87 protein-coding genes, 2 pseudogenes and 1 riboswitch are annotated in these 96839 nt (G+C 72.1%); of the genes and pseudogenes, 21 read left to right on the top strand and 68 right to left on the bottom strand.

The window, feature by feature from the left end:
* From ABZ312_RS25520 to ABZ312_RS25480, 9 genes are all read right to left on the bottom strand, one after another.
* Window positions 1–344, bottom strand: a 344-nt coding sequence (locus ABZ312_RS25520) for a flavodoxin-dependent (E)-4-hydroxy-3-methylbut-2-enyl-diphosphate synthase (RefSeq protein WP_378357399.1), incomplete at its 3' end; no start/stop codon positions are given.
* Between the two features lie 101 nt (window positions 345–445).
* Window positions 446–1771, bottom strand: a complete 1326-nt coding sequence (locus tag ABZ312_RS25515; RefSeq protein WP_500438864.1) for a M50 family metallopeptidase — start codon at window positions 1769–1771, stop codon at window positions 446–448.
* The gene (dxr, locus tag ABZ312_RS25510) at window positions 1768–3036 is read right to left on the bottom strand and encodes a 1-deoxy-D-xylulose-5-phosphate reductoisomerase (protein ID WP_500325773.1); all 1269 of its coding nucleotides are present in this window, start codon (window positions 3034–3036) and stop codon (window positions 1768–1770) included. The genes ABZ312_RS25515 and dxr overlap by 4 nt, the downstream gene beginning before the upstream one ends.
* A gap of 89 nt (window positions 3037–3125) precedes the next feature.
* A complete protein-coding gene (locus ABZ312_RS25505; protein WP_499514301.1) occupies window positions 3126–5063 on the bottom strand; it encodes an acyl-CoA dehydrogenase family protein in 1938 nt (645 codons plus the stop codon).
* 122 nt (window positions 5064–5185) lie between these two features.
* Entirely contained in the window at window positions 5186–5311 is a 126-nt protein-coding gene (locus tag ABZ312_RS25500) for a hypothetical protein (protein ID WP_500325771.1), read from the bottom strand.
* A 23-nt stretch (window positions 5312–5334) separates the two neighbouring features.
* Complete coding sequence (locus tag ABZ312_RS25495; RefSeq protein ID WP_500325769.1) at window positions 5335–5529, bottom strand: hypothetical protein; 195 nt, start codon at window positions 5527–5529, stop codon at window positions 5335–5337.
* 208 nt (window positions 5530–5737) lie between these two features.
* On the bottom strand, window positions 5738–7183 hold the full coding sequence (locus ABZ312_RS25490; protein ID WP_500360350.1) for an aldehyde dehydrogenase family protein: 1446 nt from the start codon (window positions 7181–7183) through the stop codon (window positions 5738–5740).
* A gap of 89 nt (window positions 7184–7272) precedes the next feature.
* Complete coding sequence (locus ABZ312_RS25485) at window positions 7273–8808, bottom strand: PucR family transcriptional regulator (protein ID WP_500438863.1); 1536 nt, start codon at window positions 8806–8808, stop codon at window positions 7273–7275.
* A gap of 607 nt (window positions 8809–9415) precedes the next feature.
* Window positions 9416–11668 carry a type IV secretory system conjugative DNA transfer family protein gene (locus tag ABZ312_RS25480; protein ID WP_500438862.1) on the bottom strand — a complete coding sequence of 751 codons (2253 nt, stop codon included), beginning with the start codon at window positions 11666–11668 and terminating at the stop codon, window positions 9416–9418.
* Between the two features lie 287 nt (window positions 11669–11955).
* Between ABZ312_RS25480 and gabT the strand changes: the two genes are divergently transcribed.
* The gene (gene gabT / locus ABZ312_RS25475) at window positions 11956–13287 is read left to right on the top strand and encodes a 4-aminobutyrate--2-oxoglutarate transaminase (protein WP_499514297.1); all 1332 of its coding nucleotides are present in this window, start codon (window positions 11956–11958) and stop codon (window positions 13285–13287) included.
* A 347-nt stretch (window positions 13288–13634) separates the two neighbouring features.
* Window positions 13635–14264: a phosphatase PAP2 family protein gene (locus tag ABZ312_RS25470; protein WP_500438861.1), complete on the top strand. Its 630-nt coding sequence runs from the start codon at window positions 13635–13637 to the stop codon at window positions 14262–14264.
* On the opposite strand, the gene ABZ312_RS25465 is transcribed toward ABZ312_RS25470, so the two are convergent.
* The 9 genes from ABZ312_RS25465 to ABZ312_RS25425 form a co-directional block, all read right to left on the bottom strand.
* The gene (locus tag ABZ312_RS25465) at window positions 14236–15741 is read right to left on the bottom strand and encodes a CoA-acylating methylmalonate-semialdehyde dehydrogenase (protein WP_500360007.1); all 1506 of its coding nucleotides are present in this window, start codon (window positions 15739–15741) and stop codon (window positions 14236–14238) included. The genes ABZ312_RS25470 and ABZ312_RS25465 overlap by 29 nt on opposite strands.
* A 90-nt stretch (window positions 15742–15831) precedes the next feature.
* Window positions 15832–16524: a nucleotidyl transferase AbiEii/AbiGii toxin family protein gene (locus ABZ312_RS25460; protein WP_500438860.1), complete on the bottom strand. Its 693-nt coding sequence runs from the start codon at window positions 16522–16524 to the stop codon at window positions 15832–15834.
* 153 nt (window positions 16525–16677) lie between these two features.
* Window positions 16678–17148 (bottom strand): hypothetical protein, encoded by a 471-nt coding sequence (locus tag ABZ312_RS25455; protein WP_499514293.1) that lies wholly within the window; start codon window positions 17146–17148, stop codon window positions 16678–16680.
* Window positions 17149–17288: 140 nt separating this feature from the next.
* The gene (locus ABZ312_RS25450; RefSeq protein WP_500360009.1) at window positions 17289–18683 is read right to left on the bottom strand and encodes an NAD(P)/FAD-dependent oxidoreductase; all 1395 of its coding nucleotides are present in this window, start codon (window positions 18681–18683) and stop codon (window positions 17289–17291) included.
* Window positions 18684–18717: 34 nt separating this feature from the next.
* Window positions 18718–19518, bottom strand: a complete 801-nt coding sequence (locus ABZ312_RS25445; RefSeq protein ID WP_500438859.1) for an ABC transporter permease — start codon at window positions 19516–19518, stop codon at window positions 18718–18720.
* Window positions 19518–20453, bottom strand: coding sequence for an ABC transporter permease (locus tag ABZ312_RS25440; protein ID WP_500325752.1), 936 nt, complete (start codon window positions 20451–20453; stop codon window positions 19518–19520). Before ABZ312_RS25440 ends, ABZ312_RS25445 begins: the two co-directional genes overlap by 1 nt.
* Window positions 20453–21634 (bottom strand): ABC transporter ATP-binding protein, encoded by a 1182-nt coding sequence (locus ABZ312_RS25435; RefSeq protein ID WP_500325750.1) that lies wholly within the window; start codon window positions 21632–21634, stop codon window positions 20453–20455. The genes ABZ312_RS25440 and ABZ312_RS25435 overlap by 1 nt, the downstream gene beginning before the upstream one ends.
* A gap of 29 nt (window positions 21635–21663) precedes the next feature.
* Window positions 21664–22893: a polyamine ABC transporter substrate-binding protein gene (locus ABZ312_RS25430; protein ID WP_500325749.1), complete on the bottom strand. Its 1230-nt coding sequence runs from the start codon at window positions 22891–22893 to the stop codon at window positions 21664–21666.
* A gap of 90 nt (window positions 22894–22983) precedes the next feature.
* Entirely contained in the window at window positions 22984–24501 is a 1518-nt protein-coding gene (locus ABZ312_RS25425; protein WP_500325748.1) for a gamma-aminobutyraldehyde dehydrogenase, read from the bottom strand.
* 281 nt (window positions 24502–24782) lie between these two features.
* Between ABZ312_RS25425 and ABZ312_RS25420 the strand changes: the two genes are divergently transcribed.
* On the top strand, window positions 24783–26498 hold the full coding sequence (locus ABZ312_RS25420) for a PucR family transcriptional regulator (protein ID WP_500325746.1): 1716 nt from the start codon (window positions 24783–24785) through the stop codon (window positions 26496–26498).
* Between the two features lie 21 nt (window positions 26499–26519).
* On the opposite strand, the gene ABZ312_RS25415 is transcribed toward ABZ312_RS25420, so the two are convergent.
* On the bottom strand, window positions 26520–28166 hold the full coding sequence (locus tag ABZ312_RS25415) for a DUF4190 domain-containing protein (RefSeq protein ID WP_500438858.1): 1647 nt from the start codon (window positions 28164–28166) through the stop codon (window positions 26520–26522).
* Window positions 28167–28280: 114 nt separating this feature from the next.
* On the opposite strand from ABZ312_RS25415, the gene ABZ312_RS25410 reads away from it, so the two are divergent.
* Together ABZ312_RS25410 and ABZ312_RS25405 are read left to right on the top strand one after the other, a co-directional pair.
* Window positions 28281–29315 carry an adenosine deaminase gene (locus ABZ312_RS25410; protein WP_500438857.1) on the top strand — a complete coding sequence of 345 codons (1035 nt, stop codon included), beginning with the start codon at window positions 28281–28283 and terminating at the stop codon, window positions 29313–29315.
* Window positions 29303–29965, top strand: coding sequence for a glycerophosphodiester phosphodiesterase (locus ABZ312_RS25405; RefSeq protein WP_500325742.1), 663 nt, complete (start codon window positions 29303–29305; stop codon window positions 29963–29965). The genes ABZ312_RS25410 and ABZ312_RS25405 overlap by 13 nt, the downstream gene beginning before the upstream one ends.
* Window positions 29966–30029: 64 nt before the next feature.
* On the opposite strand, the gene ABZ312_RS25400 is transcribed toward ABZ312_RS25405, so the two are convergent.
* Both ABZ312_RS25400 and ABZ312_RS25395 read right to left on the bottom strand, forming a co-directional pair.
* Window positions 30030–30530, bottom strand: coding sequence for a hypothetical protein (locus ABZ312_RS25400; protein ID WP_500438856.1), 501 nt, complete (start codon window positions 30528–30530; stop codon window positions 30030–30032).
* 81 nt (window positions 30531–30611) lie between these two features.
* Window positions 30612–32048 carry a gamma-aminobutyraldehyde dehydrogenase gene (locus ABZ312_RS25395; RefSeq protein WP_499514281.1) on the bottom strand — a complete coding sequence of 479 codons (1437 nt, stop codon included), beginning with the start codon at window positions 32046–32048 and terminating at the stop codon, window positions 30612–30614.
* A gap of 224 nt (window positions 32049–32272) precedes the next feature.
* Here ABZ312_RS25395 and ABZ312_RS25390 point away from each other — a divergent pair, with 224 nt between their 5' ends.
* Both ABZ312_RS25390 and ABZ312_RS25385 read left to right on the top strand, forming a co-directional pair.
* Window positions 32273–32716 (top strand): Lrp/AsnC family transcriptional regulator, encoded by a 444-nt coding sequence (locus ABZ312_RS25390; protein ID WP_500325738.1) that lies wholly within the window; start codon window positions 32273–32275, stop codon window positions 32714–32716.
* Window positions 32717–32718: 2 nt separating this feature from the next.
* Window positions 32719–34080, top strand: a complete 1362-nt coding sequence (locus ABZ312_RS25385; protein WP_500325737.1) for an aspartate aminotransferase family protein — start codon at window positions 32719–32721, stop codon at window positions 34078–34080.
* Window positions 34081–34164: 84 nt separating this feature from the next.
* Here ABZ312_RS25385 and ABZ312_RS25380 read toward each other — a convergent pair whose 3' ends face one another.
* Entirely contained in the window at window positions 34165–34356 is a 192-nt protein-coding gene (locus ABZ312_RS25380; RefSeq protein WP_500325736.1) for a hypothetical protein, read from the bottom strand.
* On the bottom strand, window positions 34350–34613 hold the full coding sequence (locus tag ABZ312_RS25375) for a hypothetical protein (RefSeq protein ID WP_500356645.1): 264 nt from the start codon (window positions 34611–34613) through the stop codon (window positions 34350–34352). The genes ABZ312_RS25380 and ABZ312_RS25375 overlap by 7 nt, the downstream gene beginning before the upstream one ends.
* Window positions 34614–34948: 335 nt before the next feature.
* Here ABZ312_RS25375 and ABZ312_RS25370 point away from each other — a divergent pair.
* From ABZ312_RS25370 to ABZ312_RS25360, 3 genes and pseudogenes are all read left to right on the top strand, one after another.
* Window positions 34949–35593: pseudogene (locus ABZ312_RS25370) on the top strand (ABC transporter ATP-binding protein); the annotation flags it as partial.
* The gene (locus ABZ312_RS25365) at window positions 35575–36729 is read left to right on the top strand and encodes a hypothetical protein (protein WP_500438855.1); all 1155 of its coding nucleotides are present in this window, start codon (window positions 35575–35577) and stop codon (window positions 36727–36729) included. The pseudogene ABZ312_RS25370 and the gene ABZ312_RS25365, both read left to right, overlap by 19 nt.
* A 46-nt stretch (window positions 36730–36775) precedes the next feature.
* A complete protein-coding gene (locus ABZ312_RS25360; RefSeq protein ID WP_500325729.1) occupies window positions 36776–37906 on the top strand; it encodes an LOG family protein in 1131 nt (376 codons plus the stop codon).
* A 224-nt stretch (window positions 37907–38130) separates the two neighbouring features.
* On the opposite strand, the gene ABZ312_RS25355 is transcribed toward ABZ312_RS25360, so the two are convergent.
* From ABZ312_RS25355 to ABZ312_RS25335, 5 genes are all read right to left on the bottom strand, one after another.
* Window positions 38131–39156 (bottom strand): ABC transporter ATP-binding protein, encoded by a 1026-nt coding sequence (locus ABZ312_RS25355; RefSeq protein ID WP_500438854.1) that lies wholly within the window; start codon window positions 39154–39156, stop codon window positions 38131–38133.
* Entirely contained in the window at window positions 39156–40769 is a 1614-nt protein-coding gene (locus tag ABZ312_RS25350) for an ABC transporter permease (RefSeq protein ID WP_500438865.1), read from the bottom strand. The genes ABZ312_RS25355 and ABZ312_RS25350 overlap by 1 nt, the downstream gene beginning before the upstream one ends.
* Before the next feature lie 68 nt (window positions 40770–40837).
* Entirely contained in the window at window positions 40838–41929 is a 1092-nt protein-coding gene (locus ABZ312_RS25345; protein ID WP_500438853.1) for a thiamine ABC transporter substrate-binding protein, read from the bottom strand.
* Window positions 41921–42025: riboswitch (TPP riboswitch) on the bottom strand. Its footprint overlaps the gene before it by 9 nt.
* A gap of 67 nt (window positions 42026–42092) precedes the next feature.
* Window positions 42093–43199: a dual-specificity RNA methyltransferase RlmN gene (gene rlmN / locus ABZ312_RS25340; RefSeq protein WP_500438852.1), complete on the bottom strand. Its 1107-nt coding sequence runs from the start codon at window positions 43197–43199 to the stop codon at window positions 42093–42095.
* Between the two features lie 352 nt (window positions 43200–43551).
* A complete protein-coding gene (locus ABZ312_RS25335; protein WP_500438851.1) occupies window positions 43552–44538 on the bottom strand; it encodes a hypothetical protein in 987 nt (328 codons plus the stop codon).
* 335 nt (window positions 44539–44873) lie between these two features.
* On the opposite strand from ABZ312_RS25335, the gene ABZ312_RS25330 reads away from it, so the two are divergent.
* Window positions 44874–45017, top strand: a complete 144-nt coding sequence (locus ABZ312_RS25330) for a DUF5131 family protein (protein WP_500438850.1) — start codon at window positions 44874–44876, stop codon at window positions 45015–45017.
* On the opposite strand, the gene ABZ312_RS25325 is transcribed toward ABZ312_RS25330, so the two are convergent.
* Window positions 44989–45318, bottom strand: coding sequence for a CPCC family cysteine-rich protein (locus ABZ312_RS25325; protein ID WP_500325866.1), 330 nt, complete (start codon window positions 45316–45318; stop codon window positions 44989–44991). The two genes, ABZ312_RS25330 and ABZ312_RS25325, sit on opposite strands and share 29 nt — an antisense overlap.
* A gap of 262 nt (window positions 45319–45580) precedes the next feature.
* On the opposite strand from ABZ312_RS25325, the gene ABZ312_RS25320 reads away from it, so the two are divergent.
* Together ABZ312_RS25320 and ABZ312_RS25315 are read left to right on the top strand one after the other, a co-directional pair.
* Complete coding sequence (locus tag ABZ312_RS25320; RefSeq protein WP_500356655.1) at window positions 45581–46078, top strand: hypothetical protein; 498 nt, start codon at window positions 45581–45583, stop codon at window positions 46076–46078.
* Window positions 46079–46503: 425 nt separating this feature from the next.
* Entirely contained in the window at window positions 46504–47226 is a 723-nt protein-coding gene (locus ABZ312_RS25315; protein WP_500438849.1) for an SMI1/KNR4 family protein, read from the top strand.
* A 55-nt stretch (window positions 47227–47281) separates the two neighbouring features.
* Here ABZ312_RS25315 and ABZ312_RS25310 read toward each other — a convergent pair whose 3' ends face one another.
* Complete coding sequence (locus ABZ312_RS25310; protein ID WP_500438848.1) at window positions 47282–48748, bottom strand: APC family permease; 1467 nt, start codon at window positions 48746–48748, stop codon at window positions 47282–47284.
* 341 nt (window positions 48749–49089) lie between these two features.
* On the opposite strand from ABZ312_RS25310, the gene ABZ312_RS25305 reads away from it, so the two are divergent.
* Window positions 49090–49887, top strand: a complete 798-nt coding sequence (locus ABZ312_RS25305; protein ID WP_500356658.1) for a hypothetical protein — start codon at window positions 49090–49092, stop codon at window positions 49885–49887.
* A gap of 252 nt (window positions 49888–50139) precedes the next feature.
* Window positions 50140–51537: a vanadium-dependent haloperoxidase gene (locus tag ABZ312_RS25300; protein ID WP_500438847.1), complete on the top strand. Its 1398-nt coding sequence runs from the start codon at window positions 50140–50142 to the stop codon at window positions 51535–51537.
* A gap of 78 nt (window positions 51538–51615) precedes the next feature.
* On the opposite strand, the gene ABZ312_RS25295 is transcribed toward ABZ312_RS25300, so the two are convergent.
* Together ABZ312_RS25295 and ABZ312_RS25290 are read right to left on the bottom strand one after the other, a co-directional pair.
* Window positions 51616–51939, bottom strand: coding sequence for a DUF4253 domain-containing protein (locus tag ABZ312_RS25295; RefSeq protein WP_500325710.1), 324 nt, complete (start codon window positions 51937–51939; stop codon window positions 51616–51618).
* Window positions 51940–52499: 560 nt separating this feature from the next.
* Window positions 52500–52865 (bottom strand): DUF6233 domain-containing protein, encoded by a 366-nt coding sequence (locus ABZ312_RS25290; protein WP_500438846.1) that lies wholly within the window; start codon window positions 52863–52865, stop codon window positions 52500–52502.
* Between the two features lie 187 nt (window positions 52866–53052).
* Here ABZ312_RS25290 and ABZ312_RS25285 point away from each other — a divergent pair, with 187 nt between their 5' ends.
* Window positions 53053–53892 (top strand): sulfurtransferase, encoded by an 840-nt coding sequence (locus ABZ312_RS25285; RefSeq protein ID WP_500438845.1) that lies wholly within the window; start codon window positions 53053–53055, stop codon window positions 53890–53892.
* A gap of 25 nt (window positions 53893–53917) precedes the next feature.
* Here ABZ312_RS25285 and ABZ312_RS25280 read toward each other — a convergent pair whose 3' ends face one another.
* From ABZ312_RS25280 to rpsB, 5 genes are all read right to left on the bottom strand, one after another.
* The gene (locus tag ABZ312_RS25280) at window positions 53918–54919 is read right to left on the bottom strand and encodes a phosphatidate cytidylyltransferase (protein WP_500325704.1); all 1002 of its coding nucleotides are present in this window, start codon (window positions 54917–54919) and stop codon (window positions 53918–53920) included.
* A gap of 127 nt (window positions 54920–55046) precedes the next feature.
* On the bottom strand, window positions 55047–55604 hold the full coding sequence (gene frr, locus ABZ312_RS25275) for a ribosome recycling factor (RefSeq protein WP_319140848.1): 558 nt from the start codon (window positions 55602–55604) through the stop codon (window positions 55047–55049).
* 134 nt (window positions 55605–55738) lie between these two features.
* Window positions 55739–56503, bottom strand: a complete 765-nt coding sequence (gene pyrH, locus ABZ312_RS25270) for a UMP kinase (protein ID WP_499514239.1) — start codon at window positions 56501–56503, stop codon at window positions 55739–55741.
* Between the two features lie 160 nt (window positions 56504–56663).
* Window positions 56664–57500 (bottom strand): translation elongation factor Ts, encoded by an 837-nt coding sequence (gene tsf, locus ABZ312_RS25265; RefSeq protein WP_500325702.1) that lies wholly within the window; start codon window positions 57498–57500, stop codon window positions 56664–56666.
* 115 nt (window positions 57501–57615) lie between these two features.
* The gene (gene rpsB / locus ABZ312_RS25260; protein WP_500325700.1) at window positions 57616–58533 is read right to left on the bottom strand and encodes a 30S ribosomal protein S2; all 918 of its coding nucleotides are present in this window, start codon (window positions 58531–58533) and stop codon (window positions 57616–57618) included.
* A gap of 285 nt (window positions 58534–58818) precedes the next feature.
* Here rpsB and ABZ312_RS25255 point away from each other — a divergent pair, with 285 nt between their 5' ends.
* Window positions 58819–59466, top strand: a complete 648-nt coding sequence (locus ABZ312_RS25255; RefSeq protein ID WP_500438844.1) for a murein hydrolase activator EnvC family protein — start codon at window positions 58819–58821, stop codon at window positions 59464–59466.
* Here ABZ312_RS25255 and ABZ312_RS25250 read toward each other — a convergent pair.
* The 18 genes from ABZ312_RS25250 to proS all read right to left on the bottom strand — a co-directional run bounded on the left by ABZ312_RS25250 (window position 59435) and on the right by proS (window position 73660).
* Window positions 59435–59992 carry a TetR/AcrR family transcriptional regulator gene (locus ABZ312_RS25250; protein ID WP_500325864.1) on the bottom strand — a complete coding sequence of 186 codons (558 nt, stop codon included), beginning with the start codon at window positions 59990–59992 and terminating at the stop codon, window positions 59435–59437. The two genes, ABZ312_RS25255 and ABZ312_RS25250, sit on opposite strands and share 32 nt — an antisense overlap.
* 80 nt (window positions 59993–60072) lie before the next feature.
* The gene (gene whiG, locus ABZ312_RS25245) at window positions 60073–60909 is read right to left on the bottom strand and encodes an RNA polymerase sigma factor WhiG (protein WP_500325696.1); all 837 of its coding nucleotides are present in this window, start codon (window positions 60907–60909) and stop codon (window positions 60073–60075) included.
* A gap of 165 nt (window positions 60910–61074) precedes the next feature.
* A complete protein-coding gene (gene dprA / locus ABZ312_RS25240) occupies window positions 61075–62316 on the bottom strand; it encodes a DNA-processing protein DprA (RefSeq protein WP_500438843.1) in 1242 nt (413 codons plus the stop codon).
* Complete coding sequence (locus ABZ312_RS25235; protein WP_500325692.1) at window positions 62313–63923, bottom strand: YifB family Mg chelatase-like AAA ATPase; 1611 nt, start codon at window positions 63921–63923, stop codon at window positions 62313–62315. Before ABZ312_RS25235 ends, dprA begins: the two co-directional genes overlap by 4 nt.
* Window positions 63923–64294, bottom strand: coding sequence for a YraN family protein (locus ABZ312_RS25230; RefSeq protein ID WP_499514232.1), 372 nt, complete (start codon window positions 64292–64294; stop codon window positions 63923–63925). The genes ABZ312_RS25235 and ABZ312_RS25230 overlap by 1 nt, the downstream gene beginning before the upstream one ends.
* 92 nt (window positions 64295–64386) lie before the next feature.
* The gene (locus ABZ312_RS25225) at window positions 64387–64713 is read right to left on the bottom strand and encodes a DUF2469 domain-containing protein (protein WP_018562949.1); all 327 of its coding nucleotides are present in this window, start codon (window positions 64711–64713) and stop codon (window positions 64387–64389) included.
* Window positions 64714–64752: 39 nt separating this feature from the next.
* Complete coding sequence (locus tag ABZ312_RS25220; protein ID WP_500325690.1) at window positions 64753–65232, bottom strand: NUDIX hydrolase; 480 nt, start codon at window positions 65230–65232, stop codon at window positions 64753–64755.
* A gap of 2 nt (window positions 65233–65234) precedes the next feature.
* Entirely contained in the window at window positions 65235–65999 is a 765-nt protein-coding gene (gene lepB / locus ABZ312_RS25215) for a signal peptidase I (RefSeq protein WP_500325688.1), read from the bottom strand.
* A gap of 43 nt (window positions 66000–66042) precedes the next feature.
* Window positions 66043–66795 (bottom strand): signal peptidase I, encoded by a 753-nt coding sequence (gene lepB / locus ABZ312_RS25210; RefSeq protein ID WP_500325863.1) that lies wholly within the window; start codon window positions 66793–66795, stop codon window positions 66043–66045.
* Between the two features lie 61 nt (window positions 66796–66856).
* The gene (lepB, locus tag ABZ312_RS25205) at window positions 66857–67981 is read right to left on the bottom strand and encodes a signal peptidase I (protein WP_500325686.1); all 1125 of its coding nucleotides are present in this window, start codon (window positions 67979–67981) and stop codon (window positions 66857–66859) included.
* Window positions 67974–68612, bottom strand: a complete 639-nt coding sequence (gene lepB, locus ABZ312_RS25200; protein ID WP_500325684.1) for a signal peptidase I — start codon at window positions 68610–68612, stop codon at window positions 67974–67976. Before lepB (ABZ312_RS25200) ends, lepB (ABZ312_RS25205) begins: the two co-directional genes overlap by 8 nt.
* Before the next feature lie 41 nt (window positions 68613–68653).
* The gene (gene rplS, locus ABZ312_RS25195) at window positions 68654–69004 is read right to left on the bottom strand and encodes a 50S ribosomal protein L19 (RefSeq protein ID WP_105869103.1); all 351 of its coding nucleotides are present in this window, start codon (window positions 69002–69004) and stop codon (window positions 68654–68656) included.
* A 133-nt stretch (window positions 69005–69137) separates the two neighbouring features.
* Window positions 69138–69947 carry a tRNA (guanosine(37)-N1)-methyltransferase TrmD gene (trmD, locus tag ABZ312_RS25190; protein ID WP_500325682.1) on the bottom strand — a complete coding sequence of 270 codons (810 nt, stop codon included), beginning with the start codon at window positions 69945–69947 and terminating at the stop codon, window positions 69138–69140.
* Window positions 69948–69951: 4 nt separating this feature from the next.
* Window positions 69952–70476, bottom strand: coding sequence for a ribosome maturation factor RimM (rimM, locus tag ABZ312_RS25185; RefSeq protein ID WP_500325681.1), 525 nt, complete (start codon window positions 70474–70476; stop codon window positions 69952–69954).
* 91 nt (window positions 70477–70567) lie between these two features.
* Window positions 70568–70807, bottom strand: a complete 240-nt coding sequence (locus ABZ312_RS25180) for an RNA-binding protein (protein ID WP_450395265.1) — start codon at window positions 70805–70807, stop codon at window positions 70568–70570.
* A 2-nt stretch (window positions 70808–70809) separates the two neighbouring features.
* Window positions 70810–71241, bottom strand: coding sequence for a 30S ribosomal protein S16 (gene rpsP, locus ABZ312_RS25175; protein WP_499514225.1), 432 nt, complete (start codon window positions 71239–71241; stop codon window positions 70810–70812).
* Between the two features lie 225 nt (window positions 71242–71466).
* Window positions 71467–72057 (bottom strand): hypothetical protein, encoded by a 591-nt coding sequence (locus ABZ312_RS25170; protein ID WP_499514224.1) that lies wholly within the window; start codon window positions 72055–72057, stop codon window positions 71467–71469.
* Window positions 72058–72247: 190 nt separating this feature from the next.
* Window positions 72248–73660 (bottom strand): proline--tRNA ligase, encoded by a 1413-nt coding sequence (proS, locus tag ABZ312_RS25165; RefSeq protein ID WP_500325676.1) that lies wholly within the window; start codon window positions 73658–73660, stop codon window positions 72248–72250.
* A 216-nt stretch (window positions 73661–73876) separates the two neighbouring features.
* On the opposite strand from proS, the gene ABZ312_RS25160 reads away from it, so the two are divergent.
* Window positions 73877–74707 carry a class I SAM-dependent methyltransferase gene (locus ABZ312_RS25160; RefSeq protein WP_500325674.1) on the top strand — a complete coding sequence of 277 codons (831 nt, stop codon included), beginning with the start codon at window positions 73877–73879 and terminating at the stop codon, window positions 74705–74707.
* Window positions 74708–74738: 31 nt separating this feature from the next.
* Here the strand turns inward: ABZ312_RS25160 and ftsH are convergent, their stop codons facing one another.
* The 7 genes from ftsH to nsdA form a co-directional block, all read right to left on the bottom strand.
* Entirely contained in the window at window positions 74739–76673 is a 1935-nt protein-coding gene (gene ftsH / locus ABZ312_RS25155; protein ID WP_499514221.1) for an ATP-dependent metallopeptidase FtsH/Yme1/Tma family protein, read from the bottom strand.
* Between the two features lie 36 nt (window positions 76674–76709).
* Window positions 76710–77225, bottom strand: a complete 516-nt coding sequence (locus tag ABZ312_RS25150; protein ID WP_500325671.1) for a GNAT family N-acetyltransferase — start codon at window positions 77223–77225, stop codon at window positions 76710–76712.
* A gap of 74 nt (window positions 77226–77299) precedes the next feature.
* Window positions 77300–78841 (bottom strand): signal recognition particle protein, encoded by a 1542-nt coding sequence (gene ffh, locus ABZ312_RS25145; RefSeq protein ID WP_500325670.1) that lies wholly within the window; start codon window positions 78839–78841, stop codon window positions 77300–77302.
* 84 nt (window positions 78842–78925) lie between these two features.
* Window positions 78926–81403, bottom strand: a complete 2478-nt coding sequence (locus ABZ312_RS25140; protein WP_500438842.1) for a [protein-PII] uridylyltransferase — start codon at window positions 81401–81403, stop codon at window positions 78926–78928.
* Window positions 81404–81494: 91 nt separating this feature from the next.
* Window positions 81495–81833, bottom strand: a complete 339-nt coding sequence (locus ABZ312_RS25135; RefSeq protein WP_500325667.1) for a P-II family nitrogen regulator — start codon at window positions 81831–81833, stop codon at window positions 81495–81497.
* Window positions 81830–83188: an ammonium transporter gene (locus ABZ312_RS25130; protein ID WP_499514217.1), complete on the bottom strand. Its 1359-nt coding sequence runs from the start codon at window positions 83186–83188 to the stop codon at window positions 81830–81832. The genes ABZ312_RS25135 and ABZ312_RS25130 overlap by 4 nt, the downstream gene beginning before the upstream one ends.
* A gap of 393 nt (window positions 83189–83581) precedes the next feature.
* A complete protein-coding gene (gene nsdA / locus ABZ312_RS25125; RefSeq protein ID WP_500356674.1) occupies window positions 83582–85096 on the bottom strand; it encodes a transcriptional repressor NsdA in 1515 nt (504 codons plus the stop codon).
* 233 nt (window positions 85097–85329) lie between these two features.
* Between nsdA and ABZ312_RS25120 the strand changes: the two genes are divergently transcribed.
* The gene (locus ABZ312_RS25120; protein WP_499514215.1) at window positions 85330–86004 is read left to right on the top strand and encodes a bifunctional DNA primase/polymerase; all 675 of its coding nucleotides are present in this window, start codon (window positions 85330–85332) and stop codon (window positions 86002–86004) included.
* Window positions 86005–86077: 73 nt separating this feature from the next.
* On the opposite strand, the gene ftsY is transcribed toward ABZ312_RS25120, so the two are convergent.
* The gene (ftsY, locus tag ABZ312_RS25115) at window positions 86078–87304 is read right to left on the bottom strand and encodes a signal recognition particle-docking protein FtsY (RefSeq protein ID WP_499514214.1); all 1227 of its coding nucleotides are present in this window, start codon (window positions 87302–87304) and stop codon (window positions 86078–86080) included.
* A 100-nt stretch (window positions 87305–87404) separates the two neighbouring features.
* Between ftsY and ABZ312_RS25110 the strand changes: the two genes are divergently transcribed.
* Window positions 87405–88394, top strand: coding sequence for an LLM class flavin-dependent oxidoreductase (locus tag ABZ312_RS25110; protein WP_500325662.1), 990 nt, complete (start codon window positions 87405–87407; stop codon window positions 88392–88394).
* Between the two features lie 93 nt (window positions 88395–88487).
* Here ABZ312_RS25110 and ABZ312_RS25105 read toward each other — a convergent pair whose 3' ends face one another.
* From ABZ312_RS25105 to ABZ312_RS25090, 4 genes are all read right to left on the bottom strand, one after another.
* Window positions 88488–89942, bottom strand: coding sequence for a sugar porter family MFS transporter (locus ABZ312_RS25105; protein WP_500438841.1), 1455 nt, complete (start codon window positions 89940–89942; stop codon window positions 88488–88490).
* Window positions 89943–90123: 181 nt separating this feature from the next.
* Entirely contained in the window at window positions 90124–93681 is a 3558-nt protein-coding gene (smc, locus tag ABZ312_RS25100) for a chromosome segregation protein SMC (RefSeq protein ID WP_500438840.1), read from the bottom strand.
* 175 nt (window positions 93682–93856) lie between these two features.
* On the bottom strand, window positions 93857–94045 hold the full coding sequence (locus tag ABZ312_RS25095) for a hypothetical protein (protein WP_319131640.1): 189 nt from the start codon (window positions 94043–94045) through the stop codon (window positions 93857–93859).
* A gap of 412 nt (window positions 94046–94457) precedes the next feature.
* Window positions 94458–94739, bottom strand: a complete 282-nt coding sequence (locus ABZ312_RS25090; protein WP_500325655.1) for an acylphosphatase — start codon at window positions 94737–94739, stop codon at window positions 94458–94460.
* 124 nt (window positions 94740–94863) lie between these two features.
* On the opposite strand from ABZ312_RS25090, the gene ABZ312_RS25085 reads away from it, so the two are divergent.
* A complete protein-coding gene (locus ABZ312_RS25085; protein WP_500325653.1) occupies window positions 94864–95772 on the top strand; it encodes a CAP domain-containing protein in 909 nt (302 codons plus the stop codon).
* Window positions 95773–95795: 23 nt separating this feature from the next.
* Here ABZ312_RS25085 and ABZ312_RS25080 read toward each other — a convergent pair.
* Window positions 95796–96755: pseudogene (locus tag ABZ312_RS25080) on the bottom strand (tyrosine-type recombinase/integrase); the annotation flags it as partial.
* Window positions 96756–96839 lie beyond the last annotated feature (84 nt).

The raw sequence follows: 96839 nt of genomic DNA, 5'->3' as shown, positions 1-96839 counted from the left end.
CGCACCGCCGCACAGCCCGCGTCGATCGCCGCGAACACGTACTTCGGCTGGAAGTGGATGTCCGCGATCACCGGGATCTGCGACTTCCTCGCGATGGTGGCGAGGGCGTCGGCGTCGTCCTGCGAGGGGCAGGCGACCCGGACGATCTGGCAGCCGGAGGCGGTGAGCTCGGCGATCTGCTGCAGCGTGGCGCCGATGTCGGCCGTGACGGTCGTGGTCATGGACTGGACGGAGACCGGGGCGTCGCCGCCGACCGCGACCGATCCGACCTGGATCTGGCGGCTCTTGCGTCGGTCGGCGAGCTTGATCGGAACGGACGGCATCCCGAGCGAAATCGCGGTCATGTGCGTGGCATCCCCAAAGTACGCGGATCGAGGTCCCGGCGGCGTGGGCGGGCTCCGGTCAACGAGACTACGTCACCCCACCCACGCCTCCGACATCGCGCCTAGGTCAAACGCACCGGATTGATGAGATCCGCGGCCATGACCAGCGCCGTGAAGCAGATGAAGATGCCGGCGACCACGTAGGCGACGGGCATCAGCTTCGCCACGTCGAAGGGTCCGGGGTCGGCCCGGCGGAAGACCTTGGCGATGTTGCGGCGGACGGACTCCCACAGGGCGCCCGCGATGTGCCCGCCGTCGAGCGGGAGCAGCGGGAGCATGTTGAACAGGAAGAGGGCCAGGTTGACCCCGGCGAGCAGGCCCACCATCGTGGCGATCTTCTGCGTGGCCGGCAGCGGCAGCGAGAAGATGTCGCCGCCGAGACGCGCCGCGCCGATCATGCCGACCGGGGAGTCGGGCTGACGCTCGGCGCCGCTGAAGACCGCGTTCCACAGTCCGGGGATCTTGCCGGGGAGCGCCGCGAGGGACCGGACGCCGTCCTCGGCCGTGGTGGCCATGTGGTCGAGCGACTGATCGAAGTCCAGCTTCACCACGCCGTCCGCCGGTGTGAAACCGAGGAACCCGGCCTGGACGTACTGGTCCTTGACGATGCCGCCGTGCCCGTCGGTCTTGACGACCTTGTTGGCGATCAGGTTCGCCTGCAGGTCGATGGTCTTGCCGTCGCGCACGACGGTGATCGTCGCGGGACCGATGGTCTTGCGGATCTCCTTCTGCAGCACCGTCCACTGGCTGTCGTCGACCTTCACCCCGTTGAAGGCCACGATCCGGTCGCGCTGCTGCAGACCGGCCGCCTTGGCGGGAGCGGCCGGGTAGTCGCCGTGGACGCAGGGGTCCTTGGCCTTGAGGGCCTTGGTGTCGGAAGCGGGGACGACGCATTCCGAGACCGAGCCGACGGTCGTGGTCTGGGTCGGGATGCCGAAGCCCATGAAGAGCGCCAGGAAGAGCCCGAAGGCCAGGATGAGGTTCATGAACGGGCCGGCGAACATGACGATCACGCGCTTCCAGGGCTTGCGCGTGTAGAACATCCGCGTCTCGTCGCCGGGCTTCAGCTCCTCGTACGCCGCGGAGCGGGCGTCCTCGATCATCCCGCGGAAGGGCGACGTGGACCGGGCGGCGATCCGGCCGTCGTCGCCGGGCGGGAACATCCCGATCATGCGGATGTAGCCGCCCAGCGGGATCGCCTTGATGCCGTACTCGGTCTCACCCTTGTGGCGGGACCAGATCGTCGGCCCGAAGCCGACCATGTACTGCGGCACGCGGATCTTGAACAGCTTGGCCGTGGAGAGGTGGCCGAGCTCGTGCCAGGCGATGGAGACCAGGAGGCCGACCGCGAAGATGGCGATCCCCAGTGCCCACATAAGTCCCGTCATACGTGTGCCGCCTCCGTCGTCGCCTGTTCCGCAGCCAGTTCCCGGGCGCGGGCCCGCGCCCACTTCTCCGCCTCGAGGACGTCCTCCACGGTCAGGGAGGTTCCCCTGCCGGGAGTGCCGTGCTCCTCGACCACCCGTGCGACGGTGTCCACGATGCCCGTGAAGGGCAGCGTGCCCGCGAGGAACGCGGCCACGCACTCCTCGTTGGCCGCGTTGAACACCGCGGGGGCGGTACCCCCGAGGCTACCGACGTGGCGGGCGAGCGCCACCGCCGGGAACGCCTCGTCGTCCAGCGGGAAGAACGTCCACGTGGCCGCCTTCGTCCAGTCGCACCCGGGCGCGGCGTCGGGCACCCGCTCGGGCCAGCCGAGGCCCAGCGAGATCGGCATCCGCATGTCGGGCGGGCTGACCTGGGCCAGCGTGGAGCCGTCAGTGAATTCCACCATCGAGTGGATATACGACTGCGGGTGGACGACCACCTCAATGCGGTCGAAGGGAATGTCGAAGAGCAGGTGGGCCTCGATGACCTCCAGGCCCTTGTTCACCAGGGTCGCCGAGTTGATCGTCACCACCGGGCCCATGTCCCAGGTGGGGTGGGCCAGCGCCTGCTCGGGGGTGACCCCGGCCAGCTCGCCCTTGTCCCGGCCGCGGAAGGGGCCGCCGGAGGCGGTCACGACGAGCTTGCGGACCTCGGTGCGCGAGCCGCCCATGAGGGCCTGGAAGAGCGCGGAGTGCTCGGAGTCGACGGGCACGATCTGGCCCGGCTTGGCCACGGCCTTCACCAGGGGGCCGCCGACGATCAGCGACTCCTTGTTGGCGAGGATCAGGATCCGCCCCGCCTCCAGGGCGGCCAGCGTCGGGCGCAGCCCGATCGAACCGGTGATGCCGTTGAGGACGGAGTGGCACGGCCGGCCGGCCAGCTCGGTCGCGGCCTCCGGGCCGACCAGGACCTCCGGCAGGGGCTCGGCGCCGTAGCGCTCGGCCAGCGCCTCCCGCAGCGGGCCTTCCGCGTTCACGTCCGCGACGGCGACCGCGGAGACGCCCAGCTGCAGCGCCTGGTCGGCGAGGAGCCCGACCCGGCCGCCGGCGGCGGACAGGGCCACCACGCGGAAGCGGTCGGGGTTGCGCAGGACGACGTCGATGGCCTGGGTGCCGATCGATCCGGTCGAACCCAGGATCACGATGGTGCGGGGGCCGTCGTGGGCGGCGGTGGCCGCGTCCGGTCCGGGCAGCCGCAGATGCGGGTCGGCGAGAGAGTCCGTCATCCCCCCATTGTGTCCGGTCGCCGGCACGGCGGGGGCACCGCCTCCGGGAAGGCGGTGCCCTGTGCGCGGGGGACGCGTCCCCGGTCCGGTCAGCGGATCGGCCGGTGGACGTTCTCCTTGTGCGAGGCGCCCGGGGTGGTGTCGGCGATCCACGGGCCGTCGCTGGAGGGGTCGACGATGCCGGACTCCAGCCAGGTGTAGGCGCCGCCGAGGACCCCGTCGACGACCTTGCGGTCGATGGCGTCGGTGTTGGTCCACAGGCGGCCGAAGAGCTCCTCGACGCGGATCCGCGACTGGCGGCAGAAGGCGTCGGCGAGCTGGTAGGCCTCGCGCCCGTTCTCGCCCCGGGTGCGGAGCATCTCGGCGCGGACGCAGGCGGCGCTCATGGCGAACAGTTCGGCGCCGATGTCGACGACGCGGCCCAGGAAGCCCTGCTTGGTCTCCATCCGGCCCTGCCAGCGCGACATGGCGTAGAAGGTGGAGCGGGCGAGCTTGCGGGCGCCCCGTTCGACGTAGCGCAGGTGGGCGGCGAGGTCGGGGTGGCCCGCCGGGTGGAACGCGGAGTACGCGCCGGGGATCTGGCCGGGGCCGGCCACCAACTTCGGCAGCCAGCGGGCGTAGAAGCCGCCGGCCTTCATGCCGGCCTTGGCCTTGTCGCCGAGCGCCTTGTCGGGGTCGATGAGGTCCCCGGCGACCGACAGGTGGGCGTCGACGGCCTCGCGGGCGATCAGCAGGTGCATGATCTCCGTGGAGCCCTCGAAGATCCGGTTGATCCGCAGGTCGCGCAGCAACTGCTCGGCCGGGACGCCCCGTTCGCCGCGGGCGGCGAGGGACTCGGCGGTCTCGAAGCCGCGGCCGCCGCGGATCTGGACCAGTTCGTCGGCCATGGTCCAGCTCATCTCGGAGGCGATGAGTTTGGCCAGCGCGCCCTCGATGCGGATGTCGTTGCGGTCCTCGTCGGCCATCTGGCTGGACAGCTCCATGACGGCCTCGAGGGCGAAGGTGGTCGCCGCGATGAAGGAGATCTTCGCGCCGACGGCCTCGTGGCGGGCGACCGGCCTGCCCCACTGCTCGCGGGCGGCCGACCACTCACGGGCGATCTTCAGGCACCACTTGCCGGCCGCGACGCAGGACGCGGGCAGCGAGAGGCGGCCGGTGTTGAGGGTGGTGAGGGCGATCTTCAGCCCGGCGCCCTCGGGACCGATGCGGTTCTCGGCGGGGACGCGTACCCGGTGGAAGCGGGTGACGCCGTTCTCGATGCCGCGCAGCCCCATGAAGGAGTTGCGGTTCTCGACGGTGATGCCCTCGGAACCGGCCTCGACGACGAAGGCGGTGATGCCGCCCTTGTGGCCCTCGCTCTTCGGCACCCGCGCCATGACGACCAGCAGGTCGGCGACCACGCCGTTGGTCGTCCACAGCTTCACGCCGTCCAGGACGTAGGAGTCCCCGTCGGGTACGGCCGTGGTCGCCAGGCGCGCGGGGTCGGACCCCACGTCGGGCTCGGTGAGCAGGAAGGCCGAGATGTCGGTGCGGGCGCAGCGCGGCAGGAACCGCTCCTTCTGCTCCGGGGTCCCGAACATCTTCAGCGGCTGGGGCACCCCGATCGACTGGTGCGCGGAGAGCAGCACGCCGATGGCGGGGCTGGCGGAGCCCACGAGGGCCAGCGCCTTGTTGTAGTACACCTGGGTGAGGCCGAGGCCGCCGTACTTGGGGTCGATCTTCATGCCGAGGGCACCGAGCTCCTTCAACCCGGTGATGACCTCGTCGGGGATCCTCGCCTCACGCTCGATCAGTGCCCCGTCCACCTTCGTCTCGACGAAGTCGCGCAGCTTGGCCAGGAACTCCTCGCCGCGCTGGACCTGCTCGGTCGACGGTGTGGGGTGGGGATGGATCAGGTCGAGCCGGAAGCGGCCCAGGAACAGTTCCTTGGCGAAGCTCGGCTTTCGCCATTCCTGTTCGCGGGCGGCCTCTGCGACCTGGCGCGCTTCGCGTTCGGAAACGGTGGGGCGGGCGGATGCTGCGGACATGGGGGCGTCACCTCGCGTCGGTTACCGACCGGTGCTACTTGTTCGTTAGTACCCCGGTTCCGGCATGGTCACCAGCCCTCGCGCACGGGGCGCGGCGGGCCGGCGGCCTTTTCGACGGCGTTTCAGGCCGACGCGAGCAGCTTCCGCGGCCGCGTGGTGTCCGGGGCGGGGCCGCCCTCGGTGACGGGGCCGGTGAGGTCGGGGACGGCCGAACCGAACTCCGCCTCGCCGGTGCCGTCGGCCGGCACCGGCCGCAGACCCTGACCCCACGTCACTTCCCGGTGGGCCGGGCCGGATTCAGCGAGGGCGAGGCCTGCGGCGCCCGCGTGCAGCGCGCCCCCGGACAGCCCCTGAGCAGGGCCGGGAGGCGGCCCCGGCCGGCGGCGTCGGGCAGGGCCACGACGGTCGGCTCGGTGTCCGCGGCCGACCGCGCGACCCGCAGCGGCGCGGCGTTCTCGGCGGGCACCGGACGCACCGCCGGATCCGCGAGGGCGCTCCACTCCACTCGGGTGAACGCCGGGCTCTCGGGGCTGGGGGGTGGGTGGCCCCCTCCGGGGCGATCGGCAGCCGGCGCCGCATATGGCGTGCCCATGCCGACGCGCGTACGGCGCGGCCGGGGCGCACCGCACATGCGCCCCGGCCGCTGGAAGGGGTGGCTCGTCCTGCCGTGAGGACTACAGAGCGAGACCGGTCAGGACCAGGACCCGCTCGTAGGTGTAGTCGTCCATGGCGTACCTGACGCCCTCGCGGCCCACGCCGGAGTCCTTGACGCCGCCGTAGGGCATCTGGTCGGCCCGGTAGGAGGGGGCGTCGCCGATGATGACGCCGCCGACCTCCAGCTCGCGGTGGGCGCGGAAGGCGGTCTGCAGGTCGTGGGTGAACACCCCGCTCTGCAGACCGAACTTGGAGTCGTTGACCGCCGCGAAGGCCTCGTCGGCGCCGTCCACCTTGTGCAGGGACAGGACGGGGCCGAAGACCTCCTCGGTGGCGATGATCGCGTCCGCCGGAAGGTCGGCGAGCACGGTCGGCTCGTAGGCGGCGCCGTCGCGCCGGCCGCCGGTCAGCAGCTTGGCGCCCTTGCCCAGCGCGTCCTCGACCCACGACTCCACGCGCTCGGCGGCCTTCTCGTCGACGAGCGGGCCGACGTCGGTGGCGTCGTCCGAGGGGTCGCCGGTGACCTGGGCGCGGACCTTGGCGACGACCTTCTCCACCAGCCGGTCGTACACGGACGCGTCGGCGATGACCCGCTGGACGGAGATGCAGGACTGGCCGCCCTGGTAGTTGGAGAAGGTGGCGATGCGGTTCGCCGCCCACTCCAGGTCCTCCTCGGAGGACCAGTCGGCCAGGACGACGGCGGCGGCGTTGCCGCCCAGCTCCAGGGTGGTGTGCTTGCGCGGCACCGAGTCCATGATCTGGTAGCCGACCCGGTCGGAGCCGGTGAAGGAGATGACCGGCAGCCGCTCGTCCCGGACGAGGGCGGGCATGCGGTCGTTCGGGACGGTGAGCACGCTCCACGAACCGGCCGGCAGGTCGGTCTCGGCCAGGATCTCGCCCAGGAGGAGCGCGGAGAGGGGGGTCGCCGGGGCCGGCTTCAGAATGATCGGCGTGCCGACCGCGATCGCCGGGGCGACCTTGTGGGCCACCAGGTTCAGCGGGAAGTTGAACGGCGCGATGCCGAGCACGCTGCCGCGCGGGAAGCGCCGGGTCAGCGCGAGGCGGCCCACGCCGCCCGCGTCGGTGTCCAGGCGCTGGGCCTCGCCGCTGTTGAAGCGGCGCGCCTCCTCCGCCGCCCAGCGGAAGACGGACACGGCACGGCCGACCTCGCCGCGGGCCCACTTGACCGGCTTGCCGTTCTCCGCGGTGATCAGCCGGGCGATCTCCTCGGAGCGCTCTGCCAGCCGCTTCGACACGTGGTCCAGGGCCGCGGCCCGCACGTGGGCGGGGGTCGCGGCGAACTCCGCCTCGACCGCCTTGGCGGCGGCGACGGCCTCCTCCACCTGGGCGGGGGTCGGCACGCCGACGGAGGCCACGACGCTGCCGTCGTACGGGTTCACGACATCGAAGGTGTCCTCGCCGGTCGCGGAGCGGCCGGCGAGCCAGAAGGCGGTGGGGGTGCTCATGCGCACCACGGTAGGGCGGGCGGCACCCGGCCGGTCTTGTCCAGTGCGTCCTGCGGATCCCGCCCTGTGCGACGTTTTGGCAGACCGTGTCAGCCGCCGGACTTGAGGGCCAGCCACAGCTCCATGCGGACGTCCGGGTCGTCCAGCGAGCGCCCGAGGATCTCCTCCACGCGCCGCATCCGGTAGCGCAGCGTGTGCCGGTGGACCCCGAGGTCAGCCGCGGCGGCGTCCCACTGCCCGTGCCGGGACAGCCACGCCCGCAGGGACGCGACCAGGTCACCGCGGGCGGTCGCGTCGTGCTCGCGCAGCGGCCGCAACAGGCCGTCGGAGAAGGCCCGGACCGCCTCGTCGCCCAGCAGCGGCAGCACCGAGCCGGAACCGACCTCGTCGTGCTCGACGAGACTGCGGCCCCGCCGCCGGGCGACCGCCAGCGCGCGCTCGGCCTGCTCGTGCGCGCCCGGGACACCCGCGGCACCCACCGCGGCGGACAGCCCGGCCACCAGGTCGTCGCTCCCGTCGACCGCCGCCACGCAGGCCGGCATCACCGCGCCGTCCGCGGCCGCGAGCACCGTCAACCGGTCCTCGTCCCGCACCGCCAGCACGGGCTCCGCGGCCCGCATCCCGGCCGCCTCCACCCGCTCGGCCAGCAGCCCCACGGCGTCCCCCGCGGCCTCCGCACGCTCCGCGACCAGCACGCGCACGGGGGCGTCGAAGAGCCCCCCGTACGGCCGGCCGGCCACGGTGCGGGCGTGCTCGGGCTCGCCGGCCAGCAGCATCCGCAGCAGCGCGGCGCCCAGGCGCTGCTCGGTGTCCTGCAGCGCGCGGGACTGCTCCAGCGACAGCGTCAGCAGCGCGACGGCGGCATGCACGAGGTAGCGGTCCGAGGTGTCCAGCCGCTCCTCCGTGCCGACCGCGAGGAAACCGCGGGGGCGCCGGCCGGTGCCCAGCGACTGCAGCTCCACGCGGTCCTCCGTACCGGCCGGGCCCGCGACCGCCGCACTGGCCGGGGCGGGCCTGCCGCGCAGCCGCTCCACCTCCCCGGCGAGCCGCGCCGCCCGCCGCCCGGCCCACTCCGGCGCCGCGGCCACCACGGCGCCCGAGGCGTCGTACAGCGCCGCCCAGCCGTTCAGGTGCGCCGCCAGCCGCGACAGCAGCGCCGTCGTCCCGTCCGGAGCGAGCGCCGCCCGGGTCAGCTCCCGCTGCGCCTCGAACCCCGCGGTCACCGCCTTGTACCGGTCGGCGGCGAGCTCCGCGGAGACGGCCTTGCTGATCGCGATGAACGGGGTCTTGTGCGGCACCTCCAGCAACGGCAGCCGGTGCGCGGCCGCCGCGTCCACGAGCGCCTGCGGCACGGTGTCATGGCTCAGCCCCACGCCGAACCCGAGGCCCACGACGCCGGCGCCGGCCAGGCGCGCCACGTACTGGCCGAGCACCTCGGGCGAGCCGACGTCCAGCTTGAGGCCCGTGGTGAGCAGCAGCTCGCCGCCCTCCAGGTACGGCGCCGGGTCGTCCAGCTCGCTGGTGTGCACCCAGCGGACGGCGGCCTCCCCCAGGCGGTCGCCTCCGGCGAGGACGGCCAGCTTCAGGGCGGGGTTCCGCAGCAGCGAGGCGAGCGTGGGGGGCACGGGCTTTTTCTCCATCTCGGAGTGCGTTCACATCCGATTCTGCCTCACCGTATACCTGCGGTGCGGTGCCGTCTTCGTGTGCGGCGCCGCGGTTGTTGCTGTTGCGGTTTCTCCCCCACCCGCCCTCCCGATTGCCCGGCGCGGTCAGTGCGGGCCTGCGCTCCATTGGTGTGGGGTCGGTGCCGCGCCGGGGTACGCCCCCAGCCTTCGGCCGTGGGGGCACCCCGCCACACCCCCTTCGGTCGTGTAGGCGACTAACGGCCGGACGGGGTGAGAAGGCGGTCCGGGGTTGCCGCAAGTGCCCCACTCACCGCCCACCGGCCGTCATGCGCCCCAACCGGCGTGAGGGGGTGTGGCGGGGTGCGCCCGGAAGCGACGAGCGGAGCACGCGGTGCCCAACGATGTAGGCGTAAACCGCGAGCGCTGAGGACGTGCGCCGGCGCGGCCCCGACCCAGGCACACGTTGCGCAGGCCCGCACTGACCGCGCCGGGCAATCGGGAGGGCGGCGGGGGATGCCCGCCGCAGGCGCAACGCACCCGCACACGAACGACGGGCCGTACCGCGAACCCCGGTCTGCGAAGCGCAACGCACCCGCACAGAAACCGCTCAGGCGCGCAGATCGACCAGCACCGGAGGCGCGTGCTCCCCGTCGACCGCGGTGAGGGAGACGACCGCGTGCCCCGCAGGGACCGCGTGCGCGAGCTCGGACGCGGACCAGCGCTCGCGCTCGACCCGGCGTACCGTCACCGACTCCGCCGTGACCGCCTTCCCGGTCACCAGGCGCCGCACGGCATGCAGCACCCGCGTGAGCGGCTCGTCCGCGACGATCTGGCGGTTCGTGACGTCGTGGACGTCCACCCATTCCTTGCCCCACACCTCGGCGAACCGTGCGCCGTCCCAGGCCGTGAGGCCGGCCAGGGCGGCCCGGCAGCCGACGGCGCCGAGCAGGGCACCGCGGAGCGCTTCGGGGACGTCGTCCAGCGTGCGCAGCGTGAGCACCGCGCCGGCGTTGGCGGAGCGCATGCGCTGCAGGCCGCGCACGGATTCCGCGGTCACCGTGTGGGAGGCGTCGTCGAGGACGAGGCAGGCGAACAGGGAGCGGTCCTGCCGGGCCGTGGCGCACTCGGCGAACTGGGCGAGGACGAGCCGCGCCAGCATCCGGGAGACCTCGGCGTGGCCCCGCTCCGGGAGGTCGATGCGGACCCGGAGCGGGTGCTCCAGGCCCCGCAGCGAGAACGGGTGGCTGCCGCCGGTGGTGTCGAAGAACCCGGCGAACGCGGGCCGGTCGAGTAGCGCGATGCGGTCGGCGAGCAGGGGGCCCGCGTCGCCGGGCCGGGCGGACTGACGTTCCCGTGCGTCGAGTTCGCGCAGCTGGCCCAGGGCGGCGCCGCCGCGGGCCTGCAGGGCGGAGCGGAGCGCGGCCAGGGCCGAGGGGGTGCCGTCGAGGAGTTCGCGCAGCTCGGGGACGGAGGGGAAGCGGCCGTGGGCGGCGTGGAAGGGCCCGAGGAGCTGGGCGAGTGCGGTGGCGGCGCGGCGGCTGTCGCCGCCGGGCAGCGCGGCGGCGAGGTCGCCGACGAGGGCCTCGGAGAGGAAGCCCGCGGCCTCGTCGGGGTCGGAGGTGCCGCCGTACAGGTCGAGGTCGTACGCGGAGTCGGGATGGCCGATCTTGACGACGACGTCGAAGGACTCGTCCGGTGCGAGCCGTGCCCCCTCGGTGCCGACCACGACCACGGCCGCCCGCCCGGCGAGGGCCTGCAGGCACATCAGCTCCAGCGCGGGCCGCACCAGGCGCACGGTCTTGCCGGAGCCGGGCGGTCCGACGGCCAGGAGGGACGTGCCGAGCACGGACGGGTCGAGGGCGTAGCCGGCGCCGCGGTGGGAGCGGGGGTTGCGCTCGTCGTCGGGGGCGGCGCCGATGCGGACCTGGCCGGCGAGCAGGTCGTGCCGGGCGGCGCGGGCGGGCAGGTCGCGGGCGCCGGACGGGTGGGCGCAGGCGGCGGCCCCGTACCGCAGGACGGTGTCGGTGAAGGCGGTCAGCCGGCCGGGCTCGGAGCGCACGGACTGCCAGGCACGGGACAGGCGGGCGAAGTCGACGTCGTTCATCAGCCCGGAGCGCGCGTCCTCGGCGAGCCGGTCCGCGGCGTCGGCGGCGCCGCCCTGGCGGAGGGCGGGGAAGGCGGCCGGGTCCTGGGCGGGGTCGGCGGGTTCGCGGCCGGCGGCCGCGGCCTCCTCCTCGCGGGACCGCCGGAGCGGGGTGGTGATGAAGCGGCGCCACAGTTCGGCCCAGCGGCCGATGCGGGCGAAGAAGACCAGCAGGGCGCCGCCGATGAGCGCGTAGTAGAGGTACGAGGCCCACAGGTAGGCGGTCTGGTTGCCGCCCGCCCGGCGCCAGGAGTCGGGGGTCAGGGCGAGCAGCGGCCACAGCCAGTAGCTGCCGAGGTAGCCGTTCCACAGCAGGGACCACAGCAGCCAGCCGCCGAGGAAGGAGATCAGGGCGCCAGCGACGAGCTGGCGGCCCGGCACGGCGTCCGGGTCGGCGGCGGGGCGGGGGCGGTGCCCGAGGCGCCACACACCGGGGGCGGCGGCCGGGCGCGGGGCCCGCAGCCAGGAGAGGAGGCCCGACCCGTCCGGCGTGGCGGCCGGTGCGGACTCCGCCGGGGCGTGCCACGGGGCGCCGCCGGGGCGGACCCCCGGCAGCGGGGGCGGTCCGGGTGGCAACGGGGGCGTGGCCGGGGCCGCGTCCTGGCCGGCGTCGCGCCAGGTGCGGGTGTCCCGCTCGCCGCGTGAAGGGTCGGCAGGACCCGGCCGGGCACCGGGGACGGGCGGCGGTCCGGCGTGCGCGGGCGGGGCGCCCGGCATCGGCCGGGCACCGGGTACCGGCGGCGTGCCCGGTTGCGGGCCGGGGCCTCCGGGCGGAGACGCCGCGGGCTTCTCGTGCGTACCGTCGCGTTCCATCGCGTGTGCCACCCCTCGCAGGTCCGCACTCAATGTAGTCGAGCGGCCACCGCAGTCTGAAGGATCTTGGCACGCTCATGTCCGTCACGTCGAAGAGGCGTTCCGCAGTGCGCCCTATCGGAGTGTGCGGGGCTCCGCCGTACGGGCTTAGCCTGCGAGGAAAGACCACGGTTCGAAGGAGTACGTCCGCCATGACCGATCTGGCCCAGGAGCGTCGACTCGTCACCCCGATCCCCGGCCCCAAGTCGCAGGAGCTGCTGGCGCGCAAGACGGCGGCGGTCGCGAGCGGTGTCGGCGTGACCTTGCCCGTCTTCGTCACCCGCGCCGGCGGCGGCGTCCTGGAGGACGTGGACGGCAACTCCCTGATCGACTTCGGCTCCGGCATCGCGGTGACCTCGGTCGGCAACAGCGCCGAGGCGGTCGTGCGCCGCGCGTCGGCGCAGCTGGCCGACTTCACCCACACCTGTTTCATGGTGACGCCGTACGAGGGCTACGTGGAGGTCGCCGAGGCACTCAACGAGCTGACCCCGGGCGACCACGAGAAGCGCACCGCGCTGTTCAACTCCGGTGCCGAGGCCGTCGAGAACGCGGTGAAGATCGCCCGCGCGTACACCAAGCGCCAGGCCGTCGTCGTCTTCGACCACGGCTACCACGGCCGCACCAACCTGACGATGGCGCTGACGGCGAAGAACATGCCGTACAAGCACTCGTTCGGCCCGTTCGCGCCCGAGGTCTACCGCATGCCGCTGGCCTACCCCTACCGCTGGCTGACCGGCGCGGAGAACTGCGCGGAGGAGGCCGCGGCCCAGGCGATCGACATGATCACCAAGCAGGTCGGGGCCGAGAACGTGGCCGCGATCGTGATCGAGCCGATCCAGGGCGAGGGCGGCTTCATCGAGCCGGCCAAGGGCTTCCTGCCGAAGCTGGTGGAGTTCGCCCGGGCGAACGGCATCGTCTTCGTCGCGGACGAGATCCAGACCGGCTTCTGCCGCACCGGCCAGTGGTTCGCCTGCGAGGACGAGGGCATCGTCCCGGACCTGATCACCACCGCCAAGGGCATCGCCGGCGGTCTGCCGCTGGCCGCGGTGACCGGCCGCGCCGAGATCATGGACGCCGCGCACTCCGGCGGTCTGGGCGGCACCTACGGCGGCAACCCGGTGGCGTGCGCCGGTGCGCTCGGCGCCATCGAGACGATGAAGGAGCAGGACCTCAACGCCAAGGCCCGCCGCATCGGCGAGATCATGCTCGGCCGGCTGCGCGGCATGCAGGAGAAGTTCGAGGTCATCGGTGAGGTCCGCGGCCGAGGCGCCATGATCGCGATCGAGCTGGTGGAGCCGGGCGGCAAGAACCCCAACGCCGCGGCGACCGCCGCCGTGGCCAAGGCCTGCCACGCCGAGGGCCTGGTGGTCCTGACCTGTGGCACCTACGGGAATGTGCTGCGCTTCCTGCCGCCGCTGGTCATCGGGGAGGACCTGCTGAACGAGGGCCTGGACATCATCGAGGGCGCTCTCGCCCGGCTGTGACCAGGTGCTTCGCCTGCGACCGAGCGTGTACGACACACAGCGTGAAGAAGGTGTGCGGGCCTGATGGCGGGAGGGTGCAACCCCTGCCGGTCGACCCCCCCGGTGACGTACGGTTTCCGCAGATGGATGCAACACCCCGTCTGCGGAAGTCCGCGGGCGACACTTTGCCGGTGACCCCCCATCATCGGCACAGCAGTGCCCTCGCGCACAGCGCCGAAGCCGAAGGCTCCGGCAATCCTCGCCGATCGGTCGGCCGCTTGCCCCAAACCCCCCGGGGCGGGCGGTACGGCGATCGTTCTGGCCGCCCCGGAACTCTCCCCCCTGTTCCGGGGCGGCCAACTTCTCTGGTGGCCGTGGTGTGCACGGCGCTCTTCGGACTGCTGACCTGGCAGGAAGCACTACGAGGGCGCCTGGTGGCCGTGGACGGGCCGGTGCGTGCCACCCTTGCGGGTTCCTCCCCCCACCCCGCGGACCGCTCGGCCGTGGCACGGTTCCTGGCCGACCTGGGCAACTGGCAGGTCGCCGTGCCCGTACTGCTGCTTGCGATGGTCTGCACCACCTGGTGCGCCCACCGGTACCGACGGCCCCGCCCCTGGCTGCCGCCGCTGGCGTACGCGCTGGTGATGGTCGTGGCGCCGCTGCTGGTCGCCCTGGTGAAGCCGCTGGTCGGCCGCGCCGACCCCGGTTCGCCGGCCCTCTCCCCGGGCTATCCCGGGTTCTACCCCTCCGGCCACACGGCCACGGCGGCCGCCGCGTACGGCGGCGCCGTGCTCCTGCTGCTGCCGTGGCTGGTACGCACAGCGGCACGGCGGCTGCTGGTCGCGGCCGCCGTGCTGCTCAACGGTGCGGTGGGCGTCGCCCTGGTCCGCTGCGGCTACCACTGGCCGCTCGACGTGGTGGGGAGCTGGCTGCTGTGCGGCGCCCTGCTCGCGGGCGCCGCCCTGGCGGTCAGTTGTTGGTCGGGAAACCGAGGTTGATGCCGCCGTGGCTCGGGTCGAGCCACCGCTGGGTGACGGCCTTGCCGCGGGTGAAGAAGTGGACGCCGTCCGGGCCGTACGCGTGCGTGTCGCCGAACAGCGAGGCCTTCCAGCCGCCGAAGGAGTAGTACGCCACCGGCACCGGGATCGGCACGTTGATGCCGACCATGCCGACCTCGACGTCGTGCTGGAAGCGCCGGGCGGCGCCGCCGTCGTTGGTGAAGATGGCCGTGCCGTTGCCGTACGGGTTGGTGTTGATCAGCTCCAGGCCCTCGTCGTACGAGCCCACGCGGACCACGGACAGGACCGGGCCGAAGATCTCGTCGTTGTAGACGGACATGCCGGGCTTGACGTCGTCGAAGAGGGTCGGGCCGAGCCAGAAACCGTCCGCGGTGTCCTCGCCGGTGACGGCGTGCTTACGGCCGTCCACGGCAAGGGTCGCGCCGTCGGCGAGGCCCGCGTCGAGGTAGGACGTCACCTTGTCGCGGTGGGCGCCGGTGACCAGCGGGCCCATCTCGGAGGCGGCGTTGCAGCCGGGGCCGACCGTGAGCCCGGCCATCCGCTCCTTGATCTTCTCGACCAGCGTGTCGCCGATCGGGTCGACCGCGACCAGGACGGACACGGCCATGCAGCGCTCGCCGGCCGCGCCGAACCCGGCGTTGACGGCGGCGTCGGCCGCGAGGTCCAGGTCCGCGTCCGGCAGCACCAGCATGTGGTTCTTGGCGCCGCCCAGGGCCTGGACGCGCTTGCCGTAGCGGGTGCCGGTCTCGTAGACGTACCGGGCGATCGGGGTGGAGCCGACGAAGGACACGGACTTGACGTCCGGGTGCTCCAGGAGGCGGTCGACGGCGACCTTGTCGCCGTGCACGACGTTGAAGACGCCGTCCGGCAACCCGGCCTGCTTCCACAGCCCGGCCAGGAAGTTCGCGGCGGACGGGTCCTTCTCGGAGGGCTTGACGACGACGGTGTTGCCCGCGGCGATGGCGATGGGGAAGAACCACATCGGCACCATGGCCGGGAAGTTGAAGGGCGAGATGATCGCGACCGGCCCGAGCGGCTGGCGGATCGAGTAGACGTCGATGCCGGTCGAGGCCTGCTCGGTGAAGCCGCCCTTGATGAGCTGCGGGATGCCGCAGGCGTACTCGACGACCTCCAGGCCGCGGGCGATCTCGCCGAGCGCGTCGGAGTGCACCTTGCCGTGCTCGGAGACGATGATCGCCGCCAGCTCGTCGCGCTGGGCGTTGAGGAGCTCGCGGAAGGCGAAGAGCACCGAGGTGCGCTTGGCCACCGAGGCGTTCCGCCACTCCTTGAACGCGGCGGCGGCCGCACCGACGGCCTGGTCGACCTCAGAGATCGACGCGAAGTCCACCCGACCGGTCACGGCCCCGGTGGCGGGGTCGTACACGTCCCCGTGCCGCTCCGCGGTGCCGGTCCACGTCTGTCCGGCGATCCAGTGCGTGATGTGCTTGTCGGTCACGGCGGACCTTCCTCTCCTCGTCTCCTGCCAGTCTCGCCAGCGGGCAGGGCCCCCTCAAGCACCAAGGTGTCGGCGTCGGAGCCGGGAGCTTTACAGGTCGTACAGCTCGTCGGGGTGCTCCATGCCCTCCATGAGGTCCAGCCGGATGTCCTGCGCCCAGTCGAAGGCCCAGCGCTTGACGGCGGCGACGGCCGCGCCGTCCAGTCCCTGCGCCGCGTACGCCGCGTCGTCGGCCTCGACGAGCTTGTCGAGGCGGTCGGCGAGGAGGCGCGGCTGGAGGTCCTCGTCGAGGTGGACGGCCATCGTCAGCAACTCCCCCGGCGTGAACCAGGCGGTCAGGGCGTGGACGTCGACCAGGTCGCGCACGGTGGCGCGGTCGGCGACGGCGGCCACCTTCAGGGCGGCGCAGTCCTCCAGCGCCACCACCGGCACGGGCCCGGACAGGCCGAGGCCGACACGGACCGGGGGACGGGAGAGCGGCTGCTTGGCGACGTGGACCGTGTGGCCGGCGTCGCCCGGCGAGGTGACCCCGAGGTGGGCGGCCAGCGGTGTGCCGGGCAGCGCGACCACCTCGTAACCGGCCCCGGCGTACGCGGCCGCGAGCGCGGCAGCGATGTCGCCGGCCGGTGTGGAGCTGAAGGTCACCAGGTCGAGGTGGCGGGACGGGCGGCGGTCGAAGCCGTGCGCGATCAGCGCGAGACCGCCCGCCACGGCGAGGCCGTGGCGCCCGCAGACGGGCAGCGCGGTCTCGACGAGGTGCGCGAGGCCGGGCGTGAGGTCCATGTCAGCCTGCCGCGGCGGCAGGCGCGGGAGCGGGCGCGCGCCGTGGCGCACCCGGGTATCCGGGGCCGCTCCGGGGCCGGCCGCGTTCCGTGCGGATCATGGCACCAGTGTCGCGCACGGGGGCGTACGGGTGGCGGGCCCCCGGGCGCGCGATCACTCGCCCGGATCACGGCCGCGCCGTCCCGCCAGGTGGGCCGCCGCCTCGTGCATGGCCAGCTCCAGGACGCCGGGGTCCGTGAGGTTGCCGGTGCCGTCCGGCGGCACGAGCCAGCGGACTCCGCCCGTGGCGCGGCCGGGGTAGGGGACCACGATCCAGGTGCCGGGGCCCGCGGTGCGGACCCCGGTGCCAATCCAGCGGGCGGCGGTGCCCGGGGGCACGAAGTAGCCCATGCGGGAGTCGCCGAAGTCGGCCAGGACCGGGCCCGGGCGGTCGACGAGACGGGTGAGGACGTCGAGCGTCGGGTAGCCCAGTTCGCCGGTGAGGATGAGGACGTCCCACAGCCGCCCGGCGGGCAGGAGCGTCACCCCGAGGGGGTGCCGCTCCCATTCCCACCGGGTGGCGTCGGGATCGGGTGCCACGGAAACCAGCCATTCGACCGCGCCCCGCGCGTCTGTGCCCACCATGCCGGTTCCTCCGTTCCGTGTGTGCGCTGTCGTGCTGTCACGCGGAGAGAGGAGGCCGGGCCCGGATCATTACGCGGGTTTCACCACGCCCGATGGGGTGATCCGGTCCACAGGGTGCGCAGGGGGTGCCGCAGGGGCGGTCAGCTGTCGAAGCCGAGGCCGAGCCGGTCCATCGTCTTGAGCCACAGGTTGCGCCGGCCGGCGTTGCGGTCGGCCCGGTCCAGCGACCACTTGGTGAGGCCGATGCCCGCCCATGCCAGGGGCTCGGGCGGGAAGGGCAGCGGCTTGGTGCGGACCATGCGCAGTGCGGTGCGCTCGGTGCGCTCGCCGGAGAGCAGGTCGAGCATGACGTCCCCGCCGAAGCGGGTGGCGCCGACGCCGAGGCCGGTGTAGCCGGCGGCGTAGGCGACCTTCCCGTCGTGGGCGGTGCCGTAGAAGGCGGAGAAGCGCGAGCAGGTGTCGATCGCGCCGCCCCACGCATGGCTGAAGCGCACGCCCTCCAGCTGCGGGAAGCAGCGGAAGAAGTGGCCGGCGAGCTTCAGGTACGTCTGCGGGCGTTCGTCGCGGGCGGTGTCCAGGCGGCCGCCGTACGGGTAGATGGCGTCGTAGCCGCCCCACAGGACGCGGTTGTCGGCGGTGAGCCGGAAGTAGTGGAACTGGTTGGCGCTGTCGCCGAGCCCCTGGCGCTTCTTCCAGCCGATCGCGCCGAGCTGCTGCGGCGTCAGCGGCTCGGTCACCAGCGCGTAGTCGTACACGGGGACGATGTAGGGACGCACCCGGCGCACCAGCGAGGGGAAGACGTTGGTGCCGAGCGCGACGTGCCGGGCGAAGACCCGCCCGTACGGGGTGCGCACGGCCATGCCGGAGCCGTTGCGGGCGAGCTGGGTGGCGCGGGTGTGCTCGTAGACGCGTACGCCCAGCTCCTCGCAGGCCCGCCGCAGGCCCCAGGCGAGCTTCGCCGGGTGCAGCATGGCGACGCCCCTGCGGTCCCACAGCCCGCCGACGAAGGTCGGCGAGTCGACCTCGGCACGGACCTGGTCACGGTCGAGCAGCTCCAGTTCGACGCCGTGCCGGGCGGCCTCCTCGGCGGAGGCCTGGAGGTCGTCGAGCTGGTAGGGCTCGGTGGCGACGTCGATCTCCCCGGAGCGTTCGAAGTCGCAGTCGATGGAGTAGCGGTCCACCGCCTCCTCGATGCCGTCGAGGTTGCGGTTGCCCAGCTCCTCCAGTCGCCCGAACTCCTCGGGCCAGCGGGCGAGTCCGTTGGCCAGGCCGTGGGTGAGGCTGGCGGCGCAGAAGCCCCCGTTGCGGCCGGACGCCGCCCAGCCCACCTCCTTGCCCTCGATCAGGACGACGTCACGCCGCGGGTCGCGCTCCTTGGCGAGCAACGCGGTCCACAGCCCGGTGTAGCCGCCGCCGACCACCAGCAGGTCGCAGTGCTCGTCGCCGACGAGGGCGGAGCCGGCCTGCGGCCTGCCGGGGTCCTCCAGCCAGAACGGTGTCGGCTGCGCGTCGGCGAGCGAACGGGCTGGATCCATGGGGTCTCACACCTTTGCGGATGCGGTCGGCGGATTAACTATGGGCTTTCCTGCGGCGGCTGAGCAGCTGTCCGACGACGACGCACAGCACCGCCACGACGAACATCAGCGTGCCGATGACGTTCACCTGGACGGGCAGGCCCTTCTGGGCCGCGCCCCAGACGAACATCGGGAAGGTCACGGTGGCCGGGCCGGCGTTGAACTGCGTGATGATGAAGTCGTCGATGGAGATCGCGAAGCTGAGCAGCGCTCCCGCCGCGATGCCGGGCGCGGCGATCGGGAAGGTGATCCGCCAGAAGGTCTGCCACGGGGTGGCGTACAGGTCCTGGGCGGCCTGCTCCAGTCGCGGGTCCATGCTCATCACGCGCGCCTTGACCGCCGTCACGACGAAGCTGAGGCAGAACATGATGTGCGCGATGAGGATGGTCCAGAAGCCGAACTGGATGCGCATGTTGAGGAAGAGGGTGCCGAGCGAGGCGCCCATGACGATCTCGGGCATCGCCATCGGCAGCCAGATCAGGCCGGTCACCGGGCCGCGGCCGCGGAAGCGGTAGCGGCCGAGCGCGAAGGCGACCATGGTGCCGAGGATCGTGGCGCCGATGGTGGCGAGTACGGCGATCTCCAGGGACAGCGACAACGAGTCGCACATGTCGCCGACACCGCAGGGGTTGGCCCAGGCGTCGAGCGAGAAGTGGTTCCAGGAGTAGTTGAAGCGGCCCTTGGGCTGGTTGAAGGAGAAGATCAGGACGATCACGTTGGGGATCGTCATGTAGGCGAGTGCGGCCGCGGCGGCGAAGACCACGAGGCGCCGTCGCACCCAGTTCAGCACGGGCATCAGACCAGTTCCTCCGTCCCCGCCTTGCGGATGTAGACGGACACGATCACCAGGATCGCGGCCATGAGCATGAAGGACAGCGCGGCGGCGGTCGGGTAGTCGAGCACCGTGAGGAACTTGGACTGGATGACGTTGCCGATCATCTGCTCGCTGGGGCTGCCCAGCAACTCGGCGTTGATGTAGTCGCCGGAGGCGGGGATGAAGGTGAGCAGCGTGCCGGCCACGACGCCGGGGAGCGAGATCGGGAAGGTCACCTTGCGGAAGGTGGTGAAGGGCCGGGCGTACAGGTCGCCCGCCGCCTCGTGCAGCCGCGGGTCGATGCGCTCCAGCGAGCTGTAGAGCGGCAGGATCATGAAGGGCAGGAAGTTGTACGTCAGACCGCACACCACCGCGAGCGGTGTGGCGAGCACGCGGTCGTCGGCGGTGATGCCCAGGGACGCGGTGACGCTGAGGATGTGCAGCTTGTCCAGCACGGTGACGACGTAGCCGTCGTCCGCGAGGATCGTCTTCCAGGCCAGGGTGCGGATCAGGAAGCTGGTGAAGAACGGCGCGATGACCATGACCAGCAGCACGTTCCGCCAGCGGCCCGCCTTGAAGGCGATGGTGTACGCCAGCGGGTAGCCGATCGCCAGGCACAGCACGGTGGCGATGCCGGCGTAGATCAGCGAGCGCAGGTAGAAGACGTCGTATTCCTTGAACGCGTCCCAGTAGGTCGCGAAGTGCCAGGTGACGCGGTAGCCGGTCTCCAGGGAGCCGGTCTGCACCGAGGTCGAGGCCTGGTAGACCATCGGGGCGGCGAAGAAGACCAGCAGCCACAGGATGCCGGGCAGCAGCAGCCAGTAGGGGACGAGTCTGCGCCGCCGGGCGGCGGCGCCGGCCGGGACCGGCGGGGTCTCCTCCGGCGCCCCGGCGGGGGCGGTGGACAGGGCGGCCATTACGCGTTGACCTCCCCGGCCTCGATGTCCTGCGCGGCGTCGAGACCGAAGGTGTGCGCGGGGCTCCAGTGCAGCACCACCTCGGCGCCGGGGACGAGACGGCCGTCGCGCTCGACGTTCTGCGCGAAGACGGCCAGCTCCGGGCACCAGGGGCTGTTGACGACGTACTGGGTGGAGACGCCGATGAAGCTGGCGTCGACGATCCGCCCGGTGATCTTGTTGCGGCCCTCGGGGACCTCGGCCGCGTCGTCGGCGTGGACGATGGAGATCTTCTCGGGACGCACCCCGGCGAGGAGCTTGTCGCCCGCCTGCACGGAGGGGGCGCACCGTGCGGTGGGCATCGCCAGACGGCCGTCGCCGACGCTGAGCAGCAGGTCGTCGCCGCTGGTACCGGCGACCTCGGCCTCGATGAGGTTGGACTGGCCGAGGAAGTTGGCGACGAAGGTGGTGCTGGGGTTCTCGTACAGGTCGGTGGGCGCGCCGAGCTGCTCGATGCGGCCCGCGTTCATCACGGCGATGGTGTCGGCCATGGTCATGGCCTCTTCCTGGTCGTGCGTGACGTGCACGAAGGTGATGCCGACCTCGGTCTGGATGCGCTTGAGCTCCAGCTGCATCTGGCGGCGCAGCTTCAGGTCCAGGGCGCCCAGCGGCTCGTCGAGGAGCAGCACCTTGGGGTGGTTGATCAGGGCACGGGCGACGGCGACGCGCTGCTGCTGGCCGCCGGAGAGCTGGTGGGGCTTGCGGCGGGCGAGATGACCCAGCTCGACGAGGTCGAGCATGTCCCCGACCTGGCCCTTGACGGACTTGATGCCGCGGCGGCGCAGGCCGAAGGCGACGTTCTCGTAGATGTCGAGGTGCGGGAAGAGCGCGTAGTTCTGGAAGACCGTGTTGACCGGGCGCTTGTACGGCGGCAGGCCGGTGACGTCCTGGTCGCCGATGCGGACGGTGCCGCTGCTGGGGTCCTCCAGACCGGCGATCATGCGCAGCGTGGTGGTCTTGCCGCAGCCGGAGGCGCCCAGGAGGGCGAAGAAGGAGCCCTCGGGGATGGTGAGGTCGAGCGGGTGGACGGCCGTGAAGTCGCCGTAGTCCTTGCCGATGCCGGTGAGGGTCACGGCGCCGCCCGCGGAGGCGGGGTCCTTGCCGCCGGCCGGCTCGGTGAGCGGTGCGGTCTGCTGGGTCATGTCGTCAGATCCCTAACTGCGGTGGCCGGTCAGGCGCCGATGAGCTTGGCGAACTTGTCCTCGAAGGCGGTCTCCTCCTTGGAGGAGAGCGACCGGAAGGGATGGGCCTTCGCCTTCATCTCCGCGTTGGGAATGATCAGCGGGTTGGTGGCCACGTCCTTGTCGATCTTGAGGAGTTCCTCGTAGACGCCCGTGCAGGGCGTGATGTAGTTGACCCATGCCGCGAGCTCGGCGGCGATCGCGGGCTGGTAGTACCAGTCCATGAGCCGCTCGGCGTTCTTGCGGTGCTTGGAACCCGCCGGGACCAGCATGTTGTCGGTGGAGTAGATGTAGCCGGCGGGCGGGATCACGAACTTGATCTCGGGGTTGTCGGCCTGGAGCTGGACCAGGTCGCCGGCCCAGGCGACGCAGGCGGCGATGTTCCCCGAGGCGAGGCCGTCGGTGTACTCGTTGCCGGTGAACTGGCGGATCTGCTTGTTGTCCACGGCCTTCTGGACGCGGGCCACGGCCGCGTCGAAGTCGTCCGCGGTGAAGGACTCCGGCCGCTTGCCCATGTCGAGCAGGGTCATGCCTATGGTGTCGCGCATCTCGCTGAGCATGGCGACGCGGCCCTTGAGGTCGGGGTCGTCCAGCAGCTGGGAGACGCTGCCGACCTTCTTCCCCTTGGTCGCCTTCTCGTTGTAGGCGATGACGGTGGCGATGCCCTGCCAGGGGTAGGAGTGGGCGCGTCCGGGGTCCCAGTCGGGGTTGCGGAAACGTTGCTCCAGATTGGTGAACGCGTTCGGCAGGTAGGTGGGGTCCAGCGGCTGGGCCCAGCCCAGACGGATCATCCGGGCGGCCATCCAGTCGGTGAGGACGACCAGGTCGCGGCCGGTGGACTGGCCCGCGGCGAGCTGTGGTTTGATCTTGGCGAAGAACTCGACGTTGTCGGTGATGTCGTCGCTGTACTTGACCTTGATCCCGGTCTTCTTCTCGAAGGCCTCCAGGGTCGGCATGTGCTTCTCGTCGTCGCTCATGTCGATGTAGAGCTGCCAGTTCGAGAAGACCAGCGACTTGTCCTTGTCGGACAGGTCGTCGCTCTTCACACCGCCCTGGTTGTTGGTGGCGGCCGGGATGCCGCAGGCGGACAGCGCCCCGGCACCCGCGACGCCGAGCCCCGCGCCGAGCACCCGGCGCCGGCTGACGGATGCCCTCCCGTTGGTCAGGCTGCGTTCCCACGCTTTGCGTACGGGCTCGGACAGGCCCTCGAACATCTCCATTGCGGTGCGGCCTCCAGGGGCGGTGGTGCGTGGGACGGACGGGCTAGCGGGCCGGTGGGGGCGGTCCCGGAGGGGCCGGCGGCCGAGGGGTCAGCGGTCGCCGAAGATCGTGCGGTGCCAGTCCTTCCTGGCGACCGCGGTGTTGTCGTACATCACATGCTTGACCTGCGTGTACTCCTCCAGGGAGTACGCCGACATGTCCTTGCCGTACCCGGAGGCCCGGTAGCCCCCGTGCGGCATCTCGCTGATGATCGGGATGTGGTCGTTGACCCAGACGCACCCCGCCTTGATCTCACGGGTGGCACGGCCCGCACGGAAGACGTCACGGGTCCACGCGGACGCGGCCAGACCGTACGGCGTGTCGTTGGCCAGGGCCAGACCTTCATCATCGCCGTCGAACGGCAGCACGACCAGTACCGGCCCGAAGATCTCGGACTGGACGATCTCGCTGTCCTGCGCGGCGCCGGTGACCAGCGTGGGCCGGTAGAAGGCACCCGCCGACGCGGGGGCCTGCCCGCCGGTGACGACCGTGGCGTAGGAGCGGGCGCGCTCCACGAAGCCGGCGACACGGTCGCGCTGGGCGTGGGAGATCAGCGGGCCGAGGTCGGTCTTGGCGTCGAAGGGATCGCCCACGCGGATGCCGGAGAAGAGGTCGGCGACCCCGGCGACGAAGGCGTCGTAGAGCGGGCGCTGCACGTAGGCGCGGGTCGCTGCGGTGCAGTCCTGGCCGGTGTTGATCAGGGCACCGGCGACCGCGCCGTGGACGGCCGCCTCCAGGTCGGCGTCGTCGAACACGACGAAGGGCGCCTTGCCGCCGAGTTCCAGGTGGAGCCGCTTGACGGTGGCGGTGGCGATCTCCGCGACGCGCTTGCCGACCGCGGTGGAGCCGGTGAAGGAGGTCATGGCGACGTCCGGGTGCCCCACCAGGTGCTCGCCCGCCTCCTTGCCGGCGCCGGTGACGATGTTGACCACGCCCGGCGGGATGCCCGCCTCGGTCGCCGCCTGGGCGAACATCAGCGAGGTCAGCGGGGTCAGCTCGGCCGGCTTGAGCACGATGGTGTTGCCCGCGGCGATCGCCGGGAGGACCTTCCAGGCGGCCATCTGCAGCGGGTAGTTCCACGGAGCGATGGAGCCCACGACGCCGACGGGCTCGCGCCGCACGTAGGAGGTGTGGTCGCCGGAGTACTCCCCCGCCGCCTTGCCCTCCAGGTGGCGGGCGGCGCCCGCGAAGAAGGCGGTGTTGTCGACGGTGCCCGGGACGTCGAACTCGGTGGTCAGCCGGAGCGGCTTGCCGCACTGCAGCGACTCGGCGTACGCGAACTCGGCGGCCTGCGCGGCCAGGACGCCGGCGAAGCGGTGCATGGCGTCGGAGCGCGCACCGGGGGTGGCGCCGGCCCAGCCGGGCAGCGCCTGCGCGGCGGCGTCGACGGCGGCGTCCACGTCGGCGGTGCCGGCCAGTTCACAGGAGTACACGGTCTCGCCGGTGGCCGGGTCGACCACTGGATGCCGCCGGCCCGAGGTGCCGGGGCGCAAGGTTCCGCCGATGTACTGGGCCCCCTCGGCGAAACGCTCCCTCACATCGAACTCGCCGTTCGCGCTGAGGTCCATCGTCTTCTCCTCGCACTCGGCTCGGCGGCGTGGCCAAAGCCTTGATTGGTGGACGATCCTGACAGAGTAGGCTCGCCCCAACAAGTGATTCCGTTGTTGCCTTTTGGTTACGCGACGAATTCTGTGTTCACCTGACGGACCGCACCAGATCGTCACCGTGGACGATGCCGGGCGCCACGTACACCGGGCAACCGACACATCGCATGCCGTGCGTCGGGGGCCTTTACACCTTGGAGCTACGGTGGCACGACGTTCCGCCCCGTTTCGCCCCGGAGGTCACCGTGTTCCCCACCGTCGCCGAGGTCCTGGAACTGGACGTGCTCAGGCGGGGTTCGCCGCAGGTGGTCGCCGGCTCCGGCGGACTGCAGCGCCCGGTGCGCTGGGTGCACATCAGCGAGCTGGCCGACATCGCGGGCATGCTCCACGGGGGCGAGCTGGTCCTCACCACGGGCGTGATGCTGCCCGACGACAAGGAGTCCCTGGCCCGCTACATCGACGGCCTCGCCGACGTCGGCGCGGCGGGTCTCGTCGTCGAACTGGGCCGTCGCTACGCGGACGCCCTCCCCCGCCCCCTGGTCCGGGCCGCGGAACGGCGCGGACTGCCGCTGGTGGCACTCCGTACCGAGGTGCGCTTCGTGGCGGTGACCGAGGCCGTGCACGCCCACGTCGTCGACGCCCAGCTGACCGAGCTGCGGGCGTCGGAGGCGGTGCACCAGATCTTCAACGAGCTGTCCGTCGAGGGCGCGGAGCCCGAGGAGGTCGTGCGCGAGGTGGCCCGGATGGCGGGCGCGCCCGTGGTGCTGGAGAACCTCTCCCACCAGGTGCTCGCCTTCGACCCGGCCGGCCAGGACCCCGAAGCCCTGCTCGACGGCTGGGAGCGGCGCAGCCGCGGCGTCCACCCGGCCGGGCGCACCGGCCACGACCCGCGCACCGGCTGGACGGTCACCGGCGTGGGGGCGCGCGGCCGCGACTGGGGCAGGCTGGTGATCGTCGGCGAGCCCGCGCCCGACGAGGAGCCGGAACCGGGCGAGGAGCCGGAACCGGGCGAACGCCCGCACCGGCACAGCGTGCTGCTGGAGCGGGGGGCGGCCACCCTCGCGCTCAACCGGCTGCTGGAGCGCGACCGGGAGTCCTTGGAACGGCAGACCCACCGCACCCTGCTCTCCGGCATCCTCACCCACGCCCTGACCGTCTCCGACGTGGCGCTGCGCGCCCGCGCCCTGGGCGTGCCGCTGGAGGGCCGGCGGCTGGTCGGCGTCATGCTGCGGCTGCGCGGCGGACCGGCCTCGGCCGCCCTGGAGGCGCAGGCCCGGCTGCGGGACTTCACCGAGACCGCCGCCCAGGCCGTGCGCGAGCGGGGCCTGACCGCGCTCACCGGCACCCTCGACGACGGCGGTGTCGGCGTGCTGGTCTCCCTGGGCCCGTCCGACCACGAGCACACCGCACTGGAGGACTTCGCCGCCGCCCTCACCCGGCTGACCGAGCCCGCCCCCGACGGCGGCCCCGCCTTCGTCATGGCGGCCGGCTCCTCCGTCGGCTCCCTGCGCGACGCCCGCCGCACCCTGCTGGAGGCGGCACAGGTCGCGGACGCCGCGATGCACGGCGGCCGCAATGAAGGGGGCAGGGCCCAGCCGTCCGAGAAGAGGGTGATGGCGGGCGGCGGGCGGGCGTACTACCGGCTGCCGGACGTCCGGCTGCGCGGCCTGCTGCACCTCCTGCGCGACGACGCGCGGCTGCAGACGTACGTCGAGCGCGAACTCGGCCCGCTGCTCTCGTACGACGCCGAGCACGGCACGGACCTCGTCCGGATCCTCACCGTCTACCTGGACGCCGGCCGCAACAAGTCGGCCGCGGCGGACGCCGCGCACCTGTCGCGGCCCTCCTTCTACGACCGGCTGCACCGGGTCGAGCGCGTCCTCGGCATCGACCTGGACCAGGTCGAGTCCTGCCTCTCGCTGCACGTGGCCCTGCTGGCGCTGGACGCGGTACGGCGCTGAGGCGACCCCGCGGCGCCCCCGTTACGGGACGTCCAGGTGCCAGTAGGTGTAGTCGTAGTCGAATCCGGGGGCGACCTCGACCTGGAAGGTGCCGTCCTCGTCGTCCTTGGGCACGAGTACGGTGATCTCCCTCGTCGCGCGCTCCCCCGGCGACAGTTCGTCGGGCAGGCCCACACCGGCGGTCAGGTCGGTCAGGCTCTCGTCCTCGAAGTCGTCCGCGTAGGCCGAGACCTCGCTCTCGCCCAGGTCGGCGGTCGTGTCGCCGGTGTTCTCCAACTCGACGGAGAACGTGACGGCGATGCCGCCGTCGAGCTGGCTCTCCGGGAGGACGATATCCCGGTGGACGTCCGACAGCGTGACGTGGACCCCGTCGTCGTAGAGCGCGGTGCCGTCGACGTCCAGCGGCGCCGCCCAGTCGCCGTTCCGGGAGGTGATGAGGTCGTCGCCGGACCCGTCGAACCAGCCGTCGTCGATCCCGCTGAACACCAGGGCGATCATCGCGACCGACAGGCCGATGGAGACGATCCCGAGGATGAGGCCGGTCAACGCCTGCGGCCGGTTGGTCGCCTCGCCGCGCCGGGCGATCCGCAGGCCGACGATGCCGCAGACGACGGCCGCGATGCCGAGCGGGAGGCCGAGGAAGGCCCCGAAGCAGGAGACGGCCAGGACGGCGCCCACGATGCCCATGATCATCGCCGTCAGGCCGGCGCCGTTGCGGGCGACGGGCGGCGCCCATCCGCCGTAGGGGCCCACCGCGTAGCCGGGCTGGGCGGGGTAGCCCGGGTGGGAGGGGTAGCCCGGGTGGGAGGGGTAGCCGGGCTGGGCCGGGTAGCCGGGGTACGCGGGGTACTCAGGCTGAGTGGGGTGGCCCGGGTAACCGGGGTAGCCGGGGTGGTAGCCCGGGTACGTGGCGTGGGGCGGTTGCGGCGGCACGGCCGCCGCAGCGTCCGGGGCCGGCGGGGCCCAGGGATCGCGCGGCTGCTGCTCCGGCCCGGGCGCGGGTGCGTCCACGGGTACCGGGCGCTTGGTCAGCGTCACGTGCTCCTGCGGCGCCTGCGGTACCGGCGGCACGGGCGGCGCCCAGGGGTTGTGCCCAGTCGGCCCACCCGGCTGCCCGTAACCGGGGGCGACCGGCACCGGCGGCGCCCACGGATCCCGCGGCCCGGGCACCTCCGCGGGCGGCGCGCCGGCAGGCTCGTCCGGGGCGACCGGAGCATCGGCCGCGCCTACTACGGCATGCGAGCCGTCACCGGGCTCGGCGTCGGCGACCGGAGCATCGGCAGGCGTCACGGCCTCCGCAGGAGTCGCGCTTCCCGGCACCCGCGCGCTCTCGACGTCGGGAGCCGCCGCGGCATCCCCGCCCGAGGCGGCGCCGGGCTCGGCATCGGCGACCGGCGCGTCAGCGGGAGTCGCGTCCTCCGCAGCAGTCACGGTTCCGGGCACCTCCGTGCCCTCGACGCCGCCGGCCACCGCGTCGCCCGCCTCGGCGTCCCCGCCCGGGGCGGTGCCGGATGCGGCGTCCGTGGGCGCCGCGGGCGCCGGGGCGGGCAGCTCGAAGTCGGGTGCGGGCCGTGCGTCCGCCGGGGCCGCCGAGGACGACGGGGCCGCCGCTCCGGGGGTGTCGCCCGCGGCGTCGCGCGGCGTCGGGTGCTCGGGCTCGTGGGACATCGCTGCCTTCCTGCTGACTACGTCGGGCAATGCTATGGCCTGCGAAGACGCCGGACGGAGGCAATTTCGCGTTTACGATGGCGGTTGCCGCCGACCCCGCAGGAGGATCGCCCCATGTCCGACACCGCGTCAGCCCTCGACGCCTTCATCGCGGGACTCCCGAAGGCCGAGCTCCACGTGCACCACGTCGGCTCGGCCTCACCCCGCATCGTGGCGGAGCTGGCCGCGCGGCACCCGGATTCCAAGGTGCCCACCGACCCCGCCGCCCTTGCCGAGTACTTCAGCTTCCGGGACTTCGCCCACTTCATCGAGGTCTACCTGTCCGTGGTCGACCTGATCCGCGACGCGGAGGACGTGCGTCTGCTGACGTACGAGGTCGCCCGCGACATGGTGCGCCAGAACATCCGCTACGCCGAGCTGACCGTCACCCCGTACAGCTCGGTCCGCCGCGGCATCCCGGACAAGGCGTTCGTGGAGGCCATCGAGGACGCGCGCAAGGCGGCCGAGGCGGAGCTCGGCATCGTGCTGCGCTGGTGCTTCGACATCCCCGGCGAGGCCGGGCTGGCCTCCGCCGAGGAGACCGCGCGCATCGCCACCGAACTGCAGCCGGACGGGCTGGTCAGCTTCGGCCTGGGCGGACCCGAGATCGGTGTGCCGCGCCCGCAGTTCAAGCCGTACTTCGACCGCGCCCGCGCCGTCGGCCTGCACAGCGTGCCGCACGCGGGCGAGACCACCGGCCCGCAGACGATCTGGGACGCCCTGGGCGACCTGGGCGCCGAGCGCATCGGCCACGGCACCAGCGCCACCCAGGACCCGCGCCTGCTGGACCACCTGGCCGAGCACCGCATCCCGCTGGAGGTCTGCCCGACCTCCAACATCGCCACCCGCGCCGTCGCCACGCTCGACGAGCACCCCGTCAAGGAGATGGTGGCCGCGGGCCTGCTCGTCACCATCAACAGCGACGACCCGCCGATGTTCGGCACCGACCTCAACACCGAGTACGCGGTGGCCGCGCGGCTGTTGCAGCTCAACGAGGGCGGGCTGGCCCAGCTCGCCAGGAACGCCGTCGAGGCCTCGTTCCTCGACACCCCCGGCAAGGCGAAGCTCACCGCCGAGATCGACTCCTACCTGGCGGGATGGCAGCGCTAGCGGTCGCCCACCGCGGCGACCCGTACCGTCACCGCGAGAACACCCTGCCCTCGCTGCGCAGCGCGCTGCGCGCGGGGGCGGACGCGGTGGAGATGGACGTACGGCTGAGCCGCGACGGCGTGCCGGTGCTGCTCCACGACCCCACGCTGAAGCGACTGTGGGGCGTGGACTCCGCCGTCGCCGGCCTTGCGGCGGACCGGCTGCCGCCGGGCGTGCCGACCCTCCACGAGGCGCTGGCCGCCGTGGACGGCTGCCGGGCCCTGGTCGACCTCACCCTGCCGGAGTCCGCGGGCCCTGTGCTGTCCGCGGTCCGGGACGCGGGCGCCGGGGACCGTACGTACTACTGCGGGGAGGCGGCCGCCGTGCTGGCGGTGCGGGACCACGACCCGGCCGCCGAGATCGCGCTGACCTGGAAGACCTCGGCGCCGGTGCCGCCGCTGCTGCTGTCGGAGTTGCGCCCGCGCTGGATCAACCTGCGCTTCGGGCTGGTGCGCGCGCCCCTGGTGGAGTGGGCGCGCGGCGAAGGCCTGCTGGTCGGCGCGTGGACGGTGGACCTGCGCCGGACGATGCGACGGCTGGAGCGGCTCGGCGTGGACGCCGTCACGAGCAACCGCATCGACGTGCTGCGCGCGGAGTTCGGCGGCCGGTGAGCTTCTCCCGCCCGGCCGCGGTCTCCTCGCCGTACGGTCCCGGACCCGGGCGACCGCCGGTCCGTCAGGCGACGGCCGGCTCGGCCGACACCATGCCGGAGCGCTCCAGCCGCTTGATCATCCGCCGCAGGACCAGCAGCGGCACGATGCCGAGGACGCCGAAGGCCATGTCCACGGGCATCCACCACAGCGGCAGGCCGCGCAGCGGGACGCAGATCGCGGCGAGCGGGATGATCCCGACGCAGGCGATCATGGCCCACTCCACGATCCAGATGTTGCGCACCGGATCGCGCCAGACGCCGTAGAAGGCCACCGCGATCACCAGGTGCGCGAAGGCGAGCCAGTCCGTCCCGTACATCATGAACGGGTACTTCGCGTCGGTGGCGTCCAGCCCCTCCCGCACGTGGGAGATCCAGTCACCGACGGCTCCCGGCAGGCCCCAGCCGTCCACCCACCGCACCTCGTGCACGAGCGGGAACGCGGTGGCGCCGCTCAGCACCAGGCACCCGACGAAGACAACCAGCCATGCGCGTATGCGCTGTTCAAGGGCTCTTCGATACTCCATGGAGCGGAGCGTACGCGCGCATGCCACGGCCCCGGACACGGGGGCCGGTCCGGGGCCGTGGAGGGATCTCGCCCTGCGGCGTCAGCCGTCCAGGGACGTCATGACGTGCTTGATGCGGGTGTAGTCCTCGAAGCCGTAGGCGGACAGGTCCTTGCCGTAACCGGACTTCTTGAACCCGCCGTGCGGCATCTCGGCGACCAGCGGGATGTGGGTGTTGATCCACACGCAGCCGAAGTCGAGGCGCTTGGACATGCGCATCGCACGGGCGTGGTCCTTGGTCCACACCGAGGAGGCGAGGGCGTACTCGACGCCGTTCGCCCACTCCACGGCCTGGTCCTCGTCGGAGAAGGACTGGACGGTGATGACCGGGCCGAAGACCTCGTTCTGGATGATCTCGTCGTCCTGCTTGAGGCCGGAGACGACGGTCGGGGCGTAGAAGAAGCCCTGCTCGCCGACCCGGTGGCCGCCGGCCTCGACCTTGGCGTGCGCCGGGAGGCGCTCGATGAAGCCGGTGACCTGGGCGAGCTGGTTGGCGTTGTTCAGCGGGCCGTACAGCACGTCCTCGTCGTCCGGGGCGCCGGTCTTGGTGTCGGCGGCGGTCTTGGCGAGCTGGGCCACGAACTCGTCGTGGATCGACTCGTGGACCAGGACGCGGGTCGCGGCGGTGCAGTCCTGGCCGGCGTTGAAGTAGCCGGCGACGGCGATGTCCTCGACCGCCTTGGCGATGTCGGTGTCCTGGAACACCACCACCGGCGCCTTGCCGCCGAGCTCCAGGTGGACCCGCTTGACGTCCTTGGCGGCGCTGGCCGCCACCTGCATGCCGGCCCGGACCGAACCGGTGATGGAGGCCATCGCGGGGGTCTCGTGCTCGACCATCAGGCGGCCCGTCTCGCGGTCGCCGCAGACGACGTTGAAGACGCCCTTGGGCAGGATCCCGCCGATGATCTCGGCGATCAGCACGGTGGAGGCCGGGGTGGTGTCCGAGGGCTTCAGCACGACCGTGTTCCCCGCGGCGATCGCCGGGGCGAACTTCCACACGGCCATCATCATCGGATAGTTCCACGGGGCGACCTGGGCGCAGACGCCGACCGGCTCCCGGCGGATGATCGAGGTCATGCCCTCCATGTACTCGCCGGCCGAGCGGCCCTCGAGCATGCGGGCGGCACCCGCGAAGAAGCGGATCTGGTCGACCATCGGAGGGATCTCCTCGCTGGCTGTCAGCCCGATCGGCTTGCCGGTGTTCTCGCTCTCGACGGCCACGAGCTCGTCCGCCCGCGCCTCGAAGGCGTCGGCGATCTTCAGCAGCGCCTTCTGGCGCTCGGAGGGCGTCGTGTCGCGCCAGGCGGGGAAGGCGGCCGCCGCGGCGGCCATGGCCGCGTCGACATCGGCGGCGGCGGAGAGCGGGGCGGTCGCGTAGACCTCGCCGGTGGCGGGGTTCACCACGTCGGTGGTGCGCCCGTCGGCGGCGTCGCGGAATTCTCCGTTGATGTGGTTGCGCAAGGTACGGAGCTCGCTCACTGCACCTCTCCCTGTTCCTGTCCGATGTGTGAGACGGACCCAGCCTACCTGCAGCACTGCCGTATTCGACATAGCCGAAACTCCGAAACAATGGATTCCGTGAGTTTCGAGCCCCGAAACCACGGATTTCATTGATCGGGGCTTGCGTGACGGCTGACCTCTCGTGCAGAGTGGGGTGCGTGGCCACTCGTACTCCGGATCACAGGGGCGCCAACGGTGCCTTCGTGATCGATTCCGTCTCCAAGGCGATCATCGAACAGCTCCAGGAGGACGGCAGGCGTCCGTACGCCGCCATCGGCAAGGCCGTGGGCCTGTCGGAGGCGGCCGTACGGCAGCGCGTCCAGAAGCTGCTCGACCAGGGCGTCATGCAGATCGTCGCCGTCACCGACCCGCTCACCGTGGGGTTCCGGCGGCAGGCGATGGTCGGCATCAACGTCGAGGGCGACATCGAACCCGTCGCCGACGCCCTCGCGGAGATGACGGAGGTCGAGTACGTCGTCGTGACCGCGGGCTCCTTCGACCTGCTGATCGAGATCGTCTGCGAGGACGACGAGCATCTCCTGGAGACGATCAACAAGCGGATCCGCACGCTGCCCGGCGTGCGGTCCACCGAGAGCTTCGTCTACCTCAAGCTCCGGAAGCAGACCTACACCTGGGGAACCAGATAGCCATGAGCGCGGACCTTTCCAAGACCGCGTACGACCACCTGTGGATGCACTTCACCCGCATGTCGTCGTACGAGAACGCCCCTGTGCCGACCATCGTGCGCGGCGAGGGCACGTACATCTACGACGACAAGGGCAAGCGGTACATCGACGGCCTCGCGGGGCTGTTCGTGGTCAACGCCGGCCACGGCCGCGTGGAGCTCGCCGAGACCGCCTACAAGCAGGCCCAGGAGCTCGCCTTCTTCCCGGTGTGGAGCTACGCCCACCCCAAGGCCGTCGAGCTCGCCGAGCGCCTGGCCGACTACGCCCCCGGCGACCTCAACAAGGTCTTCTTCACCACCGGCGGCGGCGAGGCGGTCGAGACCGCCTGGAAGCTCGCCAAGCAGTACTTCAAGCTCAAGGGCAAGCCGACCAAGTACAAGGTCATCTCACGCGCCGTCGCCTACCACGGCACCCCGCAGGGAGCCCTGTCCATCACCGGCCTGCCGGGCCTGAAGGCCCCCTTCGAGCCGCTGGTCCCCGGCGCGCACAAGGTGCCCAACACCAACATCTACCGCACCCCGCTCTTCGGCGACGACCCCGAGGCCTTCGGCCGCTGGGCCGCCGACCAGATCGAGCAGGAGATCCTCTTCGAGGGCCCCGACACCGTCGCGGCCGTCTTCCTCGAGCCGGTGCAGAACGCCGGCGGCTGCTTCCCGCCCCCGCCCGGGTACTTCCAGCGGGTCCGCGAGATCTGCGACCAGTACGACGTGCTGCTCGTCTCCGACGAGGTCATCTGCGCCTTCGGCCGCCTGGGCACCATGTTCGGCTGCGACAAGTTCGGCTACGTCCCGGACATGATCACCTGCGCCAAGGGCATGACCTCCGGCTACTCCCCCATCGGCGCGTGCATCATCTCCGACCGCATCGCCGAGCCCTTCTACAAGGGCGACAACACCTTCCTCCACGGCTACACCTTCGGCGGCCACCCGGTCTCGTCGGCGGTCGCCCTGGCCAACTTCGACATCTTCGAGCGCGAGCAGCTCAACCAGCACGTGCTCGACAACGAGGGCGCCTTCCGCGCCACCCTGGAGAAGCTCCACGACCTGCCGATCGTCGGCGACGTCCGCGGGAACGGCTACTTCTACGGCATCGAACTGGTGAAGGACAAGGCCACCAAGGAGACCTTCACCGACGAGGAGACCGAGCGCGTCCTGTACGGCTTCCTCAGCAAGGCGCTCTTCGAGAACGGCCTCTACTGCCGCGCCGACGACCGCGGGGACCCGGTCGTGCAGCTCGCGCCGCCGCTGATCGCCGACCAGTCGACCTTCGACGAGATCGAGGGCGTCCTGCGCACCGTCCTCACGGAGGCCTGGACCAAGCTCTGACGGTCCCCGCCGGACCACGGGATCCAGCGGCCGGGGCCGCCCTCCGTCGACGGAGGGCGGCCCCGGCGGCCCGTCAGGCCCCGCTCACTTCAGGGCGACCCGGTCCCCGCCCCCCGCGACGGGCGCGACGGTCGTGGTGCCGCCGAAGGCCCACCGCCAGAAGCCGACCGCCTTGGCGGTCGTGCTGGTCTTCACGTTGCCCTTGGCATCCGTGCGGGCGTACGTGACCGTCGTATAGGTGGCGCTTCCGGACCTGCGGAACTGCAGCCTCACCAACTGGTCATGTTGGCGCCCGAAGTGCCCTCGAGGAAGACGGAGAAGCCGCTTCCCAGCCCCGTGAGTTCGGCGTCGACGGTGGCCGGGGCTCCGGAGACGCCCGCGATCTCGGTGACGACCGGCACGGTGACGGTCGTGGAGCCGCCGGCCCCCATGACGATGGGCTTGCCGTTGTTGATGGTCGTGCCGACGATCGCGATCCCGGCCGCGTGGGCCGGTGGTGCGAGCAGCAGACCACCTGCGACCGCTCCTGCCACGAGCAGGGCGGCATTGCGTATGGATGTCGATGAACCCCCACGGATCTCACACCGTGCCGGAGGCACGGCGGCCGCATCCTGCCACAGCCACACGTCGCGCAAGTGAACGGATGGTCTTCCAGACGAACCTCGCTCCCGCTACGCCGCACGGGTGGGCGCGCGCCGGAAACGCGCCCCCGTAACCGTGGTCCCGGGCCGTGGGGCGCGTACGGTGCCGCAGTGACCCGGACTCCCCGCGTTCGTTAGAGGCCAACGTGAACCCACCCGACAACGACGTGCTGTGGGCCCGCGGCCTGCGCCACGCGCACGACCGCTCACCCGCTCTTCTCGGCGTGTCACTCGGCGTACGGGAGGGCGAGATCCTCGGCGTCCTCGGCCCGCACGGCGCCGGGAAGACCACCCTGCTGCGCTGCCTGTCCGGCGAACTGCTCCCCGAGCAGGGCGAGGTGTGGTTCAACAGTTCCCCCGTGCACACCCTGGGCATGACCGCCCGCGAGCGGCTGCGCCGTGAGCGCTTCGGCTGGATCGACAGCAGCCCGCAACTGCTCCCCGAACTGACCGTCCGGGAGAACGCCGCGCTGCCGCTGCTGCTGTGCGGCGTCCCGTATCGCACGGCGCGCGCCGCCGCGCAGGAGTGGCTGGACCGGCTGGACATCGGCGGGGCCGCCCGCAAGCGTCCCGGCCGGCTGCTGCAGGCCGAGCGGCAGCGGGTGGCGATCGCCCGCGCCCTGGTCAACCGGCCCTCCGTGGTCTTCGCCGACGAACCGACCGCGCCGCTGCACCGCGCGGACCGCGCCCAGGTGCTGCGCATGCTGACCAGCGCCGCCCGCTCGCACGGCATCACCGTGGTGCTCGCCTCCAACGAACCCGAGGTCGTCTCCCTCGCCGACCGGGTGGTCACCCTCGTCGACGGGCGCTTCGTGGCCGGCATGCCGCACCAGGATCGGGAGGACGCCGACTCGTGCTCAGCCTCCGTGTAGCCCTCGGCTCCCGTCCGGAGGTGCTGCTGCGCCGGCTGCTGGTCGTCGCCGCGGCCGCCGGCACGGGGTTCCTGCTGCTCGCCGTCCTCGGGCACGCCCTCGCGCACCCCGAGGACGCCCCGGACGGCCTGGTCCGGCTGCTCTGGTGCGCCGTGCCGTTCGCCGCCACCGTCCACCTGTCGGTTCTCGTGGCCCGTACGGAGCCGAGCGGACGGCTGCACGCGGGCCTGGCCTCGGCCGGGCTCGGGCGGCACGGGCTGCCCCTGCTGGCCGCGGCGAGCTCCGCCCTGAACTGCGGCCTGGGCGTCCTGATCGCACTCCTGGGCTTCCTCTTCCTCCGTGGTGAGCTGCCCGGCCCGCACCTCGGTGGTGCCGCCGAGGCGCTGGGCGCGGACCGTGAACTCCCGTTCGCGGGCGCGTTGACCCTGCTGGCCTCACTGCCGCTGGCCGCCGCCGTCTCGGCCGCGGTCGTGCTGCGGCCACGGCGCTCCCGTGGGGACGAGGCCGCCGTCCGCGACGGCGGGGTGCCGTCCGGCCTGCCGTGGGGGGCCGCGCTCGTGGCGATCGGCCTCGCCGTGCAGATCTCCTCGGCCGGGGGCGCCGACGCCCCGGGGCCCGACGGCGCGCTCCCGCTGCCCGGCGGTCTCGGCCATGCCGCCCCGGCCGTCGTCGGCGGCTGGCTGCTGACGGCCACGGGCATGGTGCTGGCCATGCCGGGCCTCGTCCACCTGTGCGGACGGCTGCTGGCGGCGTACCGGCCGGGTGCCCTGCGGCTCCTCGCGGGCCGCGCCCTCCAGGAGGAGGCGACGCTGGTGGGCCGTCCGCTGGGCGCGCTGTGCGCGGTGGCCGCCACCGCCCTCGCCGGCAGCGACCGGTTCGGCGCCGTGGCGCACCCCGTCGGACCGCTCACCGTGCTGGGCGCCGTCCTCGTCGTCCTGTCGGCGGTCGCGACCGCCCTCACCGCGACCGTGGACGCCAAGCGCGCCCGCCGTCCGGCCACCGCCGCCCTCAGCCGGCTCGGCACGCCCGCCGCGCTGCTGCGCAACGCAGCCGCCGTGCGCGCCCTCGCGGTCCTCGGCGTCGTGCTCCCGCTGACCCTGCTCATCGCCCACCTGGGCACACTGCCGCTGCCGTAGCGCCGCCCGGAGCCCCGCGGCGGCGGCCCCCGCCGCGGGCGCTAGGGTGGCGGGCGTGCTGACGCCGAACGATCCGAACGATCACGAGATAGAGACCCTCGAGGAGTTCGACCGCGTCGCCGCGTCGGGCTCGCTGCGCGGACACCGCGTCCAGTCGCTCGACCTGACGACCCGTACGCCCGCCCTGATGTCCGCCGACACGACCGAGGCCGTGTTCCTGGGTTGCCCGATGGAGCCGGAGGCGGCCGCCCACGTCCGCGCCGGCGGCGCCATGGTCTTCCCGCCGGTCCCGGACCTGCCCTTCGACCCGTACCGGGGCTCCCTCTACGGCCCCGACGCACTGTACGAGGGCCTTGACGACGGCGGCTACGAGGCAACGCCGGACGCCCGCGGCTACCAGTGGTTCCTGCGCACCCGGGGCAGCGGCGACATCTACGCGTCGATGCTCCGCAGCATCCACGACGACGCCGTCTCCGACGCCTTCGACGAACTCGTCTCGGACGCCCGCGTCGTGGGCGTCATGGGCGGTCATGCCATGGAGCGCGGCACCGAGGCGTACGCGGGCGCCGCCCGCCTCGGCCGTGCACTGGCCCGCGAGGGCCTGAGCGTGGCCACGGGCGGCGGGCCCGGCGCCATGGAGGCGGCCAACCTCGGCGCCTACGCCGCGCCCTTCGCCGACGCGATGCTCGTCGAGGCCCTGGAGACGGTGGCCAAGGTCCCCTCCTTCCGCCCGTCCGTCACGGACTGGGCGCGCACCGCTTTCGACGTGCGCGACCGCTGGCCCGGCGGCGGCGCCTCCATCGGCGTGCCGACGTGGTTCTACGGCCACGAGCCGCCGAACGCCTTCGCCGCGCACATCGCCAAGTACTTCGCCAACGCCACCCGCGAGGACGGCCTGCTGGCCCGCTGCACCGCCGGGGTCGTCTTCCTGCCGGGCGCCGCGGGCACCGTCCAGGAGATCTTCGACAACACCACGCCGAACTACTACGAGTCCAACGGCGCCCCCCGCCCCATGGTGCTGGTCGACCGGGACCACTGGACCCGGCGCCTGCCGGCGTGGCCCCTTCTCCAGGCTCTGGCGGAAGGCCGCTCCATGGAGCAGCGCATCGTGCTCGTCGACTCCGTCGAGGACGCCCCGGAGGCCCTGGCACGCCTGACGCGAAGTCAGAGCCGGTAGCACCCGCGGGCCCGGAGCCGTCTCGTAGGCGCCCACGCTCTCCAGGCCGTGCCGGTGCGGGACGGCCGGTACGAACACCCCGCCGGCCAAGAGCAGCAGCGCCGAAGCCACCGTCGTCGCCGCCGAGATGTCACGTCGTGCGCGCTCCATGAGTTGCCCCCCGGGGCGGGGCGACCCACCCGGGCCGCGGAAGGTCGCTCGGCGGCGGAAGGCTGCCGCAGCCCCTACCCGCCCAGGACCACGACCTCGTCCGCCGTGAAGGAGACGCCGACCGTGTCGCCCTCGGCGGGGGCGTCCCGCAGGGCGCAGCCGGCCTCCAGCGGGGGGCCCTCCTCGGGGCGCAGGAGGAGGGTGACCTGGTCGCCGCGGAAGGTACGCGCGAGCACGTCGCAGCGCAGCCCGTCGGCGGCCGGGACGAGCCGTACCCCGGCGGGCCGGACGAGCAGCCGCCCGGCGCCCTGCGGGGAGCCCGGGGGGACGGGGACCTTGCCCCAGGCGGTGTCGGCGGCGTCGCCGGTGACGGTGGCGGCCACCACGTTGTCGAAGCCGAGGAAGCGGGCGACGAACTCGGAGGCGGGCCGCTGCCACACCTCCAGCGGGGTGCCGGCCTGCTCGACCCGGCCGTCGCGCATGACGACGACGCGGTCGGCCAGCGCGAAGGCCTCGCTCTGGTCGTGCGTGACGGCCAGCACCGTGGTGCCCAGCCGCCGGAAGAGCCCGCGCAACTCGACGACCAGGCGCTCGCGCAGGCTCCGGTCGAGCTGGCCGAGCGGCTCGTCGAGCATGAGCAGCCGCGGCCCGGGTGCCAGGGCCCTGGCCAGGGCGACGCGCTGCTGCTCGCCGCCGGACAGGGACGCGACGGCGCGCCGCTGCGCGCCGGGCAGGCCCACGAGCTCCAGCAACTCCTCGACCGTGCGCTCCCGTTCGGTGCGCCCCGCGCCGCGCATGCGCAGACCGAAGTCAACATTCCCGGCGACGTCACGCTGCGGGAAGAGCTGGTGGTCCTGGAACATCAGGCCCACGCCACGCCGGTGCACGGGAACCCCCTGCTGGTCGCGGCCGGCCAGCAGGACGCGCCCGGCGTCCAGCGGCTGCAGCCCGGCGACGACCCGCAGCAGCGTCGACTTCCCGCTGCCGCTGGGCCCGAGCACGCAGACCGTCTCGTGCTCGGCGACCTCCAGGCCGACGGCGTCCAGGGCGGTGTGGCCGCCGAAGCGCACGGTGGCGCCGTCCAGTCGCAGCAGGGTCATCAGAACTCCCCGGACCTGTCGATGCGGATACGTTCCAGCGCCAGCAGCGCCCCCGCGCACACCAGCATCAGCACGGTGCTGAGCGCCATCGCCTGGCCGTAGTTGAGCTCCCCGGCCCGCCCGAGGAAGCGGGCGACCGCGACCGGGAGGGTGGGGTTGTCGGGGCGGGCGATGAAGACGGTGGCGCCGAACTCGCCCAGGGACACGGCGAAGGCGAAGCCCGCGGCCACCAGCAGCGCCCGCCGCACCAGCGGGAGGTCGACCTCGCACCACACCCGCAGCGGGGAGGCGCCGAGCACCGCCGCCGCCTCGCGCAGCCGGTCGTCCACGGCACGCAGCACCGGCAGCATGGTGCGCACCACGAAGGGCACGCCGACCAGTGCCTGCGCGAGCGGCACGAGGATCCACGAGGAGCGCAGGTCCAGCGGCGGCTCGTCGAGGGTGATGAGGAAGCCGAAGCCGATGGTCACCGCCGAGGTGCCGAGCGGCAGCATGAGCAGGGCGTCGAAGCCCCGCACGAGGCGCCCGGCCCGCCGGGTGAGGGCGGCCGCGGCCAGCCCGCCGACGACCAGGGCGATCGCGGTGGCGGCGGCCGCGTACTGCAGCGAGTTCCAGACCGCGGCGACGGGCGCCACCAGGAAGGTCCCGCCGCTGCCGGCCACCGAGCCCAGCGCCCGGTAGTAGCCGAGGCCGTAGCCGTCCGGTCCGTGCAGCGAGCGCTCGGCCAGCACACCCAGCGGCAGCAGGATCAGCAGCGCGGCCACACCGAGCGCGCCCGCGAGCAGCCCCCACTCGCCGGCGCCCCGCGGCCGGCGCGCGGTGCGGGCCGGATCCACCAGCCGCAGCGCGCTCTCCCTGCGCCGTACCGTCCCGGCGTGCACGGCGAGGATCACCGCGACGGCGGCGAACTGGACGATCGTCAGCACGGCCGCCGTCGGCAGGTCCAGCAACTGCGCGGTCTCGCGGTAGATCTCCACCTCCAGGGTGGAGAAGGTGGGCCCGCCGAGGATCTGGATCACGCCGAAGGAGGTGAAGGTGAAGAGGAAGACCATCAGCGCGGCCGCGGCGACCGCGGGGGCCAGGGCGGGCAGCGTCACCCTGCGCCAGGCCGCGAGGCGTCCCGCGCCGAGGACCCGCGCGGCCTCCTCCTGCCGGGGGTCCAGCTGGGCCCACAGCCCGCCCACGGTCCGTACGACCACGGCGTAGTTGAAGAAGACGTGCGCGAGGAGGATCGCCCAGACCGTGGTGTCCAGGCGCACGCCCCACAGTTCGTCGAGCAGCCCGCCGCGCCCCAGCAGCGCGAGGAAGGCCGAGCCGACGACCACCGTCGGCAGCACGAACGGCACGGTCACCACCGCGCGCAGCACCTGCTTGCCGGGGAAGTCGAAGCGGGCGAAGACGTACGCGCCGGGCAGCGCGATCGCCAGGGTGAGCGCGGTGGAGGCGGCCGCCTGCCAGCAGGTGAACCACAGCACGTGCAGGATGTCGGGCTCGCCCAGCACCTGCGCGAACCGGCCGAACCGCCACCGCCCGCCCTCGCGGAGCCCGCGGGCGACGATGGCGGCGACCGGGTAGCCGAAGAACAGCCCGAAGAACGCGACCGGCACGGCGATCAGGCCCAGCCGTACGGCGAGCGGCCGGACGCCCGCCGCCCCGGCGCGCGTCCCCTCGGCGGTCTTCGTTACTTCAGCACGAGCGAGGACCACGACTTGACCCACTGCTCCCGGTTCCCGGCGATCTTCTCCGGGGCGACGGTGGCCGGTTCGCTGATGACCGGCGCGTACTTGGTGAAGACCTCGGGCAGCTTCGCGTCGTCGCGGACGGGATTGACGAACATGTTGAGCGGCATGTCCTCCTGGAAGGCGCGGCTCAGCAGGAAGTCGACGAGCGCCTTGCCGCCCTCGGTGTTCTTGGCGCCCTTCAGCAGGCCGGCGAACTCCACCTGCCGGAAGCAGGTGCCGCTCGCGACACCGGTCGGCCCGTGCTCGGGCTGTGTCTTCAGACCGAGCACCTCGGCGGGCGGGCTGGAGGCGTACGAGACGACCAGCGGCTTGTCGCCCTTGCCGCCGCCGGCGCCGGAGAAGGTGTCGTAGTACGCCTGCTCCCAGCCGTCGACGACCTGGACGCCGTTGGCCTTGAGCTTCTTCCAGTAGTCCTCCCAGCCCCCGTCGCCGTACTTCGCGGTGGTGGCGAGGAGGAAGGCCAGACCCGGGGAGGAGGTGGCGGCGTTCTCGGTGACCAGCAGGTCCTTGTACTCGGGCTTGACGAGGTCGTCGAAGCTCTCCGGCACGGGGAGCTCGTGCTCGGTGAAGTACTTCCGGTCGTAGTTGACGCAGACGTCGCCAAAGTCGATCGGGGTGACGCGGTGCTCCGCGGCGTCCAGCTGCAGTGCGGCGGGCACCTTGTCGAGGTCCTTGGCCTGGTACGGCTCGAACAGGTCGTTGTCGAGGGCCCGGGACAGCAGCGTGTTGTCGACGCCGAAGAAGACGTCGCCCTGCGGGTTGCCCTTGGACAGCACGGCCTGGTTGACCGCGGCGCCGGCGTCGCCGCCGCGCAGCACCTTGACGGTGTAGCCGGTCTGCTTCGTGAACTCCTTCAGCACGCCCTTCGACGCGGCGAAGGAGTCGTGGCTGACGAGGGTGACGGTCTTGGAGGCGGTGCCGCCCTTGCCCTTGGCGGTGTCCCCGCCGTCGCTGCCGCAGGCGGCGAGCGCGGTCGCGCCGAGCGCGACGACGAGGACGGTGCCGGCCGCACGCCGACGGATGGTGCTCATGTGGTGACTCCCTACGCCGGTATGACCCGGATCAGGTCCGAGGGTCTGCGGCCGTGCCGCACTCTCAGCGCTTTCCGCGCTCCCCTGTCGGATGTTCTTTTGTGTGCTGTGCCTGGCGTCGCGGCGCACGGCCGCAAACGACCGTCACCCTAGCAAGCGCAGATCAGCGCTCGGAAGCCGCCAGCTGCCCGCAGGCGCCGTCGATCTCCTGCCCCCGGGTGTCCCGGACGGTCACCGGCACGCCGTGCGCCTCCAGCGCCGCGACGAACGCCCGCTCGTCCTCGGGCCGCGAGGCCGTCCACTTCGAGCCGGGGGTCGGGTTGAGCGGGATCAGGTTGACGTGCACGCGGCGACGCTTGAGCAGCCGGCCCAGCAGGTCCGCCCGCCACGTCTGGTCGTTGATGTCCCGGATCAGCGCGTACTCGATCGAGATCCGGCGCCCTGACACGTCCGCGTAGTGCCACGCGGCGTCCAGCACCTCGCGCACCTTCCAGCGGGTGTTCACCGGCACCAGGGTGTCGCGCAGCTCGTCGTCGGGCGCGTGCAGCGACACCGCGAGACGGCACTTGAAGCCCTCGTCGGCAAAGCGCAGCATCGCCGGGACCAGGCCCACCGTCGACACGGTGATGCCCCGCTGGGACAGCCCCAGCCCGTCCGGCTCCGGATCGGTCAGCCGGCGGATGGCGCCGACGACACGCTTGTAGTTCGCGAGCGGCTCGCCCATGCCCATGAACACGATGTTCGACAGCCGCGCCGGGCCGCCCGGGATCTCCCCGTCCCGCAGCGAGCGCATGCCCGCCACGATCTGGTGCACGATCTCCCCGGTCGACAGGTTCCGGTCCAGCCCGGCCTGGCCGGTGGCGCAGAACGGGCAGTTCATGCCGCAGCCCGCCTGGGAGCTGATACACATCGTCACCCGGTCCGGGTAGCGCATCAGCACCGACTCGACCAGGGTGCCGTCGAACAGCCGCCACAGCGTCTTGCGCGTGGTGTCGTTGTCCGTGCTGCTGTGCCGCACCACCGACATCAGGTCCGGCAGCAGCCCCTCCGCCAGCTTCCCCCGCGCCGCCGCCGGGATGTCCGTCCACGCGGCGGGGTCATCGGCGTAGCGCGCGAAGTAGTGCTGCGACAGCTGCTTGGCGCGGAACGGCTTCTCCCCCAGCTCCGCGACCGCCTCCCGGCGCTCCTCGGGCGAAAGATCGGCAAGGTGCCGCGGCGGCTTCTTGACTCCGCGCGGCGCGACGAATGTGAGTTCTCCGGGTGCAGGCATGGTTCATCCAGTGTCGCAGATCGATCCGGCGCCCCCAGGTCGGATGGGTGAGGCCCCCGTCACCCTCCAGCGCCCTCTGTTGTCGCCGGCCGACCTTGCACGGCCCGGAGACGGCCCAGCCTTGCGCGCCCATCGCCGGGGAGCACCTGCATCGGGAGGCGCGAGTGAGCCTTTTCGAGCTACCTGACATCCACACCTCCCCCTAGCAGGTGCAACGGGCGTCTCTTCGCCCCCCAGTTGGCACCAAATCCGCATCGTTGCTGACACTTGCCCACCACGGCGGTCCGACGTTGGACCGGCTCCCCTCTGGCGTGTTTGGGCTGTCCGGGGAGACAAGGTCAGTCCGCGCTCCCTACCCCTCCCAGTGCTCGGCGTAGAACGTGGGCTCGCTGACGGCGGCGTCTCCGGCCCTCACCGTGTCCAGGGCCAGGTTGACCCCGGACGGGGTCATCGCACCGCTGGGGCTGAAGCACAGGCCCAGGTCGTGGTCCTCGACATGCCGGAGGATGGCCGCTCCGAGAGAGGAGGGCGCCGCACCGACCAGGGGGATGTCGGCGTACAGGACCTGCGGCCCGGTGCGCCCGTACGCGGTCACGGCGCCCAGCCGCGGAACGCCGTCCGGGTTCGTCCAGTAGTGCGCGCTCACACCGGCATTCTCGAAGCGGTCCTCGTGCAGATTCCACAGCCCGTCCGTGGCGTAGAGCCAGAAGGGGAAGTGGCCGATCCGACCCGCCGGGACCTCGCCGCCCAGGGCGTCCGCCACCTGGGGCGGGCTCATCCCGAAGCGGAGCGGGCCCACCCGCTCCAGCGGCACCCAGTCCCAATGCGGACGGTCACGTCCGGGGGTCACCGGCCAGGCCCCGGGGTTTCGTCCCCGGCCGGTGACGTCGCGCCAGTGCATCACCGGCGTTGTCGCGTAGGGGTCGTGCGCGAGCTCGGGCCCGACGAGCAGCACTGAGGTGATCACCCTGTCCTTCTGCACCGGATAGCCCTCGGCGGACAGCTCGCCATCGGGTTCGGTGCCCATGGACACCCCCCAGGCCGCGATCTCCGGGTCCCCACTCCAGTTCACCCGCACCGCGGCCTCTTCCCGGCGGGCAAGGTCGTGGATCTCAGCACGCACCTCGGACGGAACTCGACCGATCAGTTCCACCTCACCGACCCGGACCAGGGGGCCTTGGAAAGCGTCGACGGCCACGGCGACCAGGCTCGTCCCTCGCGCGTACATGCAGTTCAGGCCCATCCCCGGGTACTCAACCCGCAACGTGCCATCGGCCGCGACCCAGGTGGCGCCGTCGCGCGGCCCGCCCAGGGCGGCCTTCACCTCGCCGGAATCCATCCCAAACCGCAGTGGCCCCACCCCGACCAGTGGATCAAGCACCCACCGCTCCCGACGCTCCGGCGTCCCATTCCACCAGCCCACCCCAGCCCCCTTTCACCACTGCGGGGCACGCCCCGCCGATCATGAATGGGAGCCTAAAGGCCACAGTGACACCCCTGTCTGCGGCTGTTCGGCTTGAGTGGCGGACAGGCCGCAGGCTCCGGCTTGTCGGCGTCCTGCTCGGTTTGGTGGCAACCGGCTCGACCAAATACCGTCGTTCGCGCGTTCGAATATGGCGGCGTACGTACGGGTTGGCCACTGCAATGGCTTCGTAGGCACGAGGGAGGGGAGCGGTGAGCGACCGCAGTGTTATCCAGTGGACTGAGGCGACCTGGAACCCGACGACGGAATGCGACCGGGTGTCAACTGACTGTGATCAGCACTATGCTCTCACCCTGGCCAAGTCCGCTAGGGGGTGTACCCCTGGTCGCGCATGAGCTGCTGGGCGGCAGTCCACCACAGCCCTTCACCGCCGACCGTGACTGACGCGGGTTTCTCCGTCCCGAGGTTTGCGATGTGGTCTGCGTACTCCTGGCGGGCGTCGGTCAGGCTCAACGAGCCGTTCGGTCCGCCCCACACCTCGTCCGCGTTGAGGTCGTCCTGGCCGTCGTCCTCCCATCCGCACTCCTCGCAGATCTCCCAGCGGCACCGCGACTCCAGGGTCAGCAGGTGACAGCAAGGGCAGGCATATGGCCCCTCACCGGGCGGACATGCCTCCAGCAGTTCTTGTGGTGTCATCACGTCGCGAGCGTGGCATGGATCGGGAGCTTGGAGAAGGGATCGCAGTCTCAGGCCCCGAAGAGCAAAGCGATCCGGAGGTGTTGGTCGTCTTTGTGCGACCTCGGACGGCCGATCCCTAGACCTCCGTCAGCCGGGCCCTCTCGCCAGTTCGGCCCTACACGATTCCGACGCCTAGCCGTCGGGCCTCGGCCACGACCGGCGGAAGCGGTTCCATGGCGGCCGGCGGGGCTTGGACAAGACCGCTTGGCATCATGCCCGTATGCACTTTGATCTCCTCCCGCCGCTCGGCGTCGGTCCGCTCCAGATCGGCATGCCCCGGGAAGCAGCGAATGCGGCGCTGGACTCGCTCCGCGATCACTCTGCACTCTCCGAGTCCGACCGCCCAGGGCAACACATCTTTCGCCCCAGCGGCCTCATGATCAGCATGGAGTGCATGCAGGGCACCCTGCAGGCCATCGAGTTGGGGAGACCCCTGGCGCAGACCGACCGAGTGACGTTCCGAGACCTGGACGTCTTCGCGCTCCCTGCACGCGAAGTAATCGAGCACATGCGCGAGTACGCCACCGTTGACCCGGATCCGGACGATCCGGCGACCTTCCTTGCTCCTGACCTGCTCCTGGGCTTCTGGCGCCCATTCGCTGCCGACGATGAGCCAGAAGAGGAGCAGGGTTACTACTTCAGCTCCGTGCTCTTGGCGAAACCCGGCTACTACGACACCCCCGCCCAGGCGGCGGAGCGAAGCAAACAGAACCAGTAGCGGACCGGGTCGTCCATGCCGGGAGCCAGAGCAGTTTCACCTCTCCTTGATCGACTCGTCCCATCTCTGGTCGGCGACCGAGGAACGCGGCCAGGCGTGCCGTTCAGTCGCCTGAGTGGCCCCAGAGGTAGATCTCCTGAGGGACGCCCTCGTCGTCGTGCAGCACTGCGCACCGTCCGACCCACCGCGACCGGGGGAAGACGTCGAAATCCTTGACGTGTGCACGGCCGTCACAGATTCCACGGTGCTGTACTCCGGGGTCTCGTCAGGCCCTATGACCCGGAAGATGTCCAGGATCGAGTGCGTGCCGGCCTCCTGGACCAGCTCGTCGGCCAGGCCCTTCCCGTTTCCCTTGGACCGCGGAAGCCAGCACCCGGCTCCGACACTCAGGCCCAGGTGGGAACGCGGACGGTAGCGTATGCGTCATGTCCGGTGCTCTCGACGTGGCGGTGGCGCTGCGAGGCGGGGTGACCAGCCGCTCCCAGGCCTGGGACTTCGTGCGCCGGTTCGCCGACGAGTGGACGGGACGCCCCTTGCGTCCCGAGGACGGCTGCACCGCCGCCGAACTGGATGCCGCCGAGGCCGAATTGGGCTTCGAGCTTCCCGCCGCCCTGCGGGAGGGCTACGCGCTGCTCGGCCGCCGCGAGGACCTGACCAGGCAGCAGGATCCACTGGTCCCGCCGATGGGTCTGCATGTGGACGACGGCTTCGGCGGCGTCCTCGTCTTCCGCGTAGAGAACCAGGACTGCGCGTCATGGGGCATCCCACTGGACCGGGTCGAGCAGGACGATCCGCCCGTGGTGGTGGAGTCGCACGAGGGGTGGGTCCCGTTCCTCGACCGCATGTCCGTGGCCTGGGTGGAGCTGGTGCTGAGCGAGTCGCTGCTCGGGGCAGGAAGCCTTTACGGCGCCTGCGAGTTGCCGGACGCTCTCCTGCCGAACCTCGCGGCGCGCTACACGCGGGTCGACCTGCCCGACCACCCGATGTGGGCCGCCACGGAGGACTCACCCCTGCGCTGGTACGCGGCCCCGGGCCGCCTGCTGCGCCGCGACGGGGTGCTCGACCGGTGCTGGCTCCACGCGCACGGACGCACGACCGGGGATCTCAAGCGGATCCGCGACGACCTGCCGGCCCGATGGGAAGCCTGACCGCTGGTTCCGTGATCGTGCCGTCAGCGGCCCCGGCCGCCGCGTTCGCGGCAGCTCAGTGCTTGAAGACGTCGACCCCGCCGGGCTCGGCCTCCAGTGACCGGCGGTCGAAGACCAGCATGCCGAGGAAGAACAGCCCGCCGAGGACGAGCAGGCCCACCACGATCACCAGGGGCACCAGCGCCTCGCGCGGTGTCACCAGGGCGATGAGCGCGACGACCGTCCAAGCCAGGGCGGCGAGGGCGACAGGCAGCTCGAGGCGTCCCAGGTCGAAGGCGCCCTTGCGGCGGCCCAGGCGCCGGCGTACCGCCAGGTAGAGGACGATCGTCGAGCCGTAGATGAGCGCCGGGAGGATCGTCGACGCCGTGATGAGCTCCAGCAGTGCGGCGCCCGGCAGCGCCACCATCAGGACGACCCCCATGGCGAGGATGAGCACGGTGGCCGGGATCGGGGTGTGCGTAAGCGGGTTGACCCGTCGCATGATCCGGTGCGCGGGGAAGCGCCCGTCGCGCGACATCGCGAAGATGATCCGCGAGCACGCCACCATCACCACCATCCCCGCCCCGAAGAAGGCGAAGGTGATCGCGACCAGCAGCGTCCGTTCCGTCACCGGGCCGAGCTGGTCACGCATGATCGTGGCGACCGGGGAGCCGTCGCGGCTGATCCGCGGAATGTCCTCGATGGCCACGGTGAGCGTGATCAGGAAGAGCATGCCCAGCAGCCCCGCCGCCACGACCGAACCGACGATCGCTCGGGGGACGCTGCGGTAGGGGTCCTTGGCCTCCTCGGCGAGGTTCGCCGCGGAATCGAAGCCGACGAGCGTGGCCAGGCCCATGATCATCGCGATCATGAGCCCGCCGCCGACGGTGAAGTAGTGCGGGGCGCCCTCGGTGATGCCGCGCGACGTGAGGTTGCCGACCGCGCCGTTCCCCGTGACCGCCGCGGCGACGACGAGCGCGACCGCCATCACCACGACGAGCGCCAGCTCCAGCCCGACCGCCGCGCTGTTGACCAGGCTGACGAGGCGGGTGGACGCCACCGCGAGCACGGCCTGGACGAGCAGCACCACGAGCGTGATGACGCGGGCCGTGTCCTCGTCCGGCCTCATGCCGGCGAGCGGCATGAACGCCTGGCTCGCGAGGGCGTTGTCGATGGCGACCACGGCGATCGCCAGGTAGCAGAACGTCAGCCAGCCGAATCCCCACCCTACCTTCGGGTTCGCCAGCCGTGAGGCCCACTGGTACGAGGAGCCGCTGAGGGCGATGCGTCCCGCGAGCTGAGCCACCACCAGGGCCACCAGGGACTGCCCGACCGCGACGAGGATCCACAGCCAGATGCCGACGGGGCCCGCGTTCTGCAGCACGTCGTCGTAGGTGGAGAAGATGCCGACGGCCACGGAGATGAACGCGAACGAGATCGCGAAGACCTGGAAGGAGCCGAGGGTACGTTTCAGTTCCTGCCGGTATCCCCCCTCCTCGACCGACCTCTCGCCGGCCGACTCGTCCGTCGGGGCTTCCGCCACCTCAGCCACCTCATCCTCGCTCGGGATCCTTCCGGGCCACACCCGTTTTCCACATATATGTCATGAATGCTTCCTGGCCTGCACCTTGAGGCTCCCGGGGCCGCCCGCACCCCGCGAACGTTGGCCAGTGCTGTACGGCTCACGCACGGTCAGGGTCTGTCCAGGCGCGGGGCGTCGATCGGGTGAGCGCGGCCCGGCGGCCGAGAACGGGCTGCGCCACTGGGATGACCTTGGCGCCGGACGCCGGTGGGCGCGGGTACGGATCCCGTCGACAGGGGCCCGAGCCGTGCCGGAAGGCCCTCCGGTTCGGTGCCGGCCAGAGATCGACGAGGAGTGTCTCCATGCGTCCTGCAGACAGGACCCCTCCGCCCTCCAGGCGGTCCCTTCGACGGTTCGGACGGCTCGTCGGCACGGTGGTGCCGGCGGCCCTGATCGCCACCGCGATATCCGCGGCCTCCCTGACGACGGCTCAGGCCGCCGACACGAACGACGCGGCCTCGCCCGGGTCGCCGGCGTCGAGCTTCCCGTGGCCCGATCCATATGACGACTACCCGTACCCCGACGGAGATCTCGACCCCGGTCCCGGTCCCGGTCCCGGACTCGGCATCGGTCCCGGACTCGGCCTCAGCCCTCTGCTCGGCTCCGGTTCTCTCCTCGACACCGACCCCCTCCTCGGCCCCGGTCGCGGGCCCCTCCTCGACACCACCGGCAACGGCCCGGTCCTCGACCCGGCCGGTCCCCTCCTCGGCCCCGGGCGCGGGCCCTTCCTGGCCCCCTACCCCGGCCCCGGCAGGCTCTCGGGGTGTGACATCGACTCCACCGGCGTGGCCAACACGACCAACCGCGACTTCTCCGTCGCCGTGATCCGCGGCCGGACGTTCATCGGTCAGCGCGACACCGTCCCGGTGGGCGGCACCTACACCTGGCAGGACCTCAGTGCGCTCCCCGGGTACCCCGGCACCGGGGTGTGCGGCGCGAGCGTGAGCACCTCCTCGGTATCGGAACTGTCGGTCAAGGTCATCACCTTCCGCGGGGACGTGGCGGAGAGCCGCTGCACCATCACCGGTGCCCTGCCGGTCTGCAGTGCCTGGAGCCCGCTGCCGGGCACCTTCCAGCCGCCCCCGGTCGCCATCCCCTGACCGGCCCGGGTCGACGGCCCGTCGCAGTGTGCGCCCGCCGAACGACGGGCACCGGTGTGGCCGGTCGTACGAGAGGCCGTCAGCCCAGGGTGGGTCCCGCCTGTGAGGCGGCGGACGGGAACCGGCCGCGCACCTGACGGGCCAGGCGGCCGTCACGCCCGGCCATGGGTAGGAACCACGTCGATGTGGCCCGAACCGGAACGGAATTCCCTCCGGTCCGGCTCGGGCCCGATGTCGACGAGGAGTCTCCCCATGAGTGCTGCAGACAGGACCGCGCCGCCCTCCGGGCGGCTCTCGCGGTGGTACGGACGGCTCACCGGCATGGTCGTGTCCGCGGCCCTCGCCGCCACCGCGGTGTCGGCCGGCGCCCTCGCCCCGGCCCAGGCCGCGGGCAAGGGCCGGGAGCCCGCGGCCGATCCGGCCGCGATACGTGAGTGGAACGCCATCGCCACGGACGTCATCGGCACCAGCCTGGGCCCGACCCGGCCCTCGGGGCAGGCCGTCGTCTGGCACGGGTTCGTCTCGGTCGCCGTCTACAACGCCGTGGTCGGCATCGAGGGCCGCTACGCACCCTACAAGTGGCACGCCCGCGGGCCCGCCGGCGCGTCGCCGGAGGCGGCGGCAGTGACCGCCGCACACCACGTCCTGCTCTCCGACTTCCCCGCGTCCCGCACATTGCTCGACACCGCGTACGCCGATTCGCTCGCCCGGATCCCCGACGGCAACGCCAAGCGGCAGGGTGTGGCCTTCGGGGCGCGCGCCGCCGACCGCGTCATCCAACTACGGCAAGGCGACGGCCGGTTCGCGGCGGTGGACTTCACCACCCCGCCGACTCCGGGCGTCTGGCGGCCCACGCTGCCCGGGAACCTCCCGTTCATCGACACCTGGCTCGCCCGGCTGCGGCCGCTGCTGCTCGCCTCACCGTCCCAGTTCCGGCCCGGGCCGCCGCCCGCCCTGACCTCGGCCCGCTACGCCCGGGACGTGAACGAGGTGAGGACCATGGGCGCACGGACGGGCTCGCCCCGCACCGCGCCGCAGACCGAGACCGCCCTGTTCTTCGGGGGCAACCTGGCCGTGCAGCTCCAGGCCGCGTTCCGCGACCACAGCGCCCGCCACGGCCTGGACATCGCCGACACGGCCCGGCTGTTCGCCGCGGCGAACTCCGCCGCGACCGACGCCGTCATCACCGCGTGGGACGCCAAGCTCCACTACGGATCCTGGCGGCCGATCACGGCCGTCCAACTGGCCGGAACCGACGGCAACCCGGCGACCGAGCCGGATCCGCTGTGGCAGCCGCTGCTCGTCACGCCACCTCACCCCGACCACATCAGCGGGCACGCCGCGGTCGCCGGCGCCGTGGCCCAGACCCTGACGGGGCTCCTCGGCACGACTCGCATCGACCTCACCTTCACGTCCGACGCCACGGGCACCACACGGCACTACGACGACGCCGTGCAGCTCAACCAGGACATGATCGACGCCCGTGTGTGGGCCGGCATCCACACCCGGACGGCAGACACCGCAGGCTGCCTCACGGGAGCCCGCGTCGGCCTCTGGGCCCTCACGCACTACTTCCAGCCCCTCCGCCCGGCGCACCCCGACGCCTCCCGGCCGATCCCGCGCACATGCCCGGAGACCGAGACGAGCTGACCCGCTCCCACCGTCGCGTGCCCTCCCGCCCGGCACCCGGGGAGGGCACGCGGTCGCGAGCGCGCCGGGCCGGCCCGGTCAGTCCCACCAGAAGCCCCACATCTGCTTGCCCAGGAGCTCGTGGGCCGCGAAGGTACGCAGGGTGTCGTGATCACCCGCCTGGGTGATGGTGTCCGGCGAGAAGGCGAAGTGCTCCGCCGCCACGGCGAGCGCCTCGGCCATGGTGGTCGGCGGTGCGGCCACCGAGGCGACCAGGCGTTCACGGTCGAGCGCCAGCAGGCGTATGCCGAAGCGGTCCTCCCACGACCGCAGCACCGTGCACAGCTCCTCGACGTCGGACGACCACAGGTCCGGCAGCCCGCGCTCGTCGGCGAGGGAGGGTACGTCCGCGCTGCGGGACACCCCACGCGTCGCCCTCGCTTACCTCCTCGTCGTCCGCCAGCTCGGCGAGGACCTTGGCGGCGAGTTCGTCGGGATCGGTCCGAGGGCCGGCCGGGGGCGCCGCCGACCCCGGCCACCGGGGCCCGAAGGGCGCGATCAGTTCCTCGAACAGCTCGGGTTCGCCGAAGGCCTCGACGACCATCGCCCGGCCCGGATGATCCTGCCCCGCCTCGGCGAGTGCCTCCTCGGCGTACTCCTCCCACCGCTCACCGAGGATCTGTTCCACCGTCCGGTGACCGCTCATCACTTCCCCCGCTCTCCCCGCCCTGGACACGCGCACGCGCCGACGGCCTCCCTTCCGGAGCGACGGCACGTACACAGTGTGCGCGCAGGGTGTGACAATGCCGTTGCCGGAACCGTGGATTCCGCCACAGCCCGGGTGATCTTGCGTGGGTGGACCCGGCGGATGGCCGTCCTGCTCCGAGCGGTTCGGGGCGCCGGACCGGCTCGGGCGGGTGCCGCGCAGCGACTTGACTGACCGTCACGTCGGGCCACTCGGGACGCGGACGCGGTCCTGGATCTCACGGGGTGCGCTCCGATTCCGGGTGGCAGATCTCGCACGGCGCGACGTCCGGCATGCCGAGGGCGACCTCGAACTCCTGGCGGTTCAGCCGCCCACCCCCGGGCACGCGGCAGTCGTCGCGATGAAGGACGCCCCGCCCCGCACCGCCGCGCGGATCGGGCACGCTCTGCAGCCGCCAGGCGGAGGTGCGACCGCGCTTCCCGCCCCGAGTCCGCCGAACGGCGTCATCTCCGGCCTCCGCCCCGGCCGGCACCAGGGAACCGGATTCCGCCTCCTGGATCTTGGCGTCGACTGCGGCGATCTGCATCTGCAGATAGAGGCGTATCACCCGCAGGCGCTGCGGATCCGGAGGAAGCTCGTACACACGTTCGAGTGTAAGCGGCGGACCGACCGCCGACCAGCGTCACGGGCCACCGCACCGTGCGACCGACGTCACGACGAGCGGCGACAGCGCAGGTCAGGGAGGGGTGTCGGCCGTGGGCCGCGCAGCGGCAGACCGCCGCACGCAGGGCCGGCTTCCCGGCCCGGCCGGGCTGCGCCAGGATGGGCCGGTGAACACGATCATCAGCGCCGCGGAGCTCGCCACCGCCCTGCGCGACGGTACCGCCCCCGTGCTCCTGGACGTCCGCTACGAGCGCGGAGGCCCGTCCGGGCACGCGGCGTACGAGGCAGGTCACATCGCGGGCGCGGTGTACGTCGACCTGGAGGCGGAACTCGTCGGACCGGCGGGCCCGGCCGGCCGGCATCCACTGCCGGACGCCGGGGTGTTCGCGGCGGCGATGCGGCGGGCCGGGGTGCGCAGGGGCAGCCGGGTCGTCGTCCACGACGGCGGCCAGGGCTGGGCCGCGGCACGGGCCTGGTGGACGCTGCGATGGGCGGGCCACGACGACGTACGCGTGCTGGACGGCGGACTGCCCGCCTGGACGGCCGGCGGCGGCGGACTGACCACACGGGCCACCGCACCGGACCCCGGCGACTTCGAGGCCGTACCGGGCGCGCTGCCGGTGCTGAGCGCCGACGACGCTGCGGCGCTGGCCCGTACGGGGGTGCTGCTGGACGCGCGGGCGGCCGAGCGCTACCGGGGCGAGGTCGAGCCGCTGGATCCGGTGGGCGGTCACATCCCGGGGGCCGTGTCGGCTCCGACGTCCGGGAACGTCACCGCCGACGGCACCTTCCGTCCCGCCCGCGAACTGGCCGGCCGTTTCGCCGCCCTGGGGGTCACGGCGGACGGCGGCAGGGTCGGCGTGTACTGCGGTTCGGGGGTCTCGGCCGCGCAGCAGGTGCTGGCCCTGGCCGTCGCAGGGATCGACGCCGCGCTGTACGTCGGCTCGTGGAGCGAGTGGAGCGCGGACCCCGCCCGGCCCGTGGCGACGGGGTCGCAGCCGGGCTGAGCTGCTGACGGCCGGCTTGCGGGGGTCAGCCCGAGCCGACGAAGACGACCAGCAGCAGCCACACCACGGGGGCGGTCGGCAGCAGCGAGTCGAGGCGGTCCATGATGCCGCCGTGGCCGGGCAGCAGCTTGCCCATGTCCTTGATGCCGAGGTCCCGCTTGATCATGGACTCGCCGAGGTCGCCGAGGGTCGCGCTGGCGGCCACCGCGAGGCCCAGCAGCAGACCCTGCCACCACCGGCCGTCGTCGATCAGGAACTGCATGGACAGGGCCCCCGCCGCCATCGCGAAGGCGATCGCGCCGACCAGGCCCTCACGGGTCTTGCCGGGGCTGATGCGGGGAGCGAGCTTGTGCGTGCCGAAGCGCCAACCGACGGCGTAGGCACCGGTGTCGCTGATCACCGTGAGCAGCAGGAAGACGAAGACCCGCCACGGGCCGTCGCCCGCCGCGAGCATCATCACCACGAACGTGGCAAGGAACGGCACGTAGAAGGCGGCGAACACGCCCGCCGTGACGTCGCGGAGGTAGTTCTCCGGAGGCTCCGTCATGCGCCACACCAGTACGGCGAGCGCGGTGAGCGCCATCGCCACCCACGCGCCCTCGGCACCGCGCACGTAGCCCGCGACGACCATGGCGGCGCCGCCGACGGCGAGCGGCACCAGGGGAGCCCGGATCTCCTTGCGCTCGGCCAGGCGCGAGGTGAGCTCCCACAGGCCCACCACGACCGCTGCGGCGACGACGCCCACGAAGACGGCCTTGACGATGAAGAGCGAGGCGATGATGACGACCCCGAGGCCGACACCCACGCCTATCGCGGCGCGCAGGTTGCGCCCCGCGCTCTTCTTCGCCCGGCCGCCGTTCCCACCCGCTGCCGAGGGCTGCGGCACGGAACGGTCGGGCCGGGCGGAGTGCCGCTCCGGTTCGGGGGCGTCGTCGCGGAACAAGGGGCCGCCCATCCGGGTGGCCCCTTCATCCTCGCCTCCCCAGGAACCGGCATGTGGCGAGGGCCCCCAAGAAGAGTCGTTCACGGAGTTTCGCCTCGCGTTTTCGTCCGGTCCGGGTCGGTCGGATGGGTGGGTGGGTGGGTGGGTGGGTGGATGAGTCGCTCAGCCGCGGGCCTGCGGCGCCGAGGGTCCGGTCCGGCGGTGTGCCGGATCAGACCTCCAGCAGCTCGGCTTCCTTGTGCTTGAGCAGCTCGTCGACCTGCGCCACGTACTTGTGGGTCGTGTCGTCGAGCTCCTTCTCCGCGCGGCGCACCTCGTCCTCGCCCGTCTCGCCGTCCTTGACGAGCTTGTCGAGGGTCTCCTTGGCCTTGCGGCGCACGCTGCGGATCGAGATCCGCGCGTCCTCCGCCTTGCCGCGGGCGACCTTGATGTACTCCTTGCGCCGCTCCTCGGTGAGCTGCGGGAAGACCACCCGGATGATACGGCCGTCGTTGGTCGGGTTGACGCCCAGGTCCGAATCCCGGATCGCCTGCTCGATGTTGCGCAGCGCCGAGTTGTCGAACGGGGTGATCACGGCCATCCGCGCCTCGGGCACCGCGAAGGAGGCGAGCTGGTTGATCGGGGTCGGGGCACCGTAGTAGTCCGCCACGATCTTGTTGAACATCGCCGGGTGGGCGCGGCCGGTGCGGATCGCGGCGAAGTCCTCCTTGGCGACGACGACGGCCTTCTCCATCTTCTCCTCGGCTTCGAGGAGGGTCTCTTCAATCACCATGTGCTCCTGGTATTCAGAAGGCAGAGCCTCGGCCCTTGCGCGCGTCTTTCCTGCACGGTGTCCGACCGGCAGCGTCTTGTCCATCCCCGTTCCGGGCGGATCGCAGGCCGGATTGCGGCCGGCGCCGTCCGTCAGCGGGCGCCCGTGTCGTTGACGAGCGTGCCGATCTTCTCACCCTTCACGGCCCGCGCGATGTTGCCCTCCGCGAGCAGCTCGAAGACGAGGATCGGGAGCTTGTTGTCCTGGCACAGCGTGATCGCCGTCAGGTCCGCGACGCGCAGGTCGCGGGCGATGACGTCGGCGTACTCCAGGGCGTCGAACATCACCGCGTCGGGGTTCGAGCGGGGGTCGGCGTCGTAGACCCCGTCGACCCCGTTCTTGCCCATCAGCAGCGCCTCGGCGTGGATCTCCAGGGCGCGCTGCGCGGCGGTGGTGTCGGTGGAGAAGTACGGCATGCCCATACCGGCGCCGAAGATCACCACGCGGCCCTTCTCCAGGTGGCGCACGGCGCGCAGCGGGATGTAGGGCTCGGCGACCTGGCCCATGGTGATCGCCGTCTGCACCCGCGACTGGATGCCCTCCTTCTCCAGGAAGTCCTGGAGGGCGAGGCAGTTCATGACCGTGCCGAGCATGCCCATGTAGTCGGAGCGGGCCCGGTCCATGCCGCGCTGCTGGAGTTCGGCACCGCGGAAGAAGTTGCCTCCGCCGATGACGACGGCGATCTCGTAGCCATCGCGGACGACGGCGGCGATCTCGCGGGCCATCGTGTGCACGACATCGGGGTCGACTCCGAGTCCCCCTCCGCCGGCGAAGGCCTCGCCGGAGAGCTTGAGCAGGTACCGGCCCTTGTGGGTGCTGCCGGTGGCGGTGGGTGCCTTGTCGGCGTCCTGTTCCATGGAGATCTCCTCGTGCACGTACGAAGAAGGCCATTGCCGAGGGTCCGTGATGGTTCCCTGTGGGCAATGGCCTCCTCGTCACAACTGCGGCCTGCCGGTGAGCGGCCGGCTGCGTACGACCCTAGCGGGGCCGTCGGTCAATCGCTTGCGCGGTGGTCGCTCAGACGCCGACGCGGAAGCGGGCGAAGCGCTTGAGCGAGACGCCGGCCTCGTCCAGGACCTTCTGGACGGTCTTCTTGTTGTCCTTGGCGAAGGCCTGCTCGAGAACGACGTTCTCCTTGAAGAAGCCGTTGACGCGACCCTCGACGATCTTCGTCAGGGCGGCCTCGGGCTTGCCCTCCTCGCGGGCGGTGGCCTCGGCGACGCGACGCTCGTTCTCGACGGTCTCGGCGGGCACCTCCTCGCGGGACAGGAAGGTGGGGGCGAAGGCGGCGATGTGCTGCGCGACGTCCTTGGCGACCTGGGCGTCGGCCTTGTCCAGCTCGACCAGGACACCGACCTGCGGGGGCAGGTCCGGGCTGGTGCGGTGCAGGTAGGAGGCGACGTAGCCGTCGGTGAACTGGGCGAAGCGGTCCAGGACGATCTTCTCGCCGAGGGTGGCGTTGGCCTCGTCGACGAAGGCCTGGACGGTCTGGCCGTCCTTGATCTCGGAGGCGAGCAGCGCCTCCAGGTCGGCCGGCTTGCTGGCGGCGACGTGGGCGGCGAGGGCGTCGGCGGCGGCGATGAACTTGTCGCCCTTGGCGACGAAGTCGGTCTCGCACTTGAGCTCGACGAGGACACCCTCGCTGTTGTCACCGGCGATCAGGGACACGACGGCGCCGTTGGAGGCGGAGCGGCCCTCGCGCTTGGTGACGCCCTTCTGGCCCTTGACGCGGAGGATCTCGACGGCCTTGTCCAGGTCGCCCTCGGCCTCCTCGAGCGCCTTCTTGCAGTCCATCATGCCCGCGGCGGTCAGCTCGCGGAGCTTCTTGACGTCGGCGGCGGTGAAGTTCGCCATGGTCTGTCAGTCTCTTCTCGGAAGTCGGTGGATCCGGTGAGCGGTGGTTCTACGGACGAACGGCGGGGGCCGGAGCCCCCGCCGTCCTCACACGCATCGGAAGGCGGGCTGAGGCTCAGGCCTGCTCGGCGTCGGCGGCGGGCGCCTCGGCGGTCTCGGCAGCCGGCGCGGCCTCGGCGGCGGGCGCCTCAGCGGCCTCGGCGGCAGGCGCCTCAGCGGCCTCGGCAGCCGGAGCAGCCTCGGCGGCGGTCTCCTCGGCCTTCGCCTTGTCGCCCTCGAGCAGCTCGCGCTCCCAGGCGGCCAGCGGCTCGCCCTCGGCCTTGTCACCGGCGGTGGCGGCACCGGAGCGGGCGATGAGGCCCTCGGCGACGGCGTCGGCGATCACACGGGTCAGCAGGGTGACGGAGCGGATCGCGTCGTCGTTGCCCGGGATCTTGTAGTCGACCTCGTCGGGGTCGCAGTTGGTGTCGAGGATCGCGACGACCGGGATGCGGAGCTTGCGCGCCTCACCGACGGCGATGTGCTCCTTCTTGGTGTCCACGATCCAGACGGCGCTCGGCACCTTCTGCATCTCGCGGATGCCGCCCAGGGTCTTCTCCAGCTTCTCCTTCTCACGGGAGAGGACCAGGAGCTCCTTCTTGGTGAGGCCGGAGGCGGCCACGTCCTCGAAGTCGATCTCCTCGAGCTCCTTCAGGCGCTGCAGGCGCTTGTAGACGGTCGAGAAGTTGGTGAGCATGCCGCCCAGCCAGCGCTGGTTCACGTAGGGCATGCCGACGCGGGTCGCCTGCTCGGCGATGGCCTCCTGGGCCTGCTTCTTCGTACCGACGAAGAGGATGGTGCCGCCGTGTGCGACGGTCTCCTTGACGAACTCGTAGGCGCGGTCGATGTACGACAGCGACTGGAGCAGGTCGATGATGTAGATGCCGTTGCGCTCGGTGAAGATGAAGCGCTTCATCTTCGGGTTCCAGCGGCGGGTCTGGTGCCCGAAGTGGACGCCGCTCTCCAGCAGCTCCCGCATCGTGACGACGGCCATGGCCGTACTCCTAGGGGTACTCGGTTTTCGCGGTCGCCGGACGGCGGCCGCGCCTGACGCCCCGAACGCGCCGTGCCACGAGGGACCGAGGAGCGCGTCCACCGCTCGCTGTAGGGCGGTGGCGGGGCGTGCGAAGTCGACCCGGTGACCCGGATCGCCATGGAAAGTGTACGGGACCGCCGGAGCGGCGGGCGACAGCGTGCCTGGGGGCGGGGGCCGTACGAGGTTGTCCACAGGCCGCTTCCATGATCATCCGGCGACGGCGGAACACGTCACCGTTGGACCATGAGGACATACGCGGTGGTGGTGTTGGCGGTACTGACGTGGCTCGGGGGGCTCGTGCACCCGGTGGGGGCCGCTGCCCGGACGCCGGTCGTCCCGGCCGGCGGGGGCACGGACCGGGCCTGGCCGGTGGATCCGTCCGGCGGGGGCCGGCGACCGGTCGTGGAGCGGGGGTTCGATCCGCCCGCGGTGCCGTGGGCGGCGGGGCACCGCGGGGTGGACCTGCGCGCGGGGCCCGGCGCACCGGTGCGCGCGGCGGCGCCCGGCAGGGTGTCGTACGCCGGTCAGGTGGCGGGGCGCGGGGTCGTGGCGATCGAGCTCGCCGGCGGGCTGCGCATCACGTACCAGCCGGTGCGGGCCTCGGTCGCGGTGGGCGACGAGGTCGGAGCGGGGCAGGAGGTGGGGGTGCTCTCGGAAGGCCCGTGGCACTGCCCCGGCGGCTGCCTGCACTGGGGGCTGCTGCGCGGGGAGGTCTACCTCGACCCGCTGTCGCTGCTGCCGGACGGGATGCTGCGCGGCGGGCCGTCGCGACTCCTGCCGGTCTTCGGGGTGCCCTTGCCGGAAGGGGTGGCCGGAACGGTGGCCGGGGCGATCGAGGCGCTCGGGAAGGTCCCGCCGGTCAGCCCAGGACGCCGCGCAGGGCCATGGTGACGGCCGCGTCGGCGATGGCGTCCGGCTCCTCGGCGGCGCCGAGCTCGATCCGGCGGACCGCGGAGTCGACGATGCCCTGGAGCAGCATCGCGGTGAGCCTCGGCTCATGGTGGCCGAGCCCGGCGAGCGCCTCGACGACCATGGCGACCAGACCACCGTGGGCGGCGCGGATCTTCTCACGGGCGCCCGAGTCGAGTTCGCCCGCGGAGATCGCGACCACGGCCCGGTGCCGGCGGTCACCGACGAGCGTGAGCTGGCTGCGGACGTACGCCTCGATCTTGGCTTCGGCGGTGGGGGCGGCCTCCATGGCCGCCTCGACCTCGGCCGCCCAGACGGGGAAGTCGACGGCGCACAGCTCCTCGACGACTGCGGCCCGGGAGCGGAAGTACTCGTAGACGGAGGACCGGGCGAGCCCGGTGCGCTCCGCGAGGGCGGGGAAGGTCAGGGCCTCCGTCCCGCCTTCGGAGAGCAGACTGCGCGCGGCGTCCAGCAGGGCGTCACGCTGCATCGACCGGTGCTCGGCCACCGAGGCCGCTCGAATCTTGGGCACCTCACCACTGTACGGAAGCGGCGCTGTCATCGGGCGCACCCGTGGGCAAAGCGGCGTCAACGGCCGACGTCGGCCAGTTTCGCGCGCAATTGCAGAACGGATTTCGTGTGGATCTGGCTGACCCTGCTCTCGGTGACCCCGAGCACCTGGCCGATCTCCGCGAGGGTGAGCCCCTCGTAGTAGTAGAGGGTGACCACGGTCTTCTCGCGCTCGGGCAGCGTGTTGACGGCGCGGGCCAGCAGGCGGCGCAGCTCGCGGTCCTCGGCGACCTCGACGGGGTTGTCGGCGCCGGTGTCCTCCAGGGTGTCGACCAGGGTGAGCCGGTCGCCGCCGTCGGTGCCCGCGTGGAGCAGTTCCTCCAGGGCGACGACGTTGGCCAGGGAGAGCTGGCTGAAGACGCCGTGCAGCTCCTCCAGGGCGATGCCCATCTCGGCGGCGACCTCGGACTCGGTCGGGGTGCGCCGCAGGGAGGCCTCGAGGGTGGCGTAGGCGCGCTCCACCGCGCGGGCCTTCTGGCGCACCGAGCGCGGGATCCAGTCCAGGGCGCGCAGCTCGTCGATCATGGCCCCGCGGATCCTGGTGATCGCGTAGGTCTCGAACTTGATCGCGCGCTCTGGGTCGAACTTCTCGATGGCGTCGATGAGCCCGAAGACCCCGGAGGAGACGAAGTCCGCCTGTTCCACGTTGGCCGGCAGGCCGACGCTCACGCGTCCCGCGACGTACTTCACCAGGGGTGAGTAGTGCAGGATCAGCTGCTCGCGCAGGCGTGCGTCCCCCGTGGACTTGTAGGTCCGCCACAGCGCGTCGAGCGAGGTGGGGGCGGGCGGCCGGGGGTTTCCGGTGACGGCGGTCGCCGCCGTGCTGCCTTCGTGCCCGGGAGTGTGCCGGTGCATGCGTCGATCTGAGCCGTTCTGCGTGACCTGAGGGACGGGCGGGACTCGAACCTCCTTGAGCGTAGCGTGACCATACCGTCGCTCAGGGCGACGTTCGGGCGTCCCCATAACCTCGCCATCCAGGGGGTCCCAGGTCAAGAACCGTCCTGTCACCTGATGGTGTGTTCACCGGGAGAGCGTGTCGGCTTGGCCACCTCCCTCTGCCGTGGGAGCCGTGGGAGCCGCCTCACGGCCTTGCGACAACTTCCAGCGCGGGCCGTCCCGTTCGACGAAACCGAGGGCGTGCAGCTCATGGAGCCTGGTCAGGGTGTCGTCGGGGGTGCTCGCGGCGGCGACCGCGAGCTCCGCTACGCCGGCCCCGCCCCGGGCGGGCAGGGCCTCCAGGACCCGGGCGGCCGCGGACGGGAGCAGATCCCGCGGCAGGACCGGCCCGCGGCGCTCGGGCGCGAGGTCCTCGCCGATGCGGCCGACGAGTTCGATGACGTCGGCGGCGCCGGTGACCAGGACCCCCTCGGCGCGCAGCAGCTCGTGGACCCCTTGGGACAGCGCCGAGGTGCAGGGTCCCGGCACGCCCATGACGAAACGGCCCAGCTTGCGGGCCCGGCGGGCGGTGATCAGGGAGCCGCTGCGGTACTGGGCCTCGATGACGACGGTGCCCCGGGTGAGGGCGGCGATCACGCGGTTGCGGAGCACGAAGCGGCTGCGGGTGGGATGCGATCCGGGTGGCAATTCACCGATGAGCAGCCCCTGTTCGGCGATGCGTCCGATCAACTCGGCATGACCCGGCGGATACGGCACGTCCACTCCGGAGGCGACGACCCCCACGGTCGCCCCCGTCACGGACAGCGCTCCGCGGTGCGCGGCGCCGTCGACGCCGTAGGCGGCCCCGGAGACGGTGACCCAGCCGGCCTCCGCCAGGTCGGCGCCGAGGGACGCCGCCATGTGGGAGCCGTAGTCGGTGCAGGCGCGGGCGCCTACGACGGCGACCGACCGCAGCGCCCACATCCGCAGCGAGGCCCCGCCGCGCACCCACAGTCCGTACGGGCGCTCGCCGCCCAGGTCGTCGAGCTGCCGCGGCCAGTCCGGGTCACCGGGGCACACGAAACGGGCCCCCATGGCCCGGGCCGCCGTCAGATCCCGCTCCGGCCGGGTCCGGCGGGCCCGCAGGGCGTATCCGGCCGCCCGCTGCTCGCCCGCACCGGGCAGCTCTTCACCGGCGGTGAGGGCCCGTACGGTCTCGACGGGGCCGAGCTCCCGCAGCCAGGCGTCGACGAGTCCGTCGCCGGGATCGGCGATCCGCGTCACGGCGGCGCGGGCCAGACGCTCCTCGGGCGTCGGTGGCGGCTCCTCCTCCAAGCCCGGCCCGGCGTCCCCGTCCGTGTCCGTGCCGGGCGGCATCTGCGTCATCGCGCGGCCCCCGTCGCCGCCGCCATACCGCGGCGCACACCGGTGCGCAGCTCCAGGGCGCGCTCCATGTCGACGCCGTCGGGCCGGTCACGGCCCGCGAGGTCGGCGACCGTCCAGGCCACGCGCAGGACCCGGTCGAGTCCCCGCGCGGTGAGGAGCCCGCGCTCCATGTCCCGCTCCGCGGAGCGCAGGGCTCCGGGCGCCATGGCCCAGCGGGTGCGCAACTCATGGCCGGGGACCTCGCTGTTGAGCCGCCACGGGGTGTCCGCGTACCGGGCGGCGGCGCGCTCGCGGGCCTCCCGCACCCGCGTGGCGACCACCGCGGTGGACTCCGCGGAGCCGGCGCCCCCGATCAGCTCGGAGCGGCTGACGGCTTCCACCTCGACCCGCACATCAACCCTGTCCAGGAGGGGCCCCGAGAGCCGCCCCTGGTAGCGGCGGATCATGCTCGGCGTGCAGTCGCACGTCCCGCCGGGTGAGCCGTACCGCCCGCAGGGACAGGGGTTGGCGGCGAGGACGAGCAGGAATCGCGCGGGAAGGCGGACGACTCCGGCCGCCCTGGCGATCACCACGTGGCCGGACTCCAGGGGCTGACGCAGCGCGTCGAGGGCCTGACCATTGAATTCGGGTGCTTCGTCCAGAAAAAGCACACCTTTGTGGGAGAGCGAGACGGCACCCGGCCGCGGCAGCCCGTTTCCGCCGCCGACCAGGGACTGCATGGTCGCCGAGTGGTGCGGCGCGCAGTACGGCGGCTGGTCCACCATGTGCCGGCCCGGCGGCAGCATCCCGGCGACCGAGTGGACGGCGGTGACCTCCACCGCCTCCTGCCGGGTGAGCGGCGGCAGCAGCCCGGGCAGCCGCTCGGCCAGCATCGTCTTGCCAGCGCCCGGCGGCCCCTTCAGATAGATGTGGTGACCGCCGGCGGCCGCGACCTCCAGGGCGGTCCTGGCGGTGCCCTGCCCTGCGACCTCGGCCAGATCCGGGGTGCCGGTGTCGGCGAGCCCCGTGCCGTGGCCGGCGCCCGGCAGGGTCAGGCCGGCCAGCATCGGGTCCGGCCTCCCGTCGGCGGGCTCCTCGTCCTCCTCCGGGGCGAGCTCGTCGTTGAGCAGTGCGATCAGCTGCCGCAGGCTGCGGACCCCGAGCACGGAGACCCCCGGTACGAGCGAGGCCTCGGCGACCGTGCGCTCGGGGACCACGACGTGGCGGTACCCGGCGTCGGCGGCGGCGAGGACCGCGGGCAGCACCCCGCGGACCGGGCGGACCCGGCCGTCGAGGCCGAGCTCGCCGATCATCATCAGGTCGGCGATGTCGCGCGGGGCGACGCGGTCGTTCGCGGCGAGGACGGCGCACGCGACCGCCAGGTCGAAGCCGCTGCCACCCTTGGGGACGGAGGCCGGGCTGAGGCCGACGGTGAGCTTCTTCTGCGGCCAGGTCTCGCCACTGTTCACGATGGCGGCGCGGACCCGGTCGCGGCTCTCGCTCAGGCTCTTGTCCGGCAGCCCCACCAGCGTGAACGCCGCCACCCCCGCCTCCAGGTCCGCCTGGACCTCGACGACGACGCCCTCCACACCCAGCAGCGCCACCGAACACGTCCGGGCGAAGCCCATCACTCCACCCCCCGCACGTGCTCGACGCGGGCGGCGCCCCGGGGCGGCAGCACCACACCGACCACGTCGATCCGCACCCCGCCCGGCGGCGGTCCGCCGTGGTCGGCGAGCCAGCATTCGGCGAGCAGCCGCAGCCGCTCCGCCTTGCGCGGGGTGACGGCGGCCATCGGGTGCTCACCGCAGGACTCCGCGCGCGACTTCACCTCGCACACCACGAGCGCGTCGCCGTCCGCCGCCACGATGTCGATCTCGCCGTGCCGTTCGCGGTGCCTGCACCGCCAGTTCCGCTCCAGCACGGTCATCCCGGCCTCGGTCAGAGACCGTGCCGCCAGTTCCTCGCCGTAGCGTCCGAAAGCTCCTCGGGCGTTCATCGGTACCACCTCCGTCACTCACTGTGAGGGAGGTGGCGCCCGAGAGATGATCTTGATCGGGGCCTGTGGACAACCCGTCGGCCCCGGCCGGCTCAGCCGTTGAAGCCGGAGTCGTCCGAGGGCAGGTCGAGGTCGGCCTTGTTCAGCTCCTCGATGTTCACGTCCTTGAACGTCAGCACGCGCACCTGCTTCACGAAGCGCGCCGGCCGGTACATGTCCCACACCCACGCGTCGGCCATGGAGACCTCGAAGAACACCTCGCCCTGGACCGAGTGCACCTGCATCTCGTAGTCGTTGGTGAGGTAGAAACGACGCTCCGTCTCGATCACGTACTTGAACAGGCCGACGACATCCCGGTACTCCCTGTAGAGCTTCAGCTCCATCTCGGTCTCGTACTTCTCGAGGTCCTCGGCGCTCATGGCATGTTCCCCTTCAGCCGTACGTCCCCCCATTGTGCGTCAGTCACGCTCCGTCCCCAGGTGAATCGGGGACAATGGGGGACCTTCGTCGAGCAATGCGCGCAGCAGCTCGGCGAGCCTGGTCGGGTACACCGTCTCATGCGAGGCGAGCAGTTCCTCACAGGTCCACCATCGCAGGCCGTCGACGCTGCGCTGCTCCAGCTCGGTGAGACCGGCCGTGTGCACCCGGACGTCGTCGGTGCGGGCCAGGTAGTACCACTCGTCCTGCTCCCAGCGCCGGCCGTCGAAGTCGAAGGCGCACGAGCGCTCCCACAGCACCGGCCCGAGCAGGGCCGTGGTGATCCCGGTCTCCTCCGCGAGCTCGCGGCGCGCCGCGACGTCCAGGCTCTCGCCCTCCTCGACACCGCCGCCCGGGGTGAACCACCAGGTGACGGACGGGTCGTCCGGCTCGTACCCGTGGAGCAGCAGGATCCGGTCGGAGGGGTCCAGGAGGACGACCCGGGCCGCGCGCCGTCGCATCGTTATCGCGCCGCCCTCCGCCGCCGGGCCCGGTCCGCAACCGGGCCGTAGGCCGCACCAGCGAAGATCAGGACCACGCCGGCCGCGAGCGCCACGCCCACCGTGCGCAGCGGCCCGGGGCCGGAGGGCCCGTCGCCCGGCAGTGCGGCGAACGCGCCGGTCCTGGCGACCACGCCCGCGCGGCCGAGCGGCCAGGCCACACCGTCGACCCGCGCGGACACCGTGCTGCGCGGCACGGAGCCGTTGTCGGCGTCGCCGAGGCGGAAGCGGGAGTCCTCGGACGTCGCCCGGTTGTCGCCCATCATGAACAGGTTGTCTCGGGGAACGGTGGCCGAGAAGGAGGTCGGCGACGCCGGGCCCTCGGGGTCGAGCCGGAACGGCTCGTCGACCGGCTTGCCGTCGACCGTGAGCCGTCCCTGCTTGTCGCAGCAGGCCACCTTGTCACCGCCGACCGCCACGACCCGCTTCACCATGGGGACGTCGCCCCACAGCGGGTCGGTGAAGACCACGATGTCCCCGCGCCGCACATCGGAGCCGTCGATCCGCTGGGCGAGGATCTTGTCGCCCGCGTCGACGGTCGGGGTCATGGATCCGGTGGGGACGGTGTACGGCTGGTAGACCAGCGCACCCCAGACGAAACCGCCGAGGAACAGCACGCAGCCGAGGGCGACGGCCAGACCGGAGACTATCCGTCCGGTCCGCCCGCCGCCCTGTTCGCCTGCTCGCCCCGTCGCCGTCCGCGTGCCCGTGCGTGTGCTCGTGCTCATGCGTCCGCACCCTACCCGGCGGTACGGACCGAGGGCAGCCCTCTCACCCGGCCCGGTTGATCAGACGGCGCCGCCGCCACAGCACCAGCGGGACCGCACCGGCCAGTCCGCCCGCGGCCGGCAGACCCGCGGCCGGCAGACCTGCGGCCGCCGCGTTGATGCCGGGCTGGTCGAAGGTGCTGGGCACGGGGAGGGTGGACCAGTTGCTGATCGGCCAGGCCACGACGACCGCGCGGCCGACGACCTCGTCCACGGAGACCGTGCCGTTGCCCGGCAGGTTCTGGTGGTAACGGGAGTCCAGGGAGTCCTGCCGGTGGTCGCCCATCACCCAGATGCGGCCGTCCGGGACCTTGATCGGGCCGAAGGGACGGTCACCGCAGGGGGTGTTCCCCGGGTAGATGTACGGCTCGTCCAGCGCCTTGCCGTTCACCTTGACCGGGCCGGTGCCCTTGCACTCCACCGTGTCCCCGCCGACCGCGATGACCCGCTTGATCAGGTCCTTCTCCTCCGCGGACGGCATGAGGCCGACGAAGCTCAGACCCTTCTGGATCGCGTTCGTCACCGGGTTGGTGTCCACCGGGACGGTCTCGCCGAGCCAGCCGCCCGGGTCGTGGAAGACGACGACCTCGCCGCGCTCGGGCTCGGAGCCGAACCAGGGCGTGAGCTTGTCGACCAGGACCCGGTCGCCGATCCTCAGGGTGTTCTCCATCGACGCCGAGGGGATGGAGAACGCCTGCAGCAGGAAGGTCTTGATCAGCCAGGCCAGCGCGAGCGCGATGACGATCAGCAGCGGCAGTTCCTTCCAGAACGAACGTTGCTGCTGCTTCTTGCCCGCGTCGCCGTCACGGCCCTTCGTGTCACTCGCCTCTTCGGAGGTTTCCGCGCCCGCGTCCGGGCCTTTCTTTCCGAGCGGCGCCTCGCCGTCGCCCGCCGAGCCGCCCGACGTGGGGTCCCGATCCTCCGGCTCTCCGCGTCCGGACCTTGCGCCGACCACCAGGTCCCCCACATCCACTCCTTACTCCGCTTGCTGCGCGCTGCCGCCCGCGCCATATGCGGCGCAAGCCCACCACCCCCATAACGAGCGGGAGTTCCGCAGGAGTCGGGAGCGGGGTCATTCCTTGCCGATTGTTGGATGTTGCCACTCCCGGGCCCGCCCTCGCGGCAGACGCGCCCGAACCCCCCGGCGCGGCGACGCCGGAGTACGTCGCCGGTTCCTTCAGCCCCGCCCAGTGCCCCATCGGCCAGGCCACGGCGAAGGCCCTGCCCACCACCAGGTTCTCCGGCACGGTGCCGTCGCCGGCGTCCTTGAGGTGGAAGCGGGAGTCCGCGGAGTTGGACCGGTGGTCACCCATCACGAAGAGCCGGTTCGGCGGGACCTTGACCGTGAACTTGATCTCCGACGGCGGATTGCCCGGATGGATGTAGGGCTCGTCCAGCGGGGTCCCGTTGACGGTGATCTTCCCCTGGGCGTCGCAGCACTTCACCGTGTCGCCGCCGACCGCGACCACCCGCTTGATCAGGTCCTGCTCGTCCGCGGACGGCAGCAGCCCGATGAAGGTGAAGAACTCCTTGACCTGCTTCACGACCACCGGGTCCTCGCCGGACTGGGCCTGCTCGCCCTCCAGCCAGTTGCCGGGGTCCTTGAACACCACCACGTCGCCGCGCTGCGGCCGGGAGCCGAACCACGGCGTGAGCTTGTCGACGACGACGCGGTCCCCGATCCTGATCGTCTGCTCCATCGAGCCCGACGGGATGACGAAGGCCTGCAGCAGGAAGGTCTTGAGCACCAGCGCGATCAGCAGCGCGACCCCGATGAGCAGGGGTATCTCCCTGGCCGCGGAACGACGCCGCCTGCGCTTGACCTTCCGCGCCAGCTTGCGCCGCTCGGCCCGGCCGCCGCCCCTGCGCGGGCCCGCCGGCTCCTCTCCCAGGTACTCGGCACGGCTCGGCTGGCCGGCGTTCGCCCGCCCGCGGCTACCCATGGGCGCCGTCCAGGGAGCGGCGGCGGCCCAGCGGCCAGAAGGTCGCCTCGGCCCGGCCGATCACCTTGTCCACCGGAACGGTGCCCCCTCCGGGGTCGCCCAGATGGTCACGGGAATCGCGGCTGTCGGCACGGTGGTCACCCATCACCCACAGCCTCCCCTTCGGAACCTCGATGTCGAACGCTACCCGGGACGGCGTGTCCCCGGGGTAAAGATAGGTCTCGTCCAGCGGGCGCCCGTTGACGGTGATCCTGCCCCGCTCGTCGCAGCAGGTCACCCGGTCCCCACCGACACCGATGACCCGCTTGACGTAGTCGCTCCCGCCGGAGTCCTGGACGAACGATCCCTCGCCGTCGAACACCACGACATCGCCTCTGGCGGGCGCCTCGCCGAAACGGTACGCCAGTTTGTTGACCAGCACGCGGTCCCCTGCCCGCAGGGTGTTCTCCATCGACCCGCTGGGGATCTCGAAGGGCTGGGCCACGAAGACGTTGACCAGCGCGACCACGGCGGCGGCCGCCACGGCGAGCAGCGCATACCGCTGTGTACGTACGCCGAAGCGCGACCGCTCATCCCGCTGTTCGGCGGGATCGGCGCGGTCGCGCTCCGGGAGGTGTACCTCTGTGTCCATCAGGCGCAGAGCCTATAGGGCCCCGCATGTGCCGGGCGGACTCAGTTGTCGCGCTTCTCCTTGATCTTCGCGGCCTTGCCGCGCAGCTCACGGAGGTAGTACAGCTTGGCGCGACGCACGTCACCGCGGGTCACGAGCTCGATCTTCTCGAAGATCGGGCTGTGCACCGGGAAGGTACGCTCGACGCCGACGCTGAAGGAGACCTTGCGGACCGTGAAGGTCTCACGGACGCCGGCGCCCTGGCGACGGATGACAACGCCCTTGAACTGCTGGATACGGGAGCGGTTGCCCTCGATCACGCGGACGTGGACGTTGACGGTGTCACCGGGGCGGAAGGCCGGGACGTCGCTGCGCAGCGACGCGGCGTCGACGGAGTCGAGCAGGTGGGACATGTTCGTCTGCTTTCTTCGCCCATGCCACAGGTCATCGGCGGGAGTAGTGGTGGTGATCCGACCGCCTCCGCGTCGGACGGGCGTCATGTCCCCCTGTGGCAGGGGCGCACGCCGGACGCAAGGCAGCAGCCGCCTATTCTTCCACGGACTCCGGGAGTCGCCCAAATCGGCCGTCCTCGCCCTGCACCCAGCCGAGGGCCGCGAGCATCGCGCGGTCCTTCTTGTCCAGGGCCGCCGGGTCGCAACGCTCGATCAGGTCGGGGCGGTTCTGCGTCGTACGGCGGAAGGCCTCGTCGCGGCGCCAGCGGGCGACCTTGCCGTGGTGGCCGCTGAGCAGCACCTCCGGCACTCCGCGGTCGCGCCAGACCGGGGGCTTGGTGAAGACCGGGCCCTCCAGCAGGTCGGCCATGGCACCGGGGGCGAAGGAGTCGTCGCGGTGCGACTCGGCGTTGCCCAGCACGCCCGGCAGGAGCCGGGCCACGGCCTCCACCATCACCAGCACCGGGGCCTCGCCGCCGGCCAGGACGTAGTCGCCGATGGAGACCTCGCGGACGTCCAGCCGCTCGCCGTACTCCTCGATGACCCGCCGGTCGATGCCCTCGTACCGGGCCGGGGTGAAGACCAGCCAGGGCTTCGCGGACAGCTCGACCGCGAGCTCCTGGGTGAAGGGGCGGCCGCTCGGGGTGGGGACCACCAGCACGGGATCGCCCTCCCCCGACTCCAGGACCGTGTCCAGGGCCTCGCCCCACGGCTCGGGCTTCATGACCATGCCCGGGCCACCGCCGTACGGGGTGTCGTCGACCGTGTTGTGCCGGTCGTGGGTCCACCGGCGCAGGTCGTGGACGCGCACGTCCAGCTGACCGCGCGCCCGGGCCTTGCCGACCAGGGAGACGTTCAGCGGCTCCAGGTACTCGGGGAAGATCGTGACGACGTCGATGCGCATGGGCCTACTGCTCCGCCTCGGCCTCGTCCAGCAGGCCGGGCGGGGGCGTGATGACCGCGCGCTGCTGCTCCAGGTCGATCTCGGGGACGATCTCGGCGACGAAGGGCACCATGACCTCGCTGCCGTCCGGCCGTTCGACGACCAGCAGGTCGTGGTACGGCAGGTGGGAGATCTCCTTGATCCGGCCGACCTCGGTCCCGTCGGCGGTGACCACGTCGAGGTCGACCAGCTGGTGGTCGTAGAACTCCTCGGGGTCCTCCGGCGTCTCGTCCGGGTCGACGTCGGCGATCAGCAGGACGTTGCGCAGCGCCTCGGCACCGGTGCGGTCCTTCACGCCGGCGAAGCGCAGCATCAGCCGGCCGCTGTGCACCCGGCCCGTCTCGACGGTGAGCGGGCCGGCCGACGCCGGGTCCGTGACGAGCACGGCGCCCGGGGCGAGCCGCAGTTCCGGCTCGTCGGTGCGCACCTCCACCGAGACCTCGCCCTTGATGCCATGGGCGCGACCGATGCGTCCCACTACCAGCTGCACTTGATCGCGCTCCTGTGCTCACGTGTCGGATACGGCCACGGGCCGGGGGCGGCCCAAGTGCCACCCCCGGCCCGTGCCGGTGCTGCGTACCTCAGCGGACGTGGTCCACGTCGACGAGGTCGACGCGGACACCGCGTCCGCCGATCGCGCCCACGACCGTGCGCAGGGCGCGGGCGGTGCGGCCGTTGCGGCCGATCACCTTGCCGAGGTCGTCGGGGTGCACCCGGACCTCCAGGACCTTCCCCCGACGCAGGGTGCGCTCGGCGACCTGCACGTCGTCGGGGTTGTCGACGATCCCCTTGACCAGGTGTTCGAGGGCCTCCTCGAGCACGATCAGGCCTCGGTCGACTCGGCCGCCTCGGCGGCCTCGTCCTTCTTGTCGGACTTCTTCGCCTTCTGGGTGATGGCCTCGCCCTTGGACCCGTCACCGGCGTCCTTGGCGGCGGCCTCGAAGAGGGCGCGCTTGTCGGCCTTGGGCTCGGCGACCAGGAGCGGGGCCGGGGCCGGCTCGCCCTTGTACTTCTGCCAGTCGCCGGTCTTCTTCAGGATGGCGAGCACGGGCTCGGTCGGCTGCGCGCCGACACCCAGCCAGTACGCGACGCGCTCGGCGTTGACCTCGATGCGCGACGGGTTCTGCACGGGGTGGTACAGACCGATCTCCTCGATGGCCCGGCCGTCACGGCGGGTACGGGAGTCGGCGACGACGATGCGGTAGTGAGGCGAACGGATCTTGCCCAGACGCTTCAGCTTGATCTTGACTGCCACGGGAGTGGGTTCTCCTGGAGTTGACGTGGTTGGGCAGGCCGGACCACCACGTGGGGTTGTGGAGCCGGTTGCCCGACGGACGCGTCAGCCGAAGGAGAGAGGGGTCCTGCACGGCTGCCGAGTGCTCAGCTGACCATTCTGCCATACGGCGGGCATGCCGCCGCACGCCGGTGACCCCACCGGCGCCGTCCCCCGTACGGTGCCGCCCCCATGCGCGGCGGGCGCTCACGCGACCGCCGCGGCCTCCGGAATCCGGAACGGCGTACCGCACGCCCCGCAGACGATCGGCGCCTGCGCGAGGACGGACGGCACGACCCGGACGTTGCGCCCGCAGTCGCAGACCGCCTTCACCCGTACGCCTCCGCCCGAGGACCCGTGCCGGGCGGCGGGCCCGCGGAAACTGCGGGCGGTGTCGGCGGCGGTCGCCACGGTGTGCGCTCTGAGCGCGCGCTGCAGGCGGTCGATCGTCGCCCGGTAGCGCTTCTTGGTGTCCGGGCGCAGCTGGACCAGGGAGAAGCCGCTGCTGGGGTGCGGCTCCTCGGAGTGGTCCAGGCCGAGCTCGTCGGCGATGGCCAGGAATCGACGGTTGTGGTAGCGACCTGCCCGCGAGGTGTCCCGGACGCCGCGCGCGGCGGCGACTCCGTGGACGGCCTCGTGCAGCAGGCGCTCGAAGGAGAGCTCCGTGCCGCACGCGGACGAGGACTCTCCGATCAGGGACTCGGGGGCGGCCAGGTCGGGCAGTTCGGGATGGTGCCGTTGAATGTCGGCCCATGCGACTGCCAGCTCGGCGGCGAGGACTGGTGGTGTCGTGCTCACGTCGTGACAACGAGCCGGGGGCGCCCTGTGTTCCGATACCGGGCCATCCCAAATATTTTGCACGTACTAGTCAGTTCCGGATGATGCGTACGGCTGAGGGCGGGTGCGGAGGACAGTGGAGAAGTCACGCACCCGCCTCAAGCGTGGACGTACTGCCGATTACGTACGTCGCTTTTCAGTCAGTTGACGGTCAGTATGCCCGCGCGACGATCGCCGCGGTACCCGGCGCGTCGTCCGTTTCCGGAACCTGCCCGTCCTCGGTCAGCAGGCAGCGCACGGACACGCCCTGCTCGGCCAGCCTGGCCTCGCCCTCCGGGCCGAGGTCGGCCCAGGGGATGCGGGCCCAGCCGGTGGCCGCGGCCTCGGCGGCCTCGGCGATCGTCTTGACGTCCACGGTGCGGGACTCGCGGCGCTCGCGGGACTGGCGCAGCAGCGTGGCCTGGTCCTCCTCCAGCACCTTGGGCACCAGCGCGGTCAGCTCGTCGATCGCCACCGGCTCCTTGCCCCCGGGGATGCGGCGGGCGAGCATCGCGGTGCCGTTCTCCAGGTCGCGCGGGCCGACCTCCACGCGGACGGGGACGCCCTTGAGCTCCCAGTCCACGGCGCGTCGGCCGAACGGGGTGTCGGTGCGCACGTCGACCTGGACGCGCACGCCGGCGGCCTTGAGCCGGTCGCCGATCTCGCGGACCTTGGCGACGACCGCGTCGTCGCCCTTGATCGCCAGGATGACGGCCTGCACCGGCGCCAGCCGCGGCGGCACGCGCAGTCCGTTGTCGTCGCCGTGGGACATGATCAGGCCGCCGACCATGCGGGTCGACACGCCCCAGGAGGTCTGCCAGACCAGCTCCTGCTGCCCCTCCTTCGACAGGTAGGAGGTGTTGAAGGCCTTGGCGAAGTTGGTGCCCAGCTCGTGGCTGGTGCCCAGCTGCAGCGCCTTGCCGTCGCCCATCATGCCCTCGAGGGTGAGGGTGTTGATGGCGCCGGCGAAGCGCTCGCGGGCGGTCTTGCGGCCGAGGACCACGTCGATGCCGAGGACGTCGGTCATGAAGTCCCCGTACACGTCGCGGTGGATCATCGCGGCGTAGTCGCGGGCGTCCTCGTAGGTGGCGTGCGCGGTGTGGCCCTCCTGCCACAGGAACTCACTCGTACGGAGGAAGAGCCGCGAGCGCATCTCCCAACGGACCACGTTGGCCCACTGGTTGATGAGCAGGGGCAGGTCGCGGTAGCTCTGCACCCACTTGGAGAAGTACTCGTTGATGATCGTCTCGGAGGTGGGCCGGACGACGACCGGCTCCTCCAGCTCCTTGCCGCCGCCGTGGGTGACCACGGCCAGCTCCGGCGCGAAGCCCTCGACGTGCTCGGCCTCCCGGGTCAGGTAGGACTGCGGGATGAAGAGCGGGAAGTACGCGTTCTGGGCGCCCGCCTCCTTGATCCGCGCGTCCATCTCCTGCTGCATCCGCTCCCACAGCGAGTACCCGTACGGCCGGATGACCATGGTGCCGCGCACCGGGCCGTTGTCGGCCAGCTCGGCCTTGTTGATCAGGTCCTGGTACCAGCGCGGGAAGTCGTCCGCCTGGGGTGTGAGTACGGGAGCCTTTGCCATGCCGCAGATGGTACGGGGACAGCGGCACCGGACGTGAATCGGCGGGGTCGGGAATCGGCCCAATCCTCACCTTCAAACCTCTGGACTACGGCCCGGAAGGGGAGTTGGCTGGCTCCGGGGGCATGCGCGGCGTGACGATGACGGTGCGCGGCGTAACCGGGGGGCGTACGAGGAAGGCTTTCGGCGAGACGGCGACGCGGCTGATTGGGGCGCTCGATGACACCTACGCTCGCACGGCACCCACGAACACACCGGACCGACGGCAGGGCGCGTGACTGGGCGGAGATCCAGGAGCGGATGCTCGTACCGCTCTACGAGGCGGTGCACGAGCGGTTGGAGGTCGGCCCCCGCACCCGGCTGCTCGGCCTCGGGTGCGGATCGGGACTCGCGCTGCTCATGGCCTCGGCCCGGGGCGCGGCGGTCACGGGGTGCGATCCGGACGAACGGCGCCTCGAACTGGCCCGGCAGCGGCTGCTGCCCGAGCAGCAGTGGGGCGCACCGGCACGGTCGCGCGGCGGGCGCACCCGGCTCGTGGCGGGCGGGCCGGAGGAGGTCCCCGTACCGGAGGGGGCACCGTTCACGATGATCACCGCCCTCGACCCGGGGACGGCGCCGGCGGCGCTGGTCCCGGCGCTCGGCGCCGCGGCGGGCCTGGCCGAGCGGGGCGCCCCGGTCGTGCTGGCCGGCTGGGGGCCGCCCGAGCGCTGCGCCACCGGGCGGGTGCTGCGGGTCGCGGCCCGGCTGGCCGAGCCGCGCGGCACCACCCCCGCGGTCCGGCTCAGCGGCCGTGACGACCTGGAGGAGCTGGCGCGGGAGGCGGGGCTGCGTCCGGACGGCTCGGGGCGGGTGTCCTGCCCGTTCGGCTACCCCGACATGGACAGCGCGGTGCGCGGCCTGGTGTCGACCGGGCTCTTCGACGCCGCCGTGGCGGCCACCGACGAGGACCAGGTGCGCAAGGAGCTGCGCGAGGCGCTGCACGCGTACCGGCGCGGCGACGGCACGGTCCGGATGGAGAACGTGTTCCGTTACCTGGTGGCCCGGGTGTAACCGGCAACGTTCCCGCGCGACCGCAGGGCGGCTACTCCACGGCCTTCGCGAGCCGTGGGATGCCCGCCGCCTCGTAGGCCTCGTCCTCCTCCAGCGTCTCGGCCTCCAGCAGCCGCTCCGCGAGGGCGTCCAGTTGCTCGCGGTGCCGGCCCAGCAGCCGGCAGGCCGTCCCGTAGCACTCGTCCACGATCCTGCGCATCTCGGCGTCGATCACGTCGAGGGTGGCGGGGGCGGCGGACAGTCCGTAGGGCTGCTGGGAGTCGGCCGGGATCGCCGAGAGCGGGCCGACCTTCTCGCTCATGCCCCAGCGGCCGACCATGCCCCGGACGACGTTGGTGACCTGCTCCAGGTCGTTCTCGGCACCGGTGGTGATCACCCCGAAGACGACGTGCTCGGCGGCCATGCCGCCGAGCGCGCCGATGATCCGGCCGCGCAGGTACTCCTCGGTGTACGCGTAGCGGTCGGAGTCGGGGGTGGAGAGGGTGACGCCGAGGGCGCGGCCGCGCGGGACGATGGTGATCTTGCGTACGGGGTCGGCGCCCGGGTGCAGCATGCCGAGCAGGGCGTGCCCGGACTCGTGATAGGCGGTACGGCGGCGCTCCTCGATGGGGATCACGAGCGGGCGGGCCGCGCCCAGCTGCACCTTCTCCAGGGCGTCGGAGAGCTCGCCCTGCCCGACGGCGCCCTTGCCGCGCTTGACGGCGAGCAGCGCGGCCTCGTTGGCGAGGTTGGCCAGTTCGGCGCCCGTCATCCCCGGCGTCGCACGGGCCACGGCGGTCAGGTCGATGCCGCCCTCCAGGGGTACCTGGCGCAGGTGGATGCGGAGGATCGCCTCGCGGCCCGTACGGTCGGGCGGGCTGACGTGGACGACGCGGTCGAAGCGGCCCGGCCGGGTCAGGGCGGGGTCGAGGACGTCGGGCCGGTTGGTGGCGGCTGTGACGACGACGCCCTCGGAGCCGGAGAAGCCGTCCATCTCGGTGAGGATCTGGTTGAGGGTCTGCTCCCGCTCGTCGTGGCCGCCGATGCCGCCCGCGGCGCCGCGGGCACGGCCGATGGTGTCGATCTCGTCGATGAAGATGATCGCCGGGGCGACCTTGCGGGCCTCGGCGAACAGCTCGCGCACCCGGCCGGCGCCGACGCCGACGATCATCTCGATGAACTCGGAGGCGGAGGCGGAGAAGAACGGCACGTCGGCCTCGCCGGCCACGGCCCGGGCGAGCAGGGTCTTGCCGGTGCCGGGCGGCCCGGCGAGCAGCACGCCGCGCGGCATCCGCGCCCCGAGCGCCCGGTAGGCCTGCGGGCGCTTGAGGAAGTCGACGACCTCGTTGAGCTCGGCCTCCACCTCGTCGATGCCCGCCACGTCGGCGAAGGTGGTGCGGCGGCCCGCCTCCGGGACGACCGGCGTCGGCGGGGCCCTGCGGCCGAGGCCGCCCAGGCCGCCGAGCCCGCCCGCGAGCTTGCTCATCCGGCGGGAGACGTAGAGCCAGAGCAGGACCAGCAGCAGCACCGGGGCGAGCGAGAGCAGCAGGTTGTAGAGCAGGCCGCGCTGCTGGACCACGGGTTCGGCGGTGACGGTGACCTTGTTCTTCGTCAGGGTCGCCCACAGGTCGTCGTCGGCGAAGACCGGCCGCTGGGTCTTGAACTGCATGTACGTGCCCTCGTCCGCCCCCGGCACGTCCTGCTTCTTCTTGAGCTGCCCCTCGATGGAGTCGCCCTTGGAGTAGATCTTCGAGATGTTGTCCGTGGCCAGCTGCCGGTTGAACTCGGTGTACGAGATCGTGGTCGGCCGGGACCCGGTGAAGAACGAGAGCACCAGGTCGGTGATGAGGAAGACGACGAGCGCCGTCAGGATCATGCCGCCCCAGCCGCCCATGCGGCGCCGTCGCCGGGTGGGCGGCGAGGCTGGCGCGCCCTCCGTCCGCCATGGGTCGTCCGGATTCTGCCGGGGCGGTACGGGATTGCCCATATCCCGACAATAAGGACAGTGCCGCTCCGGCGCCCCTCAGACCCCCGGCCACTCCTCGGCGGTGAGCGCGAAGCGCTCGTGGTCGCGCCAGGCGTCGTTCAGGTAGAGCATCCGGGGCGTGAAGCCCTCGTGGCGGAAACCGAGGCGCCTGGCCATGGCGACGGACCGTTCGTTCTCCGGCTGCACGTTGATCTCCAGCCGGTGCAGGCCCAGGCCCCGCGGTTCGGGGGCGAAGCAGCGGTCGACGACCAGCCGCAGGCCCTCGCTCATCCGCCCGGTCCCGGCGAAGGGCACGTAGCTGTCGTAGCCCAGGCTGCCGTTGCGGAAGCGCCCCATCACGATGTTGGCCACGTTGCACTTGCCGACGATCCCGCCGCTCTCCTCGTCGAGGATCAGGAACGTCCGCAGCACCGGCCCCTGGCGCCGCAGCAGTTCGGGCAGCCCGTCCGGTTCGACCGGGTTCCACCGGCCGACGTGCTCGGCGGAGCGCAGCACCGCCTCCCGGTAGGCGGGGGCGTCGGCCGGCTCCGGGGGACGGATGTGTACGCGCATGGGTCCATGATGCACGCGCGGCGGCGGCGTCCCCTGCGCAGGGGGCGCCGCCGCCGTACGGACACGGACCTGGGTCAGCCCATGAACTTCTTGAACTCGTCGGGCAGTTCGAAGTTCTGGCCCTCCTGGCCGGCCGGCAGGCCGAAGGCGCCACCGGCCTGCTGCTGCTCGCGACGGGCGGCGTCGGCCCTCTCCTGCTCGGCGCGCTTGAGCGGGTTGCCGCTCTGCCGCTTGCCCTTGGCCTTCTTCTGCTGCTTCTTCTGACGTGCGCCGCCGCCCATGCCCGGCATGCCGGGCATCCCCGGGATACCGCCCTGGGCCATCCGCGACATCATCTTGCGGGCCTCGAAGAACCGCTCCACCAGGCTCTTCACGGCGCTGACGTCCACACCGGAACCGCGGGCGATGCGGGCGCGACGGGAGCCGTTGATGATCGTGGGGTCCTGGCGCTCACCCGGGGTCATCGACTTGATGATCGCGGCCGTGCGGTCCACGTCACGCTCGTCGAGGTTGTTGATCTGGTCCTTGATCTGGCCCATGCCCGGGAGCATGCCGAGCAGCTTGGAGATCGAGCCCATCTTGCGGACCTGCTCCATCTGCTGGAGGAAGTCGTCGAGGGTGAACTCCTTGGGACCCTTGGCCAGCTTCTCGGCCATCTTCTGGGCCTCGGCCTGGCTGAAGGTCTGTTCGGCCTTCTCGATCAGGCTGAGGACGTCACCCATGCCCAGGATGCGCGAGGCCATCCGGTCGGGGTGGAAGGCGTCGAAGTCGTCCAGCTTCTCGCCGTTGGAGGCGAACATGATCTGGCGGCCGGTGACGTGTGCGATGGAGAGCGCCGCACCACCGCGGGCGTCGCCGTCGAGCTTGGAGAGCACCACGCCGTCGAAGCCGACGCCGTCGCGGAAGGCCTCGGCGGTGTTGACCGCGTCCTGGCCGATCATGGCGTCGACGACGAAGAGGATCTCGTCGGGCTGCACGGCGTCGCGGATGTCCGCGGCCTGCTGCATCATCTCGGCGTCGATGCCGAGGCGGCCGGCGGTGTCGACGATGACGACGTCGTACTGCTTGGTGCGGGCGTGGTCGAGGGAGTCCTTGGCCACCTGGACCGGATCGCCCACGCCGTTGCCGGGCTCCGGCGCGAAGACCGCGACGCCGGCCCGCTCCGCGACGACCTGGAGCTGGTTGACGGCGTTGGGACGCTGGAGGTCCGCGGCGACCAGCAGCGGGGCGTGGCCCTGGCCCTGCAGCCAGCGGCCGAGCTTGCCGGCCAGCGTCGTCTTGCCCGCACCCTGCAGACCGGCGAGCATGATCACGGTCGGCGGCTGCTTGGCGAACCGCAGCCGGCGGGTCTCACCGCCGAGGATGCCGACGAGCTCGTCGTTGACGATCTTGATGACCTGCTGGGCGGGGTTCAGCGCCTGGGAGACCTCGGCCCCGGTCGCCCGCTCCTTGACCTGCTTGATGAAGGCGCGCACCACCGGCAGCGCGACGTCCGCCTCCAGCAGCGCGATGCGGATCTCGCGCGCGGTGGCGTCGATGTCCGCCTCGGAAAGGCGGCCCTTGCCCCGGAGGTTCTTGAACGTCGCTGCGAGGCGGTCGGAAAGGGTGTCGAACACGTCGGTCGCGGATCCTCAGGTCGGGGGCGGGTGATAGGTCGTCCTCAAGGGTATCCGCCCGGGCCGCGAATGGTCTCCACCGCGTCAGCGCAGGGCCCGCTCCACCTCGTCGGCGACCTCGGCCGCCCGTACGTCGGGAAGCGGATCGCCCCCGGTGTCCGTGACGTAGAACGCGTCGACCGCGTTGGCGCCGAGCGTACTGATCCGGGCGGACCTGACGTTCACGCCGGTGGACTCCAGGGCCCGGCCGATGCGGTGCAGCAGCCCCGGGGCGTCGTGGGCGCGGACCTCGATGACGGTCGCGGCGCTGGAGCTGCCGGGGGCGACGGTGACGCGGGGCGGAGGGGGCGTGACCCCGCGACGGCGGGGGTACGCCGACTCCCGCTCCGCCAGCCGTGCCTCGATGTCGAGGGAGCCCGCGAAGGCCCGGGCGAAGTCGTTGCGCAGCCGTGCCGCCTCGGGCAGCGAGCCGTACTCGGCGGCCACCCGCCAGCGCAGGAGGGTCACCGGGCCCTGGTGGATGGGGTCGACCGCGCGCAGGTCGGCGGCCCGGACGGTGAGCCGGTGCAGGGCGAGCACGCCCGCCGCCGCCGCCAGCAGCCCGGGCCGGTCGGGGACGGCGAGCAGCAGCTCCACGCCGACGGGCTCGGGTTCGCCGTCCGCGGTCCGCGGGACCCCGTCGGGGTCGGGCTCGGCATGGGCGTGCAGCGCGATGACCGGGCCCCCGGTGCGCGCCGCCTCGACCGCCAGACGCTCCTCCTCCGCGGTGGGCTCGGGGTCGGCGGGCGCGGGCACCGCCCCGCTCACCAGCACGGCGGCGACCCGCTTGACCAGGTCGCCGACGAGTGAGGACCGCCATGCGCTCCAGGCGGCCGGACCGGTGGCGAGGGCGTCCGCCTCGGTCAGCGCGTGGAGCAGCTCCAGCGTCTCGGAGTCGCGGACGGCCTCGGCGACGCTCTGCACGGTGGCGGGGTCGTCCAGGTCGCGCCGGGTCGCGGTCTCGATCAGCAGCAGGTGGTGGCGGACCAGCACGGCCAGCGTCTCCACGTCGGCGCGGCCGAAGCCGAAGCGGGCCGCGACGTCCCGGGCGATGACCTCGCCGGCCTCGGAGTGGTCGCCGGGCCAGCCCTTGCCGATGTCGTGCAGCAGGGCGGCGATGAGCAGCAGGTCGGGGCGGCCCACCCGGCGGGTCAGGCGCGAGGCGCGCACCGCGCACTCGATGAGGTGCCGGTCGACGGTCCAGATGTGCACGGCGTTGCGCTGCGGGCGGCAGCGGACCCGTTCCCAGTCGGGGAGCAGCCGCGTGATCATGCCCGCGGCCTCCAGTGCCTCCCACACCTGGACGGTGGACTCCCCCGCGCCGAGCAGCGTCACGAGCTGTTCGCGGGCCTCGGCGGGCCACGGCACCGGCAGCGGCCGGGTGGCCTGGGCCACGCTCAGCCGGCGGACCGCGTGCAGCGACAGCGGTACACCGTGCTCGGCGGCGGCCGCGGCGGCGCGCAGCGGCAGCACCGGGTCGCGCTCGGGCCTGGCCGTGAGCGCGAGGACGGCCTCGCCCTCGTGCTCCACGACGCCGTCGGCCAGCGGGGTGCGCTCGGGCGCGTTCGTGCTCTGCTCCGGGCGGGAGCGCCCGAGCAGCCCGCGGCGGCGGGGCCGCATCTGGCGGGAGCGCAGGACCCGGCCGACCTCGCGCCAGGTGACGTCGAAGGCGTAGCCGACGGTCCGGGCGGCCTCGTACACCTGGCGCAGCAGTGCGTCGGCGTCGAGCAGGCCGAGTGCGCCGGCCACCTGGTCCTGCTCCTGCAGGGCCAGCCGGTCGGTGGCGCGGCCGGTCACCAGGTGGAGGGCGTCCCGGGCGTCGAGCAGCCGGGTCCGGGCGTCCTCCAGGCCCTCGCGGGGGGCGTCGGCGAGCCAGGAGGCGGCGACGGCGCGCAGGGCTGTGGCGTCGCGCAGCCCACCGCGGGCCTCCTTGAGGTCGGGCTCCAGCAGGTACGAGAGCTCCCCGTGGCGTTCGGCGCGCTCCAGGCACAGCTCGTGGAGCGCGGGGAGCCGCTTGGGCGCCTGGTTGCGCCAGTCGGCGAGGACCGCGGTGCGCAGGGAGGCCGTGAGGGCGGCGTCGCCCGCGATGTGGCGGGCGTCGAGGAGGCCGAGCTGGACCTTGAGGTCCTCGGCGGCGGTCTTGCGGGCCTCGGCGGGGGTGCGGACGGAGTGGTCGAGGGCGACGCCCAGGTCCCAGACCGGGTACCAGATCCCGTCGGCGAGGCCGGCGACGTCCGCGGGCCCTGCGGAGCCGTCGTGGAGCAGCAGCAGGTCGAGGTCGCTGCGCGGGGAGAGCTCCCCCCTGCCGTAGCCGCCGACGGCGACCAGCGACCAGCCCCGCGCCCCGGTACGGTCGGCCGCGCCGCGGGCGAGGTCGGCGAGCCAGGCGTCGGTCAGGGAGGCGAGCGCCTTGCGCCGCGGCGGCCCGGACGGGCCCTCGCCGTTCAGGAGGGCCAGCCGGGCCGCCGCATAGCCTGCAGGGGCGTGTCCGTCGTGGGCTTTCGCGTCGACGTTCTCCGTCACACTGTCTCCAGTCGCAGGCCGTGCGGTGGAACTGCTCGGGTTCGGTGGTGCGAAAGGGCGCGGCCGGAGTCCCGGCCGCGCCCCCGCGTCCTCAGAGCGCGTCCGGGCCGCGCTCCCCGGTCCGGACCCGTACGGCGGTCTCGACCGGGATGCTCCAGACCTTGCCGTCACCGATCTTGCCGGTACGGGCGGCCTTGACGATGACCTCGATCAGCTGGTCGGCGTCGCCGTCCTCGACGAGCACCTCGATGCGGATCTTGGGCACCAGGTCCACGGTGTACTCGGCACCACGGTAGACCTCGGTGTGGCCCCGCTGGCGGCCGTAGCCACTGGCCTCGGTGACCGTCAGGCCCTGGACGCCGAAGGCCTGCAGCGCCTCCTTGATCTCGTCCAGCCGGTGCGGCTTCACGACCGCGGTGATGAGCTTCACGCGTCCACCTTCTTCGACGGGGCGTCGGTCACCTGGGTGCCGCTGCCACTGCTGCTGTCCAGGGAGGAGAGGGCGGAGCGGACCGCGCCGGCCACGCCCGCGAAGTCGTAGCCGGTCTCCGCGTGCTCGGCCTGGTCGATGCCCGCGACCTCGGTGTCCTCGCTGACGGTGAATCCGATCACCAGGTCGATGAGCTTGGCAAGGATCGCCGAGGCGATGAGCGAGTAGAACAGGACCACGCCGACGCCCAGGAACTGCTTCCACAGCTGGTCGAAGCCGCCGCCGTAGAAGACGCCCTTGGCGGTCTGGCCGACCCCGCCGGTGGCGAAGAAGCCGATGAGCAGGGAGCCGACGATGCCGCCGACCATGTGGACGCCGACCACGTCGAGGGAGTCGTCGTAGCCGAACTTGTACTTCAGGCCGACCGCGGCGGCGCAGGCCACACCGGCGATGACTCCGACCGCGATCGCGCCGAGCGGGCTGACCGAGCCGCAGGCCGGGGTGATGGCGACCAGTCCGGCGACCGCGCCGGAGGCGGCGCCCAGCGTGGTGAAGGAGCCGTGCTTGATCTTCTCGTAGGCGAGCCAGCCGAGCATCGCGGAGGCGGTGGCGACCTGGGTGTTGGTGAAGGCCACGGCCGCGACGCCGTCGGAGGCGAGCCAGGAGCCGGCGTTGAACCCGAACCAGCCGAACCACAGCAGGCCGGCGCCGAGCATGACCAGCGGCAGGTTGTGCGGGCGGAACGGGTCCTTCTTGAAGCCCACGCGCTTGCGGATGACGAGGATCACGCCGAGCGCCGCGGCACCGGCGTTGATGTGCACCGCCGTACCGCCGGCGAAGTCGATCACGCCGCGGGTGAAGAGGAAGCCGTCCGACGCCCAGACCATGTGGGCGACCGGGAAGTACACGACCGTCGCCCACAGGGCCACGAAGAGCGACCAGGCGGTGAACTTCACCCGGTCCGCCAGGGCGCCGCTGATCAGGGCGGGCGTGATGATCGCGAACATCAGCTGGAAGACGGCGAAGACGTAGACCGGGATGGTGTAGCCGTCCCACAGCTGGGAGATCCCGATGTTGCGCATGCCGGCCCAGTCGAAGCCGCCGAAGAAGGCGTTGCCGGAGTCGAATGCGACGGTGAACCCGTAGAGCGTCCACAGCACGGTGACGATGCCGATGGCGATGAAGCTCATCATCAGCATGTTCAGCACGCTCTTGACCCGCACCATGCCGCCGTAGAAGAAGGCGAGACCGGGGGTCATCACGAGCACCAGCGCTGCGCTCAGCAGCATGAACGCCGTGCTACCGCTGTCGAGCGTGGGCGTATCTGCGGCAAGCGTCAAGAAGCCTGCTGCCATCGGCGTCTCCTCGTCATCCGAACGGCCCGTGCGGGAAGCGGGCTCGATGGGCCGGTTTTCGCCATGAGGTTGTCCCAGCCGGGTTTCCGTCGACGCCATCGGGTGTTTCGGAACCGTGACGAAGAAGTCGTCCGTGTTACGTCGGGATGAACCGCCACCCCAGCGGGCGCCGCCATGACGACGCCGTCACGACTCCGTGACCCCTCGGGCGGGCCGACGAGCTGTATACGTGCCGCGCGGGCCGGGGTGTACAAACCTCGCCACGCCGTCGAACGGACGGGTCGGTGGACGAGGACCGGCCGCGGCGGGCCACCCGGTTGACCTGGCATGGGGGAGCCGAGTCGGGCTGTCGGGATGGCCGGCCGCGGCCGGGGTTCGGGGTGGACCGCCGGGTCAGGCGGTCCCGGCGACCTCGGGGAGGTCGGACGCCAGGCGCTCGCTGAGCTGGGCGACCTCGGCGATCCTGCCGTAGTCACGCAGCGCGGTGTCGGCGGTCTTGCGGATGCGGGTGTTCACCCGCTCGGAGCGCACGTGCTTGGCGACGTCGATGGCCTGGACGGTGAGGCCGGCGGCCTCCTCCGGGCTCCGCTGGAGCAGGTGCACGGTGGCCATGCCGATCAGGTTGAGGGCGTAGGCGCGCTGGTGGACGGTGTCCTGGGAGAAGAGCTCGACGGCCCGCTGCATCACCGGGTGGGCCAGCGAGGCGTACGTGGGGCTGCGGCCGGCCACGTACGCCAGGTCACGGTAGGAGTGGGCGTTCTCGGCGTTGAGCTCGGCCTCGTTGAAGAAGCTGATCCAGTCCGGGTCCTCGGTGGGGCGGGAGTCGGTGTAGGAGTCCTCGGCCATCCGCACGGCGCGGTGGCACTTGCTGACCTGGCCCATGTTGGCGTAGGCGCGGGCCTCCATCGCGTACAGCATCGCCTGGGTGGTGGCGGTCGCGCTGTCCCTGCTGCCGTACTGCGCCAGGTGGATGAGTTCCAGTGCGTCGTCGGGCCGGTCCAGGTGGATCATCTGGCGGCTCATGCTGGACAGGACGAAGGCACCCAGCGGGCGGTCGTCCGCCTCCTTGGCCGCGTGCAGGGCCAGGACCAGGTACTTCTGCGCCGTGGGATGCAGGCCGACGTCGTACGACATCCAGCCGGCGAGCGCGGCGAGCTCGGCGGTGACGCGGTAGAGCCGCTTGGCGACGGACTGCGGATGGGACTCCTGGAGCAGGTCGGTGACCTCGTGCAACTGGCCCACCACGGCCTTGCGGCGCAGGCCGCCGCCGCACTGGTTGTCCCACTGGCGGAACATCACCGTGGTGGCCTCCAGCAGCTCCAGCTCGGGCTCGGAGAGCCGGACCCTGCCCCCGGGCTCGCGCGGCGGCGGGACGTCGGCGCCGGACGCGGGGGTGGGCACCAGCCAGCGCTGCATCGGCTCGACGAGGGCGGGGCCGGCGGCCAGCGCCAGGGAGGTCCCGAGGAAGCCGCGGCGGCCGAGCATCAGGTCGCTGCGGGAGAACTCGTTGATCAGCTGGACCGTCTGCGGCCCGGCCCACGGCAGGTCCACGCCGGTCGCGGCGGGCGGCTGGTGGGCGGGGCGCAGACCGAGGTCCTCCACCGGGACGACGGTGCCGAAGCGTTCGGAGAACAGCTCGGACAGGATGCGCGGGATGGGTTCGCGCGGCTGTTCGCCGTCCAGCCAGCGGCGCACCCGTGAGGTGTCCGTGCTGACGTGCAGCGCGCCCATCTGGCGTGCCCTGCGGTTCACCTGACGGGCGAGTTCGCCCTTGGACCAGCCGCTGCGCACAAACCAAGAGGTCAACTGCGCGTTGGGCTGCTTGTCCTGTGTGCCGCCCACCGTGACGCCCCCATTCCGTCGCCCAACACCTCCGGGGATGAGGGCCGTTGCCTGCCTGGCCCCCATGTGCCTCAGTGTCCTACGAGTCTTGCCTCCGGCATACCCGCCGGCCCGCACACTTCCGGGGCTTGCAAACCGAAAGTAATCCTACGATCACCCATCCGGCGATGCCTCCAGCGAAAACGCCACCATTCGCCACCCCTTCGAATGAACTACATGTGCACACGGCGCGATTCACTTGACACATGCCGATCAGGCACGGGCGTAACCATCGGCAACTACGACCCGTTGGGGGTGTCATGGGCTTCACGATCGGCAGCATGCGGGAGATGCGACACATCCGCTCCGGCGCGCGCCGCCGGACGCACGCCTCGGCGTGCACCACCGTGGCGGAGTACACCGGGTTGTGCGGATGGGCGGTGGCGCCGGGTGCGCGCGCCACGCGCGGGGGCGGGCAGTGCTCCTGCGGTGACCCGGGGTGCAAGGCACCGGGCGCCCACGCGCTGGAGTTCGCCGGCGAGGTGCCGGCCGGGGCCACCCTCGAGGAGGCCGTGGCCGCCTGGGAGCGCGTGCCGGGCGCGGCGCTGATGCTCCCCGTGGGACGCGCCTTCGACGTGATCGACGTGGCGGAACGATCCGGCGTACGCGCCCTGGTGCGCCTGGAACGCATGGGGCTGCGTCTCGGCCCGGTCATCGCCACCCCGGACGGCCGGGCGCAGTTCTTCGTCGCGCCGGGGGCCGCCGCCGAGCTCCCGCACCTGCTGTACCGCATGGGCTGGGACGACGCCGACCTCGACCTGCGCTGCCTCGGGCCGGGCGACCACGTGACCGCCCCGCCCTCCGACCTCGGCGGCCTCGGCCCGGTCCGCTGGCTGCGGCCGCCGGCACTGGACGCCGCCCGCCAGCCGCCGGAGGCCCGGCTGCTGCTCGGCACGCTGGCGTACGTCTGCCACCGGGACCGCGCGTACGCGTGAACGACGAGCAAGGGGCGCACTCGGAGGAGTGCGCCCCTTGTCCACGTGTCCGCTCGTCCCCGGACGCCGCCGGCTACGAGCCGATCAGCGCGTCCACGAAGGCCTCGGGCTCGAACGGGGCGAGGTCGTCCGCCCCCTCGCCCAGGCCGATCAGCTTGACCGGAACGCCCAGCTCGCGCTGGACGGCGACGACGATGCCGCCCTTGGCCGTGCCGTCGAGCTTGGTGAGCACGATGCCGGTGATGTCGACGACCTCGGCGAAGACCCGGGCCTGCACCAGTCCGTTCTGACCCGTCGTGGCGTCCAGGACCAGCAGGACCTCGTCCACCGGGCCGTGCTTCTCCACGACGCGCTTGACCTTGCCGAGCTCGTCCATCAGGCCGGTCTTGGTGTGCAGCCGGCCCGCGGTGTCGATGAGCACGACGTCCGCACCCTCGGCGATGCCCTCCTTCACCGCGTCGAAGGCGACCGACGCCGGGTCGCCGCCCTCGGGACCGCGCACGGTCCGGGCGCCGACCCGCTCGCCCCATGTCTGCAGCTGGTCCGCGGCGGCGGCGCGGAAGGTGTCGGCGGCGCCCAGCACGACGCTGCGGCCGTCGGCCACCAGGACCCGGGCGAGCTTGCCGGTGGTGGTGGTCTTGCCGGTGCCGTTGACGCCGACGACCATCAGCACGGCCGGCTGGTCGGCCCCGTCCCCGTTCGGCAGCCCGTCCGTGTGGAGCGTGCGGTCCAGATCCGTGCCGATCAGGGTCAGCAGTTCCTCGCGCAGCAGCTGCCGCAGGTCGGCGGGGGTGCGGGTGCCGAGCACCTTCACCCGGGTGCGCAGCCGCTCCACGAGTTCCTGGGTGGGTGCGACCCCGACGTCCGCGGTGAGCAGGGTGTCCTCGACCTCCTCCCACGTGTCCTCGTCGAGGTGCTCGCGCGCGAGCAGCGTGAGCAGCCCCTTGCCGAGCGCGTTCTGCGAGCGCGAGAGCCGGGAGCGCAGCCGCACCAGACGGCCGGCGGTGGGCTCGGGCCGCTCGATCTCGGGGGCGGCCGGGCGCTCCTCGACGAGGACGCCGCCGGCGGAGGCGTCTTCCGACTCGGGGAGCTCGACCTCTTCGATGGTCCGGCGGGGTTCGTCCCGCGGGGCCTCCGCCTCGTCGCCGATCTGCGGTTCGGCGGGGGGCGCGGTGATCGTCGGCTGCTCGGTGGGCGGTGCGGGGGGCAGCTGCTTCCTGCGGCGGCTGCCCACCACCAGCCCGCCGGCCGCCAGGATCACGACCAGGGCGATGACTACGGCAAGAATGACGGTTTCCATAACCCGTCCAGTATCGGTCACGCGGCGGGCCCTCCCGGGAGCCACCCGGCGGGGGTCCACGAGTCTGTTCATCTGACGGTTCGTCAGCTAACGTCGGCGCATGCCCGCCACTGTCGTACGTTTCAACCTCGTCGACCCCGCGGCCGCGCCCGGGGCGCTGAGCCACCGCTACCGGGCGGCCCTGGAGATGGCCGCGTACGCCGACGAGCACGGCGTCGCCACCCTCCAGACCGAGGAGCACCACGGCTCCCCCGACGGCTGGCTGCCCTCACCCCTGACCTTCGCGGGGGCGGTCCTCGGCGCGACCCGCCGGATCGCGGTCACCGTCTCCGCGCTGATCGGACCGCTGTACGACCCGCTGCGGCTGGCGGAGGACCTCGCGGTGCTCGACCACGTCGGCGGCGGCCGGCTGGTCACCGTCGCCGGCATCGGCTACCGCCCGGAGGAGTACGCGGCCCTCGGGGTGGACTGGCACCGGCGCGGCGCCCTCCAGGACGAGCTGCTGGAGACGCTGCTCACGGCGTGGACCGGTGAGCCCTTCGTCTTCCGCGGCCGGACCGTCCGGGTCACGCCCCGCCCCCACAGCTCCCCGCACCCGCTGCTGATCGTCGGCGGCAGCTCGCGCGCTGCGGCGCGCCGGGCGGCGCGGTTCGGCCTGCCGTTCTTCCCCAGCGCCCACCTCCCGGAGCTGGAGACGTACTACCGGGAGCAGCTCGCCGAGCACGGCACCGAGGGCTGGTGCCTGATGCCCCCGCCGCAGGTGCCGCTGCTCCACCTGTCCGAGGACCCCGACCGCACCTGGGCCGAGTACGGGCGGCACCTGTTCCACGAGGCCGCCACCTACGCCTCCTGGCAGTCCGCCGGCATCCGCTCGGCGGTGCGCTCCAGCGCGGCCTCCCCGGAGGAACTGCGCCGCGAAGGCGTCTACCGCGTGGTCACCCCCGACGAGTGCGTCGCCTTCGCGGAGGCGAGCACCGACCCGGCCGCCGCCCTCGTGCTGCACCCGTTGTGCGGGGGCATGCCGGTCGAGGAGGGCTGGCGGAGCCTGCACCTGTTCGCCGAGCAGGTGCTGCCCCGGCTGAAGGACTGACCGGGCCCGGCCGCGAGCGGCCCGGCGCACGGCGCCGCCCCCGGGCCCGGAGGGGCACCACGGGGGCGGCGCGGCGGGAGCGGGTGGGGCCGGTCAGCCCATCTCCTCCAGGGTCTTGCCCTTCGTCTCCGGGACGAACCTGACGACGAAGGGGACGGAGAGCGCGGCGAAGGCCGTGTAGATCACGTAGGTCAGCGACAGGTTCCAGTCCGACAGGCTGGGGAAGCTGGCGGTGATCACCCAGTTGGCGACCCACTGCGCGCAGGCGGCGACGCCGAGCGCGGCGGCGCGGATCCGGTTCGGGAACATCTCGCCGAGGAAGACCCACACCACGACGCCCCACGACAGGGCGAAGAAGAGCACGAAGGCGTGCGCTCCGACGAGTGCCACGGCGCCCTCGGTGCCGGGGAGGCTGATGTGGCCGCCGGTGCCGGTCTTGTGAGAGAAGGCCCAGGCGACCAGGCCCAGCGAGACCGCCATGCCGACGGAACCGATGAGGGCGAGCGGCTTGCGGCCGATCCGGTCGACGAACAGCATCGCGATCACGGTGCCGATGATGTTGATGATCGACGTGGTGAAGGAGTAGAAGAACGAGCTGCTCGGGTCGACGCCCACGGACTGCCAGAGGGTGGCCGAGTAGTAGAAGATCACGTTGATGCCGACGAGCTGCTGGAACACCGACAGCCCGATGCCGACCCACACGATCGGGGCGAAGCCGAAGCGCCCGCCGAGCAGGTCCTTGAAGCGGGAGCGGTGCTCGCTGCGCATGTGCTCGCGGATCTCGGCGACCCGTGCGGCCGTGTCGGTGTGCTCGCCCTCGACGTCGCGCAGCACCTTCTCGGCGTCGGCGGTCCGGCCGGCGGAGATCAGGAAGCGGGGCGACTCGGGGATCGCGAAGGACAGCAGGCCGTACAGGACGGCGGGCACGACCATCACGCCGAGCATGACCTGCCACGCCTCGACGCCCAGCAGGTCGCCGCGCTGGTCGCCGTCGGCGGCCTGGAGCAGGCCCCAGTTGACGAGCTGGGAGACGGCGATGCCGATCACGATCGCGGCCTGCTGGAAGGAGCCGAGCCGGCCGCGGTACGCGGCGGGCGCGACCTCGGCGATGTAGGCGGGGCCGATCACCGACGCCATGCCGATGGCGAAGCCGCCGACCACGCGCCACAGCGCCAGGTCCCAGAGGCTGAAGGGAAGGGCGGAGCCCACGGCGCTGACCGTGAAGAGCGCGGCGGCGATCCGCATGACGCGGATGCGCCCGATGCGGTCGGCGACGCGGCCCGCGGTGGCGGCGCCGATCGCACAGCCGATCAGCGCGATGGCGACGACCTGGGCGAGCGCGGCCGAGCCGATGTCGTACTTCCCGCGGATGCCCTCGACGGCGCCGTTGATGACGGAGCTGTCGTAGCCGAAGAGGAAGCCGCCCATGGCGGCGGCCGCGGTGATGAAGATGACGTGCCCGAGGTGGTCGGCATGGCCGCCGGAGCGGCCGGCCGCCTGGGACTTCGGTGCGGTGGTGGTCACTGGTGAATCTCCCGGACTCTGCATTGAGCCCTCAGGTGGGGGGCAGGAGCAACGAGTGCCGGGACTCCCCAAGTCACCATCACTCGAACGCTAAAACAACATTGCAGACCTTATTCCTACAATCTTCAAAGTCAAACCCGCCTATTTTGACGCAACAGAGCAGAGGATCCCCCAGGGATCCCCTGCGTTCGTTCACAACGTGAAGTCAGTCCTTGAGGCGCTGACTGATGACCTTCGACACGCCGTCGCCCTGCATGGACACGCCGTACAGTGCGTCGGCGACCTCCATGGTCCGCTTCTGGTGGGTGATGACGATCAGCTGCGAGCTCTCCTGCAGCTCACGCATGATGCGGATGAGGCGCTGCAGGTTGGTGTCGTCCAGCGCGGCCTCGACCTCGTCCATCACGTAGAACGGGCTCGGCCGGGCCTTGAAGATCGACACCAGCAGCGCCACGGCGGTCAGCGAGCGCTCGCCGCCCGACAGCAGCGACAGCCGCTTGACCTTCTTGCCCGGCGGCCGGGCCTCCACCTCCACACCGGTGGTGAGCATGTTCTCGGGGTCGGTGAGGATCAGCCGGCCCTCGCCGCCGGGGAAGAGCCGGGAGAACACGCCCTCGAACTCGCGCGCCGTGTCGTGGTACGCGGAGGTGAAGACCTGCTCGACCCGCTCGTCCACCTCCTTCACCACCTGGAGCAGGTCGGCCCGGGTCTTCCTCAGGTCCTCCAGCTGTTCCGAGAGGAACTTGTGCCGCTCCTCCAGCGCCGCGAACTCCTCCAGCGCCAGCGGGTTGACCTTGCCCAGCTGCTGGTACGCCCTCTCCGCCGCCTTCAGCCGCTTCTCCTGCTCGCCCCGGTGGTACGGGCGCGGCGCGTTGCGCGGGTGCTCCGGGTCCTCCGGCAGCACCTCGCCCTCGGCGGGCGGGGACGGCGGCACGAGCTGGTCCGGCCCGTACTCCGCGACCAGGCCCTCGGGCTCGACGCCGTACTCCTCCAGGGCCTTGCCCTCCAGCTGCTCGACCCGCATCCGCTTCTCGGCGCCCAGCACCTCGCCCTTGTGGACGGAGTCGGTCAGCCGGTCCCGTTCGGACTTCAGCTCCCGGCCCTGGCGGCGCGCGGTGTCCAGCTCCGCCTCGCGCTCGGCCTTGGCGCGCTCGGCCGCGCCGCGTTCCTCGTCCGCGCGCCCCAGCGAGACCTGGACGCAGGCCAGCAGGCCGTGCGCCCCCTTCAGCACCGCCGAGGCGACCTGCGCCTCGTACTCCAGACGTGCCTTGCGCCGGGCGGCCCGCTGCCTGGCCTCGCGCTCGGCGCGGGCGGCGCGGTCCAGGCCGTCGGCGCGGCCGGCCAGGCCCTTGACCCGCTCCTCGTGGGTACGTACCTGGAGCCGCGCCTCCATCTCGGTCTGCCGGGCGTTGGCGCCGTCGGCGGCCAGCCGGTCCCGCACGGAGGTGTCCGGCTCCTCCTCGGCAGGGGCGGCCTCCGCCTCGCTCAGCCGGAAGGAGAGCTCCTCGAACTCCTCTATGGCGGCCGCCAGGGACTCCTCGGCGCGGCCCACGGCGGCGGCAGAACGTTCCGCCTCCCCCGCCGCGGCGCGTGCCTGGCCGCCCAGCCGGCCCAGCTGCTGCGCCACAGCCGACTTCTCCTTCTCCGCGGCCCGCCGACGCTGCGTCAGCTCGTCGACCACCCGGGCGGCAGCCGACCGGCGTTCCTTGGCCGCGGCCTGCTCGTGCGCGAGCGCCTCGCAGCGCCCGGCCAGTGCCTCCAGCTCCGCGGCGGCCTCGTCGACGGCGGCCTGCACCTCCAGCAGGCTGGGGGCACCGGCAGAGCCGCCGTGGGCGAAGTGGGCGCCGAGGACATCACCTTCGGCGGTCACCGCGGTCAACCGCGGGTGTGCGGCGACCAGTGACTCGGCGTCGGCGAGGCTCTCCACGACGACGTAGTCCCGCAGCAGACGGCGCACGGCCGGGAGCAGTTCGTCGGGGCCGCCAACGAGCGAGGCCGCCGCACGCGCGCCCGGGGGCACCGCGGCGGTCTCCTGCGGGGCGGCGTCACCGGCGAGGAGCAGCGTCGCGCGTCCCGCGTCGTCCTTGCGCAGCAGCCGCAGCGCCTCGGCGGCGGCGGACGGGCCCGAGACGGCGACGGCGTCGGCGGCGGCGCCCAGCGCGGCCGCGACCGGCACCTCGTGGCCCGGGGCGACGGTGAGGAGTTCGGCGGCGGGGCCGAGCAGCCCGGCCAGGCGGTCGCCCGCGGCGAGCAGGGCACCGGTGCCGTCCTTGCGGCGCAGGCCGAGGGCGAGTGCGTCGTGGCGCGCGGCGAGGGCGGCCCGCCGGCGTTCGGCGGTGGTGGCGGCCTCGCGGGCGGCGGAGTGGGCCTCGTCGGCGCCGGCCTGCTCGTCGTTGGCCGCTTCGAGGCGCTCGTCGAGCTCGGAGTCGTCGGCGTCCAGGTCCTCGACCCGGGCGCGGAGTTCCTCGTACTCCTCCTGCGCGGACTCGGCACGCTCGCGCGCCTCGTCGCGGGCGGCGGTCAGCCGGCCGATCTCGGCTTCGGCGGATCCGGCCTTGGAGCGGGCGGCGTTGACCTGACCCTGCAGGCGGGCCAGACCCTCGCGACGGTCGGCGATGGCGCGGGCGGCGGCCTTGAGCGCCTTGTCCTCGTCCGCGAGGCGGCGTTCCAGCTCGGCCCGGTGGTCGACCGTGTCGTCCAGGGCGCGCTGGGCGGCCTCCAGGGCGTCGGTGAGTTCCGCCTCCTGTTCGCGGATGCGGGCGGCCTCGCGCTCCATGTCCTCCGGATCGCGGCCGCGCCGCTCCTCGGCGGGCTGCGCGGTGGCATGACGTACGCGCTGCTCGGCCAGGCCGATGGTGCCGCGCACCCGCTCGGCCAGTTGCGACAGCCCGTACCAAGTGGCCCGGGCGTCGGCGAGCCGCGGCGCGAGGGCCCTGACCTGCTCCTCCAGCCGCGCCTCGCGTTGTACGGCGGCCGCCAGCTCCGCCTCGACGGCGTCGCGGCGCTCCTTGAGCGCGGCCTCGTCGGCGACCTCGGCGTGCAACGCCTTCCGCAGGGTGACCAGGTCATCGGCGAGCAGTCGCAGCCGGGCGTCGCGCAGGTCGGCCTGGATGACCACCGCCCGGCGGGCGACTTGTGCCTGCCGGCCCAGCGGTTTGAGCTGACGGCGCAGCTCACCGGTCAGGTCCTGGACGCGGGCCAGGTTCGCCTGCATGGCGTCCAGCTTGCGCAGCGCCTTTTCCTTGCGCTTGCGGTGCTTGAGGACCCCGGCCGCCTCCTCGATGAAGGCGCGGCGGCCCATCGGATCGGCGTGCAGCACCGAATCCAGTTGCCCCTGGCCGACGATGACGTGCATTTCGCGGCCGATACCGGAGTCGGAGAGCAGTTCCTGGATGTCCAGCAACCGGCAGGTGTCACCGTTGATCTGGTATTCGCTGCCGCCGTTGCGGAACATGATCCGCGTGATGGTGACCTCGGCGTAATCGATCGGGAGGGCACCGTCGCTGTTGTCGATCGTGAGCGACACCTCGGCCCGGCCGAGCGGCGGCCGTCCCGTCGTGCCGGCGAAGATGACGTCCTCCATCTTGCCGCCGCGCAGCGACTTGGCGCCCTGTTCGCCCATGACCCAGGACAGCGCGTCCACGACGTTGGACTTGCCGGAACCGTTCGGGCCGACGACACAGGTGATTCCGGGTTCGAATCGCAGGGTCGTCGCCGAGGCGAATGACTTGAACCCGCGCAGGGTCAGGCTCTTGAGGTGCACGCCGCTGGACTCTACCTCCCGCTCCCGGTTTCACCGAGGAATGCGGGGGGCACATGCAATGCAAGGGCGGAGATCATGGGAGGGCTAACGGGGCGGCAAACGACGAAGGGACGCCGGGGCGTCCCTTGCACATTCCCAAACGGAGTCGTTTCCCCTGACCGGCCGAAAGGCCGGGTCAGGCGAGAACCGGCTCCGCGTGAGGTACGTCGACGAGCTCGTGCGAGGCAGCGGCCAGCGCATCGTTCTCGGCCTGGATCCGTACGAGCTCGGTTTCCAGGTCCTGGACACGCTGCTGCAGCCTTCGCATCTCGGCGAGGAGTCGAGGGTCGGGGCCGCCGACGTAACCGAGAAGCGCCTTTGCCATGATGGATGGTCCTCCACGCTGAGTGACCGACCGGGGAGCGGTGTGGGTCGTGAGTGAGGGGTTATAGGCACCCGCGCCGTGTGCGCCGAAGCTGCCCTTTGCCATGCCTACAGCTGCGGTGCGCGGGGCTTCCAGCGTCTCACCAAATAGTTAGACGGTCAACACGATCACAGCCCGGGCGTCGGGTGCGCCTAAGAAAACACGGCGCGAGAGGGCGCCGCGGGCGTCCCGCGTGGCGTGGAGGACAGGGCCGTCGACCGCTCCCCGAAGATCACCGCGTCCTCGATGTCGGCAGCCTCGCACGCGGTGCGCGAAATGGCAACCTCCTTGTCGCTCTTGCCACGTGAGATTGCCGTTGATCTGTCACCTCACCCCTCACCTGCGAGGACGGGGCGGTGTGCGGGTCGGTGGGTCAGCGGATCGCGAAGCCGTCGTAACCGCCGCGCGGCTCGCCCCAGATTTCGGTGACGCCGTCGACGCGTCCGGGCGTGTCGCCGGTCCGCAGCCAGTCGAGCAGACCGTCGCAGCGCGACCGCTCACCTTCGGCCACGATCTGCACGCGGCCGTCCGAGAGATTGCTCACATACCCGTCGAGTCCGCCGATCTCCAGTGCGTTCACGCGCGTCCACCAGCGGAAACCCACTTGGTGCACTCGGCCCCGCACCCAGGCGGTGAGTCGGACAGCGTCGTTCATGAAAGCACGCTAACCCCTCAGTTGCCCAGGGTTCACACCTGCCCCGCCTGTCTTTCGGTACAGTCGCGCCGCAACAGGACTCACCCGTTCGGGTGAACACCGTCGACATAAAGGACTGCACCGGATGGGCCGCCACAGCCGTAAAGCCTTTGAGCCGGCGCCGTTCTCGGAGGAGGCGCCGCGCCACCGCGGGCAGAGCAGCAGGGCCCGGCGGCGCAAGCAGAACCCGGTGCGCACCGGGCTGCTGGCCTCGTCCGCCGCGCTGGCCGTGGGTGCGATCGGCGTCTCCAGCGGACTGCTGCCCTCGCCGGACGGCTCCGGCGGGTTCTCGTACCACGACGACGCTCCCGGCCAGGTCCAGGCCGCCGGGCTGCCGAACACCGCGAGCCCCCAGGACGTCGGCGCCATCCCCGCCGACCGGGACACCTCCGCACCCGCCAGCCGCGGCAACGCCCGTACGACCGCGCCCCCCGCCGCCCCGTCGGCACCGGCGACCACCGCGACGCCGACCCCCTCCGCCTCCACCTCCGCCCCTGACGACGGCGCTGCGACCCCCACCGCTCCGCAGCCCTCCGCGTCCTCCGCGCCGGCCACCGTCCCCTCCCCGCCCGCGGCCACCCTCGTGCCGGGCGGCGACGAGGCGCAGGACGGCGACCAGAGCGTCGCCGAGGTCTCCGTCCTCGCCCTGGTGAACACCGTCCGGGCCACCGCCGGCTGCCGGCCGCTGCGCGACGACAAGAAGCTCTCCGAGCTCGCCTCCGACTTCAGCGCCGACATGGCCGCCCGGGCCTTCTTCGACCACACCGACCCCGACGGCGACGACCCCTGGGACCGGGCCGCGCAGGCCGGCGTAAAGGACCTCGGCGGCGAGAACATCGCCCGCGGCCAGGCCACGGCCCAGGAGGTCATGGACGCGTGGATGAACAGCGAGGGGCACCGCGCCAACATCCTCAACTGCGACTACAAGACGATCGGTGTCGGCGCCGTCTTCGGCGACGGCGGCCCCTGGTGGACGCAGGACTTCGGCTACTGAGAAAGCCGCAGGTCAGATAGCTGTCAGACGGCTCGGGCCGTCTCCGGGCCGTCGTCGGTCGCAGGCTTGTAGCCGAATACGCGATCGACGGCGGCCCTCGTGCGTGTGTCGCTCGCGGGCATCAGGTGCGTGTACGTCCGGAGCGTGAAGCCGGGGTCGTGATGGCCGAGGTACTCGCTCAGTGCCTTGATGTTCTCCCCCGCGTCCAGGAGCACGGAGGCGTAGAAGTGGCGCAGCGCGTGCATGCCGTTCTCCCTCCCCGAGGGCACGCCGGCCGCGCGTAGGGCGGGGCGCCAGACCCAATGGTTGAAGCGGTTCCGATCGAGGGCCTGTCCTCTTGGACTGGTGAAGATCAGAGTGGCCGTCACGGGAGATCCTTCAGGGGTCTTCCACGGCAGAGTGATCTCGACCGGCGGATGGCGCCTCATGTGGTCGGCCAGCGCGAAGGCGACCGACCCCGGCAGGGGCACATCGCGGATCTTGCCGCCCTTGGGCGGGGCGAAGACACGCTGCCCGCGTAAGAGCTTCACCTGTCGGATCACATGGACGACACCGCTACGGAAGTCGACCTCTTCCACAGCCAGGCCGAAGACCTCACCTTGCCGCAGACCGCATCCAGCAGCCGGTTCGATCAACGCGTGGTAACGGTCGGGCAGCTCGCCCCGGACTGCCTCCACCCGGTCCGTGTCCCAAGGCTTGACCTTCTGTGGATCAAGCCGGGGAGCTTTGACAGAACGAGACCGGCACGGATTCTCGCGGATGATCCGATCCTCCACGGCGGCCGTGAAGACGGTTGATACGTGAGCGAAGATCCCACGCCGGTATGCCGCCGACAGGCCCGTGTCCTCCAGAGCGCGCACCCACAGCCTGATGTGCGAGGGCTGGAACGAGGCCAGCGGACGCGAGCCCAGATATGGCACTGCGTGGAGGCGAAGTCTCATCTCGACTGAGGCGCGCGTCGCAGGGTCGGTGGGTTGCGTCCTTGGACGTGGTGTAGCGGGTTGGACCTGATGCGGGGGTTTGCTCCGGCGTCTGGGTTGGTGCCCGCATAGTCAAACGGCCACCGG

It is taken from the genome of Streptomyces sp. NPDC006207 (genome assembly GCF_040613835.1).
Classification (GTDB): Bacteria; Actinomycetota; Actinomycetes; order Streptomycetales; family Streptomycetaceae; genus Actinacidiphila.
The sequence above is the reverse complement of the archived record's forward strand: the minus strand, read 5'-3'. Positions and strand labels throughout refer to the sequence as shown.

What these genes read in the sequence shown, in the direction of transcription:
- ABZ312_RS25405 (WP_500325742.1), top strand. Translation starts at nt 29,303, where the DNA reads ATGGCAGCGCTAGCGGTCGCCCACCGCGGCGACCCGTACCGTCACCGC.
- ABZ312_RS25130 (WP_499514217.1), bottom strand. Translation starts at nt 83,188, where the DNA reads ATGGCAGCAGGCTTCTTGACGCTTGCCGCAGATACGCCCACGCTCGAC.
- ABZ312_RS25225 (WP_018562949.1), bottom strand. Translation starts at nt 64,713, where the DNA reads ATGAGCGCCGAGGACCTCGAGAAGTACGAGACCGAGATGGAGCTGAAG.
- dxr (WP_500325773.1), bottom strand. Translation starts at nt 3,036, where the DNA reads ATGACGGACTCTCTCGCCGACCCGCATCTGCGGCTGCCCGGACCGGAC.
- ftsY (WP_499514214.1), bottom strand. Translation starts at nt 87,304, where the DNA reads ATGGAAACCGTCATTCTTGCCGTAGTCATCGCCCTGGTCGTGATCCTG.
- ABZ312_RS25085 (WP_500325653.1), top strand. Translation starts at nt 94,864, where the DNA reads ATGGGCCGCCACAGCCGTAAAGCCTTTGAGCCGGCGCCGTTCTCGGAG.
- ABZ312_RS25505 (WP_499514301.1), bottom strand. Translation starts at nt 5,063, where the DNA reads ATGTCCGCAGCATCCGCCCGCCCCACCGTTTCCGAACGCGAAGCGCGC.
- ABZ312_RS25400 (WP_500438856.1), bottom strand. Translation starts at nt 30,530, where the DNA reads ATGGAGTATCGAAGAGCCCTTGAACAGCGCATACGCGCATGGCTGGTT.
- ABZ312_RS25120 (WP_499514215.1), top strand. Translation starts at nt 85,330, where the DNA reads ATGGGCTTCACGATCGGCAGCATGCGGGAGATGCGACACATCCGCTCC.
- ABZ312_RS25345 (WP_500438853.1), bottom strand. Translation starts at nt 41,929, where the DNA reads ATGAGCACCATCCGTCGGCGTGCGGCCGGCACCGTCCTCGTCGTCGCG.
- ABZ312_RS25305 (WP_500356658.1), top strand. Translation starts at nt 49,090, where the DNA reads ATGCGTCCTGCAGACAGGACCCCTCCGCCCTCCAGGCGGTCCCTTCGA.
- ABZ312_RS25490 (WP_500360350.1), bottom strand. Translation starts at nt 7,183, where the DNA reads ATGAGCACCCCCACCGCCTTCTGGCTCGCCGGCCGCTCCGCGACCGGC.
- dprA (WP_500438843.1), bottom strand. Translation starts at nt 62,316, where the DNA reads ATGACGCAGATGCCGCCCGGCACGGACACGGACGGGGACGCCGGGCCG.
- ABZ312_RS25095 (WP_319131640.1), bottom strand. Translation starts at nt 94,045, where the DNA reads ATGGCAAAGGCGCTTCTCGGTTACGTCGGCGGCCCCGACCCTCGACTC.
- ABZ312_RS25480 (WP_500438862.1), bottom strand. Translation starts at nt 11,668, where the DNA reads ATGCCGGGCGCCCCGCCCGCGCACGCCGGACCGCCGCCCGTCCCCGGT.
- ABZ312_RS25160 (WP_500325674.1), top strand. Translation starts at nt 73,877, where the DNA reads ATGACACCTACGCTCGCACGGCACCCACGAACACACCGGACCGACGGC.
- ABZ312_RS25455 (WP_499514293.1), bottom strand. Translation starts at nt 17,148, where the DNA reads ATGGTGGGCACAGACGCGCGGGGCGCGGTCGAATGGCTGGTTTCCGTG.
- ABZ312_RS25105 (WP_500438841.1), bottom strand. Translation starts at nt 89,942, where the DNA reads ATGCAGAGTCCGGGAGATTCACCAGTGACCACCACCGCACCGAAGTCC.
- lepB (WP_500325688.1), bottom strand. Translation starts at nt 65,999, where the DNA reads ATGAGCACGAGCACACGCACGGGCACGCGGACGGCGACGGGGCGAGCA.
- ABZ312_RS25435 (WP_500325750.1), bottom strand. Translation starts at nt 21,634, where the DNA reads ATGACCCAGCAGACCGCACCGCTCACCGAGCCGGCCGGCGGCAAGGAC.
- gabT (WP_499514297.1), top strand. Translation starts at nt 11,956, where the DNA reads ATGACCGATCTGGCCCAGGAGCGTCGACTCGTCACCCCGATCCCCGGC.
- ABZ312_RS25430 (WP_500325749.1), bottom strand. Translation starts at nt 22,893, where the DNA reads ATGGAGATGTTCGAGGGCCTGTCCGAGCCCGTACGCAAAGCGTGGGAA.
- ABZ312_RS25410 (WP_500438857.1), top strand. Translation starts at nt 28,281, where the DNA reads ATGTCCGACACCGCGTCAGCCCTCGACGCCTTCATCGCGGGACTCCCG.
- lepB (WP_500325686.1), bottom strand. Translation starts at nt 67,981, where the DNA reads ATGGGTAGCCGCGGGCGGGCGAACGCCGGCCAGCCGAGCCGTGCCGAG.
- ABZ312_RS25425 (WP_500325748.1), bottom strand. Translation starts at nt 24,501, where the DNA reads ATGGACCTCAGCGCGAACGGCGAGTTCGATGTGAGGGAGCGTTTCGCC.
- proS (WP_500325676.1), bottom strand. Translation starts at nt 73,660, where the DNA reads ATGGCAAAGGCTCCCGTACTCACACCCCAGGCGGACGACTTCCCGCGC.
- ABZ312_RS25450 (WP_500360009.1), bottom strand. Translation starts at nt 18,683, where the DNA reads ATGGATCCAGCCCGTTCGCTCGCCGACGCGCAGCCGACACCGTTCTGG.
- ABZ312_RS25355 (WP_500438854.1), bottom strand. Translation starts at nt 39,156, where the DNA reads ATGACCCTGCTGCGACTGGACGGCGCCACCGTGCGCTTCGGCGGCCAC.
- ABZ312_RS25255 (WP_500438844.1), top strand. Translation starts at nt 58,819, where the DNA reads ATGAGGACATACGCGGTGGTGGTGTTGGCGGTACTGACGTGGCTCGGG.
- pyrH (WP_499514239.1), bottom strand. Translation starts at nt 56,503, where the DNA reads ATGGAACAGGACGCCGACAAGGCACCCACCGCCACCGGCAGCACCCAC.
- ABZ312_RS25415 (WP_500438858.1), bottom strand. Translation starts at nt 28,166, where the DNA reads ATGTCCCACGAGCCCGAGCACCCGACGCCGCGCGACGCCGCGGGCGAC.
- ABZ312_RS25230 (WP_499514232.1), bottom strand. Translation starts at nt 64,294, where the DNA reads ATGAACGCCCGAGGAGCTTTCGGACGCTACGGCGAGGAACTGGCGGCA.
- rplS (WP_105869103.1), bottom strand. Translation starts at nt 69,004, where the DNA reads ATGTCCCACCTGCTCGACTCCGTCGACGCCGCGTCGCTGCGCAGCGAC.
- ABZ312_RS25150 (WP_500325671.1), bottom strand. Translation starts at nt 77,225, where the DNA reads ATGCGCGTACACATCCGTCCCCCGGAGCCGGCCGACGCCCCCGCCTAC.
- trmD (WP_500325682.1), bottom strand. Translation starts at nt 69,947, where the DNA reads ATGCGCATCGACGTCGTCACGATCTTCCCCGAGTACCTGGAGCCGCTG.
- ABZ312_RS25335 (WP_500438851.1), bottom strand. Translation starts at nt 44,538, where the DNA reads ATGGATTCCGGCGAGGTGAAGGCCGCCCTGGGCGGGCCGCGCGACGGC.
- ABZ312_RS25320 (WP_500356655.1), top strand. Translation starts at nt 45,581, where the DNA reads ATGCACTTTGATCTCCTCCCGCCGCTCGGCGTCGGTCCGCTCCAGATC.
- ABZ312_RS25440 (WP_500325752.1), bottom strand. Translation starts at nt 20,453, where the DNA reads ATGGCCGCCCTGTCCACCGCCCCCGCCGGGGCGCCGGAGGAGACCCCG.
- whiG (WP_500325696.1), bottom strand. Translation starts at nt 60,909, where the DNA reads ATGCACCGGCACACTCCCGGGCACGAAGGCAGCACGGCGGCGACCGCC.
- ABZ312_RS25235 (WP_500325692.1), bottom strand. Translation starts at nt 63,923, where the DNA reads ATGGGCTTCGCCCGGACGTGTTCGGTGGCGCTGCTGGGTGTGGAGGGC.
- nsdA (WP_500356674.1), bottom strand. Translation starts at nt 85,096, where the DNA reads ATGGGGGCCAGGCAGGCAACGGCCCTCATCCCCGGAGGTGTTGGGCGA.
- ABZ312_RS25325 (WP_500325866.1), bottom strand. Translation starts at nt 45,318, where the DNA reads ATGACACCACAAGAACTGCTGGAGGCATGTCCGCCCGGTGAGGGGCCA.
- ABZ312_RS25385 (WP_500325737.1), top strand. Translation starts at nt 32,719, where the DNA reads ATGAGCGCGGACCTTTCCAAGACCGCGTACGACCACCTGTGGATGCAC.
- ABZ312_RS25445 (WP_500438859.1), bottom strand. Translation starts at nt 19,518, where the DNA reads ATGCCCGTGCTGAACTGGGTGCGACGGCGCCTCGTGGTCTTCGCCGCC.
- ftsH (WP_499514221.1), bottom strand. Translation starts at nt 76,673, where the DNA reads ATGGGCAATCCCGTACCGCCCCGGCAGAATCCGGACGACCCATGGCGG.
- rlmN (WP_500438852.1), bottom strand. Translation starts at nt 43,199, where the DNA reads ATGCCTGCACCCGGAGAACTCACATTCGTCGCGCCGCGCGGAGTCAAG.
- ABZ312_RS25300 (WP_500438847.1), top strand. Translation starts at nt 50,140, where the DNA reads ATGAGTGCTGCAGACAGGACCGCGCCGCCCTCCGGGCGGCTCTCGCGG.
- ABZ312_RS25220 (WP_500325690.1), bottom strand. Translation starts at nt 65,232, where the DNA reads ATGCGACGGCGCGCGGCCCGGGTCGTCCTCCTGGACCCCTCCGACCGG.
- tsf (WP_500325702.1), bottom strand. Translation starts at nt 57,500, where the DNA reads ATGGCGAACTTCACCGCCGCCGACGTCAAGAAGCTCCGCGAGCTGACC.
- ABZ312_RS25110 (WP_500325662.1), top strand. Translation starts at nt 87,405, where the DNA reads ATGCCCGCCACTGTCGTACGTTTCAACCTCGTCGACCCCGCGGCCGCG.
- lepB (WP_500325684.1), bottom strand. Translation starts at nt 68,612, where the DNA reads ATGGACACAGAGGTACACCTCCCGGAGCGCGACCGCGCCGATCCCGCC.
- ABZ312_RS25315 (WP_500438849.1), top strand. Translation starts at nt 46,504, where the DNA reads ATGTCCGGTGCTCTCGACGTGGCGGTGGCGCTGCGAGGCGGGGTGACC.
- ABZ312_RS25515 (WP_500438864.1), bottom strand. Translation starts at nt 1,771, where the DNA reads ATGACGGGACTTATGTGGGCACTGGGGATCGCCATCTTCGCGGTCGGC.
- ABZ312_RS25460 (WP_500438860.1), bottom strand. Translation starts at nt 16,524, where the DNA reads ATGGACCTCACGCCCGGCCTCGCGCACCTCGTCGAGACCGCGCTGCCC.
- ABZ312_RS25090 (WP_500325655.1), bottom strand. Translation starts at nt 94,739, where the DNA reads ATGAACGACGCTGTCCGACTCACCGCCTGGGTGCGGGGCCGAGTGCAC.
- rpsB (WP_500325700.1), bottom strand. Translation starts at nt 58,533, where the DNA reads ATGGCCGTCGTCACGATGCGGGAGCTGCTGGAGAGCGGCGTCCACTTC.